This is a genomic window from Telluribacter roseus (assembly GCF_017355915.2).
In the GTDB taxonomy this organism is placed as follows: domain Bacteria; phylum Bacteroidota; class Bacteroidia; order Cytophagales; family Spirosomataceae; genus Telluribacter.
The window spans coordinates 1-92632 of the sequence record NZ_JAFEUV020000019.1 but is presented as its reverse complement, the minus strand read 5'-3'; the positions used below and the strand labels follow the sequence as shown (position 1 = coordinate 92632).

General features: G+C 51.2%; 85 protein-coding genes and 2 pseudogenes. 49 read left to right on the top strand and 38 right to left on the bottom strand.

Features of this window, described 5'->3' with window-relative positions:
- Positions 1–225 precede the first annotated feature (225 nt).
- From JTN23_RS23690 to JTN23_RS23680, 3 genes are all read right to left on the bottom strand, one after another.
- The gene (locus JTN23_RS23690) at positions 226–1551 is read right to left on the bottom strand and encodes an erythromycin esterase family protein (protein WP_247237565.1); all 1326 of its coding nucleotides are present in this window, start codon (positions 1549–1551) and stop codon (positions 226–228) included.
- Positions 1552–1563: 12 nt separating this feature from the next.
- Positions 1564–2256, bottom strand: coding sequence for a phosphoribosyltransferase (locus JTN23_RS23685; protein WP_247237564.1), 693 nt, complete (start codon positions 2254–2256; stop codon positions 1564–1566).
- 252 nt (positions 2257–2508) lie between these two features.
- The gene (locus tag JTN23_RS23680) at positions 2509–3585 is read right to left on the bottom strand and encodes an FAD:protein FMN transferase (RefSeq protein WP_247237562.1); all 1077 of its coding nucleotides are present in this window, start codon (positions 3583–3585) and stop codon (positions 2509–2511) included.
- Between JTN23_RS23680 and JTN23_RS23675 the strand changes: the two genes are divergently transcribed.
- Entirely contained in the window at positions 3572–3760 is a 189-nt protein-coding gene (locus JTN23_RS23675) for a hypothetical protein (RefSeq protein WP_247237561.1), read from the top strand. The two genes, JTN23_RS23680 and JTN23_RS23675, sit on opposite strands and share 14 nt — an antisense overlap.
- On the opposite strand, the gene aroC is transcribed toward JTN23_RS23675, so the two are convergent.
- Positions 3757–4836, bottom strand: a complete 1080-nt coding sequence (gene aroC, locus JTN23_RS23670; RefSeq protein WP_247237560.1) for a chorismate synthase — start codon at positions 4834–4836, stop codon at positions 3757–3759. The genes JTN23_RS23675 and aroC overlap by 4 nt on opposite strands.
- A 9-nt stretch (positions 4837–4845) precedes the next feature.
- Positions 4846–6255, bottom strand: coding sequence for a BatD family protein (locus JTN23_RS23665; RefSeq protein ID WP_247237559.1), 1410 nt, complete (start codon positions 6253–6255; stop codon positions 4846–4848).
- 102 nt (positions 6256–6357) lie between these two features.
- On the opposite strand from JTN23_RS23665, the gene JTN23_RS23660 reads away from it, so the two are divergent.
- Positions 6358–6564: a hypothetical protein gene (locus JTN23_RS23660; protein WP_247237558.1), complete on the top strand. Its 207-nt coding sequence runs from the start codon at positions 6358–6360 to the stop codon at positions 6562–6564.
- Between the two features lie 88 nt (positions 6565–6652).
- Here the strand turns inward: JTN23_RS23660 and JTN23_RS23655 are convergent, their stop codons facing one another.
- From JTN23_RS23655 to JTN23_RS23630, 6 genes are all read right to left on the bottom strand, one after another.
- A complete protein-coding gene (locus tag JTN23_RS23655) occupies positions 6653–8371 on the bottom strand; it encodes a tetratricopeptide repeat protein (RefSeq protein WP_247237557.1) in 1719 nt (572 codons plus the stop codon).
- A gap of 80 nt (positions 8372–8451) precedes the next feature.
- Positions 8452–9405 carry a PstS family phosphate ABC transporter substrate-binding protein gene (locus JTN23_RS23650; RefSeq protein WP_247237556.1) on the bottom strand — a complete coding sequence of 318 codons (954 nt, stop codon included), beginning with the start codon at positions 9403–9405 and terminating at the stop codon, positions 8452–8454.
- Positions 9406–9648: 243 nt separating this feature from the next.
- The gene (locus tag JTN23_RS23645; protein ID WP_247237555.1) at positions 9649–10476 is read right to left on the bottom strand and encodes an energy transducer TonB; all 828 of its coding nucleotides are present in this window, start codon (positions 10474–10476) and stop codon (positions 9649–9651) included.
- A gap of 42 nt (positions 10477–10518) precedes the next feature.
- The gene (locus tag JTN23_RS23640; protein ID WP_247237554.1) at positions 10519–11103 is read right to left on the bottom strand and encodes an ExbD/TolR family protein; all 585 of its coding nucleotides are present in this window, start codon (positions 11101–11103) and stop codon (positions 10519–10521) included.
- A gap of 40 nt (positions 11104–11143) precedes the next feature.
- The gene (locus tag JTN23_RS23635) at positions 11144–11773 is read right to left on the bottom strand and encodes an ExbD/TolR family protein (protein ID WP_247237553.1); all 630 of its coding nucleotides are present in this window, start codon (positions 11771–11773) and stop codon (positions 11144–11146) included.
- A 38-nt stretch (positions 11774–11811) separates the two neighbouring features.
- Positions 11812–12651 (bottom strand): MotA/TolQ/ExbB proton channel family protein, encoded by an 840-nt coding sequence (locus tag JTN23_RS23630; RefSeq protein ID WP_247237552.1) that lies wholly within the window; start codon positions 12649–12651, stop codon positions 11812–11814.
- A gap of 980 nt (positions 12652–13631) precedes the next feature.
- On the opposite strand from JTN23_RS23630, the gene JTN23_RS23625 reads away from it, so the two are divergent.
- From JTN23_RS23625 to JTN23_RS23610, 4 genes are all read left to right on the top strand, one after another.
- On the top strand, positions 13632–14336 hold the full coding sequence (locus JTN23_RS23625) for a S24 family peptidase (protein WP_247237551.1): 705 nt from the start codon (positions 13632–13634) through the stop codon (positions 14334–14336).
- 85 nt (positions 14337–14421) lie between these two features.
- On the top strand, positions 14422–16683 hold the full coding sequence (locus JTN23_RS23620) for an ATP-dependent helicase (protein ID WP_247237550.1): 2262 nt from the start codon (positions 14422–14424) through the stop codon (positions 16681–16683).
- A gap of 78 nt (positions 16684–16761) precedes the next feature.
- On the top strand, positions 16762–18258 hold the full coding sequence (locus tag JTN23_RS23615) for a DUF4301 family protein (protein WP_247237549.1): 1497 nt from the start codon (positions 16762–16764) through the stop codon (positions 18256–18258).
- Between the two features lie 201 nt (positions 18259–18459).
- Entirely contained in the window at positions 18460–18918 is a 459-nt protein-coding gene (locus JTN23_RS23610; RefSeq protein ID WP_247237548.1) for a hypothetical protein, read from the top strand.
- An 85-nt stretch (positions 18919–19003) separates the two neighbouring features.
- Here the strand turns inward: JTN23_RS23610 and JTN23_RS23605 are convergent, their stop codons facing one another.
- Positions 19004–20818 (bottom strand): glycosyltransferase, encoded by a 1815-nt coding sequence (locus JTN23_RS23605; protein WP_247237547.1) that lies wholly within the window; start codon positions 20816–20818, stop codon positions 19004–19006.
- Positions 20819–21119: 301 nt separating this feature from the next.
- Here JTN23_RS23605 and JTN23_RS23600 point away from each other — a divergent pair, with 301 nt between their 5' ends.
- From JTN23_RS23600 to JTN23_RS23590, 3 genes are all read left to right on the top strand, one after another.
- Positions 21120–22619 (top strand): glycoside hydrolase family 10-like protein, encoded by a 1500-nt coding sequence (locus tag JTN23_RS23600; RefSeq protein WP_247237546.1) that lies wholly within the window; start codon positions 21120–21122, stop codon positions 22617–22619.
- Positions 22620–22643: 24 nt separating this feature from the next.
- On the top strand, positions 22644–23180 hold the full coding sequence (locus tag JTN23_RS23595) for a DinB family protein (protein ID WP_247237545.1): 537 nt from the start codon (positions 22644–22646) through the stop codon (positions 23178–23180).
- Between the two features lie 80 nt (positions 23181–23260).
- The gene (locus tag JTN23_RS23590; RefSeq protein ID WP_247237543.1) at positions 23261–23821 is read left to right on the top strand and encodes a DUF4142 domain-containing protein; all 561 of its coding nucleotides are present in this window, start codon (positions 23261–23263) and stop codon (positions 23819–23821) included.
- Positions 23822–23997: 176 nt separating this feature from the next.
- Here the strand turns inward: JTN23_RS23590 and JTN23_RS23585 are convergent, their stop codons facing one another.
- Both JTN23_RS23585 and JTN23_RS23580 read right to left on the bottom strand, forming a co-directional pair.
- Positions 23998–24780, bottom strand: a complete 783-nt coding sequence (locus tag JTN23_RS23585) for an alpha/beta fold hydrolase (protein WP_247237542.1) — start codon at positions 24778–24780, stop codon at positions 23998–24000.
- A gap of 24 nt (positions 24781–24804) precedes the next feature.
- Entirely contained in the window at positions 24805–26031 is a 1227-nt protein-coding gene (locus JTN23_RS23580) for a 4-hydroxy-3-methylbut-2-enyl diphosphate reductase (RefSeq protein WP_247237541.1), read from the bottom strand.
- 189 nt (positions 26032–26220) lie between these two features.
- Here JTN23_RS23580 and JTN23_RS23575 point away from each other — a divergent pair, with 189 nt between their 5' ends.
- The 3 genes from JTN23_RS23575 to JTN23_RS23565 all read left to right on the top strand — a co-directional run bounded on the left by JTN23_RS23575 (position 26221) and on the right by JTN23_RS23565 (position 28781).
- Positions 26221–26778: an RNA polymerase sigma factor gene (locus tag JTN23_RS23575; protein WP_247237540.1), complete on the top strand. Its 558-nt coding sequence runs from the start codon at positions 26221–26223 to the stop codon at positions 26776–26778.
- Between the two features lie 133 nt (positions 26779–26911).
- Positions 26912–27505: a FlxA-like family protein gene (locus JTN23_RS23570; RefSeq protein ID WP_247237539.1), complete on the top strand. Its 594-nt coding sequence runs from the start codon at positions 26912–26914 to the stop codon at positions 27503–27505.
- Complete coding sequence (locus JTN23_RS23565) at positions 27477–28781, top strand: hypothetical protein (RefSeq protein ID WP_247237538.1); 1305 nt, start codon at positions 27477–27479, stop codon at positions 28779–28781. The genes JTN23_RS23570 and JTN23_RS23565 overlap by 29 nt, the downstream gene beginning before the upstream one ends.
- 86 nt (positions 28782–28867) lie before the next feature.
- On the opposite strand, the gene purU is transcribed toward JTN23_RS23565, so the two are convergent.
- On the bottom strand, positions 28868–29701 hold the full coding sequence (purU, locus tag JTN23_RS23560) for a formyltetrahydrofolate deformylase (RefSeq protein WP_262918643.1): 834 nt from the start codon (positions 29699–29701) through the stop codon (positions 28868–28870).
- A gap of 125 nt (positions 29702–29826) precedes the next feature.
- On the opposite strand from purU, the gene JTN23_RS23555 reads away from it, so the two are divergent.
- Entirely contained in the window at positions 29827–30789 is a 963-nt protein-coding gene (locus JTN23_RS23555) for an isoaspartyl peptidase/L-asparaginase family protein (RefSeq protein WP_247237537.1), read from the top strand.
- A gap of 58 nt (positions 30790–30847) precedes the next feature.
- Positions 30848–31333, top strand: coding sequence for a GAF domain-containing protein (locus JTN23_RS23550; protein WP_247237536.1), 486 nt, complete (start codon positions 30848–30850; stop codon positions 31331–31333).
- 76 nt (positions 31334–31409) lie between these two features.
- On the opposite strand, the gene JTN23_RS23545 is transcribed toward JTN23_RS23550, so the two are convergent.
- Positions 31410–31766, bottom strand: a complete 357-nt coding sequence (locus JTN23_RS23545) for a YraN family protein (protein ID WP_247237535.1) — start codon at positions 31764–31766, stop codon at positions 31410–31412.
- Positions 31767–31871: 105 nt separating this feature from the next.
- Between JTN23_RS23545 and lipB the strand changes: the two genes are divergently transcribed.
- The 7 genes from lipB to dnaN all read left to right on the top strand — a co-directional run bounded on the left by lipB (position 31872) and on the right by dnaN (position 40506).
- Complete coding sequence (gene lipB / locus JTN23_RS23540; RefSeq protein WP_247237534.1) at positions 31872–32615, top strand: lipoyl(octanoyl) transferase LipB; 744 nt, start codon at positions 31872–31874, stop codon at positions 32613–32615.
- Positions 32612–33025, top strand: coding sequence for a hypothetical protein (locus tag JTN23_RS23535; protein ID WP_247237533.1), 414 nt, complete (start codon positions 32612–32614; stop codon positions 33023–33025). Before lipB ends, JTN23_RS23535 begins: the two co-directional genes overlap by 4 nt.
- A 90-nt stretch (positions 33026–33115) precedes the next feature.
- The gene (locus JTN23_RS23530; protein WP_247237532.1) at positions 33116–33871 is read left to right on the top strand and encodes a 3'-5' exonuclease; all 756 of its coding nucleotides are present in this window, start codon (positions 33116–33118) and stop codon (positions 33869–33871) included.
- 116 nt (positions 33872–33987) lie between these two features.
- Positions 33988–36360 carry a ribonuclease R gene (gene rnr, locus JTN23_RS23525; protein ID WP_247237531.1) on the top strand — a complete coding sequence of 791 codons (2373 nt, stop codon included), beginning with the start codon at positions 33988–33990 and terminating at the stop codon, positions 36358–36360.
- Positions 36361–36470: 110 nt separating this feature from the next.
- Positions 36471–37481 carry a phytanoyl-CoA dioxygenase family protein gene (locus JTN23_RS23520; protein WP_247237530.1) on the top strand — a complete coding sequence of 337 codons (1011 nt, stop codon included), beginning with the start codon at positions 36471–36473 and terminating at the stop codon, positions 37479–37481.
- A gap of 87 nt (positions 37482–37568) precedes the next feature.
- The gene (gene gldG / locus JTN23_RS23515) at positions 37569–39224 is read left to right on the top strand and encodes a gliding motility-associated ABC transporter substrate-binding protein GldG (protein WP_247237529.1); all 1656 of its coding nucleotides are present in this window, start codon (positions 37569–37571) and stop codon (positions 39222–39224) included.
- 157 nt (positions 39225–39381) lie between these two features.
- Positions 39382–40506: a DNA polymerase III subunit beta gene (gene dnaN, locus JTN23_RS23510; RefSeq protein ID WP_247237528.1), complete on the top strand. Its 1125-nt coding sequence runs from the start codon at positions 39382–39384 to the stop codon at positions 40504–40506.
- Positions 40507–40593: 87 nt separating this feature from the next.
- Here the strand turns inward: dnaN and JTN23_RS23505 are convergent, their stop codons facing one another.
- A complete protein-coding gene (locus JTN23_RS23505) occupies positions 40594–41706 on the bottom strand; it encodes a patatin-like phospholipase family protein (RefSeq protein WP_247237527.1) in 1113 nt (370 codons plus the stop codon).
- A gap of 201 nt (positions 41707–41907) precedes the next feature.
- Between JTN23_RS23505 and JTN23_RS23500 the strand changes: the two genes are divergently transcribed.
- From JTN23_RS23500 to JTN23_RS23485, 4 genes are all read left to right on the top strand, one after another.
- Positions 41908–42462 (top strand): hypothetical protein, encoded by a 555-nt coding sequence (locus tag JTN23_RS23500; protein ID WP_247237526.1) that lies wholly within the window; start codon positions 41908–41910, stop codon positions 42460–42462.
- Positions 42463–42743: 281 nt separating this feature from the next.
- On the top strand, positions 42744–43856 hold the full coding sequence (locus JTN23_RS23495) for a hypothetical protein (RefSeq protein ID WP_247237525.1): 1113 nt from the start codon (positions 42744–42746) through the stop codon (positions 43854–43856).
- 39 nt (positions 43857–43895) lie between these two features.
- Positions 43896–44789: a hypothetical protein gene (locus JTN23_RS23490; RefSeq protein WP_247237524.1), complete on the top strand. Its 894-nt coding sequence runs from the start codon at positions 43896–43898 to the stop codon at positions 44787–44789.
- 21 nt (positions 44790–44810) lie between these two features.
- A complete protein-coding gene (locus tag JTN23_RS23485) occupies positions 44811–46361 on the top strand; it encodes a vanadium-dependent haloperoxidase (RefSeq protein WP_247237523.1) in 1551 nt (516 codons plus the stop codon).
- Here the strand turns inward: JTN23_RS23485 and JTN23_RS23480 are convergent.
- The gene (locus JTN23_RS23480; protein WP_247237522.1) at positions 46358–48046 is read right to left on the bottom strand and encodes an AsmA family protein; all 1689 of its coding nucleotides are present in this window, start codon (positions 48044–48046) and stop codon (positions 46358–46360) included. The two genes, JTN23_RS23485 and JTN23_RS23480, sit on opposite strands and share 4 nt — an antisense overlap.
- Before the next feature lie 491 nt (positions 48047–48537).
- Here JTN23_RS23480 and JTN23_RS23475 point away from each other — a divergent pair, with 491 nt between their 5' ends.
- The 7 genes from JTN23_RS23475 to JTN23_RS23445 all read left to right on the top strand — a co-directional run bounded on the left by JTN23_RS23475 (position 48538) and on the right by JTN23_RS23445 (position 55025).
- On the top strand, positions 48538–49107 hold the full coding sequence (locus JTN23_RS23475) for an RNA polymerase sigma factor (RefSeq protein ID WP_247237521.1): 570 nt from the start codon (positions 48538–48540) through the stop codon (positions 49105–49107).
- The gene (locus tag JTN23_RS23470) at positions 49079–50617 is read left to right on the top strand and encodes a hypothetical protein (RefSeq protein WP_247237520.1); all 1539 of its coding nucleotides are present in this window, start codon (positions 49079–49081) and stop codon (positions 50615–50617) included. The genes JTN23_RS23475 and JTN23_RS23470 overlap by 29 nt, the downstream gene beginning before the upstream one ends.
- 119 nt (positions 50618–50736) lie before the next feature.
- Positions 50737–51960 (top strand): serpin family protein, encoded by a 1224-nt coding sequence (locus JTN23_RS23465; protein ID WP_247237519.1) that lies wholly within the window; start codon positions 50737–50739, stop codon positions 51958–51960.
- 62 nt (positions 51961–52022) lie between these two features.
- Positions 52023–52445 (top strand): hypothetical protein, encoded by a 423-nt coding sequence (locus JTN23_RS23460; RefSeq protein ID WP_247237518.1) that lies wholly within the window; start codon positions 52023–52025, stop codon positions 52443–52445.
- Between the two features lie 140 nt (positions 52446–52585).
- A complete protein-coding gene (locus JTN23_RS23455) occupies positions 52586–53884 on the top strand; it encodes an LVIVD repeat-containing protein (protein WP_247237517.1) in 1299 nt (432 codons plus the stop codon).
- A gap of 23 nt (positions 53885–53907) precedes the next feature.
- Positions 53908–54492: a hypothetical protein gene (locus tag JTN23_RS23450; protein ID WP_247237516.1), complete on the top strand. Its 585-nt coding sequence runs from the start codon at positions 53908–53910 to the stop codon at positions 54490–54492.
- Between the two features lie 50 nt (positions 54493–54542).
- Complete coding sequence (locus JTN23_RS23445; protein ID WP_247237515.1) at positions 54543–55025, top strand: META domain-containing protein; 483 nt, start codon at positions 54543–54545, stop codon at positions 55023–55025.
- Positions 55026–55107: 82 nt separating this feature from the next.
- On the opposite strand, the gene JTN23_RS23440 is transcribed toward JTN23_RS23445, so the two are convergent.
- From JTN23_RS23440 to JTN23_RS23430, 3 genes are all read right to left on the bottom strand, one after another.
- On the bottom strand, positions 55108–56184 hold the full coding sequence (locus tag JTN23_RS23440) for an isoaspartyl peptidase/L-asparaginase family protein (protein ID WP_247237514.1): 1077 nt from the start codon (positions 56182–56184) through the stop codon (positions 55108–55110).
- A gap of 115 nt (positions 56185–56299) precedes the next feature.
- On the bottom strand, positions 56300–57433 hold the full coding sequence (locus JTN23_RS23435) for a glycosyltransferase family protein (RefSeq protein ID WP_247237513.1): 1134 nt from the start codon (positions 57431–57433) through the stop codon (positions 56300–56302).
- A 29-nt stretch (positions 57434–57462) separates the two neighbouring features.
- Positions 57463–58344, bottom strand: coding sequence for a UDP-2,3-diacylglucosamine diphosphatase (locus tag JTN23_RS23430; protein ID WP_247237512.1), 882 nt, complete (start codon positions 58342–58344; stop codon positions 57463–57465).
- A 246-nt stretch (positions 58345–58590) separates the two neighbouring features.
- Here JTN23_RS23430 and JTN23_RS23425 point away from each other — a divergent pair, with 246 nt between their 5' ends.
- From JTN23_RS23425 to gatC, 5 genes are all read left to right on the top strand, one after another.
- Entirely contained in the window at positions 58591–59445 is an 855-nt protein-coding gene (locus JTN23_RS23425) for an SPFH domain-containing protein (protein WP_247237511.1), read from the top strand.
- 1 nt (position 59446) lies between these two features.
- On the top strand, positions 59447–59611 hold the full coding sequence (locus JTN23_RS23420; RefSeq protein WP_247237509.1) for a type II toxin-antitoxin system antitoxin: 165 nt from the start codon (positions 59447–59449) through the stop codon (positions 59609–59611).
- A gap of 100 nt (positions 59612–59711) precedes the next feature.
- On the top strand, positions 59712–59951 hold the full coding sequence (locus tag JTN23_RS23415) for a DUF433 domain-containing protein (protein WP_247237508.1): 240 nt from the start codon (positions 59712–59714) through the stop codon (positions 59949–59951).
- Positions 59951–60331: a DUF5615 family PIN-like protein gene (locus JTN23_RS23410; RefSeq protein WP_247237507.1), complete on the top strand. Its 381-nt coding sequence runs from the start codon at positions 59951–59953 to the stop codon at positions 60329–60331. The genes JTN23_RS23415 and JTN23_RS23410 overlap by 1 nt, the downstream gene beginning before the upstream one ends.
- A 57-nt stretch (positions 60332–60388) precedes the next feature.
- Positions 60389–60676 (top strand): Asp-tRNA(Asn)/Glu-tRNA(Gln) amidotransferase subunit GatC, encoded by a 288-nt coding sequence (gene gatC, locus JTN23_RS23405; protein ID WP_247237506.1) that lies wholly within the window; start codon positions 60389–60391, stop codon positions 60674–60676.
- A 51-nt stretch (positions 60677–60727) separates the two neighbouring features.
- Here gatC and JTN23_RS23400 read toward each other — a convergent pair whose 3' ends face one another.
- From JTN23_RS23400 to ruvX, 3 genes are all read right to left on the bottom strand, one after another.
- Positions 60728–61522, bottom strand: coding sequence for an amidohydrolase (locus JTN23_RS23400; RefSeq protein ID WP_247237505.1), 795 nt, complete (start codon positions 61520–61522; stop codon positions 60728–60730).
- 75 nt (positions 61523–61597) lie between these two features.
- Positions 61598–62176 (bottom strand): peptide deformylase, encoded by a 579-nt coding sequence (gene def, locus JTN23_RS23395; RefSeq protein ID WP_247237504.1) that lies wholly within the window; start codon positions 62174–62176, stop codon positions 61598–61600.
- Positions 62177–62261: 85 nt separating this feature from the next.
- Positions 62262–62675, bottom strand: coding sequence for a Holliday junction resolvase RuvX (gene ruvX, locus JTN23_RS23390; protein ID WP_247237503.1), 414 nt, complete (start codon positions 62673–62675; stop codon positions 62262–62264).
- A 332-nt stretch (positions 62676–63007) separates the two neighbouring features.
- Between ruvX and recJ the strand changes: the two genes are divergently transcribed.
- The 8 genes from recJ (at position 63008) to JTN23_RS23350 (ending at position 72122) form a co-directional block, all read left to right on the top strand.
- Positions 63008–64717, top strand: coding sequence for a single-stranded-DNA-specific exonuclease RecJ (gene recJ / locus JTN23_RS23385; RefSeq protein ID WP_247237502.1), 1710 nt, complete (start codon positions 63008–63010; stop codon positions 64715–64717).
- Positions 64718–64733: 16 nt separating this feature from the next.
- Entirely contained in the window at positions 64734–65279 is a 546-nt protein-coding gene (locus tag JTN23_RS23380; RefSeq protein WP_247237501.1) for a GNAT family N-acetyltransferase, read from the top strand.
- Positions 65276–66007: an LPS export ABC transporter ATP-binding protein gene (gene lptB, locus JTN23_RS23375; RefSeq protein WP_247237500.1), complete on the top strand. Its 732-nt coding sequence runs from the start codon at positions 65276–65278 to the stop codon at positions 66005–66007. The genes JTN23_RS23380 and lptB overlap by 4 nt, the downstream gene beginning before the upstream one ends.
- Positions 66008–66034: 27 nt before the next feature.
- Complete coding sequence (locus JTN23_RS23370; RefSeq protein WP_247237499.1) at positions 66035–66508, top strand: energy transducer TonB; 474 nt, start codon at positions 66035–66037, stop codon at positions 66506–66508.
- A gap of 82 nt (positions 66509–66590) precedes the next feature.
- Positions 66591–67748, top strand: coding sequence for a sensor histidine kinase (locus tag JTN23_RS23365; protein WP_247237498.1), 1158 nt, complete (start codon positions 66591–66593; stop codon positions 67746–67748).
- The gene (locus JTN23_RS23360) at positions 67745–68572 is read left to right on the top strand and encodes a LytR/AlgR family response regulator transcription factor (protein ID WP_247237497.1); all 828 of its coding nucleotides are present in this window, start codon (positions 67745–67747) and stop codon (positions 68570–68572) included. Before JTN23_RS23365 ends, JTN23_RS23360 begins: the two co-directional genes overlap by 4 nt.
- A gap of 235 nt (positions 68573–68807) precedes the next feature.
- Positions 68808–71300 carry a TonB-dependent receptor gene (locus JTN23_RS23355; protein WP_409049470.1) on the top strand — a complete coding sequence of 831 codons (2493 nt, stop codon included), beginning with the start codon at positions 68808–68810 and terminating at the stop codon, positions 71298–71300.
- A 105-nt stretch (positions 71301–71405) separates the two neighbouring features.
- On the top strand, positions 71406–72122 hold the full coding sequence (locus tag JTN23_RS23350; protein ID WP_247237496.1) for an outer membrane lipoprotein-sorting protein: 717 nt from the start codon (positions 71406–71408) through the stop codon (positions 72120–72122).
- Between the two features lie 162 nt (positions 72123–72284).
- On the opposite strand, the gene JTN23_RS23345 is transcribed toward JTN23_RS23350, so the two are convergent.
- The 11 genes and pseudogenes from JTN23_RS23345 to JTN23_RS23295 all read right to left on the bottom strand — a co-directional run bounded on the left by JTN23_RS23345 (position 72285) and on the right by JTN23_RS23295 (position 84085).
- Positions 72285–72446, bottom strand: coding sequence for a hypothetical protein (locus JTN23_RS23345; protein ID WP_247237495.1), 162 nt, complete (start codon positions 72444–72446; stop codon positions 72285–72287).
- 80 nt (positions 72447–72526) lie between these two features.
- The gene (locus JTN23_RS23340; protein WP_247237493.1) at positions 72527–73618 is read right to left on the bottom strand and encodes a PepSY-associated TM helix domain-containing protein; all 1092 of its coding nucleotides are present in this window, start codon (positions 73616–73618) and stop codon (positions 72527–72529) included.
- Positions 73619–73623: 5 nt separating this feature from the next.
- A complete protein-coding gene (locus JTN23_RS23335) occupies positions 73624–76005 on the bottom strand; it encodes a TonB-dependent receptor (RefSeq protein ID WP_247237492.1) in 2382 nt (793 codons plus the stop codon).
- Positions 76006–76193: 188 nt separating this feature from the next.
- On the bottom strand, positions 76194–76904 hold the full coding sequence (locus JTN23_RS23330; RefSeq protein WP_247237491.1) for a hypothetical protein: 711 nt from the start codon (positions 76902–76904) through the stop codon (positions 76194–76196).
- An 85-nt stretch (positions 76905–76989) separates the two neighbouring features.
- Positions 76990–77688, bottom strand: coding sequence for a DNA repair protein RecO (recO, locus tag JTN23_RS23325; RefSeq protein WP_247237489.1), 699 nt, complete (start codon positions 77686–77688; stop codon positions 76990–76992).
- Positions 77689–77772: 84 nt separating this feature from the next.
- Entirely contained in the window at positions 77773–78384 is a 612-nt protein-coding gene (locus tag JTN23_RS23320; protein ID WP_247237488.1) for a low molecular weight phosphatase family protein, read from the bottom strand.
- A gap of 108 nt (positions 78385–78492) precedes the next feature.
- Positions 78493–78972, bottom strand: coding sequence for a Dps family protein (locus tag JTN23_RS23315; RefSeq protein WP_247237487.1), 480 nt, complete (start codon positions 78970–78972; stop codon positions 78493–78495).
- Between the two features lie 165 nt (positions 78973–79137).
- Positions 79138–79626: an arsenic resistance N-acetyltransferase ArsN2 gene (gene arsN2, locus JTN23_RS23310; protein WP_310586745.1), complete on the bottom strand. Its 489-nt coding sequence runs from the start codon at positions 79624–79626 to the stop codon at positions 79138–79140.
- A gap of 3 nt (positions 79627–79629) precedes the next feature.
- Positions 79630–80469: pseudogene (locus JTN23_RS23305) on the bottom strand (arsenite methyltransferase); the annotation flags it as partial.
- Positions 80470–80562: 93 nt separating this feature from the next.
- Positions 80563–80889 (bottom strand): ArsR/SmtB family transcription factor, encoded by a 327-nt coding sequence (locus JTN23_RS23300; protein ID WP_247237486.1) that lies wholly within the window; start codon positions 80887–80889, stop codon positions 80563–80565.
- Positions 80890–81049: 160 nt separating this feature from the next.
- Entirely contained in the window at positions 81050–84085 is a 3036-nt protein-coding gene (locus JTN23_RS23295; RefSeq protein WP_247237485.1) for a WD40/YVTN/BNR-like repeat-containing protein, read from the bottom strand.
- Positions 84086–84414: 329 nt separating this feature from the next.
- On the opposite strand from JTN23_RS23295, the gene JTN23_RS23290 reads away from it, so the two are divergent.
- Positions 84415–86904, top strand: a complete 2490-nt coding sequence (locus JTN23_RS23290) for a TonB-dependent receptor (RefSeq protein ID WP_247237484.1) — start codon at positions 84415–84417, stop codon at positions 86902–86904.
- Between the two features lie 51 nt (positions 86905–86955).
- On the opposite strand, the gene JTN23_RS23285 is transcribed toward JTN23_RS23290, so the two are convergent.
- Both JTN23_RS23285 and JTN23_RS23280 read right to left on the bottom strand, forming a co-directional pair.
- Positions 86956–88326: a methyltransferase RsmF C-terminal domain-like protein gene (locus tag JTN23_RS23285; protein WP_247237483.1), complete on the bottom strand. Its 1371-nt coding sequence runs from the start codon at positions 88324–88326 to the stop codon at positions 86956–86958.
- A 3-nt stretch (positions 88327–88329) separates the two neighbouring features.
- Positions 88330–89928, bottom strand: coding sequence for a M28 family peptidase (locus JTN23_RS23280; protein WP_247237482.1), 1599 nt, complete (start codon positions 89926–89928; stop codon positions 88330–88332).
- Between the two features lie 196 nt (positions 89929–90124).
- Here JTN23_RS23280 and JTN23_RS23275 point away from each other — a divergent pair, with 196 nt between their 5' ends.
- From JTN23_RS23275 to JTN23_RS23265, 3 genes and pseudogenes are all read left to right on the top strand, one after another.
- Complete coding sequence (locus tag JTN23_RS23275) at positions 90125–90313, top strand: hypothetical protein (RefSeq protein ID WP_247237481.1); 189 nt, start codon at positions 90125–90127, stop codon at positions 90311–90313.
- Entirely contained in the window at positions 90313–90720 is a 408-nt protein-coding gene (locus tag JTN23_RS23270; RefSeq protein WP_247237480.1) for a type II toxin-antitoxin system death-on-curing family toxin, read from the top strand. The genes JTN23_RS23275 and JTN23_RS23270 overlap by 1 nt, the downstream gene beginning before the upstream one ends.
- A 128-nt stretch (positions 90721–90848) precedes the next feature.
- Positions 90849–92393 (top strand): annotated as a pseudogene (locus JTN23_RS23265) (alpha-N-arabinofuranosidase).
- Between the two features lie 59 nt (positions 92394–92452).
- Here JTN23_RS23265 and JTN23_RS23260 read toward each other — a convergent pair.
- The coding region (locus JTN23_RS23260) for a hypothetical protein (RefSeq protein ID WP_247237479.1) at positions 92453–92632 on the bottom strand (180 nt) is incomplete at its 5' end.

The window sequence follows — 92632 nt, the reverse complement described above, 5'->3', positions numbered from 1 at the left end:
GGACTACCGCAAGCTTGAAGCTCGTAGTGTAATCCTTCTGACTCCGCTTGACATACTTCTTCTCTGCTTTCATAACAATACTTTTTTGTATCGCTATTTTAGGACAAGACAGCTAACTGCATAAAGAAGGGGGAGCGTAATTGCTCCCCCTTCTTCTCTTATAAGCGCCACCAGTCTATAAATCAAATACTAAATAGCTAACACCTAACAACTACAAGCTAAACCCTACTTTCCAAACGGGTACGTCTCGGGCGTCAGCTCTTCGTCGACGGGTTGGCGCAGTGGGTGCAGGGCCTCGGTTGTATCAATATAGATGAAAGCGTCGTAGCGGGCATTGAGTACCGTAGGTACGTAGTTGCCGTAGCTCTCGTACTCCGGATTGTACACTACCCCAATGGCCCGGTGCGGCATTACTTTACTAAACCGTTCCTTCTCGTTGTAGCGGTTAAAGATTAAAAACTTATCCTCCGCTGATTCATTGTGCAGTAGTTCTTCCACGCTCCCCTCTCTGGCCTCCGGTACCTCCATCTCCTCCATAGGGGCCTCCCATCGGCTACCGGCTATAACAGTACCCTGATACGAGCCGAAGCCTACCAGTACTACATCATCTTCGTGATTCTGCTCCCGAACCAGCTGCCCCACGTTGATCATCCCGGCCCGTTTCATATCGGTATAGCGGGCATCGCCGATGTGGGTGTTGTGCTCCCACACGATAGCCTTGGAGTCGGGGCCGTAAAAATTGGCGATGCGGTTCAGCGTCTCTACCATGTGGGTATCCCGGATATTCCAGGATTTATCGTCAAAGCCTACCATACTGCGGTAGTACCTTTCGGCATTGACAGCGATGTGGGCGTTCTGTTCGGTATTAAGGGCCGCCTCGGGGTCATGATCGTACTGGACGCCCCGGCTCCTGATTTCCCTCAGCAGCTTTACCACATCTTCCCGGCACGACTGGGGCAGGCCGCCCATCTGGGCCGTCGCATACAGCTGCCCATCCTCCGCGTAGGGTTCAAAACATTGTGCCGCTTTACGGGCCAGCGCTGCCGTATGAGGGTCTGTCTTTTCCAGATACTCCACCAGCGCATCCATCGACTCCCACAGACTGTACACGTCCAGCCCGTAGAAGCCCACCCGCTGGTCGGGGTACAGCTGGGCATTGTGGTCTTTGAGCCAGGAGATCAGAGCCGCTACTTCCCAGTTAGCCCACATCCAGGTAGGCCAGCGATCAAAGTTCCTGAGTATATCTACCGGCCTTTTGTCCTGATCCGCAAAGCCCTTTACGTAGCGGTTGATCCGGTAGCAGTCGGGCCAGTCGCCCTCTACGGCTATAAAGTTGAAGCCTTTCTCCTGGATCAGCCGCCTGGAGATCTCGGTCCGCCATACGTAGTACTCGTGGGTACCATGGGTAGCTTCGCCCAGCAACACAAAGCGGGCATCACCAATGCGCTCCAGCAGTGGGTCCAGGTCCCTGGCTGTGCGCAACTGATATGTCTTTTCTTTTACTTTATCGTCTGTTCCGGCATTCCTTCCTGTGATATGTTCTGTTGCCATAGCCTTCTCCTCTTAGTTGTACCCTCTGTTATCCCAGTTGTTGTTTGGCTTTTTCTCTCTTTCGGCCCGTTGCAGCAGGTCCGTCATTTGTTCATCCGTAAAATCCCCGAACACCTCATACACCTGCCCCACCGAGATAAACGGTTCGGGCTGTACCAGCACCTCCAGATCGTCAGCTTCGTTGAGGGCTTTATCATACTTATGACCCGATACAGGAGCCGCCAGAATGATCCGGGCCGCCCCATGTTTGCGGCATAGTCGAATGGCCGCTATAAGCGTAACCCCCGTAGCAATACCATCGTCAACCAACAGTACGATGCGTCCTTCCATTAGAGGAATGGGGCTCCCCTGACGGTACTGACTAACCCGCCGGTCTATCTCCAGCTTTTGTTCTTCGATTACATTCTCTATGGTATTTCGGGGAAGTGAGTCTTCAACCCTCGGCGATATATATACGGAGTAGTCTTCGGCGATGGAGCCAATACCGTACTCCTTGTGTCCCGGAAACGGTAGCTTCTTGGTGATGACAAAAGACAGATCCGTTTCCAGCTCCCTGGCCACGTAGTAAGCTACCTCCACGCCCCCGCGCGGTATTCCCAATACCAGCGGATGCAGATGTTTGTATATAGGCACCAGATACCTACCCAGCTCCTCACCCGCATGTTGGCGATTCTTGAAGACAATTTCATTCTCTACCCTGTCCATGCAATTAATTTTTTTGACCAGGCGCTGTAATCTGGTCAGGTGGTCATACCCCTTTTTCTACTTTTTTCTTAAACCAGTGCTATGATGTAATGTTTGATAGTATCAACGATTATGACGTATACATCGAGTAGAAGTAAGAGCGGGTAAGTACTACCTAGAAAAAGATGACGGTAAACATGAATACATGTAGCCCTCAGGTACTTATATAGCCTGTGAACTCAGCAGCATGTACTACGTAGCAGGAAAGTATTTTCAGCGAAGATGAGATGTAGTGGCCGGTAGCGTGTTCCAGCTCCTGATACGGTCTCCTTTGGTTTCAAGAAGCCACACCTGCACGTTGGGGAAACGTTTCAGGAGCCGTTTGCCGCGACTAGTACCGGCTACACTCAGAGCCGTAGCCAACGCATCGGCCAGGGTACCATTGGGCGCAATGACGGTGGTGCGTACGTGATGTAGCAGCCCTACGCCAGTGCGGGGATCTACAATGTGGGAGTAACGCTTCCCCTGGTGTTCGAGGTAGCGGTAGCTGGCTCCGGAGGTAGCTACGCCTGCATTCGCCAGTTCGAGGGTCTGGACAGAATCGGCAGTGGTACCCGATGACACCTCCACGCGCCAGCCCTTCTGGCCCGGTGGGGCATCGCCCAGCGTTAGATCGCCTCCCGCATCTACCAGTACCGAATGGATGCCCAGCTCACGAAGTACCCGTACGGCTTCATCAGCGGCGTAGCCTTTGCCAATTCCCCCGACGTCCAGCCGCATTGCTTTCCGCTCCAGAAGTACTTTACGCTCCTGTGCATCCACCTTGATGTAGCGATAGCCTACGCTCCGGCGTGCCTGCCGGATGTCTTCTTTTTCGGGAAAGTAAGACCTTCGCATAGCCCGGCGCCAGAGTTGTACCACGGGGCCTACCGTTACGTCAAATGCACCCCCTGTTCGCTGGCTTATATCCTTAGAAACAGAAAGAATATCAAATAGCTCGGGACTAACGGTGACCCACTCTCCTGAGCCGGAGCCGGCCGAAAGCCGGTTGATCTCGCTGCCGTCGCGGTAGTCGCTCATGATCTCGTTCAGCTCCTCAATCCGGGCAAAGGCGCGGTTGGCGGCCCGGTGTGCGGTGGCGCTATCAGGCGCGTATAGGATCAGCCGGAACTGAGAACCCATGAGTCCTCTGGCGTACTCGTACCGTCCCCCCTGCGCAAATACCTGAGCAGGTAAGTAGATTATAATCAGCAGAATACTTATATTTAAAAAAAAGACAGCCCGCATAAATCCGAGTATGCGGCTGTCTTTATTCTGTAACGAACTTAGAAAGCGGGTGAAACTTAGCATTACAAACGCGTTACTTATCCTGCTCATCGGCCTGGTGATGGTCATTACGGGAGCTTTCCTGAACCTACGCACACTCCCTCTGGGCAACCCAACCATTCTGGCCGGACTTGGTGTCGATTTCATGGGGACCATCCTGCTCGTACTGAGCCTGCACCGTCGCCGTCGTAATAGTTAAATCCGGCTGGCCGTGCTGCGCAGGTACATATCTGCCAGTACCAGGGCTGCCATGGCCTCCACAATAGGTACGGCCCTGGGCACCACACAGGGATCATGCCTTCCTTTGCCCTGTACCGTTACCTTTTCGCCGTACTGGTCCACGCTATCCTGATCCTGCATAATCGTCGCTACGGGCTTAAATGCTACCTTAAAGTAGATGTCTTCGCCGTTGGAGATACCTCCCTGGATACCGCCTGACTTGTTGGTAGTAGTTCGAACATTGCCTTGCTCATCGGTATAAAAGGCATCGTTATGCTCGGAGCCGTACATTTCTACCCCCGCAAAGCCACTGCCATACTCAAAGCCCTTAACCGCATTGATGCTTAGCATGGCCTTACCCAGTTCGGCGTGAAGCTTGTCGAATACCGGCTCGCCCCAGCCTACGGGTACTCCTGTGGCCACGCAGCTTACAACTCCACCTACAGAGTCTCCCTTCTTACGGGTCTCGTCAATGAAGTCAAACATCTGCTGCGCCATTTCCGGGTCCGGGCAGCGTACCGCGTTTGTTTCTGCCTGTTCCAGATCCATCTCCTGATACCCTTTTGTCAGCTTCATTGGTCCTACCTGCGACACGTAAGCCTGTACGTTGACACCAACATGTCTTAATAGCAGCTTAGCCAGAGCTCCGGCGGCTACCCGGGCGGCTGTCTCGCGGGCCGAGCTGCGGCCGCCTCCCCGGTAGTCCCGTACGCCGTACTTGGTCTGGTAGGTGTAGTCGGCGTGGGAAGGGCGGTACTGCGCTGCAATATGGGAGTAATCCTTGCTGCGCTGATCCTCATTGCGAATGATCAGGGCAATAGGAGTACCAGTGGTTTTGCCTTCAAAAATACCCGATAGTACTTCAAACTCGTCGGCTTCACGGCGTTGGGTAGTAATACGAGACTGTCCCGGCTTGCGGCGATCCAGCTCACTCTGGATGAAATCCAGGTCAAAATCAATACCGGCCGGACAGCCCTCAATCACCACTCCTATTCCTACTCCGTGTGATTCGCCAAAGGTGGCGATCTTGAATATTTTACCGTACGTACTACTCATGGTATCTGTTTATTTTCTGAACATACATATTGTCCCAACTAACAATATGATAACTACTGCATTAATCAAGGTGCGGGTTATGCCTTGGTAGTTGATATAGGGCTCGGTTGTATCCAACCGGGCCAGATTGTCATACATTAGTAGCTCTCCCTCGTGGGATACTACCTCAGATGGACGACTCTCTCCCACTACCTCTACAACCTTGTCTGACCGTAACGTGTCATAGCGAGCTTTCTGAGGATCAAAATAAATCCATTGGAAGTACCTTCCCAAAGGAAAACTTCCATTTTGCCGGGCTACCACAAAATAATTAAATGTTTTATCGCCAGTAACACGTTCATAGCTACGCCTGATCACCTGACTTACTTCAGGAGGATAAAAATCAAAGGATGCGCTATTCAACACATCGGGAGCAGGCACGGCAGCCAGATTACCCGTACCTTTTATCTTAAACACATAGCGAAAGCTTTCTCCCGAGGCCAAATGCTGACTGCTTACCTGTTCTTCAAGAGTGTACTCCCCTACCGCCACCTGATCTCTCTGCGGATGAGGAGGCAGTGGCAGCACCTGTACCTTAACCGGTCGTGAAGCAAACTTCTGTATACTTCTCTTTCTTTCCCCCTTTTCCTGTATCTCATATACCAGCATGTCCAAAGCTACGGCCGGAAACGTAACATCCTGCTGGGTCAGCGGAAAGTATACAGCCTGGTACATGCGGTACTCCGTGAACTTCTTACCATTGATGGTGACTGTATTTTGTACTATTTCTTCGATACCTACATTTTCCTCCCAGCAACTTGCCGGCCGTAGTTTCTTCAGGATATTCTGCAACTGGGCATCGAGCTGGTAAAACTCCATCTCAACCGGAGCGTTTTCTGCCACATACAGCGACAGTCGTACCGCGAAGCCTTCTCTCTGATAGATGCGGGTCTTGTTGGTCTGTACTGCCAGAAAAATAGAGCCTCCGGAAAGCTCCTGGGCCCCTATTGCCGGAGCGGTTGCTTCTGGCTCCGAATCAGATGATACTTCTTCGTCCGTTTGGCTATTGCTGAACTGCAGTACGAATTTTTCAATAATATAATTTTCTCCATTCACCACTATCGTGAGCGCCGGGACAGCAATAGTACCTTCCCCTTTAGCAAAGTACTGCTGACTTATCGTCTGAACCATAGTGGCTTTACCTCCTACGGTAGTCATGGCACTGGTCGCCGATGCGCTTCGCTTCTCCAGACCCGGAATATCCGGAAACACTACCTGTGGACGCTCTTCGCTATGACGGATTATAACAGAAAGTATAAATGGACGGTTTATAGCTAGTGTTTTGTTACCTGCCTCGATAGTTATCTCCGGTTCAGGTTCCTGTCCGAAGGCTAGTAACGAAAAGCACAAAAAAATATTTAAAAAAACATATAATTTCATTTAACTTTGACGTTATAACTAGTGGCATAGCATAGAGTAGTACTACTTAACTCTGGTACTTCGCTTACTATTGCTCCTAAACCACAAAACTACATTAATACTATGGCCTCGATGCTTGAGTACATTAAAATTATTCTGCAAAAGGTAAGCTTTGACCGCAGATTATTTGAAAAAGAACTTCGTAAAGCACTACGCATGTTAATGCCTGACGAAGTAAAACGATTGAAAAATTGGTGTTATGAACGGTTTAGTTCTGTTTATCCTTCGGTATTAGATCAGTGTTTTTCTTATTCTGGTACCACTGCCTAGCCTTACTTTTTCAGAATTTATACAAAAGCGAAAGCCCCCGGAATATTCCGGGGGCTTTCGCTTTTATGAAGTATAAGCTTTACGCTTATTATTTCTGCTTAGGAGCTCCTTTGGCGGCTGGTGTAGTGGCAGTCTGGGCTAAGCCTAGCGCCTCTTTAGCAGCCTGGTTGTTAGGATCTACTTCCAGAAGTTTATTCCAGGCAGCTTTGGCTTTTTCCTGATCCTGAGAAGTGTTCTGGTGGTAGAACGCCAGGTACTGGTACGCCTGCTTCATGAAGCCCTTAGGAACATCACCTTTCTGCTCCGCCAGTTCAATGAACTTCTGGTAGTGAGGAACCGAAGTACCTTTTTCCAGGTTCGCCTGTGGACCGTACGCGTTGTACAGTGCAGTACCACGCCAGTAGTATCCGAAAGGCCAGTCTGGCAGCTTCTGTGTTACTGTGGCAAATACTGAATCAGCCTGCAGGTACAAATTCTTCTTCTGTTCTGCTACCTGAGCACTATCTGCTGCACTTGTAGGCGTCAGATAACTAGCATTCTGGTAATTTGAAAGACCCAGGTAGTAGTAATCGTTAGGCGATGCCTTGGCAGTATCCAGAGCTATACCTTTTTTGTAAGCATTAGCCGCTTCAGAATACGCTTTATCTTTGTAGTACAGGTTAGCTACTTCTTTGTAAGTAGTAGCAGCTTCAGTAGCACTAGTATCGATATCAGCTCCTTTTAGCAGGTATTGCATACCCTGAGGAGTGTACTCCTTATCAGTAGCTGTTTTGTTATAAGCACGTCCCAGGTACTTGTAATCATCAGCGATTACTTTCTCAGGAGCTACTTTGATAAACTCTTCCAGGTTCTTGATTGCCTGCTCCATGTCGTTGGTCTTGTACTGTGACCAACCGTACATACGGAGAGTGATCGGGTTGTTCAGCTTTCCTTTTACTGAATCCAGCAATTCAAGTGCTTTGCTGTAATCATCAGCGGTGAAAGCAAACTGAGCCGCACGCAGAATCATTTCAGGATCAGTGTTACCGCTCTTCTGCAGGTACAGGTCGAAGTTCTCAGCTGCACGCTTGTACTGACGTGCAAAGAAGTACAATTCAGCCAGATCTTTGTAAGCAGGAGCAAAATCAGGCGTGTTTTCGATAGCCTTCTTATAGAAGTCTAGAGCCTGGTTGTAGTTCTTACCACGCAGGTAGATCTGTCCGATGCGGTTGTTAGCAAGGGCATAACCTGGCTTGGTAGTCAGAGCATATTCATAAGCTGTCACAGCAGGACCACCTTCGTTGCGCAGGCTCAAAGCATCACCTTTGGCGATGTAAGCATCGGCCAGGTTTTTGTCACGCTTGATAGCTGCATCCAAAAGACGGATCGCTTCGGCAGGATCATTGTTCTTCTCGAACAGTGTATAAGCCTCACCAGCGCGGTACAGCACCTGAGCATCCTTACCCTTAGTTCTCTTCTCTGCTTCGGCAATCAGCTGCTGAGCTTTTGCCTTGTCACCCTTACCAAGGGCCACAGTTGCAAGACCTACCTGGTTCAGATAGTTCTTCTCATCCAGCGAAGCTCCTTTTTCAAAAGCTTTCTGTGCTTCATCCAGCTGGTTGTTGCGGACATAGAAGTACCCTAAGTTGTAATAATTCTCTGGCGTAGGACTACTCTCAGCTAGCTTAGTGAATACCTCTTTCGCCTCTTTCACACGCTCTCCATTCAGGTACGCAAATCCTTCTGCAGGAGTTTGGGCAACTGAGGTTGCAAGCGTAACTACACTCAACAAGAGTGCTCCTAACATTGATTTCAATCTAGTGTTCATTTTTTAACCGGGTTGGAAAAGGATAAAAAATTTGGTGTTTACTTCTATTAACTAACAAATATAAGAATTAGTGCCAAACCTTAAAAATTTTGTTTGGACTGTACTTCTATCTCTCTGGGATAAGGTACTGCTGGTACTAAACCCATTTTTTGGATAATTAGTCCTCCTACGTCACGGGCTATATACGTCATAAGACCGCCACCCAGGCCCGAAAACCCTTCCCGGCTGATAATATACAGTTTGCGGGAGAGTGGGTATTTTCTGCGGACCAGATCATCCTGAAATGGCTGATAGTACTCTTCCAGTGACGCCGGCTCGGCTTTATCCGACACCCCCAGTACATGAATGCCTTTAGACAATTCATACGTAATGGACTCGTCGCCGTCGCTGATCCAGTTAACGCCTATGAAACCAAGCGCCTGAGGATTTGAACGCACATAATCGATTACTTTTTCATTCGACCCGGCAGTGAAGATCCGTAGTTTAGTAACGTCGTCAACGTTAAACTGTTTTAGCATGAAGCCTAAATTACTCGAGTTGGCATCATCAAAGACTAACGTAATCTTACCAGTCAGTTTACTGCCTTTTAGCTGTGACCAATCTGTAATGGTTCCTTTGAAAACCTGCTCCAGCTCCGCCATAGTAATGAGGCTATCGTTATTCGCTTTGCTTGTGATGAGCGCTATTCCATCAATAGCTATGTGTTGTAGCCTGTAGGCTCCTTCCTGTTTACTGATGATGTCTTTTTCCTTGGTAGTAAGCTCACGGGTCACAATGGCCAGGCGGGCACTATCCTGCAGCAAAGCCAATACCGCCTGCTGCTCCGGCCTGTATAGTACATTGAAATGAGCATCCGGATATATTCCCTCGTACGCCCTGGTGAGTGCACTTACTACCGGCTGGAACGACTCGTCCGCAGCAATGGTAATAGTCCCCTGTCGAGGATTATCCAGCGACTCAGAAGTGTTGCACCCCATATATAGGAAGGCACTCATGAGTACGGCTGTGAATCCTATTGACGATCTTCTCTTCATAACCTGCAGGTAATGGTTAAATATGATTTCCATCCAAACCTTTCCATGCCCGATATCCCCGGTATACACCATACGCAATCAATGCTGCACCTAGCAGGTAACGCCAAATACTACCTGGTGGTATCAGATTAAAAGACGAGGAGGAGGCAATCAGATAGATGCCTCCTCCTGCGTAAACCAGAGCCATCATCATGGAGGTTATGATTGTAACTCTCTCATGCAATGGTCTTTCTTTCATACTTTTTACTCAAGCTGGAAGTTGATAGGCAGGTTGTACTTAACCCGTACCGGACGACCTGACTGCTTACCTGGCTTCCACTTTGGCATTGTTTTTACCACGCGAATCGCCTCTTCGTCAGTACCGAATCCTAATCCTTTCAGTACCTGAACATCCTGAATACTTCCATCCGTATTTACTACGAAGGTCAAGAATACCTTACCCTGAACGTTGGCGCGTGAAGCGGCGCTTGGGTACTTGATATTTTTACCGAGGAACTTATACATTTCTGCAATTCCTCCGGGGAACTCAGGCTGTTGCTCAACCACTGTAAAGACTTGCTCTTCTACCGGAGCGGCTTCAACAACGGTACCTTTGCTAGGTGCTGCTGCGATTTGCTCAGGAGCGATGATGATCTCTTCAGCATTAGGATCTCCTTTTACCGTTTCCGTTGCGGCAACCGCTTCCTTCAACTCTTCTACAGTTGGCGGTGGCGTTTCTTCAGGAACTTCTTCGTCCTTCTTTACTTCGGGCGGTAAGAACTTCACCGTATTCACCTTAGGCTGCTCTACTGGCGGCGGCGGTGGTGGTGGTGGCTCCGTAGGATCAAGAGGTGGCGGCGGTATCTTCATCAAATCCACTTCTACCATCGCCTGCTCCTGCTCATCTCCTGCCGATAATTTATCAATTAACATCGGAGTAAGCATTGCTAACACGAAGAGTGTGGCTCCAAACAGGGTAGCGCGGTTGATAACACCGCGATACTCCTGGCGAAGTGAATATGCACCGTACGCCTTATTGCGATTTGCAAACACTATATCTTCAAGTGTTGCATTCTGGCTTACTTCTGCCATGGCGCTTGTTTTAAAGAGTTAATACTAGTTTTTTACTAATTACTATTGCTCTGGCTGCGGCTTGATCCGGTCTCCCAAAAGACTTTTCTCTGCGTCGGTCAGCTCATCTACAAGAGCATAACGCTTCGTCTTGGTGATAGCCATCTCATCCAGTACATCAACCATATTTTTGTAGGTTGAAACAGGTGTTGGCTTTAGTACCACCACAAAAGGGTCGTTACCCGCCTCATCCTTGGGATTCTGAGAATTGATGCGCGTCTTTGATTTAAAGATCACATCACGAATCTCTGTACCGTAGCTAGCCTTTTTGAGAGCAGTTTCAGCATTATCATCATCAGCCGCAACTCCATCCAGGTAATAGATGTCGTTATTACGACCCATAAAGATGGTCAACACTTTTGAAGCCTTTAGAGGCTCCGTCTGCTGCTCCTCTTTTTTATCCTGCTTGTCAGGCACGTTGAGCGTCATTGATGTTGGCTTAGTCATCGTGGTCGCGAGCATAAAGAACGTGATCAAGAGAAATCCTAAGTCCACCATCGGGGTCATATCCACACGGGTGGACATCTTTTTGGCTCTTACTTTACCATCGCCTTTACCACCCCCACCGGTGTCTACTATTTCTGCCATTTTATTACTGTTTGTTCAGGTGATACCTCACTTGCTTAAATTACTGCTGCTGCTCATCAGGAGTCCATCCCGAAGGTGGCTGCTCTGAACCTGTGATAAGGTTGAACTTGTTGATGTTCTGCGACTGCAGATTCGTAAGTACATCCTTAAATACCGGGAACTTGGCTGCATTGTCACCTTTCAGAGCCAAACGCAACTGGGGGTTAGCTTTACGTGCCGCATATACCCAGTCAGCCAGTTCACTAACACCAGTAGAGTCTACAGGTATACCAGGCTGCTTTACTGACTTCATCTGCTCTACTGAAAGAGCTAACCAAGGTTTCAGCTGAGCAACCGGGAAGCCGAAGCTGGCAAACTGAGAAAACTTAGCTTTCTCGGCATCACTAAAGGCTACACCCTTAGTCTCTGCTATATTTTCCAGCATTCCAACGCGCGTTGCCTGGGCATCAACACCAAAGAAAACTTTTCCTGAATTGTCGATACTGATGATCATGATATTTTCATCAGGGACTTTGATACCAGAAATAGACGTTGGTGTGGCAATCTCAACAGCTTCATTCGATTTGAAAGTAGCTGTCATGATAAAAAACGTAAGCAATAAAAACGCTACATCCGTCATGGCGGTCATGTCCGTTACGGGAGGATGCTTCTTAGGCCTTACCTTTGCCATAATATATAAGTTTTTTAGATACTAACGAAAAGGTCGTATTAATAGTGCGCAGCAAAGTTCTGCTGGATGCTCATACCGATCTCGTCGATGCTATAAGTAAGGTCGTCAACGCGGCTGTTCAGGTAAGCGTAAGAGATTGTTGCAATCGCAGCAGTACCGATACCAAGAGCCGTGTTAATCAAGGCCTCAGAGATACCTGTTGCAAGGGCAGCGGAGTCAGGCTGACCTGATGTACCCAACGCGGCAAACGCCTTAATCATACCAATTACCGTTCCGAGAAGCGCTAAGAGTGTAGAGGCAGACGCCAGAGTTGCGATGATTGTCAGGTTCTTCTGAAGCATAGGCATCTCCAAAGTTGTTGCTTCTTCGATTTCCTTCTGCAGGGCTGCCAGCTTCTGCTCTTTATCAAGGCTGGTTTCGCTTATTAGCTGCTTGTACTTCTCAAGACCAGCTTTGATTACATTACCAACTGATCCTTTTTGCTTGTCACACTCACGGATAGCCTCGTCAATTTGATTTTTGTCAAGCAGGCTTCTGATTTTGCGAACAAAGGCATCAATGTTACCACTTCCACTTGCTTTGCTTAGTGTAATCAGACGCTCAATTGTGAAAACTAATACAATTAAAAAACAGGTCATCAAAATAGGTACGATAGGTCCACCTTTGTAAACGATACCGTAATAATCACCTGGCTTGGGACCTTTTTCGTGATCACCATCAATGAAGTGATCGGGTGACCCCAACACAAAGAGATAAATTGCAAGGGCAATCAGAAACAGAGCCGGAATCACCAACGCTGGGTTCAAACCACCTTTGCCTTTCTTTGGTGCTGCTGCAGGCTTGGCTGCGGGTGCCGGAGTCGTCGCTTTCTTTTCCATCAGACTTACTTTTAAAGGGTTAATTTAGATTTTGGTTGTGAATAAAAGAAAAATTTGAATTAAAGGTTCTTTGTAAAATAAAATTTTGATTAAGGTATAATACAGAGCTTTACAAAAGTATGTGTTTTCCTTTTAAAAAAATGCAAAGGTTTCTTCAGTTTTTTTAACACTTTTTAAAAAGTTCAACATAATATTGTACTATTTAAAGCCTTAACATAACGATCTACGCAACTGCATTAACAGCTATTGTCTTAACAATCAATAATTTAAATTCGCTGCACCAGACCTCCGCAATTTGCACTATTAACGGCTTCAATACAAATTAAGTTTCCTTCTAGCTTGTATTTAGATTCGAAAATTAACCTCTTATTAACAAATAAACAAATTTTATTCGGAAACCTGATTAACAATCGGTTGAACTTTCGGTTTATGGGTACCAAACGCTAAAGTACTATTATTCGTATATAAGACATCACAAATCGAATATTATCTTTAGCAAAGGTTGTCAGTCATTGTTTCTACCCCTTCTCTGACCGCCTTTCTACCATTGCTTTGTCTATCCTTTATCTACGATCGATCATCCTTTCTGGAAAGATACGATGTTATATAATCATATGCAATATATATAAGTAAATTTTATATAAAAAGTTCCTGCCCTACGATAGTACCACGTAAATCAAGATGGCATACGTTGTCCTGTTCTGGCAGTTGTATTGATAATAGATATAATGCCTGCTTTTGTAGGAGTAAAAAGATTACCCTATCCAGCCTACGTCAAGTTCTTTATGCGCAACTAAGAAGGGAACAACTTCCTCGCACACAACCGGCTGCATTCCCACTTACTATTGTAGCTTAATCATACGCATAACTTTATTTAAAGCTTTTTAGTATAAGGTATAGCGCTATTGCAGCCCATTTATTACTTTTGTGTCATAAATATGATGTACTTTTATCATAAAATATAACCACCTCATATATAGATGGCTGCTAAATTTGAAAATGAAACTTCTGTACAGGAACGCCTGAAGCAGGTATTCGATGCTCTCGGCATCAGCATCTACCAGATTGCGAAGGATCTGGATGAGAATTCCTCTAAGTTCTATAACATCCTGAACGGACGTGCCAAGCCATCTTATGATACAATCATTCGTATACTTGATCACTACCCACAGGTAAGTGCTGACTTTCTCCTGCGCGGGGTGCAGCCGATCCTGAATGGTGCAGATCCATCAAATGCCCGGTTAGTGGCTAATGAAATCTCGTATGTTGAGGTACCTTTTGTTCCTATTAAGTTTCACGCCAGTTTCGTGGAGACTTATACGGATGGATTCCGCTATACTGACCTTGAGACCTACAGTGTTAGTACAGAAGCCGTAAAAGGCCTGCGTGATCCGATTATTATTGAAATATCAGGCAACAGCATGAGCCCTCAGCTGGTAAACGGAGCCAAGGTGATGGTAGTACCCGTGGATCCGGGCGACTGGATCTACCAGTCGGGTGGTGTATTTGCCGTAATTTATCGTGATTTCTTTGTTGTAAAACGTATCCGTGAAAACGAACTCTTGACTAAGCGCTATCTGACTTTACACTCCGATAATCCTCTGGGAGGTAGTGTAAGTGTTCCTGCTGATGAACTCAGAGGGCTCTGGCGCGTAGCTCATATTGTAAGTGCCCCTGTAGAGTAGTAGCTGAAGACATAATCATTCTTTGGTTTTTCCTAACTTTGGGCTTTACTATAGTAGTAGACTACGGAAACGAGGAGAAAAATATATGAATGATTATTTGTCGAGTCTGAATGAACCCCAGCGCCAGGCGGTCACCCACGGGGATGGCCCTCTGATGATCATAGCCGGTGCGGGGTCAGGCAAAACACGTGTACTGACTTACCGAATTGCACATCTTATAGAGAATGGGGTAGACCCATTCCGGATACTTTCCCTGACTTTTACCAATAAGGCGGCGGCCGAAATGCGGCAGCGCATTGAGAAAGCCATTGGTAATGAGGCACGCAATATCTGGACGGGTACTTTCCACTCTGTGTTTGCCAAAATACTGCGCATCGAAGCCCGCTACCTGGGCTATACCAGCGATTTTTCTATTTACGATACCGACGACTCCAAGTCGTTGCTGCGTAGTATCATCAAGGAGTTTAACCTGGATGATAAGACCTACAAGGCCAATGTCGTATTTAACCGTATATCAGGTGCCAAGAACCGCCTGGTGTCGGCGGATGACTACCTGAACAACGCGATCATCAAAGCGGACGACGATGCGGCCCGCATGCCCGAAATCGGCCGCTTGTACAAGGCTTATACCGTACGTTGCTTCCAGGCTAACGCCATGGACTTTGATGACCTGCTCTTCAACACCAACGTGCTGTTCCGGGACTTTCCAGAGGTACTGCACAAGTACCAGCACAAGTTTCAGCACGTGATGGTGGATGAGTTTCAGGATACCAACGTATCGCAGTACCTCATTACGCGCAAGCTGTCAGCGGTGCACCGCAACATATGCGTGGTAGGTGACGACGCTCAAAGTATCTATGCCTTCCGGGGAGCCAACATCGAAAACATCCTGAACTTCGAAAAGGATTTTCCGGATGTACGTACCATCAAACTCGAGCAGAACTACCGCTCCACCCAGACCATCGTCAATGTTGCTAACTCCATTATTGAGCGGAATAAGGCGCAGCTGAAGAAAAACGTCTTTACCGAGAATGACGAAGGTACGCTTATTGAAGTGATCAAGGCTAACTCTGACAATGAGGAGGGACGCCTGATAGCTACGTCGATCTTCGAAGAAAAGATGCAGCACCGACTGCACAATACTGACTTTGCCATTCTGTACCGTACCAATGCCCAGTCGCGGGCGTTTGAAGAAGCCCTGCGTAAGCTGGGCATCAAGTACCGGATTGTGGGAGGCTTGTCGTTTTACCAGCGTAAGGAGATCAAGGACCTGCTGGGCTACCTGCGCTTCACGGTCAACCAGCAGGACGAAGAAGCTTTCAAACGAATCATCAACCTACCTAAGCGGGGCATTGGCGACACTACCGTAGCCAAGATCACTGTCACAGCCGCCGAACGCCAGGTACCTATCTGGGAGGTAGTGAGTAATATTCACCAGTACGTAGGCGGTCGCTCTACGGCACCCATTGAGCAATTTTCGACGCTGATCAAGAGCTTTAAGCTCCTGATCGAGCAGGGCAAAGACGCCTACGAGGTAGCTTCCCATATTGCCAAGACCTCGGGTCTGCTGCGCGAACTGTATGAGGACAAAACAGTAGAGGGACTATCGCGCTACGAGAACGTCCAGGAGTTGCTCAACGCTATCAAAGAATACGTAGATAATGCTGAGACGGACGATAAATCGCTGAGCTCCTTCCTGCAGTCGGTATCACTGCTGACCAACGCGGACGAGCCCGACGAGGATGGCGATCAGGACCGCGTTACTCTTATGACCATTCACTCGGCCAAGGGGCTTGAATTCCGGAATGTGTACGTGGTAGGAATGGAAGAGGACTTGTTCCCCAGTCAGATGATGCTCGAGAGTCGGCAGGATCTGGAAGAGGAGCGACGACTGTTCTACGTAGCGATTACCCGGGCGGAGCGTAAGCTTACTTTTTCCTACGCCGAGAGCCGTTACCAATGGGGCCGCCTGAAGATGTGCGAGCCCAGTCGCTTCCTGATGGAGGTAGACCAGCGGTACCTCAATGCCTCCAAGACTACGCGTAACCTGGCCGAGCGCGAAACATCACCCGCTCCCATGGCTTTCCTGAAGAACATGACCCAGCGCCCGGCTGCTCCCAGCAAACCGGCTGCCGCTGCCAGTAATCACGTGCCTTCTTCGGATTTCACCCCCAGCGATACCTCCGGCCTTACCGAAGGCCAACGCGTCGAACACCCTAAGTTTGGCTTTGGTGTAGTAAGCAAGGTGGATGTCAATGGTACTGATCGGAAAGCAATTGTTAAGTTTGATTCGGTAGGTGAAAAAACTTTACTTCTGAGCTTTGCTAAGTTGAGGATTCTGAATTGATTAATTCTTTTTCCTAAAAATTTTTTAAACCTAAACCTTTAAACTATACTTCCTATCCTAAAACCTAATACATGACTTATGTTCAATGATAACGATCTACAGCTTATACAAGAGCGTGGCAGCGATGTCCCGCTGGTAGAAGAACAAATCAATTATTTCATAAATGGCTTCCCCTTCCTGCCGCTTTCAAAGGCCGCTACCGTGGGTGATGGCATTATTCGACTGTCGGACGAGCAGATTCAGCAACTTATGGCTGACTTTGACCGGAGTGCCGCCGATGGCGAAATAAGCCTGCTCAAATTTGTACCGGCTTCGGGCGCCGCTACCCGGATGTTCAAGTCGCTGTTTTCTTATCTGGAACAGGACAAAATTGACAAGTCGGTCGAAGAGTTTTTTGAGCGTCTTTCTGAATTTGCTTTCTACGATGATCTGAAAGAAGCACTTACTGCCGATAGCAAAGACATCAGTACCGCCGACCGTAAAACAATAGCAGAGTACTTCCTTACCGATAAAGGCTTGGGCTACGGTAGCCTTCCCAAAGGTCTGCTCGAATTTCACCGTTACGAAAACGGCTCCCGTACTCCGCTGGAAGAGCACCTGGTAGAGGGGGCTCTCTACGCCAATGCGGGCGGACGGGTGCAGCTGCACTTTACGGTATCGCCTGAGCACCGGGATAAATTTGAGAAGCTGGTAGTAGAAGTACTGCCTACGTACGAAGCCCAGTTTGGCGTGAAGTACTACGTTTCGTTCTCGGAGCAGAAGGCTTCAACGGATACCATTGCCGTAAATATGGACAATACGCCTTTCCGCGAAAAAGACGGCAGCCTGTTGTTCCGTCCGGCCGGACACGGGGCTCTGCTCGAGAACCTGGCAGGCCTCGATGCGGATGTCATCTTCACCAAAAATATTGATAACGTAGTACCTGACCGACTGAAAGATACTACTGTTGCCTACAAAAAAGCCCTGGCGGGGGTACTTCTAAGCTACCAGAAGAAAATATTCAACTACCTGGAGAAGCTCGAATCAGGACGCGATGCGGCGCTGCTGGACGAACTGGATAAGTTCTTTCAGGAAGAGCTTTCGGTGCGCCCTCCGCAGGCATTCAGTAGCTGGTCCGACGAAGAGAAGGTTGCTTACTTCCAGAGAAAGCTGGACCGCCCCCTACGCGTGTGCGGTATGGTGAAGAACGAAGGCGAACCCGGTGGGGGTCCTTTCTGGGCCGACAACGCCGACGGATCCGCTTCTCTACAGATTGTGGAGTCAGCACAGGTAGATATGGACAACGAGTCGCAGAAATCTATTTTCAAAAACGCTACGCACTTTAACCCCGTGGATCTGGTGTGCGCCATGAAGAACCGCCACGGCCAGACGTACGACCTGCGTCAGTACCGCGATCCCATGACGGGCTTTATTTCTTATAAATCCAAGGACGGCAAAGACCTTAAGGCACAGGAACTACCGGGCCTATGGAATGGCTCCATGGCCGACTGGAACACCCTATTTGTGGAGGTACCTCTTGTCACCTTCAACCCGGTCAAGACGGTCAATGACCTGCTCCGTGAGCAACACCAGTAGCATTCTTGTCTCATAAATCAAAGGTCCGGTGGAGCTGAGCTTTACCGGACCTTTTTCATTAGCAACAGTTCAGAGCCTGGTCAACTAGTAGCTTACCGATGAATGTTTCAGGCCCGATAGTTGTTGTAGCTTTTACTTAATCTATTTTTTGTAACTCTTATACACCCTCCCCTCCTACTCAACATTTTAGCTGAATACCGTATGAAGCCTTTTTTTTTACTCTGCATGCTGGTACTACTCGCCGGATCGTGTAAGCCACCCCATGATGTGTACCAGAACGAGGTCCTGAATGGACATTTTCAGGCTAGGGAACAATACTTTCTCAGGTCAGGAAGATCTGTTTCGCTGCGCGAGCAGAGGCAGTTCCTGCTCTCACAGGCGGACACTCTGCGGGTCTACCAGGGCGACTCTACCTTAGTATACCTCCCGGGCTTTAAGCAGAATCAGGCACTAAGCAGCAAGAAAGACGGCATACTTATTCTGGAAGCCAATACGCCCGAAGGGCTGAAGAGTATTCGGATTACGATGGGGGATGATTACAGGAGTACAGCCCAAAGCGTACCTTTTACACTGGGACAACTGATCAACGGCCCCTATAATGCTGAGATGGATACGATTCAGACGGTGTATGATCAAGTTGACTATACCTACTTTCAGTAGTACTCGTTACCATAGGTACTCTACAGGCAGAAAGCCGGTTGATGATCAACCGGCTTTCTGCTTGTATAAATGTTAGTAGGCTCTGTCAGGGTTTTTTTCGCTTGATAGCCAGATCATGGGCCGTGTCGTAGTAAGAGCGAAGATTAGTCCAGTCGAAAATATCCGAGATATTCTCCACCCGGTTTCGCTGCATGATACGGTCGCGGCGCTGCATCCTCACGAACTTAAACAGTATATCGGCCAGCTGATCGGCCGCCTGCGTGAAGTTCTGCGACTTGCGGTTGATGACATAGATACCCCGGTTTTCGTAGTCGCGCATGATCTGCATGATATAGTCACCAAAGCCGGATAGGTCGCTGGTAACGGTAGGTACTCCGCGTACGATACACTCCAGAGGCGTATACCCCCAAGGCTCGTAGTAGCTCGGAAATACCCCCAGGTGGCACCCACGTACAAATTGGCCGTAATCCAGACCAAACAAGGGATTGGTAGACGCAATGAAGTCGGGATGGTACACGATCTTCACCCGGTCACGCTCATTGTTGACCAGGTTAGCCTTACGGCAGAAATCAGTAATACCATCGTCCTGCTTCAGATCGTGCGTTACAAAGGCAGGCAAGCGCTCCGTCTTCCAGGTCTGGATGGTGCGGCGCAGACGTAGCCGCCAGTATTCATCCACGAAGTTGTTCAGGTCGGGCATTTTGTGGTCGTTGCCTGCCGCTGTCGCCAGGAACAACCGCTCTCCTACCTGCTTCTCGATAGCCGTACACGTCTCCTGCAGCTCATCCAGTACTGCTCTGGACTGCAGCACATCGGCATTGATCGAATAGTAAGGCTGCTTGGTAACGATGAACATCACCACGGTCATGTCCATATTGGCCTGTACCATCTTCCAGTTCAGGCGGGCCAGCGCCTCCAGCGTAAGGTCATACCCCTTGTTGCTGAACTCGAAGCGCCCGGATGTAAAGAAGTAGAGTGTTTTGTCAAGGTCAAATGAATAGCTCGGGAAGAAGTGTCCCAGCACAAACTCGTGAATCTGCTCCTTGTACTTGACGTGCAGGTTCTGAAACTCATGTACCGCCGAAAACCGCGTTACGTTCAGGCCATTGGGAGTAACCAGATCCGGCATGCGCCCCAGGAACACCTCACACTCGCGGGCCGTCACATCACTGACAGTAGTGAGCACGTGAGCGTTCTGAGCGGCCAGCCGCTCAATGGTCGCCTGCGTCTCGATGCCGTAGTTGCGGGCCTCGTGCTCCCAGTCAAAGAAAGGTAGTTTGTTATAAAAGCCCTCCACGTTCTGGGCCAGGTACCTACCCAGCATGGTAGCGTGGGTGGTGAAGGTAACGGCTATCTTTACGTTATCGCGACGGAGGTCGGGCAGGGCGCTACCTGCCATCCACTCGTGCATCTGTACTACAATCTCTGACTTTCGGGCGTTTTCGGCAGCGAACTCAGTAAGAAATACGCGTACGGCCTCATTGAATAGCAATACCTGGTTGACCAGATCCTCCACATTAAGCGTAGATATCCGATGGCGCTCCCACAGGTCGTACTTGATCCTATCCAGATGGGGAGCCATGCTCAACACATCAAAGAGTACAACCCGCGGCTTGCCCGTCACCAGCCAGTAGCCGTAATGGACCGTATAGCCCAGCTCCCGCATCCGCCTTACCGTACGCCCGGCAGGTGAGTCGTCCAGATCGGATATAGGTTCAAATTCAGAAGCAGCCTTCTGCGGAAAGTAAGGCCCCAGCAGGAAATAATCTTCGCCCCACTTATCTACCATGGCTGGTACTTTGGTGCGGATTACCGTATAAATACCTCCTACCTGATTACAGACTTCCCAGGCTACTTCAAATAGTAATGTATTCTTTGGCGTTTTTACGTATGGTTCCAAAATATAGTATGAGTTAGAACAATCTGCTGATTGGATTGAAAGGTACTATTTTTCATTAAAATCACAAAAGCTCATACATTATACCCAAAAAATGCGATAAAGTTAACTACAGCGGTCCCTAAAGATCGGCCGGGAGTGAATTTGTCTCCTCCTCCCCTTACTACTTTTGCGTTAAAATTCTTTACTTTGATGATAGTAAACTAACTTTTCGTAGTCTGGTTCTGTGAAAAATATCCGTGCCCTAGCTTTCTGCCTTTTCTTCAGTACCACACCGATGGTGTCCTGTCAGGCACAATCTTCTGTGTCTGAACCGCCCGAGACTTATATACCTCCCAAGCGCGAATTCAGAGCCGTCTGGATCGCCACGGTAGATAACATTGACTGGCCCAGTCGTAAAAATATGGCGCCCGAAGAGCAGAGGCGGGAGTTTGCCGATCTCCTGGACTTCCATAAGCAAAATGGTATCAACTCAGTGTTTGTGCAGGTACGGGCGGCTGGAGATGCCTTCTACGCCAAAAGCCCCGAGCCGTGGTCGGAGTGGCTGACGGGCCAGCAGGGCCGCGCTCCCCAGCCATTCTACGACCCGCTGGAGTTCATGGTAGAAACAGCCCACCGCCGGGGGCTGGAGTTTCACGCCTGGCTCAACCTGAACCGTCTGGTCCATAAATCATCCACCAGCGTGTCCTCCCAGAACATCAGCAATACCAAGCCGGGCTGGATACTCAGCTACGACGGATACAAGCTATTTAACTTTGGCCTTCCCGAGGTGCGCCAGTTCATCACGGATCTGACGGTAAACATCGCCAAAAACTACGATGTAGACGGTATCCATTTCGATGACTACTTCTACCCTTACGCGGTACGGGGGCAAATCTTACAGGACGACGAAACTTATAAAAAGTACGGACAGGGATTCTTTAACAAGGCCGACTGGCGCCGCCACAACGTAGACCTCCTCATCAAGCAGATCCACGACGCGCTCAAGGAGGTGAACCCGCGCCTCAAGTTTGGTATAAGTCCGTTTGGAGTATGGCGCAACCGGAACTCGACCCCCGATGGCTCCGAAACCTACGGCGGCCTGACCTCCTACGACGACCTCTTTGCCGATACCCGCAAGTGGATCAAAGAAGGATGGATTGATTATGTAGCTCCTCAGGTGTACTTCTCTTCCGGATTCAGTAAAGTACCCTACAGAAACCTGGTAAACTGGTGGACTAACAACCGATTTGAGCGGCACCTGTACGTAGGTCAGGGTGCCTACCGCGCCGGCTTCAAGGATCTGGACAAAACATGGGCTAATCCACGGGAAATACCTAACCAGGTACGTTACCTGCGCCAGCACGGTGCTGAGGGCAGTATTTACTTCAGCTCCCGCTCCATGAAGGCCAACAGCCTTGGCTTTGTTGACTCACTACGCAACGATCTGTACCGCTACCCGGCGTTGATACCTACCATGCCCTGGAAGGATAACACCCCGCCGCTGTCGCCCCAGAACCTGAAGGCTACCATACATCCGCGTGGTGTGGAGCTACTCTGGGAAGCCCCCGAGCCCGCCGAAGATGGGGACAAGGCCTGGTACTACGTGATCTACCGCTTTGAGCCGGACCACACGCCCAGCCCCCGCGACCCTCGCCATATCGTAGGCCTGTGCCACACGGGAGAGCGCTTTCTGGATACCAGTGTCCTGCCCGGCAAGAAGTACCTCTATTACGTCACAGCCGTTGACCGCCTGCACAATGAAGGTCGGCCCATAGGCCCCCTACGCATTATGGTGAGTGACAAGACTCTGGAGCAGTTTTAGCGTATTCACTCTTACCTTATACCTATGACACTTCCCGAGATCCAGCATAGTTTTGACGTATCGGTGAATGGCTACCTGGCCGCGCTTGATCGCTATACCGATGAACAGTTCGCAGCCAGGCCCTCCGCTGAGGCGTGGTCGCTGGCACAGATGTACGAGCACCTGTACCTGGCTACTACCTACTTTTTTCTGGCCAATGCCAAACGATGTACTGAAAAACGAAAGGGACAGGAAGGTGGTGAGTTGAATGATCTGGGCAGAAACCTCTTTAAGTACAATAGCTTTCCTCCGGTAAAGCTTCGCCCGCCCGACTCACTTCGGGCACCTGAGCCGGTAGGTCGCTCCCGCGACGAGTACCGGACTTTGTTCCAGCAGCTCATCCCCAGCTCTGATGCACTCATGGAGGCCATAGCGGCCGACGATGGTACTTACAAAGCCCTGCAGCCGGCCTTTGGCTGGCTAACTGCCCGGGAGTGGTACCACGTAGGCGAAATGCACCTGCGCCACCACCACCGTCAGCAGCAGGAGCTGGAAGCGTGGCTGGCTACCTCCCCCTCCTAATCTGCCGAAGCAGCTGCTGGCATAGATATTTAACCGTGTTTGAATGCATTATTAACACTTACTTCAAACCGGTTATTTCTATGAAAAAGATAGTATTAAATGTACTACTAGCGACTAGCCTGTTCGCGGCAGCAGCCTGTAACGAGACCAAGAATAATGACAGCGCTGAAACAGCCGAAGAACAAAATGAGGCCAAGATGGGCGATGCAATGGAGGACGATACTGAGTTTGCGGTAGAAGCTGCCGACGGGGGTATGTTTGAGGTACAGCTGGGACAACTTGCTCAGAAAAATGGATCAGCGGCTCAGGTGAAGCAGTTTGGCCAAATGATGGTAAACGACCATGGCAAGGCCAACGAAGAGCTAAAATCCCTGGCGCAGCAAAAAAACATTACTTTACCTACTTCCCTCAGCACCGAAAAGCAGGATAAATACAACGAACTGTCCAAAAAGACCGGAGCAGAGTTTGATAAGTCCTATATGGATCTGATGGTAAAGGACCATAAGGAAGATATTGAGGAGTTCAGGGAAATGAGCCAGAAAGGAAAGGATACTGAGCTAAAAACCTGGGCAACCAGTAAGGTACCTGCTCTGGAGATGCACCTGCAACGAGCACAAACTATTCAGGGAGCAGTAAAATAAATCATCTTACATCTATTGTCTACAGCAGATCGAGGCAGGGTACTTATTCATGCCTCGATCTGCTGTGCTGTAGAAGTATAGCAAGTAGGCGGCTTCTCTTCACAAGGCTCTACCAGGTTCCAGAGGCTGAAGCTGGTAGCATAGTTACTCATCCGAGCCATAAGACTCCGTAGGTTTTACTTCTTCTCCAGGAAGTTATTAATGTAAGTGAGCATTTCCTGCTTCTGCGCGTTAGTGGCGCCGTCCCACATATCGTTGTGTATGGTGGCGGGTAGCTTTATAATCTGAATACCGTACTTTTCCTGCTCAGCCGCAGTGGGTAGTACTCCCTCATCGGCGGGCTGGTCGCTGGAGCGCAACGACAGTACCCGGAGCTGGTCGGTACGTGGCAGCGGCATCCGGCGGTTGTCCAGCGATATTACCTTATCTACCCGTTCGGGGTAGTCACGCGCAAAGAGCATAACCATATCACCACCGTGGGAGTGGCCTATCAGCAGGAGATGCTTCGTATCAACCCTGGAATTTCGGCTTTTCAGCTCTTCTATCACAAAAAGCATAGTCTGGACGCCCCGCCGCCAGTGAGGCATACGTACTTCGTAGGGAGTACCTGTAGTAGGCAGGGGCTCATCGCCCGGTAGCTCGTGCTGAACGCTGGCTACCAGGTACCCGTGCGCTACCAGCGCCTGCGCAATGAAAGAGTAGGCCCGGTTGGTACCTCCGTACCCGTGGTTAAGAATCGCCAGCTTTTGCTCCGGCTTACCGGAAGCGGCTGAGTACAAAGCCACCGGTACCACCCGGTTACGGGCTTTATCGAATAGCGTGAGCGTATCCCGCCTTACCTCCGGGCGCTTGGCCTGACTTTTCGCTATTCCGACGGCCCTGGTACTCGTACCGGATGGCTTATGCGCACAGCCAACCAGCAGCAGCAGGCTGGCTATAAGTGGAAGTACAAATTTCAAAAGAAGACTACTTTAAGCCGTTACTTATCGGAATATCTCCATAACCTCCTCTACCGGACGGGTACCTTCGTAGAATGAAAGGAAACGCAGCAGGATACCCTCCACCACCGCATCGGGACAGGAGGCACCACAGGTAAGCATAACAGTCACCGGTTGCTGGTCCGGCAGATAATTTTCCGTTACTACTTCCTCTTTATTAGTCAGATTGTAGTGACGAATCAGGTGGCGGTCCAGTAGTTTATCGGCTGAAGCAATAAAGTAGGTAGGCAGCTTCTCTTCGCAAAGCTCCACCAGGTGCGAGGTGTTGGAGCTATTATAGCCTCCAGCCACAATCACCAGGTCAGCCGGATGCGTCAGCAGCGCGTAGGTCGCATCCTGATTGTCATTGGTAGCGTAGCAGAGGGTATCGCGGGTATTGGCAAAGTGCTCATCTACCTGATCGGGCACCAGGTGGAAGTGATGAATCATGACCTGCTTCAGATAGTCAGCTATTCCCTGCGTATCCGCCGCCAGCATGGTAGTCTGATTAACTACCCCGATGCGCCGCAGATCCTCCGCCGGGTCGAAGCCTTCGGAGTACTGCCCCTTAAACTCTTCGTAAAACTGCTCAGGAGAAGACTCTCCCGTAATATAGGTTGCTAGTCGATGGGCTTGAGCCATGTCTTTGACCACTACCGTGGGTGCTCCTTCCTTGCTGTGGGAGAAAGTAGCGCGGGTTTCTTCGTGGGTGGGCTTACCGTGTACTACTACCGTATACTGCTTCTCCCCGATCTGCGCGGCACGCTTCCACACCTTCTCCACAAAGGGGCAGGTGGTATCGTACTGGTAGGCATTGATCCCCAGCTCGGACAGCTTGTTTTGTATTTCTATGGTAGTACCAAAGGCCGGCACTATCACGATATCGTCCGGTGTCAGCTCGCTCCAGGGGATGAGCTGATTGCCTTTGGTATCCATGATAAACTGTACCCCCCGGTCCTGCAGGTCGCGGTTGACATCGGGGTTATGGATCATCTCACTCAGGAGATATATGCGCTTGCCTTCGTTCTCAGCAATGGCCTTATAAGCTATATCGATGGCATTCTCTACCCCGTAGCAAAACCCAAAGTGACGCGCGATCAGGAAACGTACCGGACCGAAATCCAGCACCGTAGGAGTAAAGTCCCGCTTGAGTTTGTCTTTTTGTCGACGGAACTCTTTGATCGGGGTGATGATGCGGCTGCGATAAAAATCAGGTATATTGAAGGTCTTCATGAAAATAATCTCTTTTACGAGGGCAAAGTTACGCTAGCTTTTTAAAGAACAACCACCCCGAAAGCTTTGTTCATGGCTGATTCAGAATGTTGTTGCAACTACTATCTTAAAAAAATTCTACTCTGGATGCAACGCCCTATCACCGGTCAGTGTCTTTGATTCAGAACGTTCAACTATTACTCCTTCTGCTTGGAAACAAAACTTTACACCGACCGGCACGTCGATTTGGTGGAGCGCTGTAAGCTGGGCGAACGCAAAGCGCAGTACGAGCTTTATAGGCATTACTCCAAAGCGATGTACAACGTGTGCTTGCGGATGCTCAACCATGTAGGTGAAGCTGAGGATGCATTGCAGGAGGCTTTTGTAGATGCGTTCACACACATTCATCAGTTCAGGCAACAGTCTACGTTTGGAGCGTGGCTGAAGCAGATCGTAGTGAACAAGGCGATTAATCAGCTCAGGAGCCGCAAGGTACAATGGGTCGAGATCGAAGAATGGCAGGAGGACGAAGAAGCCAACAGCCCTTCGGAAGAGATGGACTACCTGGAAGATGACCAGTCGTACGAAGTGGAGCGCATCCGATGCGCCATGAAAAGCCTCCCCGAAGGCTACCGCGTGGTGCTGAGTTTGTACCTGTTTGAAGGCTACGACCATGAAGAGATCGGCGAAGTACTCGGTATCAGCGAGACTACCTCCCGGACTCAGTACATGCGGGCCAAACGAAAATTGCTGGAATTGATGAAATAAAGCGGAATGGAAGAGGGGTGCGACAGGAGAAGAGCTAAGACAGTAAGAAAGTACATATAAGCTTAAGCTAATTGCTATAACCTAATCCCTGGTAGCCATTTGATTATTTTTTACTAATTAATCTGATAATACGATGAGAAAGCCTTCTGATAAGAAAGATCGGCTGGAACGGTTTGTGCGGGATAATCGTGAGGCGTTCGACACCTTTGAGCCGAGCGACGACCTATGGGGACGTATTGAGGAGCAGTTTGGAGAAGCTCCCAAAACAGACAAAGTAAAACGGCTGAAATGGTGGGGCAAAGCCTACCTCGACTGGCGCATAGCCGCCGGCATAGTTATGGCCGTGGGCATGTCCTACGTCTACTACCTCAATAATGAATACGGGGTCACGCGTGATCCTAAAGTAGCTCTGGTGGTACCTACCTACGCCAAAGAGTTCAACCAGTACTCGCTCGCCATTGACGAAAAGCGCAACGAACTTATCCGGCTGACCAGCAACAATCCCGAACTTTATAAAGAGTTCTCGGCGGATCTCGACCGCCTGGAGCGCAACTATCAGAACCTGAAAGCTGAGCTTCCCAAGGCACCTAACCAGGAAGCCCTGATCCAGGCGATGATCCAGAACCTACAGTGGCAGCTCGACCTGCTCAATCAACAACTAACTATTCTTCAACGAATTAAAGCGGCCGATAAAAGCCATGAAAAAGATAATAGTACCATTATTTAGTCTGCTCACGCTGATTCAGATACTCAGCGTACAGGCCGGGCCACGCCTGGCAGGGCCAGGTCCGGACGGCCCCCGTCTGGACGAGTCAAGCCTGGCCAGTTTACTGGAGCTAAACCTGGACGGATTCGGCTTGGCTAGCTTTCCAGAGTTGAGCCTAGATGGACCCGGTCTGGATGGACCCGGTCTGGATGGTCCCCGTCCGGCAGGAGCCCGGGTACCAGGGCCTTTGGACAGAACAGTCCCCTGCGTGGTGCTTTCTGGCGGAGCAATTGTCCTGGCAGATGTAGAGGATGGCCTTGTCGAAAAGCGTAAGACTATAGTGAAAGTATTTGACGTAACGGCCAAAGACCAGCTCATGATCGACAACCAGTTTGGTCAGGTAAAGGTCAACCTATGGGATAAGAAGGACATCAGGGTGGATGTAGTCATCACCGCCAACGCTCCTACTGACCAGCGCGCTCAGGAGTACCTGAGCTCTGTAACCATTGATGAGAAACGCGATGGTAGTCAGATCAACCTCCGCACGAGCATCAACCGCGACCACTTTGGTGGTAACAACTGGAACGCCTGGAAGAACACCAGCAGGGAGAACAAAAACTTTATCCAGATTGACTACACCATCAACATGCCTAAGAACAATTCGCTCGTGGTAAAGAACAAGTTTGGTGACACCCATATTCCGGTATTTCATGCACCACTTACCGTAGACTCCAAGCATGGTAACTTTTTTGCTACTGACCTCGACAATGTGCAGAACGTGATTCAGGTGGCGTTTGGCAATGCTGAGATAAAAACCATGAAAGGTGGTAAGCTGGAAATGCGCTTTGGTGACCTGCGCCTGGACCGCGCCAGTACTCTAACGTTGATCAACAAGTTCGGCAAACTAAATATCCGTGAGGTAGACCGGCTGCATGCCGATATTGACTACTCAGGTGCCAGCATCGGAACGCTGACCGAATACTGCAAAGTACGTGTGAGTTATTCGGACAACTTCCGGATCAATCAGCTACCGCAATCAGCTGAGAATGTAGATATCCAGGCGGCCTACTCGACGGTAGTACTACCAGCCGAACAGAACAATTTTGATGTGACGGTCACGCACGGGCAATTCAGGTATCCGACCAATGTAAAGGTGTCGCTTACTAATCAGCCCGATCCTCAGGAAGTACGGTCATCCCGTACTCCCACCCGGTCCTATGAAGGTCGAGTAGGCTCCGGCACCGGCACCCGGATCAAGGTTATTTCCAAGTTTGGAGACGTAAGCCTGAGGGACTAACTTTCGAGTATAGTATTTTTCTAAAATGAAATCCTGCGATGGAAGTCGCAGGATTTCATTTTAGAGTAGCATCAGATAAGATACGACTACAGGATAATCGTCCGGTTGTTATGGATAAACACCCGGTCGTTAAAAACCAGCTTCAGAGCCTTCGATAATACCAGCTTCTCGGTATCGCGGCCTAGTGTAGCCATATCAGTAGCTGTTAGCCGGTGATCCACTTCCTTTACATCCTGCGCTATGATCGGCCCCTCATCCAGGTCATCGTTGACAAAGTGTGCCGTGGCCCCGATGATCTTTACCCCCCGCTCATACGCCTGCCGGTATGGGCTTGCCCCCACAAACGCGGGCAGGAACGAGTGGTGAATATTGATAATCCGGCTGGAATAGTGCTTGACGAAGTCGGAGGTAAGTACCCGCATGTACTTGGCCAATACTACGTACTCGGGCTGGTAGATATCCAGCGTCCGCAGGATAGCCTCCTCGTGCTCCTGACGGGTCTTGTGCTCGTGTGAGATGTAGTGGAACGGTATTCCAAACTTGCTTACAAAAGGCTGAAGTACGTTATAGTTGCTGATGACGGCCTGTATGTTCGCATCCAGCTCATCAAAGGCGTAGCGGATCAGCAGCTCGCCCAGGCAGTGGTGCTCCTTTGTTACCATCAGCACCACATCCTTTTTCTTCTTCGGATTTACGCGCAGATTAATCACCTGAGGTAGTTCGTTTTGCAGTACTCCCAGCAATTGATCCGGATCCGCTTCTCCCTCAAACTCAGTACGCATAAAGAAGTACCCCGAGGGGCTTACGTATTCGTCGTTGCGGATGATATTCAGGTTATGTTCGAAGAGGACACGGGTGACATGATAGATCAGTCCTTTGTGGTCGGGACCATCCATCAGCAGGATATGGCGGTTATTCATAAAATTTTTTAATAAATTGCTCGTATATTCAATAGTCTACACTCTGAGCGTACCGCTCCGGAAGTAGCTATCAAAGTTACGGATGTTCAAATTAAAGCAGTTATAGCTTATCACCTACCTTTTCTATGCTGAATCGTCGAAAATTTCTACAGGCTGGCGGAGCCGCCCTTGTCTCCCCTGCTCTTCCCACTAGTGAGCCCGCCACTCAGGGAGGAGGCCTTCCCATGGCTATCTGTACCTGGGATCGTCTCAAAGCCAACGAAGCCGCTCGCCTTATACTCGAGAAGAAAGGCCGTGCGCTGGATGCGGTCGAAGCAGGAGTAAAAGTGCAAGAAGCCGACCCCAACGACACCAGCGTAGGCTACGGCGGCCTCCCCGACCGCGACGGCCACGTCACCCTCGACGCCTGTATCATGGACGAAAAAGGCAACGCCGGAGCAGTAACCTTTCTGGAGCATATCATGCACCCGATATCCGTAGCGCGTATGGTGATGGAAAAAACGCCGCACGTGATGCTCAGTGGTGAAGGTGCCCTGCAGTTCGCCCTGGCCAATGGCTTCAAGAAAACCAACCTGCTTACGCCCAAGTCTGAGAAGGCCTGGAAGGAGTGGCTCAAAACGGCCAAGTACAAGCCCATTGTTAACGTGGAGCGTCATGATACCATCGGCATGCTGGCTCTCGATGCCCAGGGTGATATGTCAGGTGCCTGTACGACCAGTGGCATGGCCTTTAAGCTACACGGCCGCGTGGGTGACTCGCCTATTATCGGTGCGGGTCTGTACGTAGATAATGAAGTAGGTGGAGCCTGTGCTACGGGGGTAGGTGAATTTGTAATGCGCACGCTGGGATCGTTTCTGCTCGTGGAGCTCATGCGCCAGGGACGTACACCTCAGCAGGCTTGCGAGGAAGCCATAGGCCGTATCGTGAAAGGTAAAACCAAGGCAGACTTCAAGGACTTTCAGGTAGGGTACCTGGCGGTGAACAAGAAGGGTGAGTACGGTGCCTACAGCATCCAGAAGGGCTTCAACTACGCCCTCTACCAGAACGGCCAGAACCGCGTCATCGAGTCGGACTACTGGATGAAGTAACTTTTCTGATTTAATCTACGTTCTGGTATTTTGATAGCAGATAAAGTACCCATTACCCATGGCAGAAACACTTACCATACCTACCACCACCGATCGTGCCGCTATCTATGAGGCTTTATACCCACAGATAGCTGCGCTGATTGAAGACGAGAGCGACTTGACGGCTAACCTGGCTAACGTAGCCGCCGCGCTGAAAGAAGCATTCGGATTCTTCTGGGTAGGTTTTTATATCACTAAAGAAGGACAGCTGGTACTCGGACCCTTCCAGGGACCCATTGCCTGTACCCGCATCCCTTTCCATAAGGGCGTCTGCGGAGCCTGCTACACCCGCCGTGAAACCATCATTGTACCCGATGTAGAGGCTTTCCCCGGCCATATAGCCTGTAGCTCCGCATCCCGCTCCGAGATCGTAGTACCGGTTTTCCACCGCAACGGTACCGTAGCCATGGTACTGGATGTGGATAGCGACCAGCTCGATGACTTCAGTGAGGCCGATGCCGAAGGCCTGGAGCGCATCATGAGGCTACTTGAGCGGAAGCTGTAGTGGCCCTTGGTGCCACCGCTACTCATAAAAGAGACTGAGCAGTGCCACCTGTAGGTGGCACTGCTTACCATAGCAGCTAACAAAAAGCATCTTCAATGTGTCGGATATTGATGCCTCCATCCGGAAATAGGATGATGGAAATAATATCAAACCGGACATCGAAGTGCCAGTCAGTATCGAAGATATATCCTTCGGCCGCCTTCATGACCAGCTTGGCCTTGCTGTAATTCACAAACTCCTCCGGCAGGCCGTAGCCCGTACCGGTGCGGGTCTTTACCTCTACGAATATCAGTAGCTTTCCTTTCCTGGCGATCAGGTCTATCTCGGCGTGGCGGTGACGGTAGTTTTTGACTACTATTTCGTAGCCTTTGCCCTGCAGGTACTCTACCGCTTTCTTTTCCCCCCAGTTGCCGGTATCATTATGTTGTGCCATCCCGAACATTTTTAGCCTAATTTAACGTTAATTTACATAGGTCTTCTGCTAATGAAAGTACTTTCGTAGCCGACTGACCTGTTGGAAACTACTTCATACAGCTAAATGAATACCCGCATTAATAAGCACGTTGAGTTTCGTGATCTGGGACTGATCGACTACCAGCAGGCCTGGGACTACCAGGAACAGCTGTTCGCTGACATCATCGCCACCAAGATCCAAAATCGCAATGCAGAGCCCGAAGCACAGGTGCTGACTCCCAACTACCTGCTCTTTTGCCAGCACCCTCACGTGTACACGCTTGGCAAGAGCGGTAAGCCGGAGCACCTGCTACTGGATACCGAGGAGCTGGACCATAAACAGGCGCGGTACTATAAGATCAACCGGGGTGGTGATATTACCTACCACGGTCCCGGTCAACTGGTAGGCTACCCGATCCTGGACCTCGATAACTTCTTTACGGATATTCACCGCTACATGCGGATGCTGGAAGAAGGTATCATCCTGACACTGGCGGACTACGGACTGGATGCCGGACGGATTGAAGGCCTGACGGGCGTATGGCTCGACTACGTGGAGCAGCGCAACCCGCGCAAGATCTGTGCGATGGGTGTAAAATCAAGCCGGTGGGTTACCATGCACGGCTTCGCTCTGAACGTCAATACCGACCTGTCGTACTTCGGGCATATAGTACCCTGCGGGATTCAGGATAAAGCCGTAACGTCCATCGAATCAGAGCTGGGACATGCGGTAGTCATGGAAGAAGTAGCCCATACATTAAAGAACCACCTGGCCGTTCTGTTTGAAATGGATCTGGTAGAAACATCAACACAACGTATAGATACATGAAAAAAGACATTGAATTCTTACCCGTTGAAGGCATACAGGTTGCCATCGTACGAAATATAAATGAACTGAATCAACCGGAGTGGCACGTCGTATTATTGAACCGCAATGAGGTTGTAATCAACAATGTATTTGTCACCTCCAAAGGATATAGCAATACTGAGTCGGGTACCGATTCCGAGCAGCGTACCTCTACCCTGCGTCATTTCTTTGCCGAGATACAACCCAATGACCACGTAGTTGTAGAGCCGATCATGCCGGATGTATTTCACCTGAACAATGAATACTGGGTGAGCTACTTTATCGGGAGCCAGATTTACGATAAAAAGTTTATCTTCGTGCCGGACAGCATCGTTGAAGATAACATCATTGAGATAGCTCCGCTGGGGCTGGAAGGTGTACTTCACGAGTAGTGCTGTCCATTTTGGGTAAGGGCCCACTCAGGCTCTTACCCAAAACTCAGTTGCCGCTCCGGCGGATTATGCTTTTGCCACTCTTCCTGTATGAACTCTGAATTTCGTCGCCGCGCCAAAAATCTACTACTCCTTGATATCGAAACCGTAGCCTCCGTACCTGCCTATGACCACCTGAGCGATCGTATGCAGCAGCTATGGAGTAAGAAGGCCCACCGGCTACGCAAAGAAGATTATCCCCAGACCGACGCCGAGATCTTCTATGACCAGGCGGGTATCTTTGCCGAGTTTGGCCGGATCGTCTGCATCGGATTTGGAGCCTTCTACTGGAACGAACAGGACGAAGTCTGCTTTCGGGTACGGACTTTCGCACACGACGACGAAGCTACCCTTCTCCGCGAGTTCAAGGCACTGGTAGAAAAGTACCCACCCGACCAGCTGATCCTGTGCGCCCACAACGGCAAGGAGTTTGACTTTCCGTATATCTGCCGTCGTATGCTCATCCACGGTATAGAGCTACCTCGTGCCCTGCAGCTATCCGGTAAGAAGCCCTGGGAGATCCTGCACCAGGATACTATGGAGCTCTGGAAGTTTGGTGATTTTAAAGGAGCTACCTCTCTGGACCTGCTGGCTGCGGTATTTGGGGTGGCCAGTAGCAAGGACGAAATGAGCGGCAATCAAGTGACCCGCGTCTTCTACGAAGAAAAAGACATTCCGAAGATCTGCCGCTACTGCTGCGAAGACGTAGTAGTACTGGCTCAGTTGTATCTGCGGATGAATTATCTGCCTACCATACCCGAACAAAACCTGGACCGGCCGCAGCAGGTCCGGTTGGAAAACATATAGAGAGTATAGTAAGTTGTACTGAAACTATACACCCTCGGACCAGAATCCTGAGGAGTACCCCCTCTTTGTTCATGGATTTCTGCGGCTCTATATATACTACATAATCTGTATTAGCAATGAAGGATAAAAGACCTAAAAGAGAATTTAAAGAAAAGAAGTCCGGCGGCCGTGAAAAGAGATCCGGTGGCCGGCAAAACAATATACTATCGTTCATTGATGAGCTGAAAGCCGATATTGCCGCTTTCTTTGAGATCAATAATGAACAACACTTCCGCCAGGCCGATATACACGATCACTTCGGGGTGGAAGACAAAAAGCTCCGCCACCTTTTCAACGAGATCATCCACGAGCTGCACGAGTCGGGGCGCCTGCTTCGCCAGTCGGACGGCACCTACTCCATAGCTCCCACTACTGCGCAGACGGGCGTGGTAGGACGGGTGGACCACGTGAATAAGAATTTTGCCTTTGTGGTGGTGGAAGGCCAGGAGAATGACATCTACGTTGATACCGACGATCTGCGGGGAGCCGTGGATGGCGATACTGTACGGGTACAGGTATTCAGTGACGGACGCGCACGCGGCCAGAAGCTGGAAGGCCGGGTGACGGATATACTCGAGCGCGGCCGACCTGAAGTAGTAGGTACGGTTGAGATTTGGCCTAAGTACGCCCTGGTACAGCCCGACAACCGCAAGCTGTACGCACCTATCCATGTGACACTGGACCAGCTCGGCAAGGCTCAGGAGCGCGACAAAGTGATTGTAAAGATCATCCAGTGGCCTACCCGTACCCGGCAGGCCGAAGGACAAATCATAGAAGTACTGGGACAAGCCGGTAACAACAACGCCGAGATGCACGCCATCCTGGCCGAGTTTGGTCTGCCTTACCGCTTCCCGGAAGATGTCGAAAAGGAGGCTCAGGCTATCCCCGACGCCATTCCCGAAGACGAAGCCGCCAGGCGACGCGACTTCCGCCCCATCACTACCTTCACCATTGACCCGGTCGATGCCAAGGATTTTGACGATGCGCTATCGGTCCGTTTTCTGGATGAAGGTAATGTGGAGATAGGCGTTCATATTGCCGATGTGTCGCATTACATACAGCCCAATACGGAGCTGGAAAACGAAGCTTACCGACGGGCTACTTCGGTATACCTGGTAGACCGGACGGTACCTATGCTACCCGAGAAGCTATCGAACAACCTGTGTTCACTACGTCCTCATGAGGATCGTCTGGCGTTTTCGGCGGTGTTTGAACTAACCCCCAAGGGGAAGATTCTGAACGAGTGGTTTGGACGTACCATTATCCACTCCGACCGTCGCTTTTCTTACGAGGAAGCACAGGAAGTACTGGATACCGGCGCCGGTGATTTTCCCGAAGAGCTGACGCTTCTCAACCAGATAGCCAAGCAGCTCCGTCGCGAGCGCTTCCGGAGGGGCGCTATTAACTTCGAGACCGTAGAAGTACGTTTCAAGCTGGACGAGAACGGTAAGCCACTGGGTATTTATCAGAAGGAGCGTAAGGATACTCATAAGCTCATTGAAGAGTTTATGCTGCTGGCCAACAAGCGGGTGGCGGAGTACGTATACTCTATGTCGAAGGGTAAGGACAAAAATACTATGGTGTACCGGGTACACGAGTCACCGGACCCCGAAAAGCTTAAGACCTTCTCTACTTTCGTAGCTAAGCTGGGATACTCGATAGAGGTAGAAGACGAGAAAAAGATTGCCAGCTCCATGAACAACATGCTGGAAGAGGTGGAGGGGAAACCAGAGCAGAACCTGATCGAGCAGCTAGCGGTACGTACCATGGCCAAAGCCCGGTACAGCACCGAAGACCTGGGACACTTTGGTCTGGCCTTCCGCCGGTACTCCCACTTTACCTCGCCTATACGCCGCTACCCCGACGTAATGGCCCACCGTCTGCTGCAGCACTACCTTGATGGCGGCACATCGGTTGATAAAGAATTTTATGAGTCGGCCAGTAAGCATTCGTCGGAGCGGGAACGCCTGGCCGCCGAGGCTGAGCGTGCCTCAATCAAGTACAAGCAGATCGAGTACATGGGTAGTATGGAAGAGGGTCGCGTCTTTGACGGTATTATTACCGGCGTTACAGACTTCGGTATGTTCGTTGAGATTACTGAAACCGCCTCCGAAGGTCTTGTACGCATGACTGATCTGGATGATGACTACTACGAACTGGATAAAGACAACTACCGCCTGATCGGGCAGAAGACCAAGAAGATCTACACCTTTGGTGATGCGGTAAAAGTACGGGTGAAGGAGGTGAACCTGGCTCGTCGCAGTATGGACCTGCTGCTGGAGGGTGACCCTAACGCCACCAGGCGCAGCCGCCGCGTTGAGGCCGCCAAGTCTGGCTCCCGCTCAGGAGGCAGAGGCGGAAGAGGCTCCTCCACGTCTAGAGGCACCTCCTCCTCTTCAAAAGTTGACAGAGGTGGTTCCCACGGCAAACGTACCCGAAAGAGCAGATAATCAGCCGGTATTGACCGTTAGATAAAATTAATATAGCATATGTAGTAAAGTGGCTGTAGTGGCGTATTTTGTAAAGAATACACCGCTACAGCCACTAACACATCATTGCTATGAGTACTATTATCCAACGCATCAAGCATAAGGTTGACGTTGCCAAGGACAAATTCTTTCCTTTGACCGAATTTGATCCCTCTACGCTTCCCTGGATCGACCGCCCCAATCCTCCCATTGCCGACTTCCTGGCTAAGAACCCGCCCCGCTTCAAAGTACCTTACGACATGGCCGATAAGCTCAGCCACTGGCACGACAAAGGGTATGTAGTACTGGAGCAAATCATACCGCACGAGATGGTCGACCGGTTCTGGCAGGATGTTGAAGAGATCCTGGACCATCCCGAACGCCACTTCCTTAATGTCCGGATTGACCGGGATGAGTTTAAGCCTAATCAGGAGCGTAACATCAGCGAATTCCCTAAGGAGGCGTTGCGCGGCAAGTTTGTGAAGTTTAATGACTTCCATAACTCGTCGGTGGCTGGCAAGAAGCTTATGGCTCATCCTTCCATTGTTGCTTTCCTGGAAGCTATATTTAACCAGCAGGTGGTAGTGATGCAGAGCCTGGTATTCCTGTACGGAAGCCAGCAGCCTACCCACCAGGACTTCCCCTGGGTAACCGCTAAGATCCCCAGCCACCTCGCGGCCGCCTGGATCGCGCTGGAAGACATCAAGATTGACTCCGGACCTCTGTTTTACTACATCGGCTCCCACCGCATCCCTAAGTTCAACTTCGGTACCGGTATCCTGTGGAAGCCTAACTCACCCCGCACTCCGCTGGAATTTGCTGACTACCTCAACAGGACCTGCGAAGAGCATAATCTTCCGAAAGAGACACTCCTGATCAAGAAGGGTGATGTACTTATCTGGCACTCGGCGCTGGCTCATGGTGGAGGTCCCATCCTGAACCCGGAGCAGACCCGCAAATCATTTGTGTGTCACTACTCCACCGAGCAAGCCCTGCCTTTCCACCGGAGCAACATCCACGCAGTACCCGTGAAGCAGGAGTACAACGGCATGTACATCTATAACAATCCGGCCCTTCCTCAGGCCGAGGATTCACTAAAGTAGCCACGTACCTATACGCCAAAATAGAAAGAGAGGCTTTTAAGCCTCTCTTTTTTGTATTTTTGCCTGACCAACGGGCGTTATAGCTACATGAAAAAATCACTCCTTCGCTTTATCATACTGTTAGCAGCGATTATTGGCCTCAACTGGCTGGCTTCTTATCTCTATGTTCGCTGGGACCTTACCGAAGACAAACGCTATACTATTTCAGAAGCCACCAAGCAGCTTCTGCAGAATCTCGACCGCGATGTACACGTAGCCGTGTACTTATCCGGCGATTTCCCCCCCGGATTTGAACGACTGGAAAGCGCTACCCGCGAAACGCTGGAAGAATTTGAAGCCTACGCCAACGGTCGCCTTACCTTCCAGTTCATAGACCCCTCGGCAGCTACTTCCGAAGATCAGCGCCGACGGCAATACCAGCAGTTGGTAGACCGTGGCCTTACCCCTACCAACCTCTTCGCCAATGAGGACGGCAAACGTACTGAAAAGCTTATCTTCCCGGGTGCTATTGTACAGGCGGATACCTTGGGGGTACCCGTGCAACTCCTGAAAGGCAACCGCAGCAGCAGCTCCGAAGAACAACTCAACCAATCATTCGAGGGAGTAGAGTTTGAACTGGCTTCGGCCATTCGCCTGCTGGCACCGCAGGAGCGAAAGCGGGTAGGCCTGCTGGTAAGTCATACTACTATCTCTCCGGCACGCCTATCCGACCTGATCGCTACGCTGCAGCAGAGCTACGATGTATTTCTGGATGTGAATAATCCTAACTCCTATGAGGGACTGGACGCCCTGCTGGTACTTAAGCCCGACCAGCCCTTTACCGACGACGAGAAGTACAAGCTGGATCAGTACGTGGTCAATGGCGGTAATGCCTTGTTCTTCGTGGATGGGGCCCGGGTAGATAGCGTCAGTATGGAAGGTACCTTTGCCCAGCCACTGGACCTCAACCTGAGTGACCTTTTCTTCCGGTGGGGCGTACGGGTCAATACCAATCTGATCAAAGACCTGAATGCAGCCCTGATCCCGCTCAACGTAGGTAACATGGGCGATGCTCCGCAGATACAGCCCCTGCCCTGGCGCTTTTTCCCGCTGCTCAACAACTTCGGCAACCACCCTATTACACGCAATACCGACATTGTTCTTACCCGGTTCCTGAGCTCCATTGATACTGTCGGAGGTGCAGCTGGACTCAGGAAGAGTCCGTTGCTTATGACGTCCCCTTATACCAAGATGCTGAACGCTCCGGCCCTGGTGGCTTATAACGAAGCTCGTCAGCAACCAGCGCCTAATGAATACAATTCCGGAGTAAAACTAGCGGCTATACTACTGGAAGGCCAGTTTTCTTCCTTGTTCCAGAACCGGATCCTGCCCTCTGACCCACGATCAGCTACCTTCAAGGCGCAGGGTGAAGCGGGTCGGGTATTAGTCTGCTCCGACGGGGATGTAGTAATCAATGACTTCGACTACCGCCGCAACGCTCCCCTGCCTCTTGGCTACGACCGGGTGTCACAAAACATCTACGGCAACAAGGATTTTATCCTGCACGCCATCGACTACATGACCGACGCGCAGGGCCTTATTACCGCCCGTACCAAACAGATCAGCATCAGGCCGCTGGACAAAGTACGGGTACAGGAGCAACGTACTGGCTGGCAACTGCTTAACCTGATGCTGCCGGTGGGCTTGGTGGGTATTTTCGGGGCGATCCGGTACTATTGGCGCCGCCGAAAATTTGGCCGCTGAACGCCGTAGGTGCGTTATTTTTTTTACTTTTGTTTTTTACAGAGAAAATTTGGGCTTTACGTGTGAAATGTGAGTATCTTAGCTATAAGAAGCCCCATTCCTCCCCAAAGGAACTGTACTTGTCAACTGTCAACTGAAAAAATAGCCACTGCGTATTATGAAGTTTGTCGTATCGTCATCGGTGCTCCTCAAACAACTATCGGCCATCAACGGTGTCGTTTCTACGAACCCGATCGTGCCCATACTGGAGAACTTTTTATTTAAACTGGAGGGTAACACTCTTACTGTCACGGCTTCAGACCTGCAGACGGTCATGATTACCGAAATTGAGGTGGAAGCGGGTGACAAAGGCGCCATTGCGGTACCGGCCAAGCTTCTTCTGGACACACTAAGGGGCCTTCCCGAGCAACCCATTACATTCAATGTTGACGAAGAAACCTTCGGCACTGAGATTGTTTCGGACAATGGTCGCTATAAGCTTTCGGGCGAAAACCCCATTGATTTCCCCAAGACACCATCGGTCAACCGCGGTCAGTCGGTAGAGTTGTCGTCGGCTTCGCTGGCTACGGCCATTTCCAATACCATTTTTGCTACCAGTACTGATGATCTGCGCCCGGCCATGACGGGGGTGTTTGTGCAGATAGGTACCGAGAACGCTACCTTCGTAGCTACAGATGGCCACCGCCTGGTACGCTACCGTCGCAGCGACATCAAGTCCAGCTCTGATACATCCATGATTATCCAGCGCAAAGCGCTGAACCTGCTGAAGTCATGTCTGCCTTCGGAGGATCTGGCTGTTAAAGCGGAGTTTACGTCATCCAATGCCTTCTTTAGCTTTGGCAATATCCGGATGATCTGTCGCCTGATCGATGAGCGTTTCCCTGATTACGAAAACGCCATTCCTACCAATAATCCCAATACGCTCACGATCAACCGGGCCGAAATGCTCAACTCGCTGAAGCGTATCTCGATCTACTCCAACCGTACCACGCACCAGGTACGCCTGAAGATGAGCCTCAACGATCTGTCCATTTCCGCCGAGGACCTGGACTACTCCAACGAGGCAAACGAAAGGCTGATGTGCGAGTACAACGGTGATGATATGGAGATTGGCTTTAACGCTAAGTTCCTGATCGAGATCCTGAGCAACCTTACCTGCAAGAACGTGACTTTCGAACTGTCGGCGCCTAACCGGGCGGGACTGATCATTCCGGTAGAGCAGGAAGATTATGAAGATATCCTGATGCTGGTGATGCCGGTGATGCTTAATACCTACGCATAATAGCCACAGGTTGTACCAAGTACTATAGCAAAGCGGTCTGCCCCTGATAGGGGCAGACCGCTTCGTGTTTAGGGCTACTTCAGGTACTCAGGCCATTGGCATAGTCATCTTGAAGGCTTCCTCCGCCCTCCTGAAACCGGCAGCCCGACGGCGTTCAATGGTTGCGGCGCTGCTGTCGAGCGTATGGCCTGCCTCACCCGGCTCGGGCTGTACCAGTACCGTCCGGAAGCACTTAAGTACCTTCCCTCCCAGTGTCAGTCTGAAATCGGGCGGCAGGCGCTGATCGCGCTGTGCATTGCGTACCTGCGTGACCAGTTCGTTGATTTCCAGGTACCTTTTCAGATCATCGTTGAATATCTCGTTGATGGCAATGTCGTCCAGAGCCCGGAGGGCAATATTCGTGAGGTGGTAGTCACGAGATGAGTCGGCGGGTAGGTCCCAGCTGTTACAGTTCAGGATATAAATCACATAGTCGTCTACGTCATCGGTTTCATCCTTAATAGCATGTACTACGTCACCCAGGGGAGATACCGTCCGGATACCTCCATCGACTACCTCACGGATCACGGTTGCGTTTTGCGCGGAGCTGCCCTTCCACCTCAGCTCCTTCACCGGCTCCCATACTATAGGCATAGCCGTAGAAGCCAGAATAGCGCGGCAGAACTCTTCGTCCGACGCAAAATCCTCGGGCCGGCAGGTATAGTAGTTGGCATCCACTAATGACACCACCCCGCACTGGAAGGGTACCTTGAAATCACTCCGCCGTACTACCCGCTGGAGCGTAGTATACAACGGGCGGTTATCGGCCAGCGAGCGGATCTGGTTGAAGTTGGCCACCACTTCCCGGATCAGAGCCGGCCGGTTAAACACATACTGAAAGCCGTAGCGGAACAGAGAGCGGGGAAGCAGCTTTCTGATGATAGCCTCAAAGTCAGGACGTACCGTTTCGCGTTCCATAACCACCAGCTCCGATGTATAGATACTGCTGTACCCTTCCCGCTGGACCTGCTGCCAGAGCGCCTTTAACTCCGCAAACTTATCCATGGCTACCAACGCTCCGTTCAGAGCCCCTACTGATACTCCGGCTATACGGTCAAAGCGGATCTGCTGCTGCTCGATGAGATACTCAAGCGCCCCCCACTGAAACGCTCCCTTGAATCCTCCCCCGCTTAGTACCAGTATGTTCTTCTGTGCTGCCATTGCTAAAATATTTTCTGTACTACCAGTAAATCAGCCAGTTTGTTATTCTTTAGCCACTGCCAGGGGTACCTGCCTGACGGAGCAGCCACTGCTGTCCTCAGCTCGTGGCGGTTAAGTTTCTAGGTCTGAAAGATTTACTTTTGAAAGTACTTTTTTCTTTCGTCAGAATTAGAAATATTTGTATAAAAAATTGACTGTTTGGTGAAACGTTTAATCTGTATCGGAAGCATTTTTCTGCTGCTACTCAATACGCTGGGCTACTACCCGGTGTATATGTGTATGCAGTTGAAAGCGCAACTTGAGATGCAGCATAAACTTGACCAGAACATTCTGGGTGAAGAAGAGCTTTTCACCATCAAGATCCCGATCCAGCTCCCCTACTGGACCGAGACGCGCCAGGCTCCTGAGCGCATCAACGGGCAAATCGAGTACCACAACGAGTTTTATAAGCTGTACAAGCAGGAGGTTGTGGGCGATACCCTTGTGGTACTTTGCGTAAAAGACCATACCGAAAAGCAGCTTTTCCAGACACTCACCGAATGGGTGAAGATCACGGTAACCGGCCTGCCCGGTACTTCTGAGAAGGCTTCTCAGCTAGTCAGCTATCTGATCAAGGACTACTACTCATCCCACCGCAAGGTGTATTTCAACCTGTACGACTGGATAGAAGCGCCCGCTTCCTATGCTTCCCGTACTTTTTCTCTCACTCCAGCTGCTCTGGAACTCCATTCTCCGCCTCCCGAGGCCATTGCCTGATTTCTTCTTGCGGCAAGCCGTTCCGTCTGGATTGGCTCTGCTGACACACCCTTTGGTATTGCCTAAGGGAAGCTGTTATCTGTGGTACTAAGGACCAGGAGGTATGTCCGTACGGGCTCATCGCTGAGCTGCTGCGCTTATCTTCTGCCGGAGCTATACTACTACATCGGTACCTGATACCGATGCCAGTTGCGCGTGCTCTACTCCTGCCCTACAGCGCAATATGCTTCCTGCACAGGCTCTACCGGCTATGTCATATCTTATCAATTCGAAATCAAGCAATGAAAAATACTCTATATATTACACTCCTGGTGCTGTTTGGCATTCAAACAGCCTGGGGACAGGGTTGCGTGGCGGTACGTCACATGAATACATCATCCTCGACCATGGGGGTCACTTCGGCCGATCTGTTTAAGCAAAGACACGGTCAGTGGCAGATCAATACAGGCTATCGCTACTTCAGGTCGTTTCGTCACTTCCGTGGCGACCATGAGGAGAAAGAGCGGATCGAGAATAATACTGAGGTAGTTAACCTCTCCCACTCGCTGGACCTAGGTATTACGTACCAGCCCAATATGCGATTGTCGTTTTCGGTGAATCTGCCGGTAATCTACAACGACCGCTCTTCGCTGTATGAGCACTATGGCAATAGTACTACCGCCAATCCTGAGCAGAAGCGTTTCCATACCTATTCGCAGGGTGTTGGTGATTTGCGCATTTCGGGCAACTACTGGCTCATTAATCCCATGAAACTACCTAAGGTCAACTTTGCCCTGGGACTGGGTGTGAAGCTGCCAACCGGCAACCCACGGGTGGAAGGCGATTTCCACCGCCTCAATCAGGAAAAGCAGGATTATACCATTCGCAAACCCGTAGATCAATCTATTCAATTGGGTGACGGAGGTGTAGGCTTTAGTCTGGAAGGCCAGGGATACGCTCAACTAGGCGATCATACTACCTTCTATGTGAATGGATTCTACCTCTTCAACCCACGTGAAACGAATGGTGTAGTGCGGAATCCTGGTACTACCGTAAGCCCTATTGATGGTACTTTCTCGGTAGCCGATCAGTTTGCTGCCCGCTTGGGCATTAGCCAGTCTCTTCCGGTAGTACCGGGCCTGTCGTTGATGCTGGGTGGACGGGTTGAAGGTATCCCTGCTCACGACGCCATTGGTGGAAGCGCCGGCTACCGTCGTCCGGGCTACATTGTATCGGTTGAGCCGGGCGTAGCCTACATGACCCAGAAATTCTCGATAGCCGCGACCGTTCCCGTTGCTCTGTACCGCAACCGTATTAAGAGCTACGCCGACCGCCAGGACCCAACCGGACAACGCCACGGTGACGCCGCCTTTGCCGACTACCTTGTCTCAATAAGCATGTCCCGCTGGTTCTAATCCACCTCTACTATCCATCTATTTTATTACCTATTAAAAATGAAAGTAACGACTACCTCTATATTTATCCTGACCCTGCTGCTTATGGCGGCAGGTGCTCAGGCCCAGATGCCCCACGACGTGATCTACATGCCTCGTAAAACCACCTGTCTGGCTCTGAACTATGGCCATAGCAGCTGGACGGAGTACTGGGAGAACACCCTCAAGCGCGAGAACCTGAACATTGGTACCCACACTACACAGATGGCCATGGCTATGGCTGCCGTAGGCATTACCGACCGCCTCAACGTAATCGCAAGCGTTCCCTACGTCTGGACCCAGACCAGCGCGGGCAACCTGATGGGACAGAAGGGATTCCAGGATGCTTCACTATGGGTTAAGTACAAGGCTTTCGACAAGAAAGGCCTGTCGCTGCACGGAGTAGTGGGAGGATCTATCCCGCTTACCAATTACGTACCTGACTTCCTGCCGATGTCCATCGGTCTGCAGGCCCGCACCGCTACCGGCCGTATCATTGCAAACTACTCCCATTCCCCCACCGGCCTCTACCTGACCGGCCACGGGAGCTATTCGTGGCGTAGCAATATATTCATCGACCGCTACTCTTACCAGGCCGACGGACGCCTGTACAGTACCAATGAAGTACGGGTACCCAACGCCATTGATCTGGGAGCACGCCTGGGTATATTGAAATCAAAGTGGCAGACCGAAGTATTCGCAGAGCGCTTTGCCTGTGTAGACGGAGATAATATCCGGCGCAATGATATGCCTTTCCCTACCAACAAGATGGAAATGACTACCATCGGCTGGTACGGTAAAGTACAGCCCCGCAACATCGGCGTCAGCGCCCGGGTAGGCTATGTGGTAGAAGGCCTGAACGTAGGCCAGAGCATGAACTACTCCGTTGCGTTTTTGTACCAGTTTAACTACTAACCTGCTAATCAGAACCTCACAATGAAAAAGTATTCATTCCTTCCTCCGTACCGGACCTTACTGGCAGGGCTCCTGGCCATCACTACCCTATCCTGTGACAAGACCATCCATGAGCCTGTTATTCCGTATTATATCCCCACCAATCTTGATGCCAATGCCGGTACCTGGAAAACCTACGTACTTGCTTCACCCACCGAGGTGACTGTACCCGCTCCCAGTGCCACCACCTCAGCCGAGTACAAGGCTGAGCTGAGTAGTCTTAAGCAGCAGTCTGCCTCGCTGACTCCAGAGCAAAAGCAAAAAGTAGAGTACTGGAGTGCCGGTGCCGTGTACCGCTGGAACGAAATAGCCCGCGAACTGGCCGCCCGCTACAACCTGCCTCCTGCCTCTGGTCCGGATGGTAAGTACCCGGTACCTGATGCCGCCAATCCACTGGCTGATCCTAAGTTTCCGTTTGCCAACCCACCCTATACAGCTCGTGCGCTGGCGTACCTGAGTGTTGCCCAGTATGATGCCTTGGTAACGGCCTGGCACTACAAGTACAAGTATAACCGTATGTCACCGGCTCAGGCAGAGAGTTCGATCAAGGCTGCTCTACCGGTATCTGGCATCCCTACGTATCCGTCTGAGGATGCCGTGGTAGCCTCTGCTTCGTTTGCTGTTCTGAAGGCGATGTTTCCCGGTGAAGTACCTTATCTGGAGGCAAAGATGAAGGAACATCAGGAGAGCCGCCTGTGGGCTGGTATGAACGTACAAAGCGACCTGACCGCCGGAGCTGAGCTAGGCACCGCGGTGGCAGCCAAAGTAATGGGCCGGGCCAGAACCGATGGTATGTCCAGCTCCAACAATCAGACTCTGACGGCTGGTATGATCGAAAACGCTAAAAAACTAGGTGTAACCGAGCCCTGGGTAACCCAGGAGACACCGGGCCGCCCCCCTATGCTACCGGCTTACGGTCTGGTTACTCCCTGGAACTTTGATAAAGCTACCGTAGCCAAACTGCGCCCCGAGGCTCCACCGGCTCTGGGTAGTGAAGAATTCAAAAAGGCCCTTGACGAACTGAAATCTATCCAGAAAAACCAGACGCGTGAGCAGGCTCGTATAGCCAACTACTGGTCCGATGGAGTGGGCAGCTACACTCCTCCCGGCCACTGGCACCGCACAGCGGCTAACGCCGCACACGACGCCCGGTACAGCGAAGTACGCATGGCCCGTACGCTGGCTCTGGTAGGTACCGCTCTGATGGATGCCGGCATCTGCTGCTGGGACGTGAAGTTCTGGTGGTACTACCCACGCCCGCAGCAATTCGGACTGAAGACTTCAGTGGGTACACCTAACTTCCCATCCTATACGTCGGGCCACTCTACCTTCTCAGCGGCAGCGGCGGAGGTACTGGGCCACATCTTCCCGGCGCAGGCCAAAAAATTCAGTGATATGGCGGTAGAGGCTTCCAACTCGCGCATGTACGGCCTTATTCACTACCGCTTTGACTGTGAAGTAGGACTTAAGTGTGGAAAAAATATTGGTAGCTACGCGGTAACAAGAGCTAAAGCCGACGGCGCCGGTAATTAATCATCGTTTTCTTTACCCGTGACGATCCCCTTAAACGAACCCAGGATTGACTGCCAGATCAGGTTAAAGAAGGAATCCGTAGGCTGACGGTCGATCGTCGCCTCCCCCACCCGAGGCGGTTTATTACCCGAAGGGTTGTTGTTCTTGATAAAGAGTCCGTTGAGCAGGTTGGTTAGAAAAGATCTTTCCTTCAGCTCTCCGGACTCTTTATCCTGCTTCAGCACATCTACTTTCAGGTTGTTGTAATGCATCTGGGTAATAATGTGTGACCGGTAGCTATTCGCCTGTATTTTAAATTGCAGCATATTCAGGTCACCCGATTCTACACTAGCCTTTGCCAGTGCCCGTATCACAGGGTTTACGTGGGCTATTTTGAAGTTACGCATGGTACCTCCACAATTAAAGGCTCCATTATTTGCGGCCAGGTTAAAGTTAAAGTAGGCATCAATCCGGCTTTGACCCATAAAGCTGGAATACGCCCGCACCCGGCAGTAGGGACGCTCGGCAATGGTAGCGGTATCGTTGGTAAGGTTAGTGATAGTACCTCGTGTGCCTGTAAACTTCACTACGCCGCGAAGGCCGGTCTTATCGCTTCGTTCACCATAGTATACTTCCGTACCCCTGATCCGTACGGTGTCAAAGCGTACTACAAATTTAGCCTGCTTTAGTAGCTGGTGGGGATATGTACCCATTTTACTCTCTTTGGGGTCAGGATACCTGCGGTCCCGGTACACATCCATCAGCCCTTTGTCCACCTCCAGTACTTTTGCAAACAACTGCTGCTGCATCAGAAACCGGCGGACATCGACCCGTCGGGCTGTTATATTCTCAAATCTGAAATCATACCGGTCTTTGGATATGCCCAGTACCTTTGAAAACTGATCCTTACCGTACCGGGGCTTATAATGAACATTCTGTACCTTGATCGTACTGTCTCTGGACGAGAGCTCAAGCTCCTGCATATTAAATGTATACTGATCATTGCCCGGATCAAGAGTTAGTCCTTTCAGGCGTATCTTTATTTGCTGCGAGAACATGATAAGGCTTGTATCCTGGGCGGTTTCTTCATTGAGCAAAAAATCAGAAACATCCACATACAGCTCCTGCAGGTGATTTTCCTTCGACTTTTCGCCATTATTGTTGATGTAGGTAAAATCCACACTGGTGAGGCTGATCCGGTCGATCTGGATGGACTTGAGTACCTTACTGATAATCTGGTACGGCGACTTCTTGGGACGATCAGTATTATACGGCTTCTTGTCAACGGCCAGGGTCACGTACGGGCTCTCTATCAATATCTCATTTATCGAGAGTGACTTAAAGAGCAGGAGTCTCAGGATAGATACCCCCTCCAGACGCAGGCTTTCTGTTCGCAGACTGGCTACCTGGTCCGGGGCCTTCTTCTGTTCCACCAGTTTTTGGTAAATAGTCGAGTCTGAGCGGAGTACTACATCGCTTACCTCGGCATTGCCCAGCAGTATGTTGATTGAAAGATCATTGTAGTCAATAGAATAGAGCCCGTCGGAGGCTTCCCGTACAGACTCTTTTAATGAAGAATCCAGTTGATTCTTAAAAAAACCAGGCAGCACCCACGAAGCCAGTAAAACCAGCAGTACAATCCCCCCCACAATCCCAACTGTCCATATAATCCATCGTTTTGAAACAAGCCGTTTGAGGTCACTCATGAGGTTCAGTACAGTAGATAAGTTATAAGCATGGGCAAATACTACTAAAAATTTTATGCCATTAGTACAATTTGTTCACAACGGCTCCCTTCTACCTATACGTCAGAGAAGCAGACCAGCTCCTCCTTTGCCAATGCACTCCGAATGCACGTAGCATTTGTGCCAGCAGGTGTATACGAAAAATAAATAACAGAATACTACTACCGGATACGAGTGATGCGCACAATAAAAAATGGCCCCGTAACCTCTATTATAGCGGTTACTGAGGCTTTTAGCAAAAGAAATGAAGCTAAAAAATTGTATTTTTGTACTGATAATAGATCTACTTTCCAACCATTTAGACGCTAACTGAATCTTAGTAGTACAGAAGGCTCCTGAACAGAAAACAAAGCGTAGGATTTTGGCTAAATCATTACCTCTTTTTTCTGCTACTGATCCTTACAGCTAGTTAACCCTAAGAACAGAAAGCGTACGAAGCACCCCTACCTTCGATGACATTGAACGAGCAGGAACTGGTGAACGGCTGTCGTCAGCGCGACCGACTCGCCCAGAAGCGTCTATACGACGTTTTTGCGGGGAAGATGTTTGCTATTTGCCTGCGCTATACCAAAAACCGCCCTGACGCCGAGGATGTATTACAGGATGCATTTATCAAGATCTACGAAAACATTGACTCCTTCCGGGGTGAATGTCCGCTTGAATTCTGGGTACGCTCGGTAGTGGTAAATACAGCGCTGAAACATCTGCGTAAGCAGAAACACTTGATGGAACTTGATGACGTACATACGCAGGACAATCACGTAGCTGCTACCGAACTGACGCTTTCGAGCTTTCAGTGGCAGCAGCTGATGGGCTTCATACATGAGTTGCCTACCGGTTGTCAGACGGTGTTTAACCTCTACGCCATAGAAGGATACCAGCATAATGAAATAGCCCAGATGATGGGTATATCAGAAGGAACATCGAAGTCGCAATACGCAAGAGCGCGTATGTTGCTTCAGCAAAAACTAAGTAAAGAACAACGGTTCGACGATGAATCAGTCCGAAAAACACAACTTTGAGGAGGAGTGGCGGAAAGCCCTGGATGAGGCTTCGGTACCTCCGCCGCCTTCGGTCTGGGACGCTCTGGAGGCACACCTCGACCAGCAGGAAAAGAAATCTGCACCGATAGTACCCCTGTGGTGGCGCTCGCCCCGGCTGTGGTACGCAGCGGCGGCAATAGGCGCCCTACTGGTGATAGGTCTGCCCCTGCTGCTACGTCTGGACAGAAACGCGCAGACTAACCTGCCTACTGTAGCGGTGGATAAGGGAGGCTCTGCTACACAGGATCAGCGAATGGCGGAGTCGGCCAATCAGCCGGCCGATGCCGATAGCAGCCCGCGTACCACAGGTGAAAGTACTGAGGCAGCTGCCCCAACGCAGGAGCCCCGGTATGCCGCCCAGGATCAGGTAGCCGCAAGCCGGAAAGTCGGTGGAGAGGGAACACGTCCTCTTGCGCAGGAGCCAGCTACTTCGCCTTCCCTGGCGGCCAATTCGCGTCGCACCGAAATTACTGACCAGCCGGAGCATAATAGCCAAACCACTACCCCTGCCCAGAGCAGATCAATGGCCGCTGATGCAGCTCCTGATACCCGTATAGCCATAGTGGAGTCAGCCCGTTCCGTAGAACCAGTTGCTCTGGGAGACCTTCAGGTGGAGGCCCTTTCACCCCGGGAGTTCCGCGAACTACCCGTATATACGCAGAAGCGCTATGTATTCTTCCGGTACGATGCTCCGGACGATACTCCTCTTACTCCCCCCACCAAGCCTAAGGAGTACTGGGCTGGTGTAGGACTGATGCCCGCCTCTTTCAATCCGGACGTGAACGTCACCTCACCGCCGGCCGCATTTTCGGCCGCTAATGCTGGTCGGCAGTCGCTTTCCAGCTCGAGCCGGGCCGGCCTGTCGTACGCCCTACAGACTCAGGGTGGTATGAAGCTCTCGAAGCACTGGTCTATCGAGACAGGAGTTAGCTACCTGCAGGGCAATTCTACCTTTGTGAGTGACGGCTACGTACTGGATGCTATGTCGAACCGCAGTGCCAATGTGCTCGAAAACGCACTGATGGCGAGTTCATCCGGCTCTCATCGGGCGGCTAATGATAAGTCCCAGTTCGGAGCACCGTCCAGCGCGAATGAGATGGCCGCCATATACATTGACCTGGATCAGCAGACACGCAATGACTACCGCTTCCTGCAGCTGCCGGTACATGCTGGCTATACCCTCAATCCGGAAGGCAAACTCAGCTATACGGTACTGGGGGGCATGGTAGCTAATATGTTCCTGCGCAACGATCTCGAAACAGCTCCCGGCTATACCCTTACTACCACCGCCAGCGACGGTGTGTACCGCAACCTCAACTGGTCGGCCGCTACGGGCGTGCGGCTCAACTACCATCTGTCGTCGCACTGGACGGCCAGCCTCACCGGCTCCTACCAGAAAGCGCTCTCGACGGGGATACGCAACAACGAAACCATCTCTACCCGTCCGCAGCTATACGGACTGGGATGGGGAGTCCGCTATTTATTTTAGATTTTTTGGGTAAGGCTTCCAACCCTGAGCCCGCCAGCCGAATCTATATAGTATCAAATCCACCGTAACAGATAGGTGTATAATCCATATAATGTAAACGCTTAAAATATCTGCTAGCTATGAACAAAGTACTAACCACAGCTGCCCTGGCGGCAGCTATGCTTACAGCCTCGCTGAGCGGATGTAACAACGACGGGAACACTCCCGCTCCTCCGGTAAGCAAGGAGGTACATATACCGGCACGGGTAGCAGCCAGTACTACTGATTTTGCCTTTGATTTCTTCCAAAATCTGCAAACTACCCAACCCGCCGGAGAGAACCTGTTTGTGTCGCCACTGAGCCTGCACATTGCCCTGGGTATGCTGCTCAACGGAGCCGAAGGCGAAACAGCCCAGCAAATCCAGAAAGCGCTGAAAATGGAGGGGCTGACGCAGGCTGATCTGAATCAGGCTTATAAGACCCTGATGGAAGATCTTCCACAGGCTGATCCGAGTGTGAAGCTGGCTATGGCCAACTCGGTATGGTACCGCAATGGCTTCCAGGTCGAGAACAACTTCCTGGACGTGCTGCGCCAGTCGTTCAAGGCAGAGGCATTGGCTCAGGACTTTAATAGTCCCGCTACCAAAGACCGCATCAACCAGTGGGCCAGCGACAACACCAACGGCAAGATCAAGAAGGTAATAGAAGAGATCCGTCCTGACCACGTCATGTTCCTGCTCAACGCGCTGTATTTCAAAGGCGACTGGAAGTACCAGTTCGATCCCAAGCAGACGACCGATGCTCCTTTTACCCTGGCTAATGGCAGCTCCAAGAACGTGAAGATGATGTCGCTCCAGGAGGCTTTTCGCGTAGCCCGGACTGAAAAATACTCAGCGGCTCAGCTCCCCTACGCCAGCGGGCAGTTTAACCTGACGCTGCTCATGCCGAATGGTGATGGCACCGTCGATGATCTGATCAAGAACTTCGGCCCCAGCGACTGGAGCAGCCTGCAGAACAACCTGCTGCAGGAGAGCAAAGTACTGGTAGGGTTGCCTAAGTTTACGCTGGACTACGAGGTGGAGCTGAACAAGACACTCCAGCAGATGGGTATAGAGAAGGCGTTCAGCACCCAGGCTGAGCTTGACAAAATCAGCAAAGCCGAACAACTGGCCGTAAGCCTTATCAAGCAGAACACCTACCTGGGTGTAGATGAAAAAGGCACCGAGGCCGCCGCCGTTACCTCCGTTGGGATAGTAGTTACCTCCATGCCTCCATCGTACATATTCGACCGGCCGTTTGTATTCATCATCAGCGAGAAAACATCCGATACCATCCTCTTCATGGGACGTATCATGAATCCATAATCTGAGTATTCCTAAGCACAGTTTTCATTCACTAGTAATAAGTACCTTAGTCAAATTTAGCCATGAAATTATTCAAGAAGTTCCTGTTCATCCCTGCTCTGGCAGTAGTAGCCTTACTGGCTTCCTGCGAAAAAGAAGATGTTGTAAAAGTAGATAACCAACTGGCCGGTACCTGGCAGCTGGATGCCATCACCTACGGCCTGTCCCAGACTACCGTCCGCGGCGCTCAGCTGCCTTACTCTGAGAAGCTGGAGTTTTCGGGTACTACCTACACCGTCACCCGTGACGGAAAAGTAGAAGATACCGGACGCTGCTATACCGGAGAAAGCCAGAAAGAAGCGCCTTATAAAAACGCTGTCATTTATCCTGATGATAACAGCTATCAGGCATACGAGATATCAGAGGGCCGTTTGTACCTGTACGAACGCGGTACACAAGGCTCGGTTGTAGCCGACGGCTCTGTCTACGAGTACAAACGTCAGTAGGTTTCTGACGTTTTCGGGGTGCGTTATCGTCCGGAGGCTCTGCTTTCGGACGATTTTGTTTGTATCCGTTCCAACCTTTCGTGTACACCAGGGTCTTTAAGGCGTAGTTTATCCATCTGTTACTCAAAACCTAACCTGCTATGAAACCCGTACCTTTACTACTGCTACTTACACTACTGATGACGGGGCTGTGGTCCTGCAATGACCGCTGCCAGGAAACCCGCGTAGTGAAGCGAATGACCCCTGTAACTGTATCGCTCATGGAGGTGCGCCGGAGCCTGAAAACCGAAGCTCCCCGTGCGCTCGAGCATCCGGGTAAGATCTACATCAAAGGCAACTACCTGCTCATTAACGAAATCAAAAAAGGCCTGCATGTGATTGACAACAGCAATCCGTCGGCACCGCGCTTTGTCTCTTTCATCAATATACCCGGCAACGGCGACATGGCCGTACGCGGCAACATCCTCTACGCCGATAGCTACACTGACCTGGTAGCGCTGGATATTACCGATCCGGCTAAGCCGCAGGAAGTGGGACGGGTAGACGAAGTATTCAAGAACGGGCAGTTTGAGGGAGCCTGGTGGAGCTACAACGAATCGGTTGGAGCCATCAACGACCAGAAGGTAGAGTACATAACAGAAACCATCAGCACCAACTGCGAGGAAAACCCGATCATGCCCGAGATGTGGTGGCTGGGAGGTGCCTGGCGTATGATGGATGCCGCCTTCTCCAGCGCCGCCGCCCCATCAGCCGCTCCTGGTAGCAGCGACGGCAAAGGTGGCTCTATGGCTCGCTTTGCCCTGTACAACAACTTCCTCTACACGGTCGGACAAAACAACCTGCACCTCTTTGATATTTCTAATCCGTCCAAGCCTACCAGCTACTCCACCGTCAACCTGGGCTGGGGCATCGAGACCATCTTCCCATACAAGGATAAGCTCTTTATCGGCTCCAGCACGGGCATGTACATCTACGACAACAGCAACCCATCTGATCCGAAGCAGCTGTCGGTATTCCAGCACATGATGGCCTGCGATCCCGTAGTAGTACAGGATAATGTGGCCTATGTTACGCTCCGCTCGGGTACTACCTGCCGCAACGCCCAGAACCAGCTCGACCTGGTGGACATCAGTGATCTGACGCGCCCGCGCCTCATCAAGAGCTACCCTATGCAGAACCCGCACGGACTTAGCATTGACTTCCCTACCCTATACCTCTGCGAAGGCAAGTACGGCCTGAAGACGTTTGATGTATCGGATCGGTTTGCGGTAGATAAGAACATGCTGTCGCACATGAAGGACATCGATGCGTACGACGTGATCTCGCTGGGTAAGACGCTCCTGATGGTGGGCAAGGATGGCTTCTACCAGTTTGATGCTACCAATCCGCGTCAGCTCCGTCAGATCAGTAAGATACCAGTCGGTGAAAGTAGCATCTAAGGCTTCAAAACAGATACTTACTTATGAAGAAGCTACTTTCTCTGTTTCTGATCATCCTGTTGGCGACGGGTATGTCGCTGGCCCAGGAGGCCCCCTTTAAGCGCCGCTACGTCAACCACACCGAGCTGGGCGGCCTGTTCGGGCGGGTAAAGTACCTACCCTACGCCGGAGCTACCCAGGTAGTGGAAAACCGCCTGAACCTGACCCTGCAGACCTTCAACGGGCTGCAGCTCAATCCACGGCTGGCGGCCGGACTCACGACCGGCCTCGACTGGTATACCGCAGCCCTGATTACTCCCATAGCCGCTGGTGCCCGGTACGATCTGGCGGCTGATCGTAATGTACGTTTCTTTGCTACAGCTGATGCCGGGTATGGACTGGTATGGTTTCATGAGGACAATGATGGATTCCGTACCCGCGGCGGTATGATGCTGAATCCCGGCCTGGGCCTGCGCCTGGGTAGCCCCGACGGAGCCGCCTTCACCATCACCCTTAGCTATAAGCGGCAGGAAGCATCTGTCTCCAAGCCTCCTCTCTGGGACCAGACCGAGCGCCACGAAACCCGCGAGTATAACCGTTTGTGCCTGCGCCTGGGTATTGCATTTTGATAGCTGTCAGGTGTTAGAAGAATCAGAAGTCAGGCAATAGTTAAAAAAGTATGCAGAGATTAGTTACAAACCTTGCTCTTATATGCCTGCTTTGCTTCACCGCCTTCCGGTGCGAGCAGGAGGACTTTATCATAGATGCTCCGTATAGCTGTAGTCCCTCCGGGGGTATGGAAGGTACCTGGCGGCTCCAGGCTTACCAGCACATAGACAGCCGCAAACTGGAAGAAGATCCTGAGCCTAACGGACGCGGCGTAGTACTTACGTTCAAAGAAGATGGGGATAAGGGTACTATCCAGGGGCATACCGTAGCAAATCAGGTAGGCGGAGGCTATCAGAAAGCCGATGCCTGCCAGCTTCTGAACGTAACCTTTGGCGGTACCAAAGTAGCGGAGCCCACCGCGTGGAGTGCCAAAGCCTGGACCGCCATGAACAGCGCCACCGGTTACGAGATATACCGCAACAAGGGGCAGAAGGATCAACTATCTATCTTCTTCAATAACCGCAGCGAAAGGATGATATTTGTGAAGCAGTAAAGGTGATAAAGGAGGAAAGCAGGAAAGTAGTTAGTCAATGGTCACTGATAATTGGTCATTAATCAACTCCTTTCCTCCTTTCTTACCTTTCCTCCTTATATATCAACACCTCAATAGTACCGTCTGCCTTGACGTAACCGCGGTACATCCCTTCGGAGTTGAAGGGCATGGCGATATTCCCCTGGCGGTCCAGCGCGATAAGTCCGCCTTCGCCACCGCGTTCCACCAGCTTTTTCATCACTACCTCATCGGCCGCCTGCTGTACACTCAGGCCTTTGTACTCCATTAGCGCCGATACGTCGTAGGCTACTACCGAGCGGATAAAGTACTCGCCGTGTCCGGTAGCCGATATGGCGCAGGTGTTGTTATTGGCATAGGTACCTGCTCCGATTATAGGCGCATCACCTACCCGACCGTAGCGCTTGTTGGTCATACCTCCGGTAGAGGTACCCGCCGCCAGGTTGCCGTACTGGTCCAGCGCCACGCAGCCTACTGTACCGAATTTCTTACCCTCGGTAAAGATCAGGTTCTCCTGAGGCGTTACGGCTCCGGTCTTGGGGCTTTTCTTTACTTCCTTTTTTTCTTTTTCGGTATGATCCAGCTCTACCTTCTCCTCTTTGCGAGCCCGTTCCAACGCTTTGTAGCGGGCTTCGGTATAGAAGTAGGAAGGATCAACGATTTCCAGTCCCTGCTTTTCGGCAAATAGCTCGGCTCCCTTCCCGATCATCATTACGTGCGGGGAGTTTTCCATAACGGCTATAGCCGCCCGAATGGGATTCTTAACCGTAGTAACGCTGGCTACGGCTCCGGCCATCAGATTCTTACCGTTCATCACGGCCGCATCCATTTCGTTCTTGCCTTCGTTGGTAAATACCGCTCCTTTACCCGCATTGAATAGCGGAGAATCTTCCATGACCCGCACAGCCGCCTCAACGGCTTCCAGGCTGGTACCACCCTGCTTCAGAACCTGATGTCCTTTCAACAACGCCATGGTGAGTGCTTCTCTATAGGCTTTCTCCCGTTCGGGCGTCATGTTCTGGCGCGTAATAGTACCCGCGCCGCCATGTATCACCAGCGTGATCTTGTCTTTATAATCCTGAGCGAATATGGTAGGTGTTGTCATCAAAGCTAACAACGCACACAGCAGTAATTTTCTCATAGTTTAGGTAAATAGTTTTACCAAAGCTACATAAAAACCGGGAAAGCAGAGGACATGAAGAGGCAGTGTAACTACGTAAATTTAGCAGCTATGTCTACTAGAAGAGGTTTCTAATCTAACCCCACGCCAGCGTCTCGGCGAAAACGGGAGCCTCCGGCTGCCTGACCTGTACAGTTTCTTCCAGTTCCTTTACAAACAGGTAGTTTCCCTCCCGGTGCCACTTCCGGAACTCAGCCTGCGGACTGCGGTAGTAGGGCATGAAATCAGTAAGTACCGACAGGTCAAATGTACGGGAGGTGGCTCCCGCACCGGCCAGTACCCCATCTACGGCGTTGCAGGCCTGCTCAAAGTGCTTGGGCACGGGCACCATCAGCACGGGCTTGCCCAGGTACATGGCCTCACATACCGACTCAAATCCCGCCGTAGTTACTACCGCCCGACAACCTTTCATGAAGCGCAGGTACTTGGAGCCATTGATCCGGTGGAAGGTCAGGGTATCGTCTACGACTACCTCCTCAGCGGCATCCGCTTTGTCCCAGAAGCAGTGTAGCTGTACCTCCGGATGCTCCCGATGCCACGCCAGTATCTGGCGGCTCAGGCTGTGGTGTGTCATGTACACGAGCAAATAGTCGCCACTAACAGGCTTTAGTTGCTGTACTTCGCGGCGGAGCAAGGGAGGAACGATGGTAAGCGCGGGGGAAGTACTATCAGCCATCGGGCGGAATGACAGAGCCAGCCTTTTCAGGGCTCCCAGAGCCGTAAGTCGGGTATTGAAATTAACGATCCGGCGGTCTAGCCAGCTGTTTTTGGGAAAGTGAAACTGAGGGTGGAGTAATAGGTACTGGTGTGCGATACATACCATGGGGATACCGGGCCGGTAGGTAGCGTTGTAGATGCCGCCGAGTACTTCGTAGAAATTGACAAGTACCTCCGGCTGATACTGCTTCACCAGCTCGTGTATTTGCCGCAGGCTCTTTGTATAGGTACCTGCGCGGGCAGTGTGTGTACGTATGGTCTTGATGATATTGATACAGCCTTTGCCGCTGTCATAGATCAGGTTGGGGCTGGCAAAGGTATGAATGGGCGCTTTGATCTGTTCTACAAAGAACTCGGGCAGCACACGCCCCTCGGCAGTACCCACCAACACCGCTACTACCTGGTGGCCTGCTTCCTGCACCATTTGCCTCAGAGCCAGCGCCTGGGTAAGGTGTCCCCGGCCTTCTCCCTGTACAAAAAAGACGATCTTCATAGGCAGGGCTTTGATGTTTTATGTTTTACCTATCTGAAAAAACTCCGTACTGTGGGAGGTACTTCCCCTGCTTTGCTAGCCGTAAAAGCCGCTATGACTTCTTTACGGCCAAAAAAATTAGAGATGGATTTGTCCTCTTCCTCATCCTCTTCTTTATTCTCCACGGCCTCATTATAGTACAGCAGGCTCCAGTTGCCATCAAAATCTTCTACCAGCGCACTCATCGACTCCACCCAGTCACCGGAGTTGAGGTACATAATATCGTCCTCCATCTCCCGGATCACGGGCTGGTGAATATGCCCACAGATAATGCCGTCGCAGTGGCGTGAGCGGGCAAGTTCCGTCAGTTTTTCTTCAAAGTCGGATACGTAGTTGACCGCCATCTTGACCCGCTGCTTGATCCGCTGCGAAAGCGAGTAGTAAGGCTTTCCCTGCCAGGCGCGGTAGCTATTGTAGAACTTGTTGAGCCACAGCAGAAAGGTATAGCCTACATCGCCCAGATAAGCCAGCCATTTGAAGTGCGTCGTTACCGAATCAAATACATCGCCGTGGGTAATGTAGTAGCGGCGGTTGCCGGATTTGAGTATGTAGTCCTTCCGGATCTGGAACTTCTTCCCGAACCGGAGTGGGATGATCTGATCCAGGAAATCGTCGTGGTTGCCCCGCAGATACACCACCTTCGTACCATGATCATCCATCATCTTAAGGACAGCCTTGAAGAACCCCGTATGCTTCCGCTTCCAGGTACCGTACTTCTTCAGTTGCCAGCCATCAATAATATCCCCGTTCAGGATCAACCTCTTGCAGGAATAGTATTTCAGAAAGTGGGTTGCTTCTTTGGCTTTCGAACCATTGGTCCCCAGATGCACGTCTGAAATGACTATGGTCCGGAAATGCGTTTTTTCTTTCATGATACAAAAAAGCAGATTTACTATTACCTGCTTATTACTTACACGTTATGAAGACTTTAAAAATGGAATAAAAAATTGTCAAAGTAGTAATATTCCCATCATTTGTTTGGTCAGGAGTGGCATCAGCAGGTACCGTTCTTCCCGTCCGGGTACCATCCATCCAGGTCGGGGGCATCCAGTCCTAATCTGTTAGGCCACTGACTTCGAATGTAGTATTGTGATATCAAAATACTATCACTTACGACGATGACAGAAAAAGAATTACGCTCGCTTTCCGGCTATGTGCTCTTTGCCATAGGCCTGCTGATGTTGCTCGGTGGAATAGCTCTTACGGTGATCGAACAAATTGGAACCGGTGCTGTGGTAGCCTTTATCGGCCTGGTTATCCTGATTGGTCTGTCGGTGATCAATCCCAATGAGGCCATTGTGACTACCTTCTTCGGTGACTACATGGGTACCATGCGCCAGACCGGACTACGCTGGGTCAATCCGTTGTTCCGGCGGCGGAAGATTAGTCTGCGTGCCCGCAACCTGAACGGACAGAAACTGAAAGTAAATGACAAGCTGGGTAACCCTATCGAAATAGCCGCCGTAGTAGTATGGCGTGTAGGTGATACGGCCAAAGCTTCGTTTGAGGTCGATGACTATGTGCGCTTTGTCGAAATTCAATCAGAAGCCGCCGTACGCCATCTGGCGGGTGCTTATGCCTATGATATTATGGACGAGGAGCAACTGGAGGAAGTAACCCTGCGCGACAGCACCGGCAAGATCAATGCGATGCTGGAAGGCGAACTCACCGAGCGCCTGAGCCGGGCTGGAATTGATGTACTGGAAGCCCGTATCAGCCACCTGGCCTATGCGCCCGAAATAGCCGGTGCCATGCTCCAGCGCCAGCAGGCCTCGGCCGTAGTAGCCGCCCGCCGGCAGATCGTGGACGGTGCCGTGGGCATGGTAGATATGGCCCTGGCGCAACTATCTGAAAAAGGCATCGTGGAACTGGACGAGGAGCGGAAGGCCGCTATGGTCAGCAACCTGCTGGTAGTACTATGTAGTGATAAAGCGGCGGCCCCCATCGTGAACGCCGGTACTCTATACCCCTGATATGGCCGAAAAAAAAGCCTTTGTACTTCGGGTAAGTCCCGAGATGCTCAAAGAGCTGGAAAAGTGGGCGCAGGAAGACTTCCGGAGCGTCAACGGGCAGATTGAGTTCCTGCTGAGCGAAGCGCTAAAAAAGCGCAAACGCGCGGATGGGAAGGGTAAGGAATGAGATTTGTATGAACTTCTGTACCCCTCTTGCAAACGTTTGGCGGGCACGGAGGTTAGTACTATTCACAGCTTTTTATATTTTTGTTAAAAGCATCTGCCGTATGAAAACCCAGTTTGAATACATAACTGCCGACCCAGCTATTTTGGGTGGTAAACCTATTATCAAAGGTACCCGAATTAGTGTACAGCTTGTCCTGGAATGGATTGCTAATGGTTCTTCGGTTGAACAAATTTGCCAGGAGTTTCCGCATCTGAAGCCCGAAGCGGTTCGGGAGGCCATTTTATTTGCCGCTGCTTTGTCTAAAAACTCCGGCTTTATAGATATTGAGCTGGCTGCCTGATGCTACTGAAAGATTACCCGTTCATTGCTGACGAGAACATTCCTCCTCTTGTTGTCAGTTTTCTTAGGAGTATTGGTACTGACGTATTTGACATAAAAGAAGAAGGTATGGCCTCTACCTCAGATGCTTCTATTATTGAGTTGGCCATAGATAAAGCAAGAGTTATTCTGACTCAGGATAGTGATTTTGGCACCTTATTTTTCAAGAAAAATATCCGACCCATAGGTATCATTTATATTCGTCCCGGCCATGTTCGCTCCACTGATTTAATAAAATTACTAACTATACTTCTGGAGAAAGAACTGGATGTCAAAGTACCTTTTATCATTGTGGCAGAACTTATGCCTGATAAAGTGAAAGTACGGGTACGCGAAATGTAGGCAGGTAGTTTACCTACAACTCCTTATCTTTGCCCCTGACAAACCGACTACCCCAAGATGAAAATAGATCGTGAAACCTTACATAAGATAGCTCACCTGGCGCGGCTGGAAGTGAAGCCCGAGGAGGAAGAAGCCCTGCTGGCCAGCATGGAAAACGTGCTGACGTGGATGGAACAGCTAAATGAACTGGATACGCAGGGAGTAGAGCCGCTGACGCACGTAACGGGTGAAATCAACAACTGGCGCGAGGACGTAGGACTGAACCGCCTGACGCGGGAACAAGCCCTTTCCAACGCGCCTAGTCAGGATGGCACCTACATCAAAGTACCTAAGGTAATTGAATAAGATACCTATATGATAAGGCGACAGCCCGCCCGGATGTGACCGGGCGGGCTGTTATACTTTTATATTAAACTGATCCGCATCCAGATAGGCCGGAAACTTCTCCCGGTAAGTTAGCAGGGGCGACTTATCGATCCTGACTACTTTCGCGGCCTCGGCATCGCCCAGGTCGGTGATGGGCTCGCCCAGAAAGTCAATCATCTGGGTACCTCCAACGTGCTCTACACCATTGCCATCCGCTCCTACCCTGTTCACCCCGGCTACGTAGCACTGGTTCTCGATGGCGCGGGCGCGTAGCAGCGTCTGCCAGGCGTAGGCGCGGCGGGCCGGCCAGTTGGCTACGTACAGCAGCAGGTCGTAAGGCTCAGACTGGCTATTGCGGCTCCACACCGGAAAACGCAGGTCGTAGCACACAAGCGGACAGATCCGCCAGCCCTTCCACTCCACTACCAGTCGCTGGGTACCGGCCGTATAGGTATCGTGCTCCTGCCCCATCCGAAACAGGTGGCGCTTGTCATATACCTCATAGGTACCCTCGGGGCGTACACACAGCAGGCGGTTGTAGTACTTGCCATCTTCCTTAACGGCAAAGCTTCCTACTACCAGAGCCTTGGTCTTGGCGGCCATTTGCTTCATCCAGCGCGTGGTAGTCACGTTCATAGCCTCGGCTACTTTGGAGGCATTCATCGAGAAGCCGGTGCTGAACATTTCGGGCAGCACCACTACATCCGCTGGCTCGGGCAGGACCGCGATCTGCTCTTCCAGCATTGCCAGGTTGGCGATGGTATCTTCCCAGTATAGATTAGCCTGCAGTAAGGCTACGGCCAGATTTTCTACGGATTCACTCATACGCGTAGTAGTAGTATTTATCGTAAAAAAGTACCCCAGGCAGATGGCTCTGCCTGGGGTACATGATCAGGTATATTATCGGCGGTTGGGGAAGCGCATCCGGTAATCTACGTCCACATTTCCCTTGGCTATATCGTTAAGTTTCTTTTTGAGTAGTTGCTTCTTGAGGGCAGGCATATAGTCCGTGAAGAGTTTGCCCTGCAGGTGGTCGTACTCGTGCTGGATAATACGGGCCGCCGTACCATCGTACTCCTCCACGTGCTCGTTCCAGTCGAGGTCGCGGTAGCGGATCTTCAGGCGCTCAGGACGGTACACATCACCACGAATACCGGGTATACTCAGGCAGCCCTCTTCGAAAGGCCATTCGTCACCGTCTTCTTCGAGGATTTCAGGATTGATAAATACCTTTTTGAAGCCTTCCAGAGAGGCGTCTTTATCCTCTTCGTCCTCTCCTTCGTTAAAGGGAGTACCATCTACTACAAATATCCGGATGTTAAGTCCGATCTGCGGAGCCGCCAGTCCTACGCCCGAGGCCGAGTACATGGTCTCGTACATATCCTCTGACAGTTTTTTCAGATCCAGTTCGTCTTTATCGATAGGGCGGGTTACTTTTCGCAGAATGGGGTCTCCGTAGGCTACTATGGGGTAAATCATTATATTAGGTACTTAGTTGTTAGGTTGTTAGCTATTAGGTTGTAAGAAGTTAGCTTCTTATAAATTTTCTTCTCCTGCATGTATACTACCGCCTGCTTTCCATATACGACTGCAGGATGATAGTAGCGCTGATCTTGTCAATATTGCCTTTCTCCCGGCGGTCGCTCTTCTTACTTCCACCGGCAATCATGGACTGCAGCGCCATGGAGGAGGTAAAGCGCTCATCATGCGTATAAACGGGAATATCCGGAAAGGTGTTCCTCAATCGTTTGATAAAAGCCTCTACCAGAGGGGTATTGTTGGTAGCGGTATTATCGAGCCGCCGCGGCATCCCTACTATAAAGGCCTCTACAGGCTCCTGCTGGGTGTACTTTTTGAGGAAGTCCAGCAGATCATGTGAACGTACCGTGTCGAGGGCCGTAGCAATAATCTGCAGCGGGTCCGTAACAGCTATTCCGGTACGTTTGGCACCATAGTCAATGGCGAGGAGTCGGGCCATGCGGCTGAGTTAAAAATGGTTAAATTCCTGCAAAGATAAAATCTTTATCGAAGCTTTCCCGCTGGTATTCCGCATCTTGTATGCTGTACCGTTTATTTATAGTACTACCTCCGATGAAGATCATACTTAGAAGGTACCTTCCTGCGGCAGTAGGACATGAACGTTTAGTCAGCTCTGATCGTTAGCGCATATACCGGAAATCAGCATAGACGGCAGGTATATCAGGTACCAGAAGAGCTAGTTACCATAATCGATCAGAGCATATGATTATGTATCAGTAACTTTATACTTTTAAAACCAAGAGATAGGCAATTCCCCCTATCTTTGTATGTATGAATGAAAAACGTTGGATAGTACGATCCGAGCTTACCCCTGAGCAAGTGCAGACTGCCCATGACCTGGCGCAGGCGATCAGCATAAATCCTTTTTTGTCTACGCTGCTGGTTCAGCGGGGCATTACCGACTTTGATTCGGCCCGGGACTTCTTCCGACCGGAGCTCTCGCACCTGCATGACCCATTCCTGATGCAGGATATGGACCTGGCGGTGGAGCGGCTTTGTGAGGCTATGGCCAACGGGGAGAAAATACTGGTGTACGGCGACTACGATGTGGACGGTACTACCTCGGTAGCTCTATTTTACGGCTTTCTCAGAAAAATATACGACAAGCTCGACTACTATATTCCCGACCGCTACGCCGAAGGCTATGGCGTATCGTGGCAGGGCATTGACTGGGCGGAGGAGAACGGCTTTACGCTGATCGTAACGCTCGACTGCGGCATCAAGTCCATTGATAAAGTGGAGGAAGCGAAGAAGCGCGGCATTGACTTTATCATCTGTGACCACCACCGCCCCGGCTCTGAGCTGCCCCCGGCCGTAGCCGTACTGGACCCCAAGCGTGAAGACTGTCTGTACCCCTATAAAGAACTGACCGGCTGCGGGGTAGGCTTTAAGCTGCTACAGGCCTTCTGCCTGCAGAACGGCCAGGAACTGGACATGCTATATGAGTACCTCGACCTGGTGGTCGTAAGTATAGCGGCCGATATTGTACCCATTACGGGCGAAAACCGCGTGCTGGCCTACTACGGGCTGCAGCGGCTCAACTCCAATCCCTGTACGGGTGTCAGAGCCCTTATACAGGTAGCAGGTTTCACTACGGAGCTTGATATTACCAAAGTAGTGTTCGGGCTGGGACCACGTATCAATGCCGCCGGCCGGATCAAGCACGCTAAGGAAGCGGTACGACTGCTCCTGTGCGACGACGAAGAGGAGGCCAGTACCTTTGCGTTTGAAATCAATAAGCACAATACCGAACGCCGGACCTTTGATACCAGCATTACCGAAGAGGCCCTGACTATGATCCAGCAGGATGGTTGGCTGTCGCAGGCCAATAGTACAGTACTCTTCAAGCAGGACTGGCACAAAGGCGTAGTGGGTATTGTAGCCAGCCGCTGCATCGAGCATTTCCACCGTCCTACCATTATACTCACCCACTCCAACGGCAAAGCCACCGGCTCAGCCCGCTCAGTACCGGGCTTTGACGTATATGAAGCCATCGAAGAGTGCGCCGACCTGCTCGAGCAGTTTGGAGGGCATACTTTCGCGGCGGGACTCACGCTGCCCGTTGAGAACGTGGACGCCTTCCGGCTGAAGTTCGAAGAGATAGTGACCAGCCGTATTCAGCCCGAGCAGCTGATCCCCATGATCGACATTGATCTGGAGCTGGATCTGAAAGATATCAACTGGAAATTCTATAACGTGCTGCGTCAGATGGCTCCCTTCGGCCCCGGCAATATGCTGCCGGTGTTTGTATCACGCGACGTACACGTAGCTGGCCGTCCTACCATCATGAAGAGTAAGCACATCAAGTTTGACGTGTACCAGGGTGACTCTCCTGCTTTCACGGCCATTGGATTCAGTATGGCACACCTGTACCCCGACCTCATGAGCGGCAAGCCTTTCTCGATATGCTACCAGCTGGAGGAGAACAACTTCCGCGGCAACAAATCGTTACAGATATGTCTGAAAGACGTGAAGTTCTGACGACGAAGGAGTAAGCATGCAACTACAACCCCATACCGCAGTACGAATAGAAAAGATTGGCGTTGAAGAGGCTGATCTTCTTTCTGCACTCTGTCTGCGCATATACCCCCAGTTTTACCTGTACCTCTGGTACGATCAGGGCGAGTGGTACCAGCGCACCCGCTACAATGCAGAGCAGCTGGCTACCGAACTTTCTGATCCAGCCTCGGAGTTTTACTGGATATACCAGCAAGATGTTCCCGTAGGCTATATCAAGATAAATCTGCAGGGCAAACCGGCGGAAACCACCGGACTGTCTGACAACGGAATGGAACTGGAACGGATCTACCTGCTGAAAGAAGCCACCGGCACCGGCCTCGGTAGTCAGGTCATGGATTGGGTAGCGGATCGGGCCTCAGAGCTGGGGCGCGACTACGTGTACCTGTACACCATGGACGGTAGCGCGGCCATACCCTTCTACGAGAAGAATGGGTACTATAAGGCAGGTACCAAGCAGCTGCCCTTCGAGCGGATGAAGCCTCAGTACCGGGGTATGTACCTGATGATAAAAGATCAACTATGATTCTTAGGACCGAAAACCTCATTAAAAAATACGGCTCACGCCTGGTCAACGACCAGGTGAGCTACTCGGTGGAGCAGGGCGAGATCGTAGGACTGCTGGGCCCTAACGGAGCCGGTAAGACTACCTCATTCTATATGGCCGTAGGACTGGTGAAGCCCAACAGCGGGAAAGTATACCTGGATGATATCGACATCACGAACCTGCCCATGTACAAGCGTGCGCGGCTGGGCCTGGGGTACCTGGCGCAGGAGGCATCGATATTCCGGCAGTTGACGGTAGAGGAGAATATCATGGCGGTACTGGAAATGACCAATCTTTCCAAAGCCGACCGCAAGGAGAAAGTAGAGGCCCTGCTGGACGAGTTCAGCCTGCACCACGTGCGCAAAAACAAGGGGATGGTACTATCGGGAGGCGAGCGCCGCCGTACCGAAATAGCCCGCGCCCTGGCCGTAGATCCTAAGTTTATCCTGCTCGACGAGCCTTTCGCGGGGGTAGATCCCATTGCCGTTGAAGATATCCAGAGCATAGTAGCCAAGCTGAAGCACCGCAACATCGGCATCCTCATCACCGACCACAACGTAAACGAAACGCTCTCCATCACCGACCGGGCCTACCTGCTTTTCGAAGGAAAAATCCTGAAACAGGGCTCCGCCGAAGAGCTGGCCGCCGACGAACAGGTGCGTCGCGTGTATCTGGGGCAGCACTTTGAGCTGAAGCGGAAGATATAAGGGAGAGAACATTCTAGTTAATCTGCAATGAGAATATTTTCTACTCATTTTAAACAGATAGTAACTGCATTCGCTATCCTCTCCCTGCAAACTGTTGGTTGGGCACAGACAATCAAGACCGTTCATTTATCCAGCAATACAGATTATGATTGCTCTACTTATTTCGATAGTGGGTTTGTTCGTGATGCTGGTTATACTCCTCCATCAATAAAGGGTATCAAAACTTTTATTTCATCGCTCCAGTACCCCTCTGAGTACAAAAAGTATAAGATTTCAGGAAAAGTGTTTGTTTACTTCCTCATTGATAAGACAGGAGAAGTTATATGTTACAAAATAGAATCTGGCCTGCCTGAGCCGTTTATTAACGAAACAGAAAAAATGTTAAGCAAGCTGTCTTTCAAGCCTGCTTCTTTAGGTCCAAAATCTGTAATCGGCGATTTTGTCTTTCCTCTTACATGGGAACCGGAAGAAAAAGCTAGTAGGAAGAGAAGAAAGCGGTAGGCCAACTAGCCCTTCCGACGTAGATTTTGTTCATTGAGCGGGTAAAAACGGACACTCTGCAGGATTTAATGCAGTAGAACCCATGGCTCCGGCCATCTTTGTGGCCGGACGATACTGCCGGTCCTTCTACCATTGCCCCATGAACCTAACAACCAACTACCGGCTTTCCCTCCGTCAGATCTGGACTTTTACCCTTAGTCTGGCAGTTATATACTACCCTATCCTGCTGTATGTATACCTGCCCGAGCTATCCTGGGACCTGCTACGGAAGGCCTATCCGTTTATCCTGGGACAGGGTATCCTGACAACTCTTTCGTATTTCTGCTGGATTTACTTCACGGAGTGGATTCTTCAGCGCCTGTCGGAGCGGTATGGAGAGGAGGTACTGGTAGAGTTCAAGTTCTCCTCCCAGCTACTCATACTGGCCGGAGCGGTGGGAGCAGCCATACTTATACACCTATTCTACCAGGGCCTGTTTTCTATCGCTATGCTTTACATTACACCGCCCAGCGGAGCCGAAAGATGGCGCCCAGATCCCGTGTTTGGTGAGTACCTGGCGCGATCTCAAAATGGTTTTACCGTTATTATCATGCTGTCGATCTTCTACGCCGCCGCTAACCGACGGGCCAACCGACGACTCAAGGATATTCAGGTACAGACTGAACGCTATCAGAAGGAGGCCGCGCTGGCGCAGTTTGCCGCCCTCAAAGACCAGGTCAGCCCACACTTCCTCTTTAACAGCCTGAGCATACTTTCGTCCCTGGTGCACGTAGATGCCGACCTGTCGGAGCAGTTTATTGATAAGCTGTCGAAAGCCTACCGCTACATTCTCGAACAGAAAGACAACGACCGGGTTTCCCTGAGGACGGAGCTTGATTTTATCCGTTCCTACACATTCCTGCTTAAAATCCGGTTTGAAGAGAGCTTTGAGGTACACATGGAGGTACCGGATGCGGTGGCTCAGCGGTACTACATTCCGCCCATGACACTACAGCTACTCGTGGAAAATGCGGTGAAGCATAACCGGATGACGCCGGAGAGCCCCCTATCCGTACAGATTCAGGTGGAAGATGATTACTTGGTAGTCACTAACCCGCTACAGCCGCGCGAGCAGATGAGTCATTCGACGGGTATTGGCTTGAAGAACATTATCAACCGGTACCAGCAGTTTACTACCCGCCCCGTACGGGTAGATGAAGAGGAAAGTACCTTTATCGTGAAAATACCCCTACTCTCATGAATGTAGTTATTCTGGAAGATGAGCGGCTAACGGCCCAGCGGCTGGAAAGCCTGCTCAAAAAGTATGACTCTACCATCAAGGTCGTAGCCACGCTGCCCTCCGTAGAAAAAGCCGTGGACTGGTTTCGTCAGCAGGAATCCGATCAGTCGGCACCCGTAGACTTGGTGTTTATGGATATACACCTGCAGGATGGGCTGGCGTTTCGGGTCATTGAGCAGCTCAAGCTAACGAAGCCAATCATTTTCACCACGGCCTTTGATGAGTACCTACTGCAGGCCTTCAAGGTCAATAGCATCGATTACCTGCTCAAACCGCTCAACTACGAGGAGCTGGCCGCGGCCATTGATAAGTTCAAGTCCCTTCGGCAGCAGTACAACCCCGCAGCAGCTGAACCATCAGCACCATCCGCACCACCTGCTCCACCGATCCCGGTTCCTGACCTGGATGCGCTGCTGCGTATGCTGAACCCTCCCAGGGAAACCTCCTATAAGGAGCGGTTTATGGTATCGGTGGGGCCCAGGATATGGAGCGTCGAAACGGCAGACATCGCCTACTTCTTCCTGGACGAACGCATTTCTTTCCTGGTCACAAAAGAAGGAACCAACTTACCCGTCGAGTACAGCCTGGACAAGCTGACCCAACTCCTGGATCCGAAGCAGTACTTCCGGGTGAACCGCCAGTTCCTGGTTTCGCTGCCTGCTATCCGCTCCATCACCGCCTACTCCGCCGGTAAGCTTAAGCTGGAACTGGAGCCCAAATCGCGCTTCGAAGTATTCGTCAGCGGCGATCGGATCGCCGATTTTAAGGAGTGGCTGGGTAAATAATCGCAGCCTTTTTACAGGCTTTCAGCAGACAATATACCTGACTCGAGCACCAAAATCCGGCACTCCGCAAGATCCATTGGTACAGGCTGGCAAGGGTTAAGAACTTTGTGACATACAAACAAGCAATGTCATGAACACATCAACCTTTTCTTCGCGCCTCAGCCAACGGATAGCCCGTTCGTTCTTCTTCCTTCTCTTTGCGGGAAGTACTATGGTAGCCCAAGCCCAGATCCCCATGATGGGCGGAGGCACCGCTCAGCCCAAAGCCCTACCCGGTACCGCCGGGGCCGAAGCTCCCAAAGGCAGTGGCAAGATAGCGGGACAGGTTGTGGATGCTACCGAGGCCAAGCCGGTTGAGTATGCTTCCATCGCCCTATATGATATGGCTACTAACAAAGCCATTGACGGTACCGTTGCTGACGAAAAGGGGAGGTTCTCCCTACAGAAGCTCCCGGCCGGTAATTACAACCTGCTGATCACGTTCGTGGGGTTCGAGAATACCACCATCGACAACCTCACCCTAACCGATGGACAGAACCTAGAGCTGGGCGCGATCAAGCTGAACTCGAGCGTAAAACAACTGGATGAGGTCACCGTAACGGGACAGGCCGCGCTGATCGAAGAAAAGGTGGACCGCCTGGTGTTCAATGCTGAAAAAGATATTACGTCCAAAGGCGGCGATGCCGCGGATGTACTGCGTAAGGTCCCCCTGCTGACGGTGGATCTGGATGGAAACGTGTCGATACGCGGCAGCCAGAACATACGGGTACTAATCAACAACAAGCCCTCCACCATCGTAGCCAGCAGTGTAGCCGATGCGCTGAAGCAGATACCTGCCGACCAGATCAAATCCGTAGAAGTAATCACCAGCCCCTCGGCCAAGTACGATGCCGAAGGAACGGGTGGAATTATCAATATCATCACCAAGAAGAACAGCCTCCAGGGCCTGAACCTGAATGTGGACTCGGGCGTAGGGAACCGCGGCTCCATGTTGGGCCTGAATGGTAACTACCGCAAGGGTAAGATTGGCTTCAACCTGGGAGGCATGGGACGTATCAGCTACAACACGCCTACCCTGTACAGCCTCGAGCAAACCAGCTTTGCCAACGGCATACCTACTTTAAGCAGTCAGAATGGGAAAGGCAACACCTCGGGTATGTTCGCTAATTACAGCCTGGGCTTCGATTACGACCTGACTCCTAACCAGAGCCTGACGGCCGGTGTACGCTTTGGAGCACGTAACATGCTCAACCAGCAGAACCTCACTTCCCAGCTATATTCAAATGGTATTCTGGATGCCACTTCGACCCGTTCGGTAGATGTTAAGAACCTATCGGGTACTCTGGATGCCAACCTCGATTACCTGCGTACCTTCAAGCCCGGCCAGGAGTGGAGCATTTCGACGCTGTACAGCCGCAACAACCTGACCAACAACTTCGACGCAAACCTGCTGGGAGACGCTAACGAACTGACAGGTCGCCAGAAAAACCTGAATAAAAACCTGAACCAGGAGATCACCATACAGACTGACTACCAGACACCCATCAAGCGCAACCAGCTATTCGAGATAGGAGCCAAGGGCATTATTCGTCAGGTAAACAGCGACTATCGCTACCTGATAGCGGGCCCAACGGGTGGTTTTATAACGGAGAATAACGGTACTTCGGGCGAGCTTCTGTACCACCAGAACATCGCGGCGGCTTATAGCTCCTACACTTACACCACCAAGAATCGCTACACCTTGAAGGGAGGACTACGCTACGAGCATACCTTTATCGACGCCAGTACCCGCGAAGGAGGTAACCTGGGTGTAGGCAACTACGGGGTACTGGTACCCAGCCTGAACGCTTCCAAGACCATCAGTGGTACTACCGTGAAGCTGGGCTATAACCGCCGGATCCAGCGTCCGGGTCTGCAGCAGCTCAACCCGAACTTCAACGCGGCCAACCCACAGAACATCACGATTGGTAATCCTTCGCTAAGCCCCGAACTGACCAACAACTTCGAGCTGGGCCTGAGCCGCACCATCAAGAAGACCTTTATCAATGCCACCTTCTTTGGCCGCTCTACTAACAACGCCATTACGCAGGTGAGTCAGGCCTCAGATACACTGGTGGGCGCTATAGTTACTACCTACCAGAACATCGGAAAACAGCACGCCTACGGTACCAACATCTTTGCCAACATAGCCGTAACTTCCAAGATCTCCATCGGTATGTTCCTGAACAGCTTCTACACCAGCCTTACGGGTCAGGCGATGGGTCTGGACGGGGCATCGGCTACGGTTACCAACACGGGCTTTACCGTAGGTGGAGGAAGCTTTGCTTCGGCTCAGTTTGGAAACGGCTGGGGTGCCCAGGCCTTCGGATTTATGCAGGGGTCACAGGTACAGCTACAGGGGCGTCAGGGAGGCTTTGGTTTCTACTCACTGGGTGTGAAGAAGGACTTTGCTAATAAGAAAGGTAGCCTGGGCTTAGCCGCCGAAAACTTCCTGAGCAACCGGTTTAACATCCATTCCACGCTCAACTCGGCTCAGTTCTCGCAGGTAAGCAATGCCTACCTGTACAACCGGGGCGTCCGGATGACCTTCACTTACAAAATAGGTAAAATGACTGCGAGCGCACCAAAGAAGAGAGCGAAGTCGGTTAGTAACGACGATGTCAAAAGTGACGGCGGCGCCCAAACGCAACAACCTGCAGGTACTCCCGGCGGAGGTACTCCCAGATAATAATTCGCTTACGGCGGACGAGCGTAGCCCAGGTACCACACAGGCCACATCACTACCTCGTCTGCCTATCTAAAGTATTGATCAACTCTAACAATTATACAACCCATGCAAGCCAAAAAACTTATGGTCACGGCGGTGGCCGCTTTATTCTCCCTGAGCACATTTGCCCAAACGGTGGACGAACTGGTCGACAAACACGTAGCTGCGCTGGGCGGCGCCGATAAACTGGCGGGTGTAAAAACGCTGGTAACCGAACGCTCCCTCTCCATCAATGGGATGGATATCCCGATGAAAGTATCGGTAGTAGTTGGGAAGTCGATGCGGTCGGAGTCGTCAGTGATGGGTAATGCGATGGTACAGGTAGTAGACGGCTCAACCGGCTGGATGATTCGCCCGTCCATGATGGGTGGCACGGGTGATCCCGAAGATATGCCCGCCGAGGTCGTGAAGCAGCAGGCGGGGGAACTTGACCCCTTTCCGCTGTTTGGCTATAAGGAAAAGGGCAGCCAGATAGAACTGCTGGGCAAGGAAAAGGTAGACCGGAAGGATACCTACCACCTGAAAGTCACAACCCCGGCCGGACAGGTAGTGGAACAGTACCTCGACGCTACAACCTACCTCATCAGCAAGGTGAAAGTAACGACCATGGACGGACAGCCGGGCGAGCTATTCTACTCCGACTACAAGGACATCGAGGGCATCAAGTTTCCCAAGATTATAGAGATAGCCGGTGGACAAATGGGAACGCTGACGTTCGTAAATGATAAGATTAAAGTAAATGTTCCGGTGGATGAGAAGCTATTTAAGAAATCCTCGAGGTAGAATGATTGATTGGTTAAGCTTAGTGGGGACTCCTTATCCCCACTAACTTTATTTGGAGTATCGGAGCCGGATTAGAAAGAGTAGTATAGAAGCCAAAAGCGGGAGACCTGTCTATCAGGTCTCCCGCTTTTGTAAATATCTTAGATAAAGGTACTGACGCTCTTAGTCGTCCTTCTTAGGGCATTTTTTGCAGTACTTCCCTTTTTTCTTATAGTTCTTGCAGCATTTCTTCAGCGCACAACACTCATTCTCTACCAACGATAACGACCAGGGCTTGTCTTCACCTACGTTGGCAACCACATCAGAAGCTTGGAAGTAGTTCATGTTCAATGGAATAATTTTATGCAAAAGTAAGCTTATTTAGAATCAGTCCAAATGATTTGCGTCATTTATTTTGAATCTTTCTAAACAGCCTGCGCGGACGGTACCTTCCGACCTGTTTTCTTCCGCACAACTACCTTCGACGAACGACGCTTCCAGAACCAGATCAAAAAGCCACTGACAGGCAGTACCAGTGCCATCAGCCCGGTACAGAAGGCCAGTATCTTACCGCCCAGGCCCCAGATGCGGCCGGTGTGTATCTCAAAATCCGACTTCCAGAACCGGTCCCAGCCCGACTGCTCCGTATAACGCTTAGCCATTAATAACTCTCCTGAGTACTGGTCGAAGCCGAAGTTGCTTTCCTTGCGCAGGCTGCTGGTCTCATAGCGGATCATGATGCGTAGCAGGTCCGTGCTGTCCTTGGCCGGAATTACCCGGATGCTTTCGTACGGCTCGCCTTTCCACACGGATTGCAGCGCCGCGTCAGCCAGCTGCTCAGGATGAGCCACCGGACGTATAACCGACTTCACCTCATCTTTCGACGCTTTATGAGACGCAATGCTCAGACCGGTAATAGCGATCAGAAGAAGAAATGGTACTGCGTACATACCCCCTACGGAATGGATCTTGTAGTTATAGACTTTCTTGTTGCCGCAGTTACGGATGGTGAAGTACTTAGACCACTGAGTCAGTTTGCGGGGCGCCCACAGTACCAGGCCCGTCACCAGCATTACTATAAATACCCACGTATTCCAGTAGATAATCTTTTTGCCTATATCACCCAGGAGCAGCGTCCGGTGCAGGCTCAGGATGGTTGACATGACATCGTCCTGCGTACTGCGTACAGAAATCACCTGAGCATTATACGGGTTCAGCGTTATGAGCTGCTTGTCCTTGGTATAGACATTGACGGTTTTTTCGGGATTGCCAAAGAAGCGGATTTGATTGATCTTGACTCCTTCCAGCTTATCCAGCGAGGCAACGATCTGCTCCACCGTAGCGCGGGGAGCATCCATTTGGGGTTCTACGAATAAAATCTCCCGCTGTGTAGCGTAGCGGATTTCTTCCTCAAAGGCCCAGATACAACCCGTCACGGCTACTATCACCATGATGGTACCTGACAGGAGCCCTAACCATAGATGTACCGGAGCAACCAGCTTCCTTAGACGTTTCATCAGTATCAGAATTTATAGGATAAGGTTAACATGCCTCTTCTTCCGGGGGCCTTGATATAGTCAGCATCACGGGCCGCCCACTGTGATATAGCAGGATAGTAGTCGGTATTCAGCAGGTTCTCTACACCCAGCGACAGCGTAGTCTTAGGGTTGAAGCTATATGATCCGTTGAAGTTGAACAGCGTGAAGCTTTCCACCGGACCGCGGCCATAGGTATACAGGCCATTGGCGCCGGGAGCGAAGCGATTGCGGCTGCCGGAAACGAGCGTGTTGAAATTAAGCACCAGAGCCGGAAGCGGCTGCACACGTACATATACTGTAGTCTTGGGTGCCATGATACGGTCACCACCCAGGTAGGTATCGTAAGAGCTATCGTTGTCGCTGTCGGTCTGGCCTTCTACAAAGCTGTACGAGCCTCCCAGCGTCAGGTAGCGGGTGGGTGATACATCAGCTGATACTTCGTAGCCCCATATCTTCTCGGGAGCCCGCACGATCTCAAAAGTACCACTGGCCTGCTGGCGGTAAGAGGCTCCCAACTCCGAGAAACTCTGGTAGTAGGCCACATCGTAGTGGAAGAAGTTGGAGATAGTACCTGATACGCCGGCCTCGTAATTATTAACGATCACCGGCTCAGTTTTCAGATCAGCGATGATGCTCGTCTGCGCGGTACGCAGGATACGGCCCAGCTCGTTAATAGAGAACGCCTGAGAGAAGCTCACAAAAGGCTGGAATGCATTGGAGCCGGTATAGCGCAGCCCTACGTTACCGACGAAGGCGTTGTAGTTAATCTCACCGCCCCCTACTGCAATGCCCCCTTCGTAGATCCTCTTAGCGTTGTTGTAGGTCCGGATGGTTGTGAAGTCCGACACCCCTACCCGGATGTTTTCAAAGCGGGCACCAGCCTTCAGCGTAAGGTTACGGAAGAAGTCCAGCTTCAGCTGCGCGTAGGGAGCCAGGTTGGTCATGTTCATATTGGGCGTCCAGAACCGGCCGTCCTGCAGCTTCTGAGCCGTCTGGTCGTTGAGCAGATCCGCTCCGTACAGCAGCTCCCCATCTATGTTACTGGTAAGCTTCAGCGGTGTGTTCAGGTTCAGGCGAAGGCCTTTCTTATCCGACACAATATTAGACTGACCGCCTCCTTCAAAGTACTGAGCTTCGTAGCCGTACACCGTCCGGAAACTTTGCGCGTACAGCACTACCTCCAGGCCCGTACCCCCTACTATCTGATCGTAGCTGTACCGCAGGGTAGCGTTATGATTGTAAGGAGTACCCTGTGGTGTACCCGGAATAGCATCCGACGAAGGAATACCAATCGAGGGCTCCTGTCCGTATTTACCCAGCTGCTCCACATACTGCAGGTCCGACTTGGCCGCAAAGTAGTTGTACATGGCTTCAACGCGCTGCTTATTGGAGATGGAGTAGCCAATCTTACCCAGCACGTTGTAGTTGTTCATTTGCCCCGTATTATAGAAAGGCGAAATGGCTATACCATTGGCATCTCTGAGCAGGCCGGTCCGCTCGTAGGTACCGTTAAATACGTAATCAAACTGGTTGCTCCGGCCCGTAAACTGCTGGCTCAGCCGGTACCCCATCGTCTCGCTGTTGTTATTGGCTAAGCCACTGGTGATGCCCGCCCAGGTCTGCCCGCTCAGGGGTTGGTTGCTGTCGGGGCGCTTGGTGATGTAGTTGATGATACCTCCGTCGGCACCGTTGCCGTAGATAGAAGTAGCTCCTTTGATGACTTCGATGCGCTCAATGGCCGAAGGGTCGATGGTGCGAAGGTCGCGGCCGCCGTTGCGGAGCGGTGTCGACTGCGGAACGCCATCTATCAGTACCAGTACCTGACGGCCCCGGAGGGTCTGGCCGGTATTGGAGCTGCGGCCGGTGGCTATAGCCAGACCCGGTACTGTATACTGCAGTACATTGGTAATGTCGGCGTTCATGGCTACCTGCTCCTGGATCTGGCGGCGCCCCACGATGGTCATGGCCGAAGGTACCTCTTTTACACTTTCGGGCTTGCGGCTGGCTGTTACGACTACCTCACTCAGCTGCTCGATGGTGGAGGGCATTGCTATCTCTACGGTGCTGGCTTGTCCACTGCTTACCCGTACGCTTTTCTCTACCGCTCCGAACCCTACCGCTGATAGTACCAGCGTATAGGTACCAGCTTCCAGGTTATTCAGTACGAACTCACCCGTCTCGCTGGTTACGGTTCCAGTATTGCTCCTCTTCAGGGATACTGTGGCCGGATATACCGGCTGACCGCCCGTAGAGGTTACCGTTCCCCGGATACTACCCTGCGCTGATTGGGCAGAGGCCTGAGGTACATAGGTTACTAAAAGTAAAGCAGGAAGTAGAAGGCTTATGAGGTGAGTAAATATTCTCATTTATGAATCAGATAATTAGACTAATTATAAATAATTCACAAACCTACACCCTCCTCGGTATCAGCGCAAGAAAAAGCTAAATTTATTTTGAATAATTCTAAATAAAAGTGAGTAGTGAGATGTCTTGACAGCAACACAAAAAAGCCCGAAGGTGGCTCCGGGCTTTGATTCTGAATAGTATGTATCGTCTACTGCTTGCTGTCTATCTTCTCCCACACCTCACGGATAGGAGCTCCGGCACTACTCTTTCCCGAATGTTCCCAACGACCATCTTTGAGATTCCAGTCAAAGCTTAGCTTGGCACCTACGCGATTATTGTCACGTGAGAAGAACTGGATATTTTCGGTGTACTTCCCATTCTTGACGTCGTAAGTACCTCCACCGGTACCATAGAAGCCTTTGACACCCGGATCAATGGCTGCCCACTGGAAGCGGGTACCCGACAAGATCTTAAGAGTCTTACGCGTGCCGGTCTGGTGAATTTTGGACATAGCTCCCTGCTCATTGGCCCGCTCGGTGATGTGCCAGGTACCCGCCATAGGTACATTCTGCGCGTCATCCACGATGGTATATACCCAGGCTTCCTTACCCCGCAGCGTCAGTATGCTATCCTTGCGTTCGATAGTGTACACAATAGGTACGCCAATGGCGGCCGTGTCAGTCGTGTTGAACTCGGGCGTATACGTCATCTGATTCCCGCTCATGGTGAAGGGCCCGCCTTCGGTCCGGTCGAAGTACTTATTGAGCGTATTGTAGGAGGCGCTCATGAGGTAGTTGTCAGCAATAATGAGCGTGACGGTACTGTTGTTTTGGGCCAAGGCCTTCCAGGCTCCCTTGATAGACTGGGCGGGAGCCGTTAGTCCCAGTGTGGCTAGTAGAATAGTGAGTATGTGCTTCATGGTTTATGAGTGTTTGAAATAGATGCATGCTTCAAAACTAAAGAACCATTCCACACACAGGTTGTTTGACCGTTCATCAGCAAGCTTACCTGAGTACTTCCCGCAGTACCTCCATGGATCGTACTTCACCCAGCGTATCCATGTGTATCTTGTAAAAGAAAACGATCATTTCCAGCAGGGAAGCGCGGCGCGGGCGGTCCAGCGGTACGGGCGTGCCGTAGGGAGCCACCAGCAGGGTCATGAGCGCCTCGCGCTGGTCATCGTCGGGGCGGTGCGGGTACAGGTTAGCCGCTAGCTCGGCTTCCAGATCCCTGACCGACTCAAATCCGAAGCCCAGGAAAAAGGCCAGCTGCAGCAGAAACTGGATGTGGAAATTCTCGTAGCCCCGATCAGCTTCGTCCAGGTACAGGATCGACTCCTCCAGAAACTGGAACAGGAGCTCATTATTCTCCTCTTCGCGCAGCGTCTTGCCCAGGATCTCCGTCACGAACAGCGCCAGGCTGGACTTGATCACGTCAAAGGGCAGACTACGAAAAGGTACCCGTGGCTTAAGCTCCGAGATACGGTACAGACTATTCTCGGCCTTGTCTTTATGGTACACGACCATGTCCAGCAGGGTCAGGGGCTGAAACAGCGCGATGCGGTTGGACTTGGACCGGCTGCTCCGGACGCCATTGACGATGTAGCTCTGAATCCCGAAGGCTTCGGTGTAGATCTTCGCGATGATGGAAGTCTCCCGGTAACGTATGTAGCTCAGGGCAATGCCTCGGGTTTTGTGCAGCATAAATAGCTAGTTGGTCAAATACAAAAATAGTAAATCCTCACCGCAAGTGGGAGGCCCTACAGGCTCGCGTTCGCGACTTACAGGCTATTTACTCACCCCTGCAAATACGTACATCATCTCAGTCGCAATCTGTCGGCAGCGCTCATCGTAGGTTGCGGCTTCGGCTGGCGTGTCGTCGGCCTCCTTAGGATCCGTATAGGTAATGGAGAGACGTCGCTCCGCACCGGGGATGTAGGGACAGTTCTCTTCGGCATGGCTGCACGTCATGATGGCTGCAAAGCCTACCGTCGGATTAGGCTCCTGATCGTACACCTTGGAGAAAGCCACCACCGGTGGTAAAGCCTCATTGTAAGCCAGGTGGTACACCGGGTTGTCACCCTCGGTAGTCTGGGATACCTGCAGACCGGCCCGCTCAAAGGCAGCGATGGTACGCGGATTGCAGGCGGTGGTTTCGGTACCTCCTGAGTAGGTAGTTACGCCGGGAATATCGTGGTATATAGCCGCTACCTGCGCCCACACCTGTCCCAGATGGCTACGGCGGGAGTTGTGGGTACATATGTAAGTTAGCCGTACCGGCTCCTCTTTTCCCACCTTCTCCCGGACATAATCCGTGAGTTGATCCAGGGCGGCACGGCGCTCAGCCGGGATGGTACTTAGGTCAAGTGACTTAATGTAGTTTAGAACGGAGGGGTACATGATGGAATTATGAGTATAGAGTTGATAAGTATATAAAAAGAGGGCTGCACATGAAAAATCCTAAACCGTTTGGGCTTAGGACTAAGTACTTGTGGACGTGCGCGGGTACTAGCTGTTGAGGTAAGACGAGTACATCCACACTTCTTTTTCCTGCTCACGGATATAGTCGCTCATCAGGGCATTGGTACCTTCGTCGTCGGCTTCGCCCGAAAGCGTCAGTAGCTCGCGCTGCAGGGTAATGATGGCCTCATAGGCTTCCAGGATATACTGAATGGCTTCTTTTCCGTTGCTGATATTCTTCTTCTCCTGAATACGCGACAGAGCCAGGTAATCGGTATAGCTGTGCAGGGGCGTGTGTCCCAGCGTCAGGATCCGCTCAGCGATTTCGTCGTTTTTGAGCTGCAGGTTGGTGTATAGCTCCTCAAACTTCGCATGTAGTTCAAAGAACTTCTCGCCCTTGATATTCCAGTGAAAACCACGTGTATTAATATAAAATACCTGGTAGTTGGCCAGGAGCTGATTGAGTTTGTCGGCTAACTGGCGGCTCTTCTCCAGGTCGAGACCGATAAAGGATGTCTGGGATTTCATAGTAAGGTTGTTATTAGTGCTTTTAGGTGTGAACAAAGATTTTTGTGGCAATGGGTTATTGCTGCAACTACACTATTACAACTTCCTTCGGGGAGAATAGTTCTGACTTTGCTGACGATCTCTTATCTGCCAAATCAGCCCTATTCTCCTCTATGACTACCACTATTAGCAGCAACCGCTATTGGGCGTGCAGCAGGAGTTCTGCAGATCAGACAATCGGACCCGGGGCTTCTCGAGCCGGCGATGCATGGTGACGGCCGAGTTGGGGCACAGGCCGTTAAACTGCTGGGTTCCCCGAATGGCCGCCGGTACTGCCTCACGATCTATCCGGGTGTAGCCCTGCTTCTCAAAGTACTTATCGGCGGTGGTCGTGATCAGGTATAGGTCCTTGATGCCACTGAGCTTCGCCTGTTTGAGCAGGTCGTTGGTGAGGCGGCGGGCGATGTGGTAGTTGCGGTACTCCTTGTGTACTACCACTGAGCGTAGCAGGGCATCGGTCACGTATACTTCCAGACCGGCTACGCCCACCAGGGCACCGTTAGCGCGAGCCAGCAGGAAATGGGGCAACTCAGGATGGAGGTCGTCAGTAGGTAGATTCTCCGACCGCAGAAGATTTACTACTTCCTGAAAGTCTCCGGCCGTTGCCGTTCTTATTTCCAGCTCTACCTCCGCCGGTACGGCTTGCTTTTCGGCGTATACCGTAATACTTTCGATACCCGTATTACCGGTCCGGAAAGCGGCTATCTCCTCCGCCGACAGGTACTTCTGCAGGATATCGTCCGGCAGGTAGATAGGCTTCTGTTTCTGCAGCGTAATATTCTGAAAACCGGCTTCCTCAATTAGTCGCAGGTACTCTTCTTTGGCAATGGCCCCGGACACGCAGCCCGCGTATAGCTCGGCCGCCTCACGGAGGTGCTCCGGTAGTTCACCTAACAGTACTATATCTGAAATGCTGAAATGACCACCCGGCTTCAGGACCCGGAATATCTCCCTAAATACATTCTGCTTGTTGGGGACCAGGTTTAGCACGCAGTTGCTCACGACGACATCAGCAACCCCATCATTGACGGGCATGGCCTCAATGTCGCCCTGGCGGAACTCCACGTTATGAAAGCCCAGCTTCTCGGCATTGGTGCGGGCCCGCTGGATCATCGCCTCCGTGAAGTCAATACCGATTACCTTTCCCTCCGCGCCGGTTTCGTAGCGCGCTACAAAGCAGTCGTTGCCCGCACCGGAACCCAGGTCTATAACCACGTTGCCTTTCTGTATCTGAGCAAACTGGGTGGGCAAGCCGCAACCAAGGCCTAGGTCGGCTTCGGCTACGTAGCCGTCGAATTGGGTATAGTCGTCGGCCATAATCTTGTAAACTTCCTGTGATACTGGCCCGGCTCCGCAGCAGGAGGCAGCGTTGAGGGCAGGGTCCTGCTCGGCGATTTGGGAGTACTTCTGACGTACGATTTCTTTCAGGTCCTGGTCGTTGGTAATAGTGTTGTTCATGGCTAATAGATATTTTAGGTAGTTAGTAAGTAGGCGTTAGGTGTTAGCTTTTTTCGTTTATTGTAATATTACGATGGTTAGGGGTAAAATTTTTTAGCAGCAACCGGCTGCTATGTACTTGTCAAATACGCTACCGAATATCCGTCTGGCTTCTTCCCACACTACCTCGTTGATGCAGTAGCATACCCGTGGTGGATTGATGTCGCCCTTGATGATCCCGATGCGCTTCAGTTCTTTGAGGTGTTGCGACACCGTCGCCTGCGAAAGGGGCAACTCATCCACCAGATCGCCGCAGATGCAGGCTTTCTTCTCCGCCAGCAACCGCAGGATCGCCACCCGGGCCGGATGCGCAAAGGCCTTGGCCAGCTCAGCTATCCGGTTGTCTTCGGCGGTGAATTCTTCTGTCTTGGTCGCTCCCATTTACTGTACTCTTATTCGATTGATGATCCAAAGGTAATACGTTTTTGGTTAATCGTAATATTACGATTAACATTTTTTCAAGTTTTTTAAAAAAGAAAGCGGCACTGATATGACCCAATGCCGCTTTCCAAATTAAAAATATTCAGAACAGGAGCTAAACCTACTTCACCTCTTCCAGTCCCAGCTCTTCCTCCATGTACTCCTCCCACTCGCCGGGAGTGGATGGAATAGCCGAACCGGGTATTACAGCCCGGCGCGAGGGGCGCTTTTCGGGAGCTTTGATGTTCAGTGTCTTCTCAATTTTGGCACCAGCGGGCGACGTGATCACTACCTTGTAGATACCGGGGCGGATGTACAGGTTCTTGTCCTCGGCGGCTTCGAGCTTTATTTCTTTATCTTCTTTCTTCTTCGATTCGTTGAGGTACTGCTCGTAGGGAGCTCTGGCGCTCTCGTCAACGGCGAGGTTCCAGGTGGCGTAGTTGAGGCCTGCTTCGCTATCGTCGGTGAGGGTGCGGAGAACCAGGCCTTTGTCGGTCTGGATGCTGATAGTACTCTTACCGGCTGACTTTACGTAGTAGGGTATCTGGTACTGCTGAGGCTTGGCCTCCTCGTACTTGCTCAGGCGGCCCCAGCGCTCGCTCTGCGTCACGTGTTCCAGCGCAAAGGCGTACACATCCTTCTGGCGGAGGGTATCGGTCAGCTGCTGCACCAGGCTCACATCGGCTATGTAAATAGAGCGGCCGTGGGTACCTACTACCAGCTCCTTATCGCGCGGATGAACCAGCAGGTCGTGTACCGCTACGGCTGGCAGTCCACCGCCCATACGCATGAAGGAGGCCCCTTTATCCAGCGATACATACACACCGTGGTCGGTACCTACATAGAGGATGTTAGCATTGGCGGGGTCTTCTTTTACTACGTTGATGGGTTCGGCGGGCAGATCGGTACCTATAGCCTTCCAGGTCTGTCCATAATCCGGCGAAGCGTAGAGGTACGCTTTGAAGTTGTCGTTGCGGTAGCCATTCAGTGATACGTACACCGTACCTTCGTCGTGGGCGGAGGCCGCTACGCGACTCACCCACAGGTGCTGCGGCAGGGCTTCGGAGATCTTAGTCCAGGTATAGCCGCCGTCCTTTGATACATGCACCAGTCCATCGTCACTACCGGCGTACAGCAGGCCGAAATGCCTGGGCGATTCATCGATGGTTGTGAGGGTACCGTAGGGTACATCGCCCTCTTTGCCGCCCCGGGTCAGGTCACCGGATAAGGTCTCAAAGGTCTCCCCTTTGTTGAGGCTGCGGTGGAACTTGTCCGAGCCAAAGTACACCACATCCTGATTGTGCCGCGACAGGTGAATCGGTGCCTGCCAGTTGAAGCGCAGCCTGGGATCGCCGATCTCGCGGGGCATCACCAGACGCTTCATGTTGCCGTACCCGCTGCGGTTCTTGTCCTGACGGAAGTAGTTACCAAACTGGAAGCCGGTGTAGACGGTGCTGTTGTCGCGCCAGTCTACCTGTACCTGCATCCCGTCGCCGCCCATGATGGACTTCCACTCCGGCATCGGTCCTTCTTCGCGGGGCTTGGAGGTACCGTACCAAACGCCATTGTCCTGCAGGCCACCGTACACGTTGTAGGGCTTTTCCATATCTACCCCAATGGCATAAAACTGCCCCACGGGTATCGGATTGAGGTGCGACCAGTGCCTGCCTCCGTCGTAGGTCAGGTTGAGCCCGCCGTCGTTACCGTCCAGCATGTGATTGTGGTTGTTGGGATTGATCCAAAGCGCGTGGTGGTCAGCGTGTACATTCTCCTTATCCAGACTCTTCCAACTTTTACCCCCATCTTCCGACAGCAGGATAGGTACCCCAAACACTACCACCCGATTGGGATCATTGGGAGCTACGAATACCTGGCCGAAGTAGTAGCCAAAGGTATACACCAGGTCGAGGGGCTGGTCGTGGGTCTTTTTCCAGGTCTTGCCGCCATCTTCAGAACGGTATACTTCGGCGCCTTTGATAGGGGCTGAGATGAGTTCGTCGTTGGCTCCGGCCACAAAGTCGTAAAGGTCTTTTACTTTTAGTTTGCCGCTGCCAATATCGGTCTTGAGTTGCTTTGCCGAGTTCTTCTCGGGGAATCCGCTCCTGTCCAGAAACTCATTGATAATAAGGTCGGGCAGCTTCATAAACTGCTCCACCGGCATTTCCCGGAGCTGCTTAGTAGTCAGCCCCTCTTCCTCTTTCTTTTCTTCGGCAGTACGACGATCCTGATTATCCACAAAAGCGTACATGATATTGGGATCGCGCGGATAGATATCCAGTCCAATGCGGCCAACGCCTTCGCCCTGGGGGAAGCCGCTGGTGGGGGTACTCAACAACTGCCAGGTACTTCCCCCATCGGTAGACTGGTAGATGCCGGAGGTCTTGCCGCCTTCCACGAAGTTCCAGGCGCTGCGCTCCTTATGCCACATAGAAGCATAGAGTACATTAGGATTGGTAGGATGTACATCCAGATCAATGGCTCCTGTCTTGTCGTCTACAAATAGAGTTTTAGTCCAGGTCCGGCCGCCATCGGTGGTCTTATAGACACCACGCTCGGCATTGGAGCTATACAGGTGACCTACGGCTGCTACCCATACGGTATTAGGGTCGGTAGGGTGAAGAATAACTTTCCCGATGTGGTGTGTTTCTTCCAATCCCAGGTGCTGCCACGTCTTGCCGCCATCCGTAGATTTATAAATACCGTCTCCTGCGTACGAGGAGCGGCTCGAGTTGTTCTCTCCGGTACCTACCCAGATAGTCTGCCCATTGGTCTTCCAGTCTACGGCTATATCGCCAATGGTCATGGTAGACTGCTGGTCAAATAACGGAGTGAAGCTCATACCATTATTCTCAGTTTTCCAGAGGCCGCCCGAGGCATAGGCTACGAAGAAATGAGTAGGATTGGTTTCGTTCACATCCAGGTCCACTACGCGCCCACTCATGTTGGTGGGGCCAATGGATCTGAATCTGACATTACCTACCAGGGACGCCGCATCCAACTTTTTACGCTGCTCATACCTGGCCATTCGGTCAGCTGCCGTAGTCGATCCGACGCTTGAGGTTGGTACGGTAGCATCCTTCCTTTTCTTTTTCTGGGCGCTGGTACCCAATGATACACCTACCGAAAGGGCCAGTGTACACAGTAGTATTTTTCTCATTAGAGAACGATTGCTTAGTTAATAGTCTGAAGAAGTTATTCTGACAAAAGTAGAAATCAGCGCCTATATACAGGTGTCACTTACTGATTAATATCTCCGCTTCAGATGCCGGCCTGCACCTCCTGCTACTCCTGATAGAAGTAAGAAAAGCTGATATACGTGGTACTTGTGGCACATATTTTTTACATCTTTTCAAACCTTCCTCTCCTCATTATTAGCCACTTACGTATACTCGTAGGTCTCTTCTACTGACAAATTGATTCTGACACCAAAATGCCTCACTCATGAAGCGCTTGTACTGTATACTATTTCTTACTCTAACTGCCTCTTTGCTAACAACAGGACCTACCTATGCTCAGATACCCGATGAAGAGCAGGCACCTGACCCTTCCCCGCAAACCACTACCACCCAATCTGTAGCAGGAGAAATAACTGGTCGCCTGCTGCACGAACAGGACGGACAGCGCAAGCCCGTAGAGTTTGCCAGCGTGGCGCTTTTCAAGACCAGAGACTCCTCGGCGGTAGCGGGTACTATTACTGACGAAAAAGGCTTCTTTTCCATAAAAGGGATTCCCGATGGTAACTTTTACATGCTTATCCAGTCGCTGGGCTTTACCACACTCCGTCGGACCAACATAACCATTTCACCGGGTGCCCCGAGCGTTCAGCTGGGTACCGTGCTGCTGAAACAAACGGTCAGGCAGCTTGAGGAGGTGAATGTAACGGGCCAGAAAGAGCTGGTGGAATACAACCTGGACCGGAAGGTAATCAACGTGGACCGACTGCCCGCTACGCTTGGCGGTAGTGCGTTGGACATTATGCAGAACGTACCGTCGGTAACGGTGGATATGGATGGTAACCTGAGTCTGCGGGGCAGTGAGAACGTCATCATTCTGGTGAATGGCAAGCCTTCGGGACTGACGGGGCTGGACCGGCAGGCTATTCTGGAGCAGATACCTGCCAGTAGTATTGAGAGCATTGAGGTCATCACAAACCCGTCGTCCAAGTTCGATGCCGATGGAGCCGCCGGTATCATCAACATAGTCCTGAAAAAAGAACGGGCGAATGGATTTAACGGAAGTGCCCAGCTCAACATAGGTACCCGTGACAAATACAATGCTTCTATCAACCTGAACAACCGGGTTAACGAAAAACTGAACCTGTACACGAGCTACAACTTCCGCGATGTGCGCCGGTTTAACTACCGGATTATGGATCGCGAAAACTTCCGTAATGAAGAGCTGCGCTACCTCGAACAGCGTACCGATGGGATCAGCCGGGATCTGAACAATAACCTGAGAATGGGATTTGACTGGGACGCTACTTCTAAATTTGCCCTCAGTGGCTCCATCATGTACCGTCCCGAGTACGACCGTGACCGTGACCAGACGCTTTATAACAACTTTAACCTGAACCGCCAGCTATCACAGCGCATCGTTCGGAGCAATGACGAGGAAGAGCGTGGCTCGGGCTTTGACTATCAATTAGGCATACGGAAGAAGTTTGCCAAGCCGAAGCGCCTGCTGAGTATGGATGCTACCCTGGCTACCTCCAATAGTACCCAGATTGCCTTATTTAACCAAAGTACATTTGGTAATAACGGGCTGCCTTCTGATCCGGCTCTGCAGCAACGCAATACCCGCACCAACAACAACCGGATCGGCGTCGTTCAGATGGACTTTCTGGAACCGCTCAAGAACAACGGAAAACTGGAAACCGGACTTAAATATACCAACCGCTACCTGGACGGTGATTTTCTTTTTGAGAACCGCATTGGCGACGTACTTACCTGGCAGATTGACAACCGGCTCACCAACAATTTCGTCTACGACGAGCATACCAGTGCGGCTTACGCCAACTTCGGTACCGAAATGAAAAAGCTGAGCTATCAGGTAGGTGTTCGCGTCGAAAATACTATCCTGAATACCGAACAACGTACCACGGGAGATAGGTCGCAGCAGAACTACACTTACCTGTTCCCCAGCGCATTCCTGAATTATGATATCAGTAAAGCGCAGAAGATGCAGGTCAACTATACCCGCCGCATCAACCGTCCTTCGGTACGTTCCCTGAACCCATTTGTGGACCTGTCGGACCCGCTAAACATCAGCTTTGGCAACCCCAACCTACGTCCCGAACTGATCAACTCATTTGAACTGAGCCACCTGTGGTACGGTAAGAGTACATCGCTAACTACTACGACCTTCTACCGGGCCAGTACCGATGATGTGACCCGATACCGTACCCTGCGTGAAGATGGTGTAACGGAGCAGACGTTCCTCAACCTGGCCCGCTCCTACTCGTACGGTATTGAACTGGTGGCGAACCAGGATATAGCCCGCTGGTGGAAGACCAACGGTAACTTCTCCTACTTTTTCCGGAGTATCATAGGCGGTGATCCTGACCTACCCAACGTACTTACCCAGACCAACCGCAGCTGGACCGCCCGCGTCAACAACAGCTTTACCTTTGCCAAAGGCTTTGACGGGCAGCTGACTGTCAACTACCGATCCCCCTTCATCATCCCACAAGGTGAGATACTGGGCTTCTTCAACGTAGACCTAGGAGCCAAAAAGGATGTGATGAACGGTCGGGGCACTATTAACCTGCGGGTGAGTGATATATTCAACACGTTGCAGTTCCGCATTCGTACCTACGGTGAGGGCTTCGTCAGCAACATGACCGGTAAGCGCGAAACGCGGATCGCCTTCCTCGGATTTACGTACCGCTTCGGTAAGCAGATACAGCAACTCCAGCGCGACCGCCAGCGTCGTGACGAGGGCCGGGGTGACTCCGGCGGCGATACGGATGAATTTTAACGAAAAAGGAACGCCTCGAGCGTTCCTTTTTTATTGATACTCTATCGTAACTTATACCTCCCGAATATCCATCCGGATGCGCCAGTCCTTAGGCAGGTAGTTGTTCATGCGGTTACCCAGGTTTTTCATCCAGCCCAGGTTGAGGCCCCGATGCCGAGCCAGGAGCCAGCCCTTCGGTGCATCGGGTAAGATAAGGTTTTCTTTTTTAAGAAACTGAAGACTCAGATCCCGATCCAGCTCCACGTAGGGCAGATCAGAAGAAATATCAATGCTCAGAGCCAGCGGGTGCGCCGGAATGAAGTCTTTTCCTTTAAATTCTCCTACTTCACGCATCCATACACCCTGGGGGAGGGTTCGGTCCAGCGTCAGCAGATCCTGACGCAGGGAAGCCGGTGCCATAAGTACGGTATCGTCCGGGCGCTGCAGGTAAAAGAACTTGTCTGCATCTTCCAGCCAGTCACTCATAGCGGCCTCCTGCTTCCTACTAATCGGGATCAGTTTCGTAAAATTACGCTGGGGCTTACCTTGAAAGCCAAAACCCCTCATCTGACGGAAAGCCGCAAAGTAAAAACCTTCGCCACGTACGAGATGCGGGTACATCTGGTAGCCGAGGCCTTTGTTGACTATGTCCCATTCCGCCGGCAGGTCCAGCTCCACGGGCGTCAGTCCCTGCTCACGAGCCAGCCATTCGGCATTCTGCTCGTTTTCGAATTCATTATAGGTACAGGTACTATACAGCAGCAGGCCACCTGGTGCTACCAGCTTCACCGCTGCCGCCAGTATCCGACGCTGCCGCGACGAACACATCTGCACGTGATCTACCGACCATTCATTCACCGCATCCGGATCTTTCCGGAACAGCCCCTCGCCTGAGCAGGGTGCATCCACCAGTACCACATCAAAATATCCGTTCATACCCGCAAATGATTCCGGGTCGTAGCTACTGGTGAAGGTATTGGAGTACCCCCAGCGGTCCAGGTTCTCTTTCAGGATGGTGACGCGGCTGCGTATTACCTCGTTGGCCAGGAGCAGACTTCCCTCCGGTAGCCACGAGGCCAGCAGGGTACTTTTGCCGCCAGGCGCGGCACTCAGATCCAGAGCTTTGAGCGGGTGCTGACGTGGGAATACCTGACGAAGTACCTTCTCCAGTATCATTGAAGAGGCTTCCTGTACGTAGTACCCTCCGGCATGAAAGACAGGGTCCAGCGTGAATACCGGCCGCTCGGGCAGGTAATAGCCCTGCGGGTGCCACAGTACCGGACTCAACCCGGTGGCTACGTCCCCTTCTGCAACCGGTTTGGCCGGATTCAAACGGATACTAACAGGCGGCTCCGTTGCCAGAGCCGCCCTAAAAGCTTCAAAGTTATCACCCAGCTGAGCTTGCATTCGTTCCCGAAATGCTTCGGGCAGATGTACAGCCATGGCTTAAGGTTTATTGCTGTCTACGATGATGCGGGCATCCCGGTTTACCAGTTCCCATGCCGTATGGAACACCAGCTGTACAATAGGGGCCTGCTTCTCAAACAGGATCTTCTCTACATCATCGCCGGGACGGTGGTAGTCTTCGTGTACGCCGGTGAAGTAGAAGATCACAGGTACCCCCTTCCTCGCAAAGTTGTAGTGGTCCGAGCGGTAGTAGAAGCGGTTTGGATCTTTGGGATCATTGAAAGTATAATCCAGCTTGTAGTTGACGTACTTGCTGTTGGCGGCTTCGCTGATGGCGTGCAGCTCCGACGAAAGCTTGTCCGAACCAATTACATACACGTACTTATGATCATTCTCATGCGCCTTGTCTACCCGCCCGATCATATCGATGTTCAGGTTGGCGATGGTGTTGGACAGGGGCAGCAGCGGATTCTCCGAGTAGTACTCCGAACCAAAAAGTCCCTTCTCCTCCCCTGTCACCGTCATGAACAGGATGCTACGTCGCGGTCCGTTTCCGGCCGCTTTGGCCTGACTGAATGCCTCGGCCAGCTCCAGGATAGATACAGTACCCGAACCATCGTCATCCGCTCCGTTATTGATTTGTCCATCTGGTGAAATACCGATGTGATCCAGGTGAGCGGTGATGACCAGTACTTCATCTTTCTTATCAGTACCTTCCATAAAGCCCGCTACGTTTTCCGTTTCGATGATTTCGTTTGTGCGCTCTGCTTTCAGAGTTACAGTACCCGCAGGACGTCCCTTGGTTACTGTCTTACCGGACTTGTTAATATCCTGCTTCAGCTTATCCAGATTTTTAGTGCTGGTCTTGAGCAGATCGGCAGCGATCTCGGGCGATACCGTGAAAGCGGCTGTATTGCTCAGCGACTCCTCGATGGGCTTCATGGTCATGGAGTTGATCCGGCGCGCCATGACCGAACGCTGACGTACCTCCTGATCAAACTCCGACCCGCTATTATCAGAAACGATGAATACGTACTTCGCACCTTTGTTCAGGGCGGTAGCCACCTTACGCTGCCACGAGGAGGGGCCGCTCCAGTTAGATCGTTCAGCGCCACCGCTTATGAGGTAGTTGTCTTTTTCATCCTTCGGCTCTCCGTCAAATACTACTACGGCTTTACCTGATACGTCCAATCCATTGTAGTCGTTGTACTTGGTGCCGTCGATCCCGTAGCCCGCCCACACGGTAGGTACAGTTACCTCCCCGGGGGTACTCAGCAGACCACTCAGGTAAAAATCTTTGTTCAGATCGTACTTCTGACCGCCCACCTTCACATATACATCGCCCCAGCCGCGCCGGTACAGGTTGTACTTCTGGTAGTACGACAGAGAGCCATCTGCTTCGGTAGCAATGGGCGTTAGTCCATACTGTTTGAAGTGCTTTGATACATAGTCAGCCGCTTTTTTCTGCCCCGGCGAACCGGTATCACGACCTTCCAGGCTATCCGAAGCTATAATAACGAGGTGTTTCTTGAGGTCGGCCGGGGTAATGGTAGCGGCGTATTTGGATGCTACATCCTGCGCCTGCGCCACCGTAGCCATCGTAGCCAGCATCCCCGCCCAAATTAGTTTTTTGTTCATTGATACCTGTTGTATGTCTTAATATAGTATACAAACGTAGAAATCAGCTTGTTCATTTGTTTGTAAGACAAATAACGCAAATCTGTGGGGGAAAGTGAAATCGGGCTAGTACTTACCTGTTGGATACGTTTGGTAGAAGTTACTATATTTGAAATAAGAATTTCAGGGAAACCGTTTTTAGGTAAACAGAACAGTTATGACAGCAATGGAAAAGGAAACGTTAAAAAAATCTTTGCTCCATTTGGCCCAGGAAGAGCCTGACTTTTTAAGGGAGCTGCTGCTGGAGGTAAAGGAAGACCTGAAAAAAGCCAGGAGAAAGCGCCTGGAGGAGATTGTTGAGGAGGACTTCAGGGAGTATGATGAGGTTTTCAAGGCTCTAGCCTAATGGTACATTACCTGGAAAAGGAAGATGTCATCTTCATCAACCAAAGAACAGTAGCTAAACATGGCGGCAATTTTGTGCCGCCTCATAACTTTCTGCACGAAGAAAATTTAGATTACCTACTCGAAGCTGTTCAGGCAGAGCTCTTTGGTGAGCCACTCTATCCGACTATTTCGGATAAGGCTGCTCTTTATTGCTTCAGCATCATTGGCAACCATATCTTCACCGATGGCAATAAGAGAACAGGTTTAGAAGCAGCTCTCGCGTTTCTAAGGTTGAATGGAATGAGGCTTAATAGAAATTTGCCACACAACGATTTGTATAACTTTATCATAAAAGTAGCTTCCGGCCAATCCAGCCTGGAAGAGTGCAGGGAGTGGTTCAAAGCTAATTCCATCAAGGTTTTGTAGTATACAAAGCCCTTCTTTTGTTTTAAGTGACCTTAACATTAACCTAGCAAACAGCTTCCACTCTCGTCCTCCCATACGACTTTTATAAGTCCATCGAAAAAATTATAGATCAAGACTATATATACTTCATGAAGAGATTCTATTTCGTTACAGTCCTACTACTCCTGCCCTGGCTACAAGTGAAAGCCCAGAACACCGGCGTACTACAGGCAGACTCGGTGAAAGGCACCACCATCAGCCGCCATATCTACGGACACTTTGCGGAGCATCTGGGCCGCTGCATTTAGGGTGGGTTTTATGTAGGTGAGGATAACACCAAAATCCCACAGACCAATGGCATTCGTAACGATGTGGTGGATGCGCTGAAGAAACTGAAAATCCCTAACCTACGCTGGCCGGGCGGCTGCTTCGCTGACACCTACCACTGGAAAGACGGCGTGGGTCCCAAAGACAAACGCCCCACGATAGTGAACACTTGGTGGGGTGGTGTGACAGAAAACAACAGCTTTGGTACCCATGACTTTCTGAACATGTGTGAGATGCTGGGCACGGAGCCCTATCTGGCCGGCAATGTGGGCAGCGGCACTGTGCAGGAACTGGTGGACTGGGTACAGTATGTAAGCTTTGCGGGTAAAAGTCCTATGTCGGACTGGCGGCGGCAGAACGGGCGTGACCAGCCCTGGAAGGTGAAGTACTGGGGAGTGGGTAATGAAGCCTGGGGCTGCGGCGGCAACATGACACCCGACTATTATGCCAACCTGTATCGCCAGTACGCTACCTACATGACCGGCTTTGGTGATGCCAAAAACATGTTCCGGATTGCGTCCGGCGCCAATTCAGACGACTATAACTGGACGGAGGTACTCATGAAGAATATCCCGGCCAACCTCATTAGCGGGGTGGCGCTGCACCACTATTCGGTCATTGACTGGAATAAGAAAGGTCCTTCTACTGCATTCACAGAGCAACAGTACTTCACCACCCTGCAACGCGCCTGGAAAATGGAGGAACTGGTAACGAAGCACTCCGCCATCATGGATAAATATGATCCCAAGAAAAATATTGCCCTGGTGGTGGACGAATGGGGCGGCTGGTATGATGTAGAGCCCGGCACTAATCCTGGCTTTCTGTACCAGCAAAACACCATTCGGGATGCCATGATCGCGGGTATAACCCTCAATATATTTAACAACCATGCCGATCGGGTGCGTATGGCCAATCTGGCGCAGGCCATCAATGTACTTCAGGCTGTTATCCTGACCGAAGAAGAAAAAATGGTACTGACGCCCACGTACCACGTTATGGAGATGTACAACGTGCACCAGGATGCTACCCTGATCCCCCTTCAGCTCAAGACAGCCGACTACGTGCTGGGGCAGGAGAAACTGCCCGCCGTTACCGGTTCGGCATCAAGGGATGCGGCCGGCCGCACCCATATCTCCTTTACGAACATTGATGCCAAGAAAAGCCAGACCGTCACGCTGGACCTGCGGGGAGCCACTTTTGCTACCGTCACGGGACGCGTTTTGGCATCCAAAAACATCCAGGATCATAACACCTTCCAGAACCCGGACAGGATAAAACCAGTCTCTTTCAAAGATGCTAAACTCAGGAAGGGCAGCCTGGAAGTCACTCTTCCCCCGGCCTCCGTGGTAGTGCTGGAGTTGAAGTAGTATTTATTGGATGTTAGTAGCTATGAGTATCTAAGCTTTACAGTTTTCCGCGGGTATCCCTACCCTGGTTCCCATCCGTGGTTCGCACCAGAGGCAGGGGTATCCGTAACATTGAGTAGTGGCGCTTCTACTCTTTGTACTATTGATGCGTGAATTAATCCGTAAAGAATGCAACTTCCTTCTTGCGGAAGAATACTTGAATTAAGGCTGGATCTTCCTCCAGCAAGTTTATCTGATCC

What these genes read in the sequence shown, in the direction of transcription:
- JTN23_RS23690 (WP_247237565.1), bottom strand. Translation starts at nt 1,551, where the DNA reads ATGGCAACAGAACATATCACAGGAAGGAATGCCGGAACAGACGATAAA.
- JTN23_RS23685 (WP_247237564.1), bottom strand. Translation starts at nt 2,256, where the DNA reads ATGGACAGGGTAGAGAATGAAATTGTCTTCAAGAATCGCCAACATGCG.
- JTN23_RS23680 (WP_247237562.1), bottom strand. Translation starts at nt 3,585, where the DNA reads ATGCTAAGTTTCACCCGCTTTCTAAGTTCGTTACAGAATAAAGACAGC.
- aroC (WP_247237560.1), bottom strand. Translation starts at nt 4,836, where the DNA reads ATGAGTAGTACGTACGGTAAAATATTCAAGATCGCCACCTTTGGCGAA.
- JTN23_RS23665 (WP_247237559.1), bottom strand. Translation starts at nt 6,255, where the DNA reads ATGAAATTATATGTTTTTTTAAATATTTTTTTGTGCTTTTCGTTACTA.
- JTN23_RS23660 (WP_247237558.1), top strand. Translation starts at nt 6,358, where the DNA reads ATGGCCTCGATGCTTGAGTACATTAAAATTATTCTGCAAAAGGTAAGC.
- JTN23_RS23655 (WP_247237557.1), bottom strand. Translation starts at nt 8,371, where the DNA reads ATGAACACTAGATTGAAATCAATGTTAGGAGCACTCTTGTTGAGTGTA.
- JTN23_RS23650 (WP_247237556.1), bottom strand. Translation starts at nt 9,405, where the DNA reads ATGAAGAGAAGATCGTCAATAGGATTCACAGCCGTACTCATGAGTGCC.
- JTN23_RS23645 (WP_247237555.1), bottom strand. Translation starts at nt 10,476, where the DNA reads ATGGCAGAAGTAAGCCAGAATGCAACACTTGAAGATATAGTGTTTGCA.
- JTN23_RS23640 (WP_247237554.1), bottom strand. Translation starts at nt 11,103, where the DNA reads ATGGCAGAAATAGTAGACACCGGTGGGGGTGGTAAAGGCGATGGTAAA.
- JTN23_RS23635 (WP_247237553.1), bottom strand. Translation starts at nt 11,773, where the DNA reads ATGGCAAAGGTAAGGCCTAAGAAGCATCCTCCCGTAACGGACATGACC.
- JTN23_RS23630 (WP_247237552.1), bottom strand. Translation starts at nt 12,651, where the DNA reads ATGGAAAAGAAAGCGACGACTCCGGCACCCGCAGCCAAGCCTGCAGCA.
- JTN23_RS23625 (WP_247237551.1), top strand. Translation starts at nt 13,632, where the DNA reads ATGGCTGCTAAATTTGAAAATGAAACTTCTGTACAGGAACGCCTGAAG.
- JTN23_RS23620 (WP_247237550.1), top strand. Translation starts at nt 14,422, where the DNA reads ATGAATGATTATTTGTCGAGTCTGAATGAACCCCAGCGCCAGGCGGTC.
- JTN23_RS23615 (WP_247237549.1), top strand. Translation starts at nt 16,762, where the DNA reads ATGTTCAATGATAACGATCTACAGCTTATACAAGAGCGTGGCAGCGAT.
- JTN23_RS23610 (WP_247237548.1), top strand. Translation starts at nt 18,460, where the DNA reads ATGAAGCCTTTTTTTTTACTCTGCATGCTGGTACTACTCGCCGGATCG.
- JTN23_RS23595 (WP_247237545.1), top strand. Translation starts at nt 22,644, where the DNA reads ATGACACTTCCCGAGATCCAGCATAGTTTTGACGTATCGGTGAATGGC.
- JTN23_RS23590 (WP_247237543.1), top strand. Translation starts at nt 23,261, where the DNA reads ATGAAAAAGATAGTATTAAATGTACTACTAGCGACTAGCCTGTTCGCG.
- JTN23_RS23580 (WP_247237541.1), bottom strand. Translation starts at nt 26,031, where the DNA reads ATGAAGACCTTCAATATACCTGATTTTTATCGCAGCCGCATCATCACC.
- JTN23_RS23570 (WP_247237539.1), top strand. Translation starts at nt 26,912, where the DNA reads ATGAGAAAGCCTTCTGATAAGAAAGATCGGCTGGAACGGTTTGTGCGG.
- JTN23_RS23565 (WP_247237538.1), top strand. Translation starts at nt 27,477, where the DNA reads ATGAAAAAGATAATAGTACCATTATTTAGTCTGCTCACGCTGATTCAG.
- purU (WP_262918643.1), bottom strand. Translation starts at nt 29,701, where the DNA reads ATGAATAACCGCCATATCCTGCTGATGGATGGTCCCGACCACAAAGGA.
- JTN23_RS23555 (WP_247237537.1), top strand. Translation starts at nt 29,827, where the DNA reads ATGCTGAATCGTCGAAAATTTCTACAGGCTGGCGGAGCCGCCCTTGTC.
- JTN23_RS23550 (WP_247237536.1), top strand. Translation starts at nt 30,848, where the DNA reads ATGGCAGAAACACTTACCATACCTACCACCACCGATCGTGCCGCTATC.
- JTN23_RS23545 (WP_247237535.1), bottom strand. Translation starts at nt 31,766, where the DNA reads ATGGCACAACATAATGATACCGGCAACTGGGGGGAAAAGAAAGCGGTA.
- lipB (WP_247237534.1), top strand. Translation starts at nt 31,872, where the DNA reads ATGAATACCCGCATTAATAAGCACGTTGAGTTTCGTGATCTGGGACTG.
- JTN23_RS23535 (WP_247237533.1), top strand. Translation starts at nt 32,612, where the DNA reads ATGAAAAAAGACATTGAATTCTTACCCGTTGAAGGCATACAGGTTGCC.
- JTN23_RS23530 (WP_247237532.1), top strand. Translation starts at nt 33,116, where the DNA reads ATGAACTCTGAATTTCGTCGCCGCGCCAAAAATCTACTACTCCTTGAT.
- rnr (WP_247237531.1), top strand. Translation starts at nt 33,988, where the DNA reads ATGAAGGATAAAAGACCTAAAAGAGAATTTAAAGAAAAGAAGTCCGGC.
- JTN23_RS23520 (WP_247237530.1), top strand. Translation starts at nt 36,471, where the DNA reads ATGAGTACTATTATCCAACGCATCAAGCATAAGGTTGACGTTGCCAAG.
- gldG (WP_247237529.1), top strand. Translation starts at nt 37,569, where the DNA reads ATGAAAAAATCACTCCTTCGCTTTATCATACTGTTAGCAGCGATTATT.
- dnaN (WP_247237528.1), top strand. Translation starts at nt 39,382, where the DNA reads ATGAAGTTTGTCGTATCGTCATCGGTGCTCCTCAAACAACTATCGGCC.
- JTN23_RS23505 (WP_247237527.1), bottom strand. Translation starts at nt 41,706, where the DNA reads ATGGCAGCACAGAAGAACATACTGGTACTAAGCGGGGGAGGATTCAAG.
- JTN23_RS23495 (WP_247237525.1), top strand. Translation starts at nt 42,744, where the DNA reads ATGAAAAATACTCTATATATTACACTCCTGGTGCTGTTTGGCATTCAA.
- JTN23_RS23490 (WP_247237524.1), top strand. Translation starts at nt 43,896, where the DNA reads ATGAAAGTAACGACTACCTCTATATTTATCCTGACCCTGCTGCTTATG.
- JTN23_RS23485 (WP_247237523.1), top strand. Translation starts at nt 44,811, where the DNA reads ATGAAAAAGTATTCATTCCTTCCTCCGTACCGGACCTTACTGGCAGGG.
- JTN23_RS23480 (WP_247237522.1), bottom strand. Translation starts at nt 48,046, where the DNA reads ATGAGTGACCTCAAACGGCTTGTTTCAAAACGATGGATTATATGGACA.
- JTN23_RS23475 (WP_247237521.1), top strand. Translation starts at nt 48,538, where the DNA reads ATGACATTGAACGAGCAGGAACTGGTGAACGGCTGTCGTCAGCGCGAC.
- JTN23_RS23470 (WP_247237520.1), top strand. Translation starts at nt 49,079, where the DNA reads ATGAATCAGTCCGAAAAACACAACTTTGAGGAGGAGTGGCGGAAAGCC.
- JTN23_RS23465 (WP_247237519.1), top strand. Translation starts at nt 50,737, where the DNA reads ATGAACAAAGTACTAACCACAGCTGCCCTGGCGGCAGCTATGCTTACA.
- JTN23_RS23460 (WP_247237518.1), top strand. Translation starts at nt 52,023, where the DNA reads ATGAAATTATTCAAGAAGTTCCTGTTCATCCCTGCTCTGGCAGTAGTA.
- JTN23_RS23455 (WP_247237517.1), top strand. Translation starts at nt 52,586, where the DNA reads ATGAAACCCGTACCTTTACTACTGCTACTTACACTACTGATGACGGGG.
- JTN23_RS23450 (WP_247237516.1), top strand. Translation starts at nt 53,908, where the DNA reads ATGAAGAAGCTACTTTCTCTGTTTCTGATCATCCTGTTGGCGACGGGT.
- JTN23_RS23445 (WP_247237515.1), top strand. Translation starts at nt 54,543, where the DNA reads ATGCAGAGATTAGTTACAAACCTTGCTCTTATATGCCTGCTTTGCTTC.
- JTN23_RS23440 (WP_247237514.1), bottom strand. Translation starts at nt 56,184, where the DNA reads ATGAGAAAATTACTGCTGTGTGCGTTGTTAGCTTTGATGACAACACCT.
- JTN23_RS23435 (WP_247237513.1), bottom strand. Translation starts at nt 57,433, where the DNA reads ATGAAGATCGTCTTTTTTGTACAGGGAGAAGGCCGGGGACACCTTACC.
- JTN23_RS23430 (WP_247237512.1), bottom strand. Translation starts at nt 58,344, where the DNA reads ATGAAAGAAAAAACGCATTTCCGGACCATAGTCATTTCAGACGTGCAT.
- JTN23_RS23425 (WP_247237511.1), top strand. Translation starts at nt 58,591, where the DNA reads ATGACAGAAAAAGAATTACGCTCGCTTTCCGGCTATGTGCTCTTTGCC.
- JTN23_RS23420 (WP_247237509.1), top strand. Translation starts at nt 59,447, where the DNA reads ATGGCCGAAAAAAAAGCCTTTGTACTTCGGGTAAGTCCCGAGATGCTC.
- JTN23_RS23415 (WP_247237508.1), top strand. Translation starts at nt 59,712, where the DNA reads ATGAAAACCCAGTTTGAATACATAACTGCCGACCCAGCTATTTTGGGT.
- JTN23_RS23410 (WP_247237507.1), top strand. Translation starts at nt 59,951, where the DNA reads ATGCTACTGAAAGATTACCCGTTCATTGCTGACGAGAACATTCCTCCT.
- gatC (WP_247237506.1), top strand. Translation starts at nt 60,389, where the DNA reads ATGAAAATAGATCGTGAAACCTTACATAAGATAGCTCACCTGGCGCGG.
- JTN23_RS23400 (WP_247237505.1), bottom strand. Translation starts at nt 61,522, where the DNA reads ATGAGTGAATCCGTAGAAAATCTGGCCGTAGCCTTACTGCAGGCTAAT.
- def (WP_247237504.1), bottom strand. Translation starts at nt 62,176, where the DNA reads ATGATTTACCCCATAGTAGCCTACGGAGACCCCATTCTGCGAAAAGTA.
- ruvX (WP_247237503.1), bottom strand. Translation starts at nt 62,675, where the DNA reads ATGGCCCGACTCCTCGCCATTGACTATGGTGCCAAACGTACCGGAATA.
- recJ (WP_247237502.1), top strand. Translation starts at nt 63,008, where the DNA reads ATGAATGAAAAACGTTGGATAGTACGATCCGAGCTTACCCCTGAGCAA.
- JTN23_RS23380 (WP_247237501.1), top strand. Translation starts at nt 64,734, where the DNA reads ATGCAACTACAACCCCATACCGCAGTACGAATAGAAAAGATTGGCGTT.
- lptB (WP_247237500.1), top strand. Translation starts at nt 65,276, where the DNA reads ATGATTCTTAGGACCGAAAACCTCATTAAAAAATACGGCTCACGCCTG.
- JTN23_RS23370 (WP_247237499.1), top strand. Translation starts at nt 66,035, where the DNA reads ATGAGAATATTTTCTACTCATTTTAAACAGATAGTAACTGCATTCGCT.
- JTN23_RS23365 (WP_247237498.1), top strand. Translation starts at nt 66,591, where the DNA reads ATGGCTCCGGCCATCTTTGTGGCCGGACGATACTGCCGGTCCTTCTAC.
- JTN23_RS23360 (WP_247237497.1), top strand. Translation starts at nt 67,745, where the DNA reads ATGAATGTAGTTATTCTGGAAGATGAGCGGCTAACGGCCCAGCGGCTG.
- JTN23_RS23355 (WP_409049470.1), top strand. Translation starts at nt 68,808, where the DNA reads ATGATGGGCGGAGGCACCGCTCAGCCCAAAGCCCTACCCGGTACCGCC.
- JTN23_RS23350 (WP_247237496.1), top strand. Translation starts at nt 71,406, where the DNA reads ATGCAAGCCAAAAAACTTATGGTCACGGCGGTGGCCGCTTTATTCTCC.
- JTN23_RS23345 (WP_247237495.1), bottom strand. Translation starts at nt 72,446, where the DNA reads ATGAACTACTTCCAAGCTTCTGATGTGGTTGCCAACGTAGGTGAAGAC.
- JTN23_RS23340 (WP_247237493.1), bottom strand. Translation starts at nt 73,618, where the DNA reads ATGAAACGTCTAAGGAAGCTGGTTGCTCCGGTACATCTATGGTTAGGG.
- JTN23_RS23335 (WP_247237492.1), bottom strand. Translation starts at nt 76,005, where the DNA reads ATGAGAATATTTACTCACCTCATAAGCCTTCTACTTCCTGCTTTACTT.
- JTN23_RS23330 (WP_247237491.1), bottom strand. Translation starts at nt 76,904, where the DNA reads ATGAAGCACATACTCACTATTCTACTAGCCACACTGGGACTAACGGCT.
- recO (WP_247237489.1), bottom strand. Translation starts at nt 77,688, where the DNA reads ATGCTGCACAAAACCCGAGGCATTGCCCTGAGCTACATACGTTACCGG.
- JTN23_RS23320 (WP_247237488.1), bottom strand. Translation starts at nt 78,384, where the DNA reads ATGTACCCCTCCGTTCTAAACTACATTAAGTCACTTGACCTAAGTACC.
- JTN23_RS23315 (WP_247237487.1), bottom strand. Translation starts at nt 78,972, where the DNA reads ATGAAATCCCAGACATCCTTTATCGGTCTCGACCTGGAGAAGAGCCGC.
- JTN23_RS23300 (WP_247237486.1), bottom strand. Translation starts at nt 80,889, where the DNA reads ATGGGAGCGACCAAGACAGAAGAATTCACCGCCGAAGACAACCGGATA.
- JTN23_RS23295 (WP_247237485.1), bottom strand. Translation starts at nt 84,085, where the DNA reads ATGAGAAAAATACTACTGTGTACACTGGCCCTTTCGGTAGGTGTATCA.
- JTN23_RS23285 (WP_247237483.1), bottom strand. Translation starts at nt 88,326, where the DNA reads ATGGCTGTACATCTGCCCGAAGCATTTCGGGAACGAATGCAAGCTCAG.
- JTN23_RS23280 (WP_247237482.1), bottom strand. Translation starts at nt 89,928, where the DNA reads ATGAACAAAAAACTAATTTGGGCGGGGATGCTGGCTACGATGGCTACG.
- JTN23_RS23275 (WP_247237481.1), top strand. Translation starts at nt 90,125, where the DNA reads ATGACAGCAATGGAAAAGGAAACGTTAAAAAAATCTTTGCTCCATTTG.
- JTN23_RS23270 (WP_247237480.1), top strand. Translation starts at nt 90,313, where the DNA reads ATGGTACATTACCTGGAAAAGGAAGATGTCATCTTCATCAACCAAAGA.